We start from the raw sequence: 115,343 nt of genomic DNA on the forward strand, positions 1-115,343 counted from the left end.
CGTATTAGCAGGCATTTAATCTAAATGGCAGTTACACAGAATCTGGGATACGCTCCACCCTTGCGTTGTCTCATCTGCTCGATACGTTGTTTACGTCCTACGATAAGCCGTAATACCTCGCGTTGCTGCTCTGTACTCATACTCAGCCACTGTTGGCGCTCAGTTCGACTGCGCAAGCAACCAAAGCAATAGCCTTTTTTGTTGCTTTGACAGACACCGATACAAGGGTTGTCAATGTCGAACAGCTCAAACTGTTGATTCATGGCAGCTCCATCGCTATTGCTATCATTCCTTTGATTGGCGCAAACTATTGTCATAGCCCATTATGTCGCAAATACTGAATAATAGTGTGCCGTTTTATTGTTACTATGTTTACTGGGTGGGTGCTATGCTGAGCTTTACTAGCCGATATAAGATAATCATAACAAAACTAATAAGTGAGATGAGACATGAACATAATTTATATTCATGGATTGGACAGCGATGCCAATTCTACTAAAGGGAGGCTGTTAGAAAAATACTGTCAGCAGTACCATCCTGATATCAATGTATTACGCCCTGATCTGAATCAATCGCCTGACCACGTTTTTAATCACATACTGTCCTTAATAGAAAGTGCCAATAATAAAAGCGAGCGTATTAAAAGCGCGCAGTTTGGAGCGGCAAATACGGTATTAGTAGGTAGTTCATTAGGTGGGTATTTTTCTACGCTAGTCAGTAATCATACTGGCTGTCCGGTGCTTTTATTAAACCCCAGTACGCAGCCACACGTTACCCTACAACGATTTGCCCATGGATCCCTATCATCCAGTGGTGATAAAGACATATTATCCGACGATCATATTCTCCATTCGACGGCAGGAGGCTGGGATATTACCAACGCTGACCTACAGTGGTTTGCAGACCATGAAATTTCTCAAGTAAATTATCCAAATAAAGTCGCTGCCCTGATTAAAGCAGGCGATGAGCTATTAAATGCTGAACTGTCTAAAAGCTTTTACCAAATCCAAGGAGCAGCAGTGACGGTGCAAGCAGGGGGCGATCATCGATTTAGTGACTTTCATGAGCAATTACCGATGGTCATTAAACTATTACAGCAATTAGCCGATTAATCCAAGCTTGAGTAAACCGTTAAATAGACGACATTATATGACGTGAGCGACTGACTATTAACGTTAATGTCGCTGTTTTTCGTTATAATGGTTCAATAGAATTAAACGCACGTGAACAATTAAGGATGCATTTGTGAGTCAATATAATGCGCAATCATTAGAAGTTTTAGAAGGACTTGAGCCAGTTCGTCGTCGCCCCGGTATGTACACTGACACCACACGGCCCAATCATTTGGCGCAAGAGGTCATTGATAACTCGGTGGATGAAGCATTGGCGGGCTATGCAAAAACCATCAAGGTTCAGCTGCATAGTGACGGGTCGTTGTCAGTTGAAGATGATGGCCGCGGTATGCCGACCGATATTCACCCTGAATTTGGTCAATCAGGTATTGAGCTGATTTTAACCCGCTTGCATGCGGGTGGGAAGTTTTCAACCTCTAACTATGAGGTGTCAGGTGGCTTGCATGGCGTGGGTATCTCTGTCGTCAATGCGCTATCCACACGTGTTGAAGTAACAGTATGGCGCGATAGTACGCAGTTTGAGATGGCGTTCGAAAATGGCGCACCTGTGACACCTCTTACTGAAACCATTAGCTCAAATAAGCGTAAACGTGGTACTAGAGTGCATTTTTGGGCAGATGGCAGCTTCTTTGATACGCCTAAGTTTAATGTCAAACAACTCAAGCACAATTTAAAGGCCAAAGCGGTTTTGGCCGCGGGTCTCACGATTGAGTTCACTGATGATATTAATGATGAAAAGGTAGTTTGGCAGTTTACGGATGGGGTGGTTGAGTATTTAAACGAGCAACTTGATGGTCTTGAAACCTTGCCCGAAGCCCCATTTTATTATAATCATGAAGCAAAAAATGGCGCGCGTGCGGGTATTACCTTTGCACTATCTTGGTTGCCAGATGGTGGTACACCCATTCAAGAGAGCTATGTGAACTTGATTCCGACCGCTCAAGGTGGGACGCATGTTAATGGCTTGCGCACAGGTATTTTAGAAGCACTGCGTGAATTTTGTGACATCCATAACTTATTGCCTCGTAGTGTGAAGCTGACGGCAGAAGATGTCTGGGATGGGGTCAACTATATCTTGTCGCTTAAGTTTTCTGAGCCACAGTTTTCTGGACAAACCAAAGAGCGTTTGTCGAGTCGTGAAGCAGCCGGCGCGGTACAGACGTTGGCAAAAGATGCTTTTAGCTTGTGGCTTAATCAGCATGCTGATATGGGTGCTCAAATTGCCGAGCTGGCGATTAATAAAGCGGGCCGTCGTCTTAAATCGGCCAAAAAAGTCGCGCGTAAAAAAATCACGCAGGGTCCTGCCTTACCGGGCAAATTAGCAGATTGTCGCGGGGATCTACGCGATGGTGCTGAGCTGTTTTTGGTGGAGGGAGATTCTGCGGGCGGCTCAGCCAAACAAGCCCGTGACCGCCATTATCAAGCAATACTACCGTTGCGTGGGAAGATTCTTAATACGTGGGAGGTGTCATCAGACACGGTACTCTCAAGCCAAGAGATTCATGACATCGCGATTGCGATCGGTGTCGATCCAGCCTCTGATGACTTGTCCGAGCTGCGCTATGACAAAGTATGTATCTTGGCGGATGCCGACTCTGATGGCTTGCATATTGCCACACTGATTTGTGCGTTATTCGTCAAGCACTTCCCAGCACTGGTCGATGCTGGTCACTTATTTGTCGCCATGCCTCCATTATATCGAGTGGACGTGGGTAAAGAGGTGCATTATGCGTTAGATGAGCCTGAGCTGGAACATATTTTAGAAAATGTCCCTGGGAATAAAAAAGCTCAAATTACCCGCTTCAAAGGGCTTGGGGAGATGAGTGCAGAGCAGCTACGTGAAACCACGATGAATCGTGATACTCGGCGCTTAGTGCAGCTAGATATGGACGACATGGTGCTGACCAATAGTATTATGGACATGCTGTTGGCAAAAAAACGCGCGACTGATCGTAAGTCATGGCTTGAGAATAAAGGTAATTTGGCCAATATCCCTTAGAAAGCTTTATTAGTCTTTTCGCTGTTAGATTTCCATTTATAGCAGTTGATAAATGCGTAAGCTGGCAAGTAATAAAAGCTGATAAAATTCAACGTGGTAACAGACGCTTAATGCTATTATGTAGGCATCTTTTATTATACGGTGCCGTCATGACATCAAGTTTTTTTAAGGGTTCTAAAACGGTTGTTTCGCAGCCTAAACGCTCTAAAATACTGCCGAAGCTCAGCAAAAAACAGCTGGGTAACTTAGTCCCAAAACGAGGGGGTAAATTTACGCCAGTTATTGCATCAATGCTGCTAAAAATGGCGGGCTGGCGCAATGTGGGTGAGATTCCCAACATTCCGCAGGCCGTGGTACTGGCGCTGCCCCACACGTCTAACGTCGATGGGATTTACGCGATTCCAAGCTTGTTTGCCTTAGATGTAAACATCAGCATCATGGCTAAGCATACGCTATTTAAAGTGCCGGTGTTTGCGCAGCTGTTAAAATGGATAGGGGTCATTCCTATTGATCGGGGTAATAAAGGTTCAGTGCTGCAAGCCAGTATTGATAAGTTCAAAACTGGCGAACCTCTGTTTTTAGGGTTGGCGCCAGAGGGTACTCGTCAATACACTGAAACTTGGAAGACAGGTTTTTATTATTTAGCGTTAGGCGCTGGTGTCCCAATTCTACCCGTGGCCATGGACTATAAGACCAAAGAGGTGCGTTTTATGTCGCCGGTCTATCCTAGTGGCGACATCGACGCTGATTTGCCAAAAATCTATGCTCAGTATAAGGGGGTAGTACCAAGACATCCTGAGCGCTTATCGCAGCCATTACAGGATATCAATAACGTAGCTGAATAAGGGTTGTGGCAGAGTGACTGATACTTATGTGGCTAAACGTTTATCACTGATCTTTAATAACTGAGCTTTAATAAACAAAAACCCCCTGATAGCCCATATCAGGGGGTTTTTTACTGTCAGGTTATGTGATTTGAGTATCTATCCATTCAACCCATCAGAGATGCTAAAAATTTGGCTGGCCATTAGAAGCACTGACACCGCCATCAACAGGCAAGTTAACTCCTGTAATCATAGCCGCATCATCACTCGCTAAAAAAGTAATCGCGGCGGCAATATCTTCGGGCGTTGCCAGACGACCAAGGGCAGAGCGGGCAAAGAACTTATCCTGTTTTGCCTCATTATCTTGAATGGCAGTCGTCATATCTGTTTTAGTCACGCTTGGGTTGACGGCATTGACACGAACGCCGTCAGGTCCATGGTCTAAGGCGAGAGTACGCGTTAAATTGGTCACTCCAGCTTTGGCAGCATTGTAAGCGGCCATGTTCCAATCTCCGCCCACCCCTGATAGTGATGAGACATTAACAATATTGCCTTTAGTTGCTATTAGATGCGGCATGACTGCTTGTGAGACATAAAAAGTCCCATTTAAATTGACATCAATGGCTGACTTCCAGTCCTCAGCAGATAGGTCTGTTATTTTTCCTTGCGTGGCTTTGCCCGCATTGTTGACCAAAATATCGATCTTTTCAAACTTGTCTATCACAGCTTGGACCATCTCTTGTACTTGGCTTTGTACGCTAATGTCACACGTTACGGTCAGATAGTTGTCAGTGTGAATCCAAGTATGATCTTCCGGAAACTCTTGAGCGGTGGCTTGTAACGTTTCAGGCGTGCGGCCTACTAAAACAACGCTGGCGCCTTCTTGAGCGAAGCGAATGGCAGTTGCCCGGCCAATACCTGAGCCTGCACCTGTGACGATAACCGTTTTTTCTTTAAAGCGCTTCATCATATTCAATCCTTGTTATTATATGAGGGTCATTAAATAGTCTTAATACACGTACCTGTGACGGACAGCTTACAAAGAGTACGTGAGCGCAGTCTATAACTGTAAGACCTACGCACAAGCTATATTGCTTTGATATCATCATAACAATTCATTGCTATGAAAGCGACTGTGTCTGATAGCGCTTATGTAGCTTAAATTTTCGTGGCCGAGCTTTGGAAGGATAAAGTGATAAATCAGCTTACTAAGCACATACAGCGACTTAAACAGCAAACTGCACAACAATCAGATAAGCAAGTAGCGTCGCAAACTACGAGAACAGGTCAGACGCTTGTAAAAAGCAAACAATCCAGTAAATTGTCTCAAGTGCGGCTACACTTATCTATTCCTGCTCGTAAAGACGAATCCTAGTTATAGTAAAGTGGTTTTTTTAGATACCACTCATCAGTAAAATGACTAAAGATTTAAGACCTCTATTTCCATAAAAAAAGACAGCTTAAGCTGTCTTTTTTGTATTTCAGTCTAAAGAATAATGAATGGTTACTTATTATTGAAGTCGTCGTTAAGACCGTTTCCAGGCAGTAATTTGTCATTATTGATTGTGCTGTTGCCATTCACGGTATCATTGTGAATGTCATCAGTATTAACGTGAGGTGTGTCCACTACATCTGTACGCAAGTCAGTCGTTGACGTGCTTGTCGATGTTGATGTACTTGACGCTGACGGCGTGTTTTCACGAACTGAATCAGCAACTTTATCTGCAGTGTCTGATGTGGTCTTAGTATGACGCGTGGTTTTTACTTTAAGACCAGTGCGTTCTTCTTCTACCTTATCCTGCATCTTGCGTAGGAAGCGGGCGGCTGCTTCTTGACCGCCAAGACCAAATGATAGTGCAAAGGCGACAGCGACAGCGCCTAGTGTCAGACCAAATGCTAGATTAACGATCGAATCAGCGATACCCATCGCTTTGAGACCCATCGCAAGTACCAAGCCCATGATCAATACACGTACGATATTGGCTAGAAACTGTGAGCCTTGCTCAGAACGCTCAACGACTCCAGCAATGATATTGGCAAGCCAAAAGCCAATAAATAGAATGATGGCACCTAAGATGATGTTGGCACCAAAAGCGATAAACATCGTGATGATGGCTGAGATAGCTTCAAACCCTAATAGATCAGCGGCGGCGATAGCAGCAAACAACATGGCAAAGAAGATAATTGCATAGGCAACGAGGTCAGAGATTTTCTGGTTACCCATGGTTTCTTGCAGGCCAACTTTGGCTGGCAGCTGATTAACCTCGGTATTTTCGATTAGACCTTTAACAATGTTAGCGACCATACGTACGACGTAGAAAGTGACTACTAGGATAGCCGCTGCCATAAAGATGTTTGGTAGCGCTTCCATGATTTTGTTTAGCATGTTCGTCGCCGGACGAGCAATGACTTCGATTTTCAGAGCATTTAGTGCCGCAATAATAGTTGGGATGATAATCACTAAAAATGCTAATGAACCCGCAATATTTGGTAGGCTGTTCTGTTCGCTCAAGCCTGCTTTTGACGCAAGTTCTTGTACATTAAAAGTAGAAACAAGGTTGGTCACTATGCCGCGTACGACTTTCGCAATGATATAACCGACAACGAAAACCACACCAGCAATGATAATGTTAGGAATAAAGCTAAAGATTTTATCCACCATATTTGTCAATGGAGCAAATAAACCATCAAGCTCTAACTGGCCAAGTACCATGGTCAAAACAACCAATAAGATAAACCAATAGACCATATCAGCAATGGTGCTGCTCATTGGTTTTACGCCAGCTCGCGCACTCAAACGTTCATCCATTGACGTTTTGGCTAGGGCTGCATTGATCGCTGTGCGGGCAACTGTCGCCACCACCCAACCAATCACACCAATGGCGATAGCACCGATCAGGTTAGGAATAAACGCCAATACTTGGTTGACCATATTTGCAAATGGTGCCGAAATAGAGTTTAAATTCAATTGGCTAAGTGCCCCAGAGATCGCGATGATAAAAATAAACCAAAAAACAATCTTAGAGATAATCCCCTCAAGATCGTAGGTTTTACCTGTTGACGAGTTCATACGTTGGTTTAAGTTAACTTTGGCCAACACTCCGCGGACCAGAGCTGCGATCCCAAGGGCCACCAACCAACCGATGATAAAAATTAAAATAGCGCCGATAATAGAACCAATAGGTCCACCCAAATAACCATTGAACGATGTATACGTTGGGTTCATCTTATCCTCCTTGAAGCATCATATAAAAGCCGCTAAAAAATGAGCGTAACCAATATATAGATGATTATAATAAATAGTATTTTTTTAATTAAGTTAGGCGGCGATATTACAATTTTTGAGGATATAGTCTTATCAAAAGTATGGCTTTACCTCATCTTGATAGCGTTAATACCAAACTCTAAATAACCATGATAAAAATTTACGCTCAGTTACTTATCACCTTAACTTATTCAGCTTAGCTGATGTATTGCTGGTTTTAAAGATAGAAAGCTTAACGTGAGACTGTATTTGTGTGATAACTTGTTATTATGATGAGGTATATTTACACAGACTGTACATTCGCCCGATAATTTCATCCCAAATATGGCTCCTAAAACTAAGATTTGTTATGATAGAAGCATGTGACATCTCGCCACTATTCTTACAATTTGAGAGTACTTTATGAAAAAAATCACTACTTTAAGCGTTAGTGCACTTGCGAGTGCTATGTTATTGATCACGGGTTGTAGCACCAATAACGGCAACCAAGAGACAGCCGCTCAAAGCGTTTCTATCACCGAACAAAGCTCAGCAAATGAAAAAGTAGGTTATAGTTTGGGTTATATGATGGCTGAAGGGAATAAAGAAGCGGTCGGTGATCTAAACCTTGACACTTTTGAACAAGGCTTCCGTGATGGTTACGAAGGTAACGAATCCGCGTTGACGCAAGAGCAGATGCAAGAAGTATTGATGACGTATCAAAAAGAGCAAGAAGAGAAGTTTGTTAAAGATATGGAATCAAAAGCGGCAGAAAACAAAACCAAGGGCGCAGCCTTCTTAGCCGAAAACGCTAAGAAAGAGGGCGTAACAGAAACGGCTTCTGGTTTACAGTATAAAGTCATCGAAGCTGGTACGGGTCAATCACCAAAAGCCACTGACGTGGTCGAAGTAAACTACGAAGGTAAATTGATTGATGGTACGGTATTTGATAGCTCTTATGAGCGTGGTGAGCCAATTGAGTTCCCATTAAATCAAGTCATCGCTGGCTGGACGGAAGGGCTTCAGTTGATGAAAGAGGGCGGTAAATACGAGTTTTATATCCCATCAGACATCGCTTATGGCGAAGCGGGTAACGCAGGTATTGAGCCAAATAGCACGCTCATCTTTACGGTTGAGCTATTAGACGTAAAATAATGCATTATTAGCTAAGCATTGCTAGAGAATAAAAAGCCTTCATAGCGACTATGAAGGCTTTTTTATGGATGAACTGGTTGCATTTGAGTGTTGTCAGTCTGTTAAAAAAGTGTAGTAGCTCATAAATGCGTTGTCAGTTCGGCATTAGTTACAGATTTTTTTGGAATACTTTGGAGTTGCGACCGTTGTGGTATTTTTCTTGACGTGATTCCGGTAGGGCGCTGGCCTCAACTTCAGCAAAGCCTTGTTCGACGAACCAATGGGCTGTACGAGTGGTCAAAACAAATAACTTATGCAGACCATGACTGCGTGCTTGTTGCTCTAAAAATGCTAATAAGTCAGCGCCACGGCTTCCGCTACGATACTCAGGATGTACGGCCACACAAGCCACTTCTGCTGAGTCTGCATCTAGGGGATAAAGGGCGGCACAGCCTAAAATCATACCATCACGCTCAATGACACTATAGTGATCAATCTCTTGCTCTAAGCGCTCACGCGAGCGGCTGACTAAAATGCCTTGTTCTTCCAGAGGTGATAACAGCTCAATAAGCCCGACCACATCGTCAATATTGGCACGACGAATTTCTTCATAAGGATCATGGCTAATAAGGGTGCCAGAACCATCACGGGTAAATAGCTCCTCTAGGAGCGCGCCATCTTTGGCATAGGAAATAATATGCGTACGATGAACACCTTGGCGGCAAGCATTACTGGCGCAGCTTAAAAAGTAGTTAATCTCACAGTTTAAATCACGATCACGTAAAAAGCGGTCGACTTCGTTTGGAATCATTTCGCGTAACAGGCGGTCGTCGTGATTGATGCCAGCCTCTTCACCCAAAAATATGAGCTTATCAGCACCCAGTGCCACGGCTGCGCTAAGCGCCACATCTTCAGCCAGTAAATTAAAGACTTCACCAGTGGCTGAATAGCCCATTGAACCTAAAATCACGATATGGTCGTGTAAAAGGTTATTTTTGATGGCTTCCACATCGATAGAGCGTACTTCACCCGTCATTTGGTAATCGACACCATCACGGATACCATAAGGGCGTGCGGTGACAAAATTCCCTGATATGGCATCGATGCGCGAGCCGTACATAGGGGAGTTGGCCAGTCCCATCGACAGCTGTGCTTCAATTTGCAAGCGAATCGCCCCTACCGCTTGTAAAATAGCGGGCATCGCGACCCTTGGGGTAATGCGAATATCTTGATGTAGTGGGGAGGCGATACCGGTATTTTTTAGATTATTCTCAATTTGCGGTCGCGCCCCATGCACCAACACGAGCTTGATACCTAAGCTATGTAACAAAGCGAAATCGTGTATCAGAGTGCTAAAGTTAGGATGATTGACCGCCTCTCCCCCAAACATAATCACGAAAGTTTTGCCGCGATGGGTATTAATGTAGGGAGCGGAGTTACGAAACCAATGGACGTATTCTGGGTTGATTTGTGGCATAGCGCTAGTAGTCATAATAGGAGCAGTGATTGTCAGAAAAAGAAAAAGGGCGCAGCAAAAAAATGCCTATCGCTAAAGATTTACCATAGCAAAAAACGCCGTTATGAGCTATCTTTTATTTCATAGTGTTCATCAATGTTGATCAGGGATTGACTATATACACAACCTCTACACGGGGTTAGTGTACGTACAAACGCTTTTTGTTATGCTAAACGCTATTGCTTTACCAGCTGCGTTTTACCGATATATTAACTAGGGATAATGAAAATCATGAAAAAAAATAACCAATTTGCTAGTCCATTTAGTGCTTGGAGCGGACATCGCTTGTTTCACGTTGTTGCTGGTACGCTCATCGGTGCCATGGTAGTAACGCAAGCTTCAGCAATGCTGCCGACGCCAGAACAAGCGGTTGATGGGTCAGTGGCTATGCAGGCAAGTGCCAATCAAAGCAGTAATTCAAGTGCGCAAGCCGTCAATAGTAAAATTACCGCGTCACTGATTAGTACGGACGCAAATGGTCAAGAAGTTTTGGTTCCTGTAAATGCCAGCACACGCTTGCAATCAGGGAATGTTTTAGAGTATCAAGGGTATTTTACCAATACCAATGCGGATCGAGTCCGTAAGATGACAGTGACGATGAGTATCCCTGAGCAAGTAGAATTATTGAAGACGGTATCTCCTGATTTTCCATATGGCAGTGTCGATGGCAACAATTTTGCGCGTATGCCACTACGTACAAAGGTTGATAATCAGCTACAAGATGTCGCAATGAAGTATTACAAAGCGGTTCGTTGGGATCTTGAAGGTGTGGGCCTCAATGACACAGTCGTGGTTAAGTATCGCGCGCGCGTTAAGTAAGTAGACGTTTAATATAATTTTTTGCTTAATTGTCATGGATAAAATCAAAAAAGCACCACAGCTTTAAACTGTGGTGCTTTTTTTCGTCAAGATCTAGATATTTTTATCAGGGCTGCTTATCAATAAATCAGAGAGTCGCGTATTTACTGTCAGATTTCTGTTTGATTAACTGTTTAATGGCATAAATTTGTGAAGTCGTGGCTTGCGCGCCCGCCGTAATCAAAGCTTGGCGCTGACGGGTGTCTATTGAGCTGATGTGACCCACGTCAGGGGTAATGACAATGTCAGCACGATCCCGTTCATGACGCATTGATAAGGCGCGATTGGTGTTTGGCTGAGTGGTGATATTACGCTCCAAAAATCCCCAAAAGCTGCTCATTGAATTGAAGGTCGGTATGCGCTTGAGAGCAAAAGAGCGGTTATTAGCAGTGGTCACATCAACAGCAATGATAACGTCAGCGCCCAAAGCACGGGCACTATCAACTGGTACCAAGCTCACCACACCGCCGTCGATGTATTTTTTGCCCACTTTTTCTGGAATACGTGGGGCGATAAAAATATTGGGCACGCTACAGGAAGCTTGGACGGCCAGTCCGGCATTCCCTGAGGTAAAGACGGTCTTTTTTAACGTGTGCTTTTCAGCAGCGACCGCCGCAAAGCTAATTGGGAAGTCTTCTATTGCTCGTCCATTCACTTTGTCATTGATAAAATTTCTGAGTTTGATGCCCTCGACAAAACCTTGGTTAGATAAGACAAAATCTGTTAACTCGTTATCAGCCGTCGTCAGTGCTAAGTGTTCAAGCTGCGCTGGTGTATAGCCACTGGCATATAGGCTGCCAACCAAGCTGCCAACGCTGGTACCAACGATGAGCGTCGGCGTAATACCGTTCTCTTCTAATGCTTTAATCACCCCGATATGAGCAAAACCTTTGGCTCCGCCACCACCCAAAACTAATGCAACACTAGGTGACGCTATTGCAGGTGCTTTAATCGTTGGGGTCACTGTGCTACAAGCACTCATAAATAGTGTCAATGCTGTAAGTGTGCTCACACGCGTTAATACTGAATGATGACGGTATAGATGCGAAACGAAAGAAGCAGGCATAAAAAAGACCTTATATAATTGCCATAATCTAGCAAAGAAGACAGCAGTTATTGGTATGATATAACTGAAGTCATGTTTTATCGCGCACGGATTATTACGCTTATAACACACGGTACGTTGTAATATAAGTTAGTCGCGTATATAAAATTTAAAAACCTTATCTTTAGGATCTTTGATGCCCACATCGGTTAGCCACTCTTCAATCAGTCCCTCAGACCCTCCTAGGTCTGAGCCACCAGTCTCGGCGCTAGAGATGCCAGTGACTGCGCTGGCTGGTGTGGGTGTAAAAGTGGCCGAGCAATTAGAACAGCTGAGCATCAAACGAATATTTGATTTGCTGCTGCATCTGCCACGTGATTATGAGGATCGCAGTCGATTATTATCTATCGCAGAGGTGGCTCATGGGCAATCGGCGTTAATCACAGGACGTGTGGTACACGTTGATGCCAAACGCAGCGGTATGACAGTGGTGGTAGATGATGATACTGGCACCATGTCTCTGCGCTTCTTTAAGGTTTATCGTGGTCTTGCCCAGACCATGAGCCTAGGTACAAGGTTGCAACTGTTTGGTGAAGTCAAAGTCAGTCGTTACGGCAAACAGATGCATCATCCTGAATATCACATCATTACTGATAACACCGCTATTACCAATACAGGTTTGCAGCCCATTTATCCAAGCGTCAAAGGCTTGCACCAGAATAAGCTGCGCACATTGATCAAGCTTGCATTACAGACCGTGCGCAGCCAAGGCCTGCCAATGACCCTATTGACAGCGGCAGATTTTTCAGTTGTGGCTGACTTACCCTTAGTGCCTTTTGAGCCGACTAAGTCGCTTACGACAGAGCCAGACTATCCAGAAGATATCTTCTCCACATTGGCGCGTAGTGTGCCAGATAACAGTCTCAATCAAACCAATACCATGGCTTATGACGCCAATCATAGTGTCATTGCCGAGGCCGTTAGAGTGGCTAATAATAATGTCTATCATTTAACGATATTTGAGGCACTGGTGTTACTGCACACGCCGCCCACTTATACCGATGCGGGTCAACAGTATAAAATGTTGACGCAATTAAGTGCGCGCACGCACGCTGCTTGTCAGCGTTTAATCATTGAGGAGCTGACGGCTCATCAGCTCAGCTTATTATATCGCCGCCAGCAATTGCATCAGCATAAAGCACCCAAATGTGCCACTAAAAGTCCATTGGCTGAGCAACTATTTGCTGCATTACCTTTTGACTTAACAGGCGCACAAAAAAGAGTAATGAGAGACATCACGACTGACATGGCAACCTCGATCCCTATGCTGCGACTGGTACAAGGCGACGTGGGTGCTGGCAAGACGTTGGTAGCAGCAGGGGCAGCAGGCTATGCTCTAGATAGCGGCTGGCAAGTGGTAGTTATGGCACCGACGGAGGTTTTGGCAGAGCAGCATTTACTTAACTTTAAACACTGGTTTGAACCGTTAGGTATTGGGGTGGGTTGGCTTGCGGGTAAGCAAACCGCAAAGCAGCGCCGTGAAGCGTTAGAAGCGGTGGCAGAAAACACGGTACAGATCGTTGTTGGTACTCATGCGCTGTTTCAAGAGCAGGTGCAATTTGCCAAATTGGGGCTGGTTATTATTGATGAGCAGCATCGGTTTGGCGTCGAGCAGCGTATGGCATTGACCAATAAAGGCGTGGCCAACAGTACGCCGCATCAGCTGATTATGACGGCAACGCCGATTCCGCGTACGCTTGCGATGAGTGTCTACGGCGACATGGATACCTCGATTATCGATGAGTTACCGCCTGGGCGGACCCCGATTACTACCGTGACGATTGACCGCAACCGCCGTGATGATGTGATTGAGCGTATCGCGATTAACTGCGAAGCTGGCAGGCAAGCATATTGGGTTTGCTCACTGGTAGAAGAGTCTAGTGTGCTCGATGCGCAAGCGGCCGAAGCGACTTATGAAGATTTAAATGAGCGGTTAAATATTCGTATTGGGCTGGTACATGGCAAGATGAAGTCAGCAGACAAACAAGCCATCATGCAATCTTTTAAAGCAGGTCAACTTGATTTATTGATTGCTACCACGGTCATTGAAGTTGGCGTCGATGTGCCCAATGCCTCATTAATGGTCATCGAAAATGCAGAACGATTGGGTCTATCGCAATTACATCAATTGCGCGGGCGCGTTGGACGTGGCTCAACCAAAAGCTACTGTGTTCTGCTGTACCAAAAGCCATTGTCTGAAACGGGGACTGAGCGCCTAAACGTTCTACGTGATAGTACAGACGGCTTTGTCATTGCGCAAAAAGACTTAGAGCTGCGCGGACCGGGAGAGCTGTTGGGTAAACGGCAAACGGGCAATGTGGGTTATTACTTGGCCGATCTCATCCGTGATGAGCAGCTATTTGCCATAGCACAGCGGTTGGCCAAACACTTGATTGCAGACCCAGCGCGCAAAGCTGATGTCAGCCAGCTTATTGATCGCTGGATGCCAGAGGCGAGTCGTTATACTAATGCCTGATGAGTAGCTGTGGCAAGTTATCTGCTCAGATAGCAGGAGACTATTAGAGAAAGGTGTCTGTATGAACTGTATACCAAAAATTAGGGTTTTGATTGAGAGACCAGCCTTACAATAGTTTATGATTTATGGACCGTTCGATCCAATTTATTAACGTGTTGTCTTTATTGTTTTATGGCCTATCTTTTTGATTTTTTGTCCTAAATTATCGGGTGGGTTTACCAAAACTGTGAACAGCATATCCTATATATAAGCATAAGACGGTGATCTAATATATGCTATTCTCAATAACTTCATCGGATATTGTAATAATAAACAGCACTTTAGAGAGTGAGAGTTTTCTCTAGTAAATAAGCCGCGCAGTAAAGCGATTTAGATGTTATGCCAATGGCGTGTTATTTTTTATGGTTCATGTGACGTATGAATATTCTTTTATCAGCACTCACATATCTGACCTTTTAATTTTATTATTGCCCGTATTTACAGAGAGTCATCATGAGCGATCTGAAAGAAACCAACCCCAAGCCAGCTGTAGAAACAGAGCTGCCACCCTATCGTCAGTCTGATTCAGGGGCTCACAAATCGTCCTCAAAGCTACCATTATGGTTGTTACCAGTATTGGCAGTGGTGCTCGTCATCGGTGTGTTGCTTGGCAAGTATTGGGACGGTAATAACGAAACAGCCGATGTTGATCCATTAGCCTCTAACAGTGCGCCAAGTGATGGTAATAATCCAAGTGGCGCTAGTGCTGAGCAAGCGGTCTTGTCAGTAGAAACGATTGTGCCAAACCAAGATGATATTGGTAATACCTTGAGCGCTGATGGCACGATCAATGCCAAAAATACGGCGAATGTCAGTGCAAAAGTGACCGGCGTCGCTATTGAGCGTATATTGGTTGAAGAAGGTGATCGCGTCAAAGCGGGCCAAGTGTTGGCAGTGTTTGATACCGATGCCATGGAGCAGCAAGTCTTACAAGCAGAAGCAGACGTTGCAGAGGCTGAGGCAACGCTTGCCAATGCCAGCGCCGATGCCGCGCGTGTTTTGCCACTGATAGATATTGATGCCATCAGTAAACAAGAGGCCGACCGCTATCGTACCGCCGAGATGAAAGCCAGAGCCGCTTTGCAGGCAGCAAAAGCCAGATTAAGTACGCAGCGGTTGACGTTAGAGAATGCCGAAGTTGTCGCACCAGTCAGTGGTATCGTCAGTGAAAAAATGGCTGAGGTTGGTATGGTGGCCGGTGGTGAGCCATTGTTTACCATTATTAAAGGCGGCGTTTTAGAATGGCGTGCGGATATCGATCCTAAGCTGGTCAGTGATATTAATATCGGTACGCCCGTACGCGTGAGCTTGCCAGATGACGATTCTGTGATGGGGCAGGTGAGCCGTATTGCACCGACGGCGGACAACAACCGTCAGGTGACCATTTATGCCAGCTTAGCTGCCAATGCCAAAGTACGTGCCGGTATGTATCAAACTGGCGAATTTTTATTGGGCAGTACCAGCACACAAACGGTTCCCAATAGCGCTATTGTGAGCAACGATGGTTACGACTATGTGATGTTAGTAACCAACATAACGACTAAAAACGGTCAAACAATCGGTCGTATTCAGCAACAGCGAGTCACGTTAGGCGAACGCTTGGGCGATAGTGTCGCGGTCTCAGAGCCACTCCCTAGCGACAGTCAAATTGTGCAACAGGGCGGTAGTTTCTTAAATGATGGAGATTTGGTACGCATCGTTAATGGTGCGCGCCCAACAGACAATCCAGCAGATACTACGACGGATAGAGCAACCACTGGCACAGCCACGCAGGCGCGCGCATGAGTTTAAATGTCTCAGCTTACTCGATTAAAAACCCACTGGTCGCTATTTTGTTGTTTGTGCTGCTGACGCTCGGCGGCATATACGGCTTTATGAAAATGAAGGTGCAGCAGTTTCCGGATATTGACCTACCTGCGGTCGTGGTCACGGTCACTTTACCGGGTGCTGCGCCAGCACAGCTCGAAAATGACATTGCCAAAAAGGTAGAGAACAAACTCACCAGCATCGAAGGCGTCAAGCATATTAGAACGACGCTGCAAACTGGTGCAGCCACTATGGTCACTGAGTTTGTCCTAGAAAAAGACATCCAAGAAGCGGTAGATGATGTGCGGTCAGCGGTCGGCGAAGTACGTGGCGATCTGCCGGCTGCCGCTAATGATCCTATCATTACCAAAGTCTCAACCGCAGGGTTTCCAGTCGTGACTTACTCTGTTGCGTCTGAAAACATGAATGTGGAAGACTTATCATGGTTTGTGGATGATACCGTCACCAAACGACTCTCTGATATCCCAGGTGTCAGCACGGTCAGCCGTATTGGTGGCCTGCAGCGTGAGATTACCGTCGCCGCTGATCCAATCGCACTCAGCGGCTTAACATTTCCTATTACACAGTTATCGCAGCAAATAGCAGGGATTCAGCAAGACAGCTCAGGTGGTGAAGCAGAGGTGGGCAAAACCACTCAGACCATCCGAGTGCTTGGCGCTGTTGAGCGAGCCAGTGAGCTTAATGACTTACAAGTGGCTGTCCCTACAGGCGGCACGCAGGCCCTTGGGCGTATGGCACAAATCACGGATGGCGCGGCGGATCCAAGCTCTATTGCCAAGCTAAATGGTCAAACCGTGGTGGCATTTAATATTACCCGATCACGCGGTGCCAGTGAAGTTGAAGTGATGGAACTTGTCGATGCAGAGCTTGCCAAGCTCACGGTCGATGTCGGCAATATCAGTATCGAAAAAGTCTATGATCGGGCAACGCCAATTGCTGAGGACTATCAGGCCTCATTACGCATGCTGATTGAAGGTGGCTTATTGGCAGTGGTGGTGGTTTTCTTGTTTTTACGCAATATTCGGGCGACCATCGTGGCCGCCGTTGCCTTGCCACTGTCTGTCATTCCAACCTTTTTGGGTATGTATTTGTTTGGCTTTAGTCTCAACATCATCTCGCTGTTGGCACTATCCTTGGTGATCGGCGTACTGGTTGATGATGCTATCGTCGAAGTCGAAAATATCATACGACATCTGCGCATGGGTAAGACGCCTTATGAAGCCGCGATGGAAGCGGCGGATGAGATTGGTTTGGCGGTGGTGGCAACCACCTTTACTTTGATTGCGGTATTTTTGCCCACGGCCTTTATGGGCGGCATTGTTGGACAGTTCTTTCGCCAGTTTGGCTGGACGGCAGCCTTGTCGATTTTTGCGTCATTGATGGTCGCGCGTCTGATTACCCCCATGATGGCCGCGTATATATTGCGACCAGAAAAAAAGCACGTTGAAAAACAAAGCGCGCTGATGGATTGGTATCTTAAAATAGTAGCGTGGACCTTGCATCATCGCTGGCTTACGATGGGGGCAACTTTAATATTATTTGTGGCCTCGCTGACACTTGTGAAGTTGTTGCCCACGTCTTTTATTCCTGATAATGACATTGATCAAACGCGTGTGGCGATTGAGCTGACCCCTGATGTGGCGCTAGAAGATACTGAACGAGTAGCAGCACTGGCAAGCGCGCGTATTTTAGCCATGCCTGAAGTGACCAATATTTTTACGTCAGTAGGGGAAGCTCAAGCGACGATGGACTCAACCTCGAGTGGCGGCAAGGCTGAGAACATCGCAGGTTTAGATATTGTGCTTGCCCCAAGGGCAGAGCGCGGCACCAAACAAGAGATTGAACGAAAAATTAGCCGTTTATTGGCAGAGGTGCCCGGCGCTCGCTTTACTGTCGGTCTGTCGAGTGGCGGTGAAAGCGGCTATAATTTTTCGATGACCAGTACCAATCCGCAGTTGCTTGAACAGACCGCTCAGCAGATTATGTCAGAGATCCGAAGTCTGCCTAGCGCAGGCTCAGTGACCAGTGACCGCAGTCTGCCGCGTCAAGAGCTGACGGTAACACCAGACCGATTGGCGATGGCTGATAAGGGCGTGACCACACAAGACATCGCTACGACGTTACGTGTAGCGACCGTTGGTGACTATGAGCAGCGTTTATCCAAGCTCAATTTAGACACGCGCCAGATTCCTATTGTGATACGCCTGCCAGATGTTGCCAAGCAAAACGTTAGTCAGTTAGAAGGTTTGTACGTGCCAAGCTCACTACCAGCAGGACAGGGCGTGCGTGTGGGTGAGGTCGCATCCTTAGACTTTGGTACAGGCCCTGCACAGATCAGTAGGCTTGATCGAGAGCGTGCTATTAGTATTACGGTTCAGCCGGCGAATGGCGAACTTGGTGACTTGGTGCAAGCGGTCAAAGCCGTACCTGCGATGCAAAAATTACCACCTTCGATAACTATTATTGATCAAGGTCAAGCCGAGAACATGGCGGATCTATTTAGTGGCTTTGTGATCGCGATGTCGGTGGGTGTGGTTTGTATCTTAGGGGTGCTGATTTTACTATTCGGTCGTATACTACAACCTTTTACCATTCTGATGGCGTTACCGCTCTCTATTGGCGGCGCCTTTGTGGGCTTGGTTATTACCAATAGTAGCCTCTCTATGCCCTCAATGATTGGTTTTATTATGTTGATGGGCATCGCAACCAAAAACTCTATCTTGCTGGTTGATTATGCACTGATTGCCCAGCGTCGCGGTTTGGCACGTTTTGAAGCGATTATTGATGCGTGTCGTAAACGTGCGCGTCCTATTATTATGACGACCATTGCGATGGGTGCTGGCATGTTGCCATTAGTGTTTGGTTGGGGAGATGCTGACCCTACGTTTAGACGCCCGATGGCAGCGGCTGTATTGGGTGGTTTGGTGACCTCTACGTTATTGAGTTTGGTGGTGATTCCAGTGGTTTACACCTTGATGGATGATGTGTCAGGTTGGTTTGCTAAGTGGCTCACGCCGCATGGTAAGCCAGAGACAGTGTCGGAGGAAAAATAGCGCTCTCACAGTATTCATCCTCCTTAGTAAGTGACGTAAAAAGCTCAAACTGTGTTCAGAGACAGTTTGAGATTTTTTATGGATCAGCTATTCGCTACTAGAGGATGCTTTTATAAAATTGAATAGGGTCATATAGATTGTTGAGAGACAAGCGACTAAGGTTATGGGCGTTAAGTATGGTTATTTGTATGACGTTAGTCTTAAACGGGTAAGTTGAGTGGCTTAATTAACCCCGTCTTTGCTATAGTCGCTTCAGTTGAATTTGTCAAAGGCACTGTATGTTAAAGGCACTGTGTTTATCAGTATCTTATCCGTGTCTTATTTATTATTAACTTAATAACTACTAGAACGATAAACCCATACCTCCAAATACGAAAAAATAAGGAATAGCGATGATTAACGCATATGCAGCAGAAGAAAAAGGCGGAAAGTTTATACCGTATCAATATGACCCTGGCACTTTGGGTGATCATGAAGTAGAAATCGAAGTGCATAGCTGCGGTATCTGCCACAGTGATTTATCGATGTGGCAAAACGAATGGGGTATGACCGAGTATCCGTTTGTAGGTGGTCATGAAGTTGCCGGAAAAGTCCTCGCAAAAGGCAAGCACGTCAAACATCTCGAGTTAGGCGATAAAGTGGGTCTGGGGTGGCATAAAGGATACTGCAATGTTTGTGATCTATGTATCGGTGGCGACCACAACCTGTGCCCTGAGCAAGAAGGTACGATCATTGGTAACCATGGCGGCTTTGCGGATAAAGTACGGGCAAAAGACACCAGCGTTATTAAAATACCTGAAGGGCTTGCTTTTAACGCTGTAGGACCCTTGTTATGCGGCGGCGTCACTGTGTTCAACCCACTTATGCAGTACGACATCAAGCCAACCTCTAGAGTGGCTGTGATTGGTATTGGCGGCTTAGGTCATTTGGCACTGCAATTTGCCAATGCGTGGGGCTGTGAAGTGACGGCATTTACCAGTGAGTCAAAAATGGAAGAAGCAAAAGAGATGGGCGCTCACCACTCATTAAACTCAAGAGAGGATAGCGAGATCGAAAAAGCCGCGGGCTCTTTTGATTTAATCATCTCAACAGTGAACGTAGATATGAACTGGGATATGGTTATTAAGACGTTGAGACCAAAGGGTAAGCTACACTTTGTTGGGATTTTAGAAGCGCCGCTAGAGATATCGGCTGCGCCAATGATTATGGCTCAAAACAGTCTCTCAGGCTCACCAGTTGGCTCACCATCCACCCTTCGAAAAATGCTAGATTTTGCCGCTCGACACAATATTCAGCCAGTGATTGAAACCTACAAAATGTCTGAGATTAACGAAGCATTTGAGCGCCTAGAGAGCGGTAACGCGCGCTATAGAGTGGTGCTAGAAAGAGACTAAACGCCTTTAAAATAGCTAAACATAATCATTAGTTAAGCACACTCCTAATAGTGATACCTCATTTAAGATCGGGGTATCACTATTTTTTATACACAGTCATTTAACTTTTTACGAAATATTAGAAAAATGTTTAGCATTTAGATTAATATTTAAAGGTCTTCACTTAACGGTTTACTCACACAGCGTGCGATACGATTATCTATAAGCTATTTTTTAGTCATTGTGAGGGCATAAAAAACCCCTGCTAATGTTGCGCTCAACAATAGCAGGGGTTAATAGTATGAATCTTTATTACTCAGTATGAATCTTTATTACTCAGTATGAATCTTTATTACTTGGTATGATAGGTAATTACTCAATGACATAAAAAATCATCAAAATAGTAAACTTTATTCTACTGTAACTGATTTTGCCAAATTGCGTGGCTGGTCGACATCGGTGCCGCGCATCACAGCCACATGGTATGACAATAGCTGCACCGGCACGCTATAGACGATAGGCGCTAAGACTTCGCAGACTTCAGGCACGTACACCACGTGCAAACGGTCTTCTGCGACCATTTGACTGGCTTCACTGGCGAAGACAAATAGCTCACCGTGACGGGCGTGTACTTCTTGCATGTTGGCTTTGAGCTTATCAAACATACTGTCTTTCGGGGCGAGTACGACGATTGGCATGTCTTTATCGACCAACGCCAATGGGCCATGCTTGAGCTCACCTGCGGCATAACCTTCTGCGTGAATGTAGGATATTTCTTTTAGTTTTAGTGCGCCCTCTAGTGCAATTGGGAACTGGAGACCACGTCCCAAAAACAGGCAGCTTTTCTTGTCTTCAAAATGCTCGCTCATTGTCTTAATAGGCGCATCGAGGTTTAAGCTGGCATACAGCTGACCAGGCAGTTGTTGTAGCTCGCCAATCAACGTAGTCAAACGCTCACCGGTCACACGCTGTTGAATAACCCCGACCTTTAACACCAGTAACATTAAAGCGGCAAGTTGAGTCGTAAAGGCTTTGGTAGAAGCCACGCCAATTTCTGGTCCTGCTAGGGTCGGTAAGAAAATATCTGTCTCGCGTACCAGTGACGAGGTCGGGACGTTGCACAATGCTAAACTTACGAGGCCTGCTGGCGTCTGCTTTTGGATATCACGTAGCGCGGATAACGTGTCAGCAGTTTCACCCGACTGAGAAATACAAATCACCAAGCAGTTATCCACGACGACTGGATTGCGATAACGGAACTCACTGGCCACTTCAACGGAACAGGGCACCCGGATAAGACTTTCAAACCAGTATTTTGCGACCAGACCTGAGTGATAACTGGTTCCACAAGCGAGGATCTGTACGTGGCGGATACCTGCAAGTTGCGTCTCATAACGCTGCAAGAAGTCATCACGCAGCTTAGAGGTTTCATTATTGTCTAAAGCCATCTCAATAGTACGGGCGACCGCATCTGGCTGCTCATAGATTTCTTTGAGCATATAGTGCTTAAACTCACCTTTGTCAGCATTGTGCTGGGTTGCATCAATTTCATGAATTTGACGGGTGACTTCCACACCATCAGCATAAATTTGAATACTTTTACGAGTCAGCTTGGCAATGTCGCCTTCTTCTAAATACATAAAGCGGTTGGTCACGGGTAACAGTGCCAACTGATCTGAGGCGATAAAGTTCTCACCGATACCGACGCCAATCACCAGTGGTGAGCCTAGACGTACGCTAATCAGCTCATCTGGACAATCGATATGCACAATGCCAAGGGCAAAAGCACCGTGTAATAGTGGGGTCACAGTGCGAACCGCTTCTAGTAAGTCAGGCGTTTCTTGATAGATATCATTAATCAAGTGGGCCACGACTTCGGTATCTGTTTGTGAGGTAAACTCATAACCTTTGGCCACGAGCGTTTCTTTGAGCTCAGCGTAGTTTTCAACAATGCCATTATGCACCACGGCGATTTTACCGGACACATGCGGGTGTGCATTACGTTGGGCGGGTTCGCCATGAGTCGCCCAGCGCGTGTGAGCGATACCGATATGACCATCAAAGAATTCTGGGTTGACTGCCACGGCATCGACCAGTGCCTGCACTTTGCCCACTTGACGTTCGCGATGTAGCTCCCCATTACGAATAACGGTTAAACCAGCAGAATCATAGCCTCTGTATTCCAAGCGCTTGAGACCTTCAAGTAAGATATTGGCGATATTACGCTCAGCAACTGCTCCTACAATTCCACACATGGCTATTCCTTAAAGTTAATTTTTGATGTTTTGAGAGTGATTATATTTAGTCAATAAGACGTCTGTTTGATGATTAGCGACGCATACCGTGACGGATTGATAAATATGATGAAGCAGCACCACAAAAATTGCCGCACTGCTTCAGTGTGCTAAAGGATGATTGTCATTGATTTAGCGAATGTATCCGTTACTTTTTAGTGGGGCGCTGGTAATCGTTTTTTTGTGTTTGCCGAGCACGTCCAAACGCTAACGCCTTAGCATCCACGTCTTTGGTAATCACTGAACCGGCTGCCACAGTAGCGGTATCTCCTATGGTTACTGGCGCCACCAAACTGGCGTTAGAACCGATGAATGCATTATCTTCAATAATGGTCTGTGACTTATTGACCCCGTCATAATTACAAGTAATCACACCTGCACCAACATTAACGCCTGACCCGACGGTGGCATCACCAACGTAGCTTAAGTGGTTAACCTTGCTGCCGTGACCAATGGTCGATTTTTTAATCTCGACGAAATTACCCACTTTACTGTTATCAGCCAATACGGTTTGAGGACGCAAATGGGCAAAAGGACCAATATCGACCGCCGCGCCGACTTCGGTACTATCAATCACACAATAAGGCTTGAGGTGACAAGCGTTACCAATGTGGGCATTTTTGATGATACAGCCCGCTTCGATATAGACATTATCGCCTAACGTGCAGTCGCCTTCGAACACCACACCGACATCGACGAACACGTCTTGACCAGCAGTCAAAGTGCCACGAATATCAACGCGGGTAGGGTCAGCAAACTGCACACCTGCTTCTTGTAAGTCCGCGACCAGCTTGCTTTGCCATGTACGCTCTAAGCTGGCGAGCTGTTGGCGGTTGTTAACGCCTTCAATCTCAAACGTGTGCTCAGGTTCAATGGCGGCAATAGTAATACCGTCAGCGACTGCCATTTTTACGATATCGGTCAGATAGTATTCTTGCTGGGCATTGTCGTTAGACAACTCAGGCAAGTACTTATGTAGTAGCGCATTATCAACGCAATAAATGCCGCTGTTGATCTCTTTGATACCTTGCTCATCAGTATCCGCGTCTTTTTGCTCAATGATGGCAGTAATATTACCCGCTTGGTCACGCTTGATTCGACCGAGTCCAAATGGATTATCAACGGTCAACGTCAGCATGGACACACCATCTGTATTTGCCGTTTTTAATGCTGCCAATGTTTGGCAGCTGACCAACGGCACATCGCCATACAGAATAAGGCTTTGGCCCTCTGTTGGTAGATCAGACAGGGTGACTTTGACCGCATGGCCCGTGCCTAGCTGTTCAGTTTGCGCGACCCAAGTGATGGAGGACTGGGCATACTGATTGGTAATTTCTGACTTTACTTGTTCACCGCCAAAACCGTGGACAATAATCGTTTCATCCACGGTGAGCTGGTGACAGGTATCTAATACGTGAGCCAATAGGGATTTGCCAGCCAGCGTTTGCAATACTTTTGGCTTGGCCGATTGCATACGTGTGCCTTTACCGGCAGCTAAAATAATCACAGAAAGAGACGGTTGCATAAAAATCCTAAACATGTAACTAAATATTTTATAAAGTATAGCCTAAAAGTATCGCCAAAAAAGTGCCAACGCGTGCAGGCTTTGTAACCCAGTCTGGTCAAACGCTGTAGCACATTACGACGCTAAAAGTAGCAAAAAAAATCCGATAGAAAGTTATGGCGATTGATAGTAAGCACTTATCAGCAGTCAAATATATCGTGTTTTACGATTGAGCTTGTCTTTTAATAATCATATGTCACTTATGTCAGTCACTGAGGTATCAACAAGGGTAGGCTATCAGGAACAAACGTCATCACACTTATAAAAATAACCAGCCACACAACTGCTGCCATGACACCGGCAATAATGTCGTCTAACATCACGCCAAGACCACCAGCCACTTTTTTATCCGCCCAGCCAATCGGTGGCGGTTTTAAGATGTCAAACACGCGAAATAGGATAAATGCCGTCGGTAGCCAACCCCAAAACATCGGCTGCAACAGCATCAACAAGGGGTTTTCAGGTGTCGGGAACACATAAGAAAAAATATAAGACAAAGGTAATAAGGTAATCCACATCCCTGCCCATTCATCCCACACAATGTGCGGATCATCATGTACCTGCATCAAATCAGACGTACGTCCGCAGATCCAAACCCCAACCAAACAAGACAAAATGGTCAGCGCTAAAAAAGAGATAAACCCCAAGCTCATGAGCGGCACGCCTACAATCAGACCACCCGCCGTACCCCAAGTACCGGGTGCACGGCGGGGTAGACCGCTACCTAAACCAATACCGAGCCAATAGACCGTACGGTCAAGCATACTGGCATTTACTGGCAGAGGTGGGCAGTCATTGGCTTTACGAATATCGGGCTTAGATAAATCATGATCGGTCATGGGTTAACCTGCAAAATGTTGGTAACCCGTCAGAGTGGGCCATGTGGAAAACGGAGCGGGATGGGAGGGGGTGACTGACTGTCCTTGATAACACAGTTCAGGACACAGACTTGTCGCCCCTTCTACAGTAGTGTCTGTACCATCTGCTAGCGCCACCACTTCACCAATACAAGTGACTGGCGTACTGCCGTTAGGCGGTTCGATGTGAGCGGGCAAGGTAAAAGCCAGCTCGTAATCATCACCACCCGTCAACTGACATAACAGACGCTCAGACAAATCAACGGTCGCTAATGGCGTGCTAATAGGTAGCTGTTCTAGATGTAGGCGCATACTAACAGCGCTTTGATGACAGACATGTCCCAAATCTTGATAGAGACCATCAGAGACATCTATCATTGCTGTGGCACCGATTTTTGCCAATGCGGCCCCTAAGGCAATCCTTGGGGTGGGCATGTGCAGACGATGTGCAAGCTTTATACCTTGCACGTTGTCAGGGTTTTGCAACGCATAACTGGCATCACCAAGTGTGCCTGACACATAGACTTTATCGCCGACTTGCGCACCTGAACGATAAACCGCTGGCGTATCAGCAGCTAGAAATCCCTGCGCACTCACGCTCAGTACTAGATTATCGCTGCGTGTGGTATCCCCGCCAATTAAGGCCACACCAAATAGCTGGCAAGCATGAAATAACCCTTTGGCAAATTCAGTGAGCCATTCGTTATTTGCTAAACGTTCAGGTAGCGCCAACGCGAGCAAAATACTATGCGGCGCAGCGCCCATGGCCGCGATGTCTGAGACATTAACGGCCACCGCTTTATAACCAATCGCAAAGGCTAGGGTGTTAACTTGGTCCCAGTCGGCACTAAAGTGTCGACCTTGAACGAGTGTGTCAATGCAGCTGACTAAGCGCGAACCTGCAGGCAATACCATTACCGCGGCATCATCACCAATACCTTTTTCGATACCACTTGAGAGTGGCGGTGCTGCTTGCATTTGTGAAAATATGCGCTCAATCAGCTCAAATTCGTTCATGATCAGTCTTGGCTTTTGGTGTTAGCGTCTTTTTTACTGGCCTTAAACTCACTGATATTAGCACTGGCTTTACTAGCGCTATTACGTTTGACGCGGGCATTATTGGCACTGATACGCGGTTTGTTTGAGGCAGTTGGTTGGCTGTCACTATTGGTCTCAGGAGCTGTTTCAGTCGTATCGACTGGTTTGGCTTCAGACTGTTTGCTGACGGCTTTTTGTGATGTGCGTAGATTGGCTTTGGTATCTGACTCTACTTCAAGGGCACGCAGTTCAATGGCCATTCTATCGAGTACAGCGTTAATCAGTTTATGGGCATCAGTCGCCCCAAAATGATTGTTGAGCTTCATCGCCTCATCAAGCACTACTTTATACGGAATCTCTAAACGATTCTGTAGCTCATAAGCCCCAATCAATAAAATGGCGTGTTCAACGGTATCCAGTTTATCAATGCCACGATCAAGATGCTGGCTGATAAGCGCATCTAGCGCTTCAATCTGCTCTGGGATATCGCGCATCATCTCGTGATAATAGCCGATGTGTACGGTATGCATGGCATTGGTCGCGCGTGTACGAGCGGCGATGTCATGTGGGGGATTGGCTTTCCAGCCAAGTTTACCATCTATATCAAAGCGGCGATCAGTGACAAGCCATTCGTATAGGCCTTGCATGGCAAAGCGCCGTGCCTTACGGATGGCAGTGTGACTGGTCTTATAAGAAGACTCACTCATATCGAAGGTTTGATCGCCCGCACTACTGCTCGCTATACGGGTAGCTTCAGCTTGTTGATCATTGGCTTGTGCGGTTTTCGCAGCGCTAATAGCGCGCTTGAGTTGGTCAGTCATAGGGGGTCTGTACCTAAATTTTTGAGATAATACCTAACCAACACATCAGTCGGCAACGGGTGCCGTGGAAATCCTCAAACGTATCGCTTATAGGGCGTGTGTTTGCGTTTTTCACTACTTTATATTTTGGAAAAGGTATAGAAATACGGCGAAAATTCAATAAATAATCAGTGTTTTATCGTTGATTACAGCGGCTATTTAATTGTCGTTATTATCGACAAGTAGCCGCTAAAAGCAAACGTTTAGACTAGACAACGTGAATCATTGGGCCTTCGTTTGAACAAAGAGCGTTGAGACAACGATAGCTGAAACAAAGGCCGCTTGATTAATAACGCTTAAGCATCATCACTATCATCATCAATATCTAACTGTGAGAGCACAGCAATCATCTCTAACACAACCATAGCCGCTTCAGAGCCTTTATTACCCGCCTTAGTGCCAGAGCGTTCGATGGCTTGTTCGATACTGTCGGTCGTCAATACGCCATTGGCCACTGGGATATTATAATCAATAGCCACGCTGCTTAAGCCTTTGGCAGATTCGCTTGCGACAAAGTCAAAATGCGGCGTGCTACCACGGATAATCGCGCCTAAAGCAATAATGGCATCAAAGCGATCAGATTCAGCCGCACGCTGTGCAACCAATGGCAACTCAAAAGCACCCGGCACGCGAATCACGGTAATATTGCTACCCAATACGCCGTGACGCAAAAGCGCATCAATTGCACCATCTACCAAAGATTCAACGACAAAACCGTTAAAACGACCAACCACAATACCGATACGAACATCGGTGTTTTGATGCAAATTACCATCGATATGGGTGACGTCATTGCGCTGCTGTTGTAAATTCGACATAAAAGATCCTTTGCTTAATTGGCTTGTAATGGGGATATAGGAGTAAACGAATCGCTAAATACAGTAGAGAGGTTTAAATAACTTGTTTGACTGTTTACTCGTGAATAAATAGTCAAATGAATGGGTAGTTAAATGAACAAAAATAAATGGTTAGCGCTATGATAACATTTTTTCTAATTTATTGGCATTTTACCAATGTCTTATAAACGCATCTGTATACCTTGTGCTGCCATGTATTCTTTGGCTTCTAAAACCGTATACTCCCCAAAATGGAAGATACTGGCGGCGAGCACTGCATCGACGCCGCCTTCTAAGACGCCTTCGGCCAAATGTTGTAAGTTACCAACGCCGCCCGAGGCAATCACAGGGACGTTGACGCAGCTGGTGATGTGTTGCATGAGCGCCAAATCATAGCCTTTTTTGGTGCCATCACCATCCATCGAGGTGACCAACAACTCGCCTGCACCCAGCTCTGCCATTTTGCTGGCCCACGCGACGGCATCAATACCAGTGGGCTTGCGACCACCATGGGTAAAAATCTCCCAACGCGGCATAACAATGCCATCAACGGTAATATCATCGACGCGTTTGGCATCAATGGCCACAACGATACACTGATTGCCGAATTTTTGCGCGGCTTCGCCCACAAACTCAGGGGTAAAGACAGCGGCTGAATTAATCGCGACTTTGTCCGCGCCAGCATTCAGCAAATTACGAATATCGGCGATTTTACGCACGCCACCGCCGACCGTTAAGGGCACAAATACGGTCTCTGCCATGCGTTCAACGGTATGATACGTGGTATCGCGCTCATCATTGGTGGCAGTAATGTCCAAAAAGGTAATCTCATCGGCGCCTTGCTCGTTGTAGCGTTTTGCCACTTCGACAGGGTCGCCTGCGTCTTTAATATCGACAAACTGCACGCCCTTGACCACGCGGCCATTGTCCACGTCCAAACAAGGAATGATACGCTTTGCTAACATAGGGTCTTTCACCTTATAATCAATTCATTCATAAGCGCTAGTCTAGCAAAATCACTGCCCTTTCAGGCAGGTTTTCGCAAGATTATTACGCTTTTCGCCACAGTTTGTTCATACGCGGTACAATTACTATTAGTACCCTCTATATCCACCTTGTTTAGCTTCTTATTCAATTGCCAAAAGTGAGATGTCATGTCTGTATATACCCAGTTAACCGATGACCAATTCGCCGCCTTTTGCCAAAGCTTTGGCGTGTCATTTGCCCGTGCCATTCCGATTACGCAAGGCATCAAAAACTCTAACTGGTTTATTCAAACGACTGACGACGCAGCAGGCGCGCACTCTTACGTGTTTACCTTATTTGAAGAGCGTCCTCCTGCTGATATCGAAAAGATGGCAGTTATTCTCAATCAGTTGGATGGCAAGCTACCCGTTGCCGCGCCACTGGTCGTGATTGAGCCCGATGCGGCTAAAACGGGCTCTGATGGCGATAAACGCTATGTGATCCATTATGAAGACAAAGCGATTACGCTGGTGCCTTGCCTTGCAGGAGCGCATCCAGAACAAACCACTCAAGCGATGTGTCATGAGATTGGCGCTGCCTTAGCATTGTTACATGAAACCCTGCAAGCCCTGCAACCTAGCGAAAAATATGGCGTGCCTTTGTATCCATGGAGCGAGGTACGCGACCGTGAAATCCAATTTATGCCAAGTGACGAAGCCAAGCTGATGAGTGACATTTGGCGTGCTTATACCGATTTACCACTTGCAACCTTGCCAAAAGGCTTGTGTCATCTAGATATGTTTGCGGACAATACCTTGTGGCATTTGCAAAAAGGCGAGGCGCGTTTGACGGGGCTATTAGACTTTACCGAGGTCAGTGCCGAGCATTACGTCATGGATATTGCCATTACCATTAATGATTTTTGTACCACGTGGGGCGACGCTGAGCAAGGCGAATCGGTGAATTTTGACCGCAGTAAAATGGCAGCCTTTTTACAAGGATATGAGTCTAAGCGTCCTCTTGGTACTGATGAAAAGCGCGCTTTACCTGTGATGCTGGCCAAAGCGGCGGTTATTTTTTGGTTATTGCGTCTAAATGTGATCCACTATAACCGTACGGAAGGTCGTACGGGCGACAATATCATGGTCAAAAACCCTGACTTAATGAAACGTCTGTCTGCTTATCACTGGGCGCACGTAGAAAAAGCGCAAAGTACCGTTTTTGTACTCTTAAATGCGGACGTGAATACTGAGCAAGGCGGTCACATAATAGGTGTTTTTAGCAGCATTACCCAAGCGGAACAAGCGCGTGACGACTTATGCCATAGCGGTAACGTGTCAATCAAAGAATATACGCTAGATCACTGTCTGTAAACACGGCTTATTCATTTATTCCTGTCTCTACACTATAAAGGTGCTCCCATGACCGATCAAATTGATAACTGGCACAAACTGGCACGCTACGACACCAATATGCAAGGCGAGCTGCATGCCAATCTGCTACGCAATAACGGTATTACCGTCTCCTTGCAACCGCTAAGCGCGATGCCAGGTATGAACTCAGGGGTTGTATTGTGGATACAAGATACCGATCTGGCACATGCCCAGCGTATTCTAAATAGTATCGATACGGAGGGAGACACCGCTCCTTATGAGATGCTTGATGAACCGGCAGACACCACTATAAATGCCACTTTAAATCCTGCAAAAGACAACGATAACGGCGGTAATCTATAAATGTGTCAACTCTTAGGGATGAACTGTAATACGCCAACCGATATTGGTTTTAGCTTTGCCGGTTTTCGCAAGCGCGGCGGCATGACTGACAGCCATGAAGATGGCTTTGGCATTGCGTTTTTTGAGCGTAGTGACTGCTCTAATCATGAACGCTCCAATCGTGACGAATCGGTAAATACCTCAACTGGACTGCGCTTGTTTCACGACAACCGTCCCAGTCACTTATCGCCCGTTGCCGATCTGGTCAATAACTATCCCATTAAGGCCATGAATGTCATCGCTCATATTCGTAAAGCCACCCAAGGGCAGAACTGTTTGGCGAATACCCATCCTTTTGTCCGTGAAGTCTGGGGCGAGCAGTGGGTGTTTGCTCATAATGGGCAGATGAATAGTGAGTTTATTAAACGCTGTCAGCGTCTGCAAGACAATGGTAACGCCGCGCATTGCCAACCCGTCGGTTCAACCGATTCTGAAATGGCGTTTTGTTATTTGGTGAATCGCCTAAAAAGCAGTTTTAAAACCCGCCCTGATGACCAAACGCTGTTTAATTTTTTGACCACGCAATGTCGCTATTTATCGGCCAATGGTTTATTTAATTGCCTGATATCAAACGGTAAATGGCAATTGGCTTACGCGGGTAGTTTATTGTTTTATCTCACGCGTCAAGCACCGTTTGGTGAGGCGAAATTGGCCGATGATGATTTGGCGATTAATTTTGGCGACGTCACCACCGATAAAGACAAAGTAACGATTCTAGTGACCGTGCCGCTCACTGAAAATGAAAAATGGCAGCAGCTTGCGGTCAATGAGTGTCTTATCTTTCAAGACGGCGACGTGATTTACAAAGACAGTCCTAGCCAGCGTAAGTTTTTAACAATTGAGGAAGGAGTTGCGATTGCCCGAGCGGTTGGGGCAAGTGTTTAAGGCTGCGCTGTTAAATCAAATAACTCCCACAACAGCGTTTAAACTTTTCTCCAGACCCGCAAATACACGGCTGCTTTTGGGTGACAGTCATCGCCACTGTTGGGTCTAAAAAATACCAGCGCGCGTCATGACATGCTTTGTCTGCTACCTTTACAAAGGCAGACAGCTCATGATGCGCCTGTATACCGCCTACGGTATTAAAATAGGCCTTAAACGCCACCTGTGCATGGTGCTTACCAAGCTGTGGCACGTGTTGTACGATTTCCAATCCTGCCCAATCTGTCTCTTTTGCCCACGTTTCAATCGCTTTTTCATCAAGCAATGCTTGCTGGGCGGGTAACGTGGTCTTAACGATATAATCGGGTTTTACCAAAACAAAGGCGCTGTATCGCGTGCGCATCAGTCGCTCGGCTGTGTCCGCTGTGATACCGCCCAGCCGAGCAACGTCGTCATGATAGGGCTGACAGCAATCCTGATACGCCAATACCGAGCTGATAGCGTTTGAGACTGGATGGATCTGGCAAGGACAAGTGTGTGGATTGAATGGCATATGTTACTCTGATTTTTATGTTGGTTTGAATGGCGGTATAGATTTTAACGCAGCATGTTTTCTATCATCTCAGGCAGCATACCCACTTTTAGCTGAGCCCATGCTGAAGGGTCGCTTAGTCTTGACCAAAACAACTCAAAGGGCGGGGCGGCGTATACCAATAGCACCACAGTGGCATATAAAAGCAGATACCACCATTTGTCTTTATGTTGATAAAACTTCATGGCGGTACCGGATGAGCGCTTCATTTTCATGTTAGACAAATTGACGCTATACAGCTCATCTAATAACAAATGTACCAATGCACCGATAAACAGAAAAGAACCATAAAACCAGCTGATCGTCAGTGGCAGCTGCAACCCGTAGTAGCTGAGACAGGTCAACCCCAATCCCAGTATCGCCATGTAAGGGACAGAATGGATCACGCCACGATGCACGGTCATGGTGGTAAAAACAGAGAAAACCACATACCGCATAAAGCCATAACCAACCAGCCATAACACTATCAACGCCAGTAGGCTCAGCTCACTGCGCCAGTGCATGACCAAACCAAAGGCAAATACAAAAGAGATAATGTTGAAACCCAGCTTGATTGGGGTTGAGTTATCAGAGTCTAAATCTGGCAACAATCCACCGATAGTACCAAGCGCCACACACATCAAAAATCCCGAATCATCAATCAATCCCGCTTTATAAACCGTTAAACTTAGCGTACCACTGACCATGAAAGCGACATTTAAGTGGGTGTTAAAATTTGCCATAAGAACTCATTAATAAATAGCGCCAAGAACTGCCATATCAAACCGCTTATCTAGCAGTAAAAAAGCGCTACATCATACCATAGACCGACCGTACGTCTAATAGGAATGGCTCTTATCTATAGAGCAGGAAACCCTTATTACGGTTACGATTATGCCACGATTTGACAACGTCTAGGCGTTAACAAATGACCCTATGTTTGTTATGGTAATAGCAAGTTATTGTTAAGTATTAAATAGATGCTTATCTATTTTGTGACCTTAAACCTATGTCTCCCTATTTCCAACAATGGATATTGTGAATAAAAATGGATCAATCATCTGTCTAGCCACCACTTCTTAGCCCAAGCATACCAGCGTTTGCGGTTAGGGTTTATAACAACGATAAGGAAGCTACCATGAGTGACATTTTCAATGTAAAAGACACTATCTCGGTCGATGGCAAGGATCATGCCTATTACAGTTTGCCCAAGTTGACCAAAACCTTTGAGAACATTAGCAAGCTGCCATTTTGCATGAAAATCGTATTAGAGAATCTATTACGGAATGAGGATGGTGGTCAATCTGTCGGTGAAAACCATATCGAAGCCGTTGCCAATTGGGATGCGGGCGCTGAAGCGTCAAAAGAAATTGCCTTTATGCCAGCCCGTGTCGTCTTACAAGATTTCACGGGTGTGCCATCGGTGGTCGATTTGGCAGCCATGCGTGATGCCGTGGTTGAGCTGGGCGGTAAGGCGGAGCAAATCAATCCGTTTATTCCGAGCGAGCTTGTGGTCGATCACTCAGTACAAGTGGACGCCTATGGCCGCGAAGATGCGTTGGATCTGAATGAAAAAATTGAATTTAAGCGCAATAATGAGCGTTATGAGTTCTTACATTGGGGTCGTAATGCTTTTGAAAACTTCGTTGTGGTACCACCAGCGACGGGCATTGTGCATCAGGTAAACCTTGAGTACTTAGCACGTGTGGTCATGGCAGCCGAAGTGGAAGGAGAGCTGACAGCGTATCCTGATACTGTTTTTGGGACGGACAGCCATACGACGATGATTAATGGTATTGGCGTGCTTGGTTGGGGTGTGGGCGGTATTGAAGCAGAAGCGGCAATGCTCGGTCAGCCATCCTCCATGCTCATTCCTCAGGTCGTCGGTTTTGAGTTGACGGGTAAGCTGACTGAAGGCGTCACCGCAACGGATTTGGTATTACGTGTGGTTGAGATGCTACGGGCCCATGGCGTAGTGGGTAAGTTTGTGGAGTTCTATGGGGAGGGGCTGCACAGTATGCCGCTCGCTGACCGTGCCACCATTGCCAATATGTCGCCAGAATATGGCGCAACGTGCGGTATTTTCCCCATTGACCAAATGGCGATTGATTATCTGCGCCTATCGGGCCGTGATGAGACGCAAATTGAGTTGGTCGAAAAATATGCGAAAGCACAAGGTCTGTGGCACGATGCGGATACGCCAGCTGCAACCTACTCAAGTAAGCTGGAGCTGGATTTAGCGTCCGTACAGCCAGCCCTTGCTGGTCCTAACTTGCCGCAGCAACGTATCAACCTATCTGACATGCACGAAAAATTCGGTGAAACGTTAGCAAAAATGACCAAAGACCGCAAATCAGAAATCGAAGGTAAGGTACGTTTTGATCAAGAGGGCGGCGAGCAAGTACAAGCCGAAACTTTAGCAGCGGAACCAAAGATTGAGGTTGACACACATAGTGAAGATAACAGTCAGTACCAGCCTGCTAACAATGTGTTCTCAAGCGTCAATATTGATGATAAGCAGCATGAATTACGTGACGGTTCAGTGGTCATTGCGGCCATAACTTCTTGTACCAACACCTCAAACCCTGCGGTCATGATTGGGGCAGGTTTGGTAGCCAAAAAAGCGGCGGCAAAAGGCCTCAAAGCCAAGCCTTGGGTAAAAACTTCATTAGCGCCAGGGTCTAAGGTGGTCACAGACTACCTAGAAAAAACCAAACTGATGGATGAGCTAGAAAAAACCGGTTTTTATCTAGTGGGCTATGGTTGTACGACCTGTATCGGTAACTCAGGACCACTTCCTGAAGAAATTGAAAAAGGTATCGAAAAAAACGACTTGGTTGCTGCTGCCGTGTTATCAGGTAACCGTAACTTTGAAGGTCGTATTCACTCCCATGTTAAGGCCAGTTACTTAGCGTCGCCGCCACTGGTTGTCGCCTATGCCTTGGCGGGGACGGTTGACATTGACTTGACGACACATCCGCTAGGACAGGATCAAGACGGTAATGATGTGTTCTTAAAAGACATCTGGCCTACCTCAGAAGAGATTAATGAGCTGATTGCCAATAATATCGATGCGGATATGTTCCGCAAAAACTATGGCGAAGTGTTCGATGGTAGCGCAGCGTGGAATGCGATTAGCTCAGCGGACAGTCAGCTGTATCCATGGGATGAAGGCTCAACGTACATCAAAAATCCACCGTTCTTTGATGGTATGACGATGGAACCAGAAGGTATTCCTGATATTGAAGGTGCTCGTATTTTAGGTTTGTTTGGTGACTCAATCACCACCGATCATATCTCACCAGCAGGTAATATCGATCCAGACTCGCCAGCGGGTAAATACTTACAAGAGCGCGGCGTGATGGAAGCGGACTTCAACAGCTATGGTTCACGCCGTGGTAATGATGCGGTCATGACCCGTGGTACTTTTGCTAATATTCGCATCAAAAACACCATGATGAACGGTAAAGAAGGTGGCTACACTTATTACTTCAAAGATGATAACGCGACGCTAGCAGATGGCGAAGAAATGCCTATCTATAACGCTGCGATGAAGTATAAGGAAGACGAGCGCCCATTAGTCGTGCTTGGCGGCGCAGAGTATGGCTCTGGCTCTAGTCGTGACTGGGCGGCTAAAGGCACGATTTTACTGGGTGTAAAAGCGGTGCTGACCAGCTCGTTTGAGCGTATTCACCGTTCGAACCTAGTCGGTATGGGCGTATTACCATTGACCTTTAAAGACGGTGAAAACGCAGACACCTATAAGCTTGATGGGTCAGAAGTGCTTAGCATCACTGGTTTGGATAATGGCGAGAGCAAGACCGCGACAGTCACGGCTACCCGTGCTGATGGTTCGACTGAGACCTTTGATGTCAACGTGATGCTACAGACACCAAAAGAACGTGAGTATGTGCGTCATGGCGGGGTGTTGCACTATGTCCTACGTCAATTGGCCGCGGATAGTAAAAACGCTGCATAATGGCTCGTTAGTCTTAGTATGATAAAAAGCCCAATCCCAGTCAAAGTAGGGGATTGGGCTTTCTTTGGGCGGTTATAAAGTGTTACGTGCATAGCACGTTTAGACGCTACTCAATTTATAATAGGAGCCATCACTTTACTGTCTGTGTTGCGCTCTTTTTTATATATAGTCGATGCATTTAAAAAGTGTTATAGCGCTACTAGGATGAATTTTACGCAGCCTCTGTCTGTGTAGGCACAGCACGCAAGTAAAATTTGTGCTAGTAGCGCGTTTAAATTTATATAACCGTTTTATTTTCAACTGACCATAGTCTATTCCTATGTATTTTATAGAGTGGGGTGGATAATTTAGCGCAGTAATATCTGCAAATTGGCGCTTCTATTTATGTGGTGCATCTAATAAAACCTTAGGTTCTCAAGGACAAAAATTGGTATGACGTGTAGGGTAACTGCATCAACTTTTTAATTGATAAGACAGAAAACCTCATAAAAAAAAGCCCAGTTATAAACTGGGCTTTTCTCTACTTAAACTAAGTATTTTATTAATTATACTTATACTGTCTTAGCGAACATTATCACCGAGTGTGACAATAGGCTTGTTTAAGCGATAATTTGCAGCGGCACTTTTTGCACCCATAGTAGCTGCAACGAACGTTAAGATAGTGCTGATTAACCAAAATAGACCACTGTATAGCGCTGTTTTACGGGCAATCTCTTCAGCTTGTTGGAGGTTTTGATCGACTGTCTGTTGGGCCTGCGCAATATATTGCTCAGTTTGAGTTTTATACTCATTAAATGATTGAGTCACTTCGTTACGTACTTCGACAGCCTGCGCTTCAGTTAGACCTTCTTGTTGTAAGCGATTGATAAGTTCAGGACCTTGTAGCGTTTGTTCAATCGATGCCATACGCTGTTTTGCGTACTCATCGATGTTACGCCATGTGTCGACACTGGTGAAGTCCATAGCAGCAACATCATTTTGCGTGTTGTTGATCATCTCATCCAACACATTGGTTGTCGCTTCGATTTGTTGATCATTTAAATCCTGAGTGTTTTCAGCGACCATCGCACTGATATCAGCTTTGCTAATGTCTCCAGATACGGTTTGATAGACTTGTTGAGCGGTTTGTTGTACTTGCTCTACCGTGCTATCGGGTGCGGCTACTGCTGCAGTACCAGCGGCTGATGTACTGGCTGCGGCTACGCCACCAGCGGTCTTAGCTACTGTGCTCACCGTGCTACCGACTACGTTACCAGCTGATGATAAAATGCCAGTTGCACTACTTAAGGTAAAAAAGGTGGTAAACAACACAATCAATGCGGCAGTTAATATACCAGTTAAGGTGGCATCTTTTGAGTCGATAGCCGTCCCATCACCGAATATGGCTTCAGGGGCTGAAAATTTAATGGCAAAATAACCAGCGACAAAAGCACTCACTAAAGCAGTAATGGCAGCATAAATACCACCAGCGATACTAGTGCCTTTTAAATCAAACGGTAAAAATGAGCTTAATACCAAAGCGAGGGCAATCATTGCCATGACTACGATCAGTCCTATGACAAGACCAGCAAGCACACCGCGCCACGATGGACGACGTTGGGGGGTATAAGTAGTTAACATAATCATTCCTTTTTAAAGGTCACTAATCTTTCGTTAATGTTTAGAGTGTTCACTATCTCACTGTCAGGATTTACGCTTAAACGTGTGTTCGCCAGAGACAATTAGTAGTGAATATAGTGACAGCATAAGGAAAAGAACCCAGCATTAATAATACTGTTAAGTAGAGAAACACAATCGTTATGTATAACAATGTTAAGGTAAGTGACAAAATCGCCGACATGTAACTAGGTGTAAGTAGGAGGCGCTAAACTCTTCACATTTATACGAATTTTTAGAGACAGGCGAGGAGGGATAGAGAGTAAGTCGCTATTAAAATTAGGCATGGGGTAAAATTCAGACAATAAAAAAGCCCAGTCACATACTTTGTGACTGGGCTTTTTTATTGTTCGCTTACTAGTCTTATCTAATGCAGAGCAAAAGGGCTAATAAGTGACGCCGAATAGTGGCGTCCCCAGGGGGATTCGAACCCCCGTTACCGCCGTGAAAGGGCGGTGTCCTAGGCCTCTAGACGATGGGGACGCATAGAGTGTTATAACCAAGGGTTACAACGGTACTTCACAATATCAGATAGCTTATCTATTAAGAATAGAGCAAGCGTTGCCTAGGTGCTGATATCGTCCTTCTAGCGAGTATTTATTATCAAGTTTCAGCCATGCTGAGCATTGCGATAAATAGATGGTGGAGCTAAACGGAGTCGAACCGTTGACCCCTTGCATGCCATGCAAGTGCTCTACCAACTGAGCTATAGCCCCTCGCTAAGAGTGTGCGTATTTTAGGTAAGAGCAGCGGTCTTGTCAACAGCTATTTTAAAAATAATTCATAAATATGCAAAAAAAAAGCGTTTTAGCCTATTTTAAAGGCTCAACAAACCCAAATTAGCGTGGATTTTGCTTGAGCGCGATCTCTTTGATGGCTTTATCGGTATGAAATTCTTCTTCCGTGCCATCAGAAAAGACGACAGCACAGCATTCAGCTGGCACATATTGACCGCCTTTTTCTCGGATCGTTCTTATACCTTTAAAGCCGGTAATATCAAATGCGCCTAACTTATCTAGATTATGCTTGGTATAGGCGCAGTAAGTGCTGTATATCCATGTTAAATCTTCAAAATCCTGTCCTGTTGTTAGGGTAAGGTTTGCCTCAAAAAGCTCTTTTACGATGGCATCATAGTATTTCTGTGCTTCTTTTAAGGTGTTAAAGACATAATCTTTGCTTTCTATCGTGACGGTTTTTCTGGTCATGTTTGTTTCCAGTTGCGATGTTCAGTGCAAAATTGTTGTAAATTAAAAAAGGGTCAGAACTGACCTGACCCTTTTAAACTCAAAAACTTTAGCTCATTTGTTATTCAGCTGCCAAGCTATTTATCAGCCAAAAAGTCTGGCAACTCTGCCGCTTGTTTCTCTAGTTTTTTGAGTTTCTTTTTACCGAGGCCGCCTAATACATCAACCGCATGGCGCAAGCGGGTCAGCGTCATATCAGCACCGATGATCGCCATAGAGTTCATGACGGGCGTCGATGAGGTGCTGCCAGCGATGGCGATAAAGAATGGGGCCATAAAGTCACGCATCTTGATGTCAAGATGCGCGGCAAGACCTTTTAACGTCGCGTAGATGTTTTCTTCTGACCACGTCGGTAAGGTTTCCAGCTGCCACAGCGCCAGTTGTAGCATTTCTATGATTTGCTCAGGCGTCAGCGACTTATGGGTAAAGCTTTCAGCGTTAATATCAGGCAGATTCTGGAAATAAAAACCACCCCAATTGACCGCGTCAGACAGCAGCTCGATACGGGGTTGAATAGCGGCGGCGATAGCGGTTAATTTATCGCTGTCATTTGCCCAAGCAAGGATTTTATTTTTTAGCTGTTCAGGCGTGAGCGCACGGAGCCATTCGGCGTTGAGCCAGTTAAGCTTTTCGATGTCGAAGATAGGACCGCCGAGTGACACACGTTGAATATCAAAGCTCGCAACCATCTCATCCAAGGTGAATTTCTCCGCTTCATCAGGCATTGAGTAGCCCATACGGCCCAGATAGTTGAGTAGGGCTTCAGGCAACACGCCAGCATCACGGTAGTAGGTGATAGACGTTGGGTTTTTACGCTTAGACAGTTTAGATTTGTCTGGGTTACGCAGTAGTGGCATGTGACACAGGACTGGCATCTCCCAACCAAAGTAGTCATAAAGCAGCTGATGTTTGGGCGCAGAGTTCAGCCACTCTTCACCGCGCATCACATGACTGATATCCATCAAGTGGTCATCTACGACGTTTGCTAAGTGATAAGTTGGCATGCCGTCGGTTTTGAGCAACACCTGCATGTCAACTTGCGTCCAAGGAATCTCAACGGTGCCGCGTAGCATGTCATGTACCTGACAGATGCCTTCGGTTGGCACACGCATACGGATGACATGGGGCTTGCCCTCGCTGACCAATTGCTCGGTTTTCTCGGCGGCGAGGTGCGCACAGCGTCCATCATAGCGCGGGGTCTCGCCATTGGCCATTTGCTCAGCGCGCATAGCGTCTAGCTCTTCACTGGTACAAAAACAGCGAAATGCATGGTCATTATCGATCAGTTGCTCAGCGTGCTTTTTATAAATCTCACTACGCTCGCTTTGACGATAAGGGGCGTGTGGTCCACCGACATCTGGACCCTCGCTCCAATCCAAACCGACCCAACGCAGCGCATCTAAAATCATTTTTTCAGATTGTTCAGTCGAGCGAGTTTGGTCAGTGTCTTCGATACGCAAAATAAATTCGCCACCGTGAGCCTTAGCAAAGGCGAGGTTAAAAAGGGCGATATAAGCCGTTCCCACATGAGGAAAGCCCGTAGGCGATGGGGCAATACGCGTGCGAACAGGGCGCTTGCTGCTAGCAGTGGTCGTCGGGGTCGTCGAGGTTTGCATCATAGGGGTCTCAGAATATTGTAGATAGTGAAAAAGGGTAATAACAAGTATCAGCCACAAATATGAGTAAAAAATACGGATGAAACAATAGCAGTCAAAGTTGAAAAATAGCGTAAAATATAGCGTTAGTATAACAGAGAGATGGGATATTTTTAACGAAATGCCCTTCTAGAGCTTGACTACCAGTGTATCCTTGCGATAATAATGCTAGACAAGCCATAACTTGTTTATTTTCATCTGATTTTTTACTATTACTGGCCAAAATGGTCGTCATCTACTGAGTTATTTGTGTCACTATCAAAATCGAAGTCAAAACCTACGCCCAATTCTAACGCCAACGATTCTTCAGCTGCTGATCATGCTGAGTCAGCGACCAACCTGTCTTCTGTAGAAGCTCATTCTGCTCAAAACCTGACTGAAGAGAGTAGGCAACATATCGCCCAAGAGTCAGGTGAAGACTGTGCCACGTCTGATGAGTTGAGTTTTATCCATGATGCCGTGCTTTTGCCAGAGACCGTCGCGGCGGTATTGGGCGTCAAGTCCTTACCGCCCCAAAAAGATGCCACCAAAGGTCAAAATAGCTTACAAATGAGCGGCATTTATGTGGATGCAACCTTTGGCCGCGGCGGCCATAGTCGCTTATTATTGAGTCATCTTGCTGATGATGCCAAGCTTATTGTCTTTGATAAAGATCCGACTGCCATTAGCGTTGCCAAAGAGCTGGCAAGTACGGACAGCCGGGTACATGTGGTACATGATAGTTTTGCGACGTTGACGTCCAGTCTGGCCGCGCTCGGTATTACGCAAGTGGATGGGTTGATGGCAGATCTGGGTATCTCATCACCCCAGATTGATGATGGCAGCCGCGGCTTTAGCTTTATGCGCGATGGGGCGGTCGATATGCGGATGGATACCAGCCGTGGCCAGTCGGTTGCTGAGTGGCTAGAAAAAGTCGATGACGAAACCTTGGCCAATGTGCTGTATGAGTTTGGGGAGGAGCGTCACAGTCGCCGCATCGCCCGTGCCATCAAACAGATGGACAGTTATGAGTCAACGCTTGAGCTGGCTGAAGTGATTAAGATTGCCCATCCTAATTGGCAGCGCGGCAAACATCCTGCGACACAAAGCTTTCAAGCCATGCGTATTTTTATTAACAATGAGCTTGGCGACGTCGATGACTTTTTGGCGCAAAGTATTCCAATTTTAAAGCCGGGTGGACAGCTTGCGGTCATTAGCTTTCACTCATTAGAAGATCGCCGTATTAAGCAGTTTTTGCAGCGTCATAGCAAAGGGCAGTATCCAGAAGATGAGAATTTACCGATGCCGCCCAAGCGCCCGCGTTACTTTAGTAAGCCTAAACGTGTTGGTCCAAGTAAAGCTGAAATAAGCCACAATCCACGTTCGCGTAGTGCGTGGTTACGACTGGCGACACGTACTGATAGTGATTATTTACCTGACGTCGAGCAATAAACCGCTCCTTTTTTGCTGGAAATCATTTTAATCGGCTTTCTAGCGACTAGAGACGAGTAAATGCTTTAATGATTACGCTGCTGTTAAAAAGCTGTAAACATTATCTGCTAGGCTCGGCAGTTACTTTTTGGTTTGGTTTTACTTTTGTTGATGGTGCTGATGGCTCATGAGTTTTTAATAACTCACCAACCGTTATCGTTTTTTATATTTTGAAGTTCACTTTTTTGAGATGGTCATGGCAATATCTGACAAACCTGCAAACCGTCGTACCGCAGCGGCCTACAATGCTGATGTTGGCGAACTGTTTGTGCGCCGATTTAATGTGGTTAGTATTTATGTGGTCATACTGTTGCTGTTGGCAGCGGCTATTATATGGAGTGGTATCAAAACGGCCGACGGCGTTCAGCAATACCATCAGGACTATAAAACCTTGCAAGATATGAAAAAACAAGAGCGTAAGCTACAAGTTGAACATCAGCGCCTGTTGATTGAGCAGCAGACATTTAGCGCGACACCGCAAATTGCCAGTCGTGCGGTTGCAGAGTTGGGTATGTTTTCACCAACTCTAAAAGATAAGCTGATTATCCAGCCGGGGGCGGCGGTCGCGGTAGCACCAGTCGGTTCTAGTGGCTCGGATGGGGTGGTTGCAGCTAATGATTCAGATATTATCGCACCAGCAATCGCTAATGAGATGTCTGTGCCCGATTCCGACCTAGCGGAGGCAGGACAATGACGGATAAGAAGTCTAACGCCAATAGCGACAAAGCCACCGCAAAGAATACGAGCAAAAAACCAACCAGCGGCACCAGTGGAAAAGTCACCAAGCCTTTACGCCGTGTGAGTGCGGCTAAATCTGGACAAAAGAGCAGCAAAGCTGACAATCAATCCACCGATAACCGCAAATCCACGCTATTTGGCCGTCTAAAAAAGAACGAAGAACAAGGCGCTTATACCAGTGTCAAAAACCTGAAAAATAAAAGAGCGTTTTTGGGGAAAGCCTCTGGGGCTTCATCTCGCGGCGGCTTTGAGCAGGATAAAAATCGCTTTCGTATGATTTGGGCTATTGCTCTTGTCATCTTGGGCTTGCTAATCGCCCGTGCTTATTATTTACAAGTCGCTAATGCCCAGTTTTATCAAGATAAAGGCGATGAGCTTATCACCAGCGTGCGGACGCAAAAATCTTATCGCGGTATGATTACGGATCGTAATCATTTGCCATTAGCGGTTAGTGCGCCACTGGCGACGGTCTCTTTTAGTCCACACGATTATGCTCGCGAATATTACGAGCTTAAACGCATTATCATCACCAACCCTGAGAGTCCGCAGCTGGTCGCGCGTATGCAAAAGCGCTTGGACAACATGGACTTAACTCAATTGGCGGCGGCAGCCAACATCTCGGTCGGTGAGCTAAAAAAAGCAACTGCCATCGATGACAGTATCGATGTGACTGATGAAGAAGCCGTCAAAGCGGCACTGCCATCTGGTGCAGGCTCGCATTATCTTCCTCTTTTGAATAAAGTGACGCCCGAGATTGCCCAAAGTGTCAGCTCGCTGGATTTTCCTGGCGTCTATGAAAAAAACTTCTTTCAGCGCTATTATCCACAGCCGCAACCGAATGCCCAACTGTTAGGCTTTATGGGACAAAACGCCAATGACCCTGAAGGCGGTTACGAAGGGCGTGCCGGTGTTGAACGCCAGTATGAAGCTGAGCTGGCGGGTGCCGATGGTAAAGTACTGGTGCTAAAAGATGCCAAACAAAACAGTCTTAAAGAAATTAAGCAGATTGAACCTGAAATAGCGGGCAAAGATGTGGCATTGACCATTGATTCGCGTTTGCAATACTTGCTGTATAAAGAGCTGGAAAAAGCCGGACGTTTACAAAAAGCGCGTTGGTCTACTGGCATGATCGTCGATGTACAAACTGGGGAGGTGCTCGCCTTATCAACTTGGCCATCATTTAACTCCAATAACCTCAATGAGATGACGGGTGAAAACCAGCGTAACCGTGCGCTCCTTGATGTCTTTGAACCCGGTTCAGTGATGAAGCCTTTCACGGTTGCTGCCGCCTTAGATTCAGGCAAATATACAGCCACCTCTTTAATTGATACCAATCCTGGCTCTATCCGTGTTCGTGGTTATACCATTCGCGATCATAATAATTTGGGCATGATTAATATGGCGACGCTGTTACAGAAGTCTAGTAACGTGGCTTCAACCAAGATTGCGCTATCGCTACCCGCTGATGCTATTACCAATATGCAAAAACAGTTTGGCTTTGGGACAAAAACGCCGTTACAGTTCCCAGGCGAAGGTAGCGGGCTGGTGGTCACGCCAAAAGAAAAAGAAACAGCAAGGCGCGCGACGGTCAGTTATGGTTATGGTCTACAAGTGACGCTGGCACAGGTCGCACAGGCTTACTCAGCACTGGCGGCAGGTGGGGTTATGCATCCTTTAACACTCATTAAAGATAACGAACCACAGCCCAGCAAACGCATCATGGCACATGAACAAGCGATGGCGATCGTACAAATGATGGAAAGTGTGACCGAAGATGGCGGTACGGCTAAAGGCGCTGCTATCGATGGCTATCGCGTCGCCGGTAAAACCGGAACGTCGCGCCGTATCAATCCAGAAGGCGGCTATCATACCGATCAGTATCGTAACGTTTTTGCTGGTATGGCGCCAGCGTCGAACCCAAGGCTGGTTGGTGTGATGTTAATCGAAGACCCACGCGGTCAAATTTATGCTGGTTTAACGGTGGCACCTGTCTTTCATAATGTTATGAAAGAGGCACTACGTTTATATAATGTGCCCTTGGATAAGCCATTAAAGACGGAAGCTCAGTAGATATTGCTATAAGATTTTTGCCTGTTTCACCACTCACTATTTGATTTGTTTTAACCGTTTAGGATATGCCAATGACCACGTCTACTTCATCGCCAAGCAGCGCTACTGTCACCTTGCAGCAACTGGCTGAAGCCAGCAGTAGTCATAGACATGGTTTACAGCAAGCCTTAAACGCGATGATCACGACATCGGCGCAAACATCAGTCAATCAAGTGACTGAAAATCAAGTGACTGAAAATCAAGTGTCTTTGGTTGTCCATATCCCGTTTCACCAGTTTCGTTTAGACAGTCGTCAGTTAGCAACCAGCGATGTGTTTGTCTTATTAAAAAGCCAAATACCAAACTGTCAAAAAAGCCGCGACTACCTCTATCAAGCCGCTACAAAGGCGGCTTTTATCCTATCAGAAATCGATCCTATCGCGCTGCTCGCGGCCGCCAATGTGCCCCCACATGCCAATATTGCTTTAACCTCTGATACTTTTCAGTCATCGGCACAGCAGCAACTCACAGCGCTGCCTTGTCCAGTTTTATACGTACCCAACATTCGTGATTTTTTAGGGGATTTGTGTCAAGCGCGTTTGCAGTACCAACAGCCAGTGCGTTTACCCACTGTGGTGGCAGTGACAGGCACCAACGGCAAAACCACCATCAGTCAATTGGTTGCCCAGTTAACCCAGCTAACTGGCATGAGCAGTGCGGTAATGGGGACGGCAGGTAATGGTAAGCTGGGGGCGTTGGTTCAAGCCAGCCACACTACAGGTGATGCGCTAGCCGTACAGCAGTTCTTATATCAAATGGGTTGTGATGGCGCTGAGTTACTCGCACTTGAGGCGAGCTCACACGGACTGGATCAGCAGCGTTTGCAAGGCGTACCGGTGTCGGTTGCGATTTATACCAACTTGAGCCGTGACCATTTAGACTATCATGCTGATATGACAGAATACGCGGCGGCCAAAGCCAAATTATTTGATAAAGCGCACTTTCCAGATTTGACCCACGCCATTATTAATATCGATGACGAGTATGCACAAGTGATGCTGGACACGGCGCATGCCAGCGATTTAACCGTGTGGACATACAGCTTAGATGCGTCCAAAACTGCGACTTTTGTCGCCGCTGACATCAAACCAAGCCTACAAGGTGTCGAGATTGCTCTGCGCGTCGATGTTGATAGTACTGACTGTGATGATACGGATCTTGGTGGCAAAAAAGATGGCAGTATTGGTGTCGTTAGTCCGCTATTGGGACGCTTTAACGTGGCAAATTTGCTCGCCGCTATGGCGGCTACAGTGGCACTTGGTTCTGATTTTGATAACGATATCGAGCCTATTGCTGCTGCCGTGCCAAAGCTGCAAGGTGCGGTTGGACGTATGCAGCGCGTGCCCTCTAATAATGGTTGTTTTATCGTGGATTATGCTCATACGCCTGATGCCCTGCGTCAGGTATTGGCGAGTCTTAAGACCCATTGTAAGGGGCAGCTATGGGCAGTATTTGGGTGTGGCGGTGACCGTGATGCTGGCAAGCGCCCATTGATGGCGCAGGCAGGTCTGGCGGGTGCAGACCAAGTCATTCTAACGGCAGACAATCCACGTACCGAAGACCCCCATATGATTTTGCAAGACATGCAAGCCGGTATGAGTGACGAGCAATACCAGCGCACACACATTGAACCTGCGCGCCAAGCCGCCATTGAATATGCGGTTAGTCATGCGGCTGTCGATGACATTGTGGTTATTGCGGGTAAAGGTCATGAGACCTATCAAGAAATTGACAATGTACGTTATGATTTTGATGACAGTGTTGTCTTACAACATGCCCTCAGCAACGCTGGTCGAATGTAGATAGTAGCGGCTGCACGCGGTTTTTCATGTTTCGCAAAAAATTCAAATATAAAAAATAAGTAGTCATCATATAAGGTAAGCACTATGACAGCCGATAACGATAACACCATCCAGTCACAAGGGCTGTATGTGTGGCAAGTAGACAATTTGCTCGCAGCGACAACAGCACTTGCTGGGCATTGGCAGCTCTCAGAAGAGCAAGTAAGTACCGGGCAGTCAGAGCTAGCAAAAAATGCAGTGGTGAGTAACCGTATCGCCACCGATACGCGCACCATAAAAAACGGCGACATCTTTTTGGCGCTCAGTGGTGAGAATTTTGATGGTCATGATTATATCAACATGGCGGCATCGAAAGGCGCGGTCGCTGCTATTGTCTCGCGTCCTATTTCTACGAGTATTCCGCAGTTGGTGGTGAAAGACACACGTTTGGCGCTCGGACAATTGGCCGCGTATCGTCGCCAGCAGCATAAAGACTTGACTGTGATTGCGATTACTGGCTCTAGCGGTAAGACCACCTGTAAAGAGATGCTCGGTAGTATCTTTGGCCGACTGGCACCGACACTGATTACCCGTGGCAATCTAAACAATGATTTGGGTGTACCGATGATGCTTCTTGAGCTGTCAGATCATCATCGTTATGCCATCTTAGAGTTGGGTGCCAATCATATTGGCGAGATTGCTTACACGACTGAGATTGTCCAGCCTGACGTGGCCTGTATCTTAAATATCGGTACCGCCCATCTGGGTGAGTTTGGTAGTCGTGAAGGCATTTGCCAAACCAAAGCGGAGATTTATCACACCTTATCAGACACGCAGTTCGCCATTGTTCCTGACAAAGATGATTTTACCAATCAGCTACGCCGTATCGCTGAAAAATACACCTCGCATGTCATTGGTTTTGGTAATACCGACGTGAGTGCGAGTCACTTGGATGTAGAGCCTGAGCGTAGTGAGTTTAAACTGCATATTGGCAACCAATTACATGACATTAACTTGCCGCTGGCAGGGGAGCATAACGTCAACAATGCGTTAGCCGCTGCTGCTTGTGCGCATGCGTTAAATATTGCTGCGAGTGACATTGTGATTGGGCTAGAAAATGCGCGACCTGCTAAAGGCCGTTTAAACAGTCAGCTGCTTGGGATGCATCGCTTGATTGATGACACTTATAATGCCAACCCACACTCGGTGCGTGCAGCTGCAAAAGTACTGGCGGCGCAAACGGGAATACAGGTCATGGTGTTAGGAGACATTGGAGAGCTGGGTGACGCAGCCGTTAGCGAACATCAAAGCTTGGGACGTACGATTGCGACTACTGGTATTGACGTACTGCTTTGTGTTGGTGAATATGCGCCTTACACTGTGGCGGGTGCGCAAGAGATTTCTGATATCAGTGCCCATGCTTTTACCGATAAAGACCTTTTACTACAGTATTTACAACCGTATTTGCAGGCGCAACAGTCTCAGCCTTGCACTGTGCTGTTCAAAGGCTCTCGTTCCATGCAGATGGAAACCCTTATTCATGCGCTAGTAGAGGAGTAGGCGGTGTTAGTTTGGTTGTTTGGCTGGCTTGGCCAGTATTATACACCGTTTTCTGCGGTTTCCTCACTCACGCTACGTGCGTTACTCGCGGTCATTACCGCCCTCGCATTCAGCATGATTTTTGGCGGGCGTGTCATTCGGCGTCTACGGGCGCTTAAGTATGGTCAGGCCATTCGCAATGATGGTCCGCAATCGCATTTGGCCAAAACTGGCACACCGACCATGGGTGGGGTGCTGATTTTGAGCGCGATTGGGGTATCGACCTTGCTGTGGGCTCGTTTGAACAATCCGTATGTTTGGATTTTGCTCGTTGTGATGGTTGTCTTTGGCGCAGTCGGCTGGGCGGATGATTGGCTCAAGATTAAATACAAAGATCCGAAAGGGTTAATCGCGCGCAAAAAGTACTTTTGGTTATCCATGGGGGCGTTATTCGTCGGCGTTTCTTTGTATTATATCGCGACGCTCCAACCAGATGTCGCCACCACTCGTGAGATGCAAGACTTGTTATTGCCCATCTTTAAGGATTGGATGATTCCGTTTTCGGCGGTGCCTTTTGGTATTGGTTTTATTATTTTTACGTATTTTGTGATTAATGGCGCGTCTAACGCTGTTAATTTAACCGACGGCTTGGATGGCTTGGCAATTTTGCCTGTGGTCTTGGTCGCGGCAGGTCTGGGTGCCATGGCTTATGTGTCAGGCGACGTACGTTTTGCTGATTACTTGCATGTGCCTTATATTGCTTACAACTCTGAAGTGATTATTGTCTGCGGTGCGATGATTGGCGCCGGACTTGGTTTCTTATGGTTCAATGCTCATCCAGCGCAAGTGTTTATGGGTGATGTTGGGGCGCTAGCACTGGGTGCGATGCTCGGTACCATAGCCGTCATGACGCGGCAAGAGATTGCTTTTGCGATTATGGGCGGGCTATTTGTGGCCGAAGCGCTGTCAGTGATGTTACAAGTTGGTTCGTATAAACTGCGCAAAAAACGCGTCTTTCGTATGGCACCACTGCATCATCACTTTGAAGAAATTGGCTGGAAAGAGACGCAAGTGGTGGCAAGGTTTTGGATCATTGCCATCATATTGGTCATCCTTGGGTTAATGACGCTCAAACTGCGTTAAAGCAGACATACCTGATTGATGGTTTTATCATTCAATCAAAAGCCATCTCACATGTGATTGAGGTGGCTTTTTTATTGCGCCTTTTATTACTTAGCGAGTCTGAACTTTGTTAAAATACTCGCCATATTGCGATGATCTTGAGATGCTTGTGTCCTTATTTGTTTGCCCGCTTTGTCAATCACCACTACAGCCCGCGTTAGATACGTGGCGCTGTGATGGCAGCTTAAACCCTAAACAAACTGTCCATACTTTTGATGTGGCGCGGCAGGGCTATGTCAATCTGTTGCCCGTGCAACAAAAGAAGTCCAAGACCCCAGGCGATAGCCAAGCGTCTATCGAGGCGCGAAAGCGCTTTTTGAATAAGGGACATTATAAAAAGTTGCAAGCGTTAATTGGTCAGACAATGGGGCAGTTACTCGCGCAGCGTGAGCCAGTAGCGACATCGCATAACGTGCCTGTGAACTGGTTAGATATCGGTTGCGGTGAGGGCTACTACACGCAGGCTATGGCAAAAATGGCGTCAGATACCACAGTTACCATAGATGCCTTAATCGCAGCTGACATCAGCAAGCCTGCATTGGTTGAATTGGCGAAAGAGAGCAAGGCGGCGGGAAGGCTTTGGTATCAGAAAAACACAGATAACACCGACAAGGCAACCGCCATTTATCCCCTCGTAACGAGCGCCGCTCATCTACCGTTACGTGCTCACAGTATGACGGGTATCAGCAGTATTTTTAGTCCGATTTTGCCTAAGGCTTTTGCTGAGGTGTTGACTGACAATGGCTATTTAATCATTGCCAAACCAGATGAGGGGCATTTAGCGTCAATGCGTGAGGCGTTATTTGATAGCGTCCGCGAGCACGATTCAGATAAGTTCCTACAAGAATTAGCCCCATATTTTACTCTGATGAATACTTATCGCGTCAGTGCTGAGATGTCTTTGTCAGCCGATGATTTGGCTGATCTAATGACCATGACCCCGTATGCCTATCGTGCCAAAAGTGAGAAAAGACAAGCGTTAGTGGCCACCGTTGAAAAAGAGGCGTTTAGGACTGAGGCCAGATTTGTGGTTTATGTTTTGCAAAGAGCGCTTGTTAAATAGCGTTTGTTATCACTAAAAACCCCAGTATTTTCATAGCTGTAGTCGAAGCGTGGCATCTCTAAATAAATCGAGCAGTTACGCTTTGACAGCATAAATCACTTAGACATCCCAATTGACTCTATGTCATTATTCAAATCGAAATCAATATCTTATGAGTTTAGGCAGGTTGCACGGCACTGCCTAAACTCATAAACAGTCTTTAGAAAAATTGGAGCACTCTAGGGTAACACTATGAAAAAACTATCAACATTGAGCAAACCTCTCGTAATGGCACTAAGTATGGCCAGTATCAGTGTGGCAACTGTGGCAGTCAGTCAAGCTGCTACCTCCAAAGCCCCGAGTAGTGAGCTACAGGCGGCTTCACAGAGCAAGATTGATCTAGAGCAAGCGCTGTTACTCGCCAATAAAGCAGTGAAAGGGGACATCGTCAGTGTAGAGTATGATCAAGAAGATCGTACGGTAAATGGAAATTATGAGATCAAAATTATTACCAATAATAATGAACAGGAAGTAAAAGTCCACGCCAATACAGGTAAGGTCACAAAAGAGGAAGTAGAGCGCTTAGATAAAGAGGATTTGGCAGAATACAAAGCCATGAAACAAGCTAAACTTACCTTGACGCAAGCCATCAGCAAGGCCAACCAAACCCTAAAAGGTACCGTGCTAGAAGCTGAGTTTGAGACAGATTTTGGCAAACCTGTCTATAAGGTTGAAATTGGTAAAGACAATCAGGTTTATAAAATCGTTGTTGATAGCACGACTGGTAATATCATTCGCAGTCAAGCCCGCGCCGCGGATAGTGATGACTAATTGCTGAGGTTCTACTTGATCCTAAGCCTTTTCAATGACGGCTTAGGGTTTTCTTTTCTGGTAGAATGATGAGCGTATAAAGTCTATTTTTTATCCGACAGCATCGCTGCCAGTCTGATAGTGTCTTACTTTGAATGTGCTAGTGTGCTAACATTAGTGCCATTATTAAAAGGATATTGCTGTGGCGCCTAGTTATAGGCCTAGCTATAATAGTAACAAAGTCACAGCATGTCATGCGATATAAACCTTACTATAAAGATGAATATGCCAATCTAGTTGTCTCTCCCCCTCCTCAGTAAATAATTGCTCCCTATAGCAATTACTCTCATAGAGCGTCTGACGCTTTTTCCTGTGCACGTGCACGGCTTTAATGTTTGTATCCATAATCGATTTATCTATTGAGTTATTAAGAGCAAGCTATTAAAGGCAAGTTATGACAATAACTCGCTCAATATGATGGTTCACATTTTTGTATTCGTTATTTAATGGGCGTTGTGCCTAGCTAAAAATGTGTTAGACCTTTGATTTTAAGTATCTCTTATTTGAGATATTTCTTATCTCAAATATCGCGATTATTGACAGACTAAAGCAGTTTCTAAAAACTGAGTTCAACATGTTAAATACCATTAAAGAGCATTGGTTATCCAATGTTAGAGCCGACGTCCTAGCTGGTACGGTCGTTGCTCTAGCCCTTATCCCTGAAGCCATTGCTTTTTCGATCATTGCCGGTGTTGATCCCCAAGTTGGATTGTACGCCTCATTTTGTATTGCCGTAGTGATTGCTTTCGTTGGCGGACGTCCGGCGATGATTTCAGCCGCAACCGGCGCGATGGCATTACTCATGGTCACGCTGGTGAGAGAGCATGGCTTGCAATATCTACTGGCTGCCAGTGTCTTGACAGGGGTCATACAAATTATCTTTGGCTTTTTAAAGCTGGGTAATTTGATGAAGTATGTCTCTCAATCTGTTGTCCTAGGCTTTATTAATGCCTTGGCGATTTTGATTTTCATGTCGCAGATCCCCGAGCTGATGCCGCAAGACGGCTCAAACCTAATACACGTCTATGGTCTTGTGGCTCTCGGTCTAGTGATCATCTATGGTTATCCCTACCTCCCAAAAATCGGCAAAGTGATTCCGTCACCGCTGGTCAGTATTGTACTGGTGACGGCAGTCGCTATTTTATTAGGCGCAGAGGCGCGCACCATCAATGATATGGGTCAGCTACCGGATACCTTACCCATATTTTTACTGCCTGATATTCCTTTAAACTTAGATACTCTACTCATTATTTTGCCGTATGCCATCAGTCTTGCGATCGTCGGTTTGCTTGAGTCTATGATGACCATGACCATTGTGGATGACTTAACCGATACCAAAGGTGATCGCACCCAAGAGTGTAAAGGTCAGGGTATAGCCAATGTCGTCAGTGGTTTTTTTGGTGGTATGGCAGGCTGTGCCATGATTGGACAGTCTATCATCAATGTAAAATCTGGCGGATACACACGTCTCTCGACCTTGGTTGCTGGGGTGTTTTTACTATTAATGGTGGTGTTCTTAAGCGACTGGTTAAAGATTATTCCAATGGCTGCATTAGTCGCTGTGATGATTATGGTATCAATTGGTACGTTTAACTGGGGTTCTTTTAAAGAGCTAAAAACGAAGCCATTACAAAGTAATATCGTCATGATCTCCACGGTTGCGGTAGTGGTCGCGACTCATAACTTGGCGTATGGCGTGCTCATTGGTGTATTACTATCAGCGCTATTTTTTGCCAATAAGATTGAGCGTTATATGAGCGTGCATACGCAATTAGATGAAGCAGAACGAACGCGTTATTATCAGGTCGATGGACAAGTTTTTTTCTCATCAGCTGAGCGCTTGATTGACTCATTTGATATCAAAGAGTCTGTCTCTAAAGTGGTCATTGATGTATCGCGAGCGCACTTTTGGGATGTGACGGCCGTCGCTGCCATAGACAAAGTCATGATTAAGTTTCGCCGCGAAGGGACTGACGTTGAGCTGATAGGTCTCAATGAAGCAAGCCAAGCGATGATAGAAAAATTCGGCGTGCATGACAAACCTGATGCCGAGCAAAGCTTGGATGCTCATTAATATCAAGCATTAGCAATGTCGTTTTTAAGGATATATAAGGATAAAAATTGAAATCTAACAAAGTATAAGGTACTAAGTGAGTTCAAACCACAGAAACGGTGACCGAACAATACGGCAGAAGCGTAGAGAGTCTTAAAAATAATCAGGTTAATATATGTTATTGTATATTGATTGCTGCCTTGAGTGTGTGCTAGTTTTATTAAATACCGTGGCTTCGCGTCATTCTAACAGTGTTTATCTGTCAAGAGCAGTCGTTTAGTTGATTTAATAATAAGGACAAGGCTATGCTATTAGAAAAGATTAAAACACCTGGTCTTTCGCACTTATCTTATCTAGTGGGATCAGGCGGGCAGGCCGCGGTGATCGACCCACGTCGTGATTGTGCGATATATGTAGAGAAGGCACGAGCAGCAGGACTTCAGATCACTCATATCTTCGAGACGCACCGTAATGAAGATTTGGTTTCTGGCGCGCCGATCTTAGCAGCGTTGACGGGCGCATCGGTACTGCATGGTCCCAATCCAGAGAAACCGATTGCCTATGCGCAGACCGCACGTGACGGTGATTGCTTTACTCTCGGTCAACTTAAAATCCGTGTACTAGAAACGCCCGGCCACACTGATGACCACCTTGCTTACGCTCTGTTTGATAGTGCTTATCCAGAGAAGGCGGTGGGCGTTTTTACGGGTGATGCTCTGTTTGTTGGTGATGTTGGCCGTACTGATTTTTATCCTGATCGCCGCAAAGAAGTGGCAGGTCTGCTTTATGACTCACTACAAGATATCCTTGCATTAGGTGATCAAGCCATTATTTACCCAGCGCACGGTGCCGGGTCCGTCTGCGGGTCAGGCATGGCAGAGCGTGAGTTCTCTACCGTTGGTCACGAGAGATTGAATAACCCGCGTTTACAGATTACCGACCGGAATGCTTTCATTGAGTTTAAGGTTGGCGAAAATCATTATCAGCCGCCCTATTTTCGACTGATGGAGCGCCTCAATATGGAAGGTGGTGATGCGCCGCCAACCGTGATGCGGCCGCGTAACCTTTCGCTTGATCAACTAAACAGCTGTGATGCTGATCATCTTATCGATATTCGCGAGCCAATGGCTTATGCTTCAGGGCACCTGCCTGGATCTATGAGCTTACCTGTGAATATGCTCCCAGCTTTTGCTGGCTGGTTTGTGCAAGAAGGACAAAGCATCGCACTGATTGCCTCTGATGAAGAGCAGCTTGCTACTGCCATGGAGCATCTGGTACGAATCGCCCTTGATAATGTAGTGGGTGGCTATGTGGGCGTGGTACCGGCTGCTGCCAAAGGGGAGCAAATGCAACAAACTCCTATGATCGGTACGTCTGAAGTTGAGGATCGTCTTAATAACGCTGAATGCTGGACACTGCTTGATGTTCGCGATATTGATGAACGAAATACCACTGCGATTGAAGGATCACAGCATATCTATGTTGGGCATCTAAATGAACGTTGGCGAGAACTCGATCCGAGCCGCCACTACACAGTAATGTGTGCCAGTGGTGCTCGAGCGACAGTAGCGGCAGGATGGCTTGCCAGTCGTGGTTTTGAAAACGTTGATATTTATCTAGGGTCAATGGGAGCATGGCAAGCCGCGCATGACTGATGGATTTCTGTTTTTATTCACGAGATAAGCCGTCAAACAGAGAGCGTACATGGCTTATCTAGGTGATTTATTCTCTAAAAGAAAAGATGGCCCCAATTAAAGGCACCATCTTTCTTATTTTTTTATGTGACTTTTTATGCAACAAAGATAACCACTACTGACTAGTAAACGTCACCGGTTTAGTATCATGACTAGCAGGCTGACTGATAGTCACCTTGCTCGCTAGAATGTCGCCTCTGGCATTGATCTTGTAGCATTCTGAGGAAGTACCTGCAGGATCATAGCTGAGGAGCAAATTGTTTGACGTCTCTATACAGAACCACGCCGTGTTATTGGTATCTCGAGTCAGAGACCAGTCTTGCTGGTAATTGCCTATTTTTTTGCGCATGCTGTTGTCCGTGTAGACATTTTCAGTCATTAATGCGCTTGAGTCACCAATGGTAGCCATCTTAGGTATAGTGCTCGTTTGGTTCGATAGTGAATACTTGCCCGTACTGTCAGTAAATCCATGAAACACCAATGGGTTCAAGGTAAAGTAGTTGATAGCGACGGACTGATCAGTGATTTGGTTGTTTACTTTATTGATCGTGTTTACTTCGGCCCCTTGTACGGGTTTATTGTTGAAGCGCATGCTGCCTTTAGGCGTGACTTGAATATCTGCTGAGACGCTTTGATTGCCTACGACGGCCACCAATTTTTCGCTCCGTTGTTTGGTATAAATATTGAGCATAGCAGTCTCAATAGGATACTGCGTAACGATATTGTTTTGATTGGTATTGCCTAATACCCCACCATTCATACCGCCAGCACAAGCGCTTAATCCCAGCCCTGTAAGCACACACAATCCTAGTGTTTTCATGGTTTAATCCCTCAATTTGTTTAAATAAATACTATCAATATCTACTATAATCCAATTTTTAAGCAAAGACATCTGCCAACCGTCTTAGACTTGCTGTTATTACAGCACTATAACAACCAGCAATTTTCCAGTGCGATAAGAAATAAAAAACCTCTGCTAACACTGCGCATAAAATGATCAACTAGGACAGTGTTAATAAAATCATACGGAATGTTTGTGACACTTTTCATGGATCGATCAGCGCCGATATTGATAAAAGTTTTATCTCGACTATGTTGCTTTTATAGTCTTTGTCTCGTTTCTTTTGTCTCATTTCTATAAAAATCATTCAGGCAGCAGGAGATAATAAGTATCAACTGAAGAAGACGTTACCAGTCACTTAGACGTTATCGCAACGCAATCCAAAGTGATGCTAGAGTAGGAAGAATGTACTCAAAGCACTCCCTTAAAAATAAAGTAACACCCCACGACAGTTAGTAATATTGCAAAGCATTTCTTTAAAAGCTCAGGCGATAGTATGTGGGCGACTTTTGCACCGAGCTTAGCGGTAAAAAAGCTCATAATGCTAATTCCTAAAAAGGCATAAATGTGTACAAAGCCAATGGTATTGGGCACATTGACCTGCTGCTGCATCCCAAAGAACATAAACCCTAATGCACCGGCAATAGCAATAGGCAAGCCACACGCAGCTGACGTGGCAACGGCTTTTTGCATGACCACACCATAACGAGTGAGATAAGGGACGGTTAAGCTGCCGCCACCGATACCGAAAATGGCAGAGGCAATCCCGATAACCCCACCTGCTGCCAATTGCTTAGGTTTTGAAGGCAATTCTGTATTAGCGTCATTGGCACTACTCGCATTGGTAGCACGACTTGCGAGCTGTTTTTTGCCACCGAAAAACATCTTGTAGGCGACCCAAAGCAAAAACACCCCAACAATAAGCTGGAGGTACAGCCCAGATATCTGTCCTGCAATGCCTGCCCCTAAAAAGCAGCCAACCGCTAAGCCTGGTGCCAGATTTTTAAAAACAGGCCACATGACGGCGCCTTTCTTATTGTGTGCCATTAATGAGCTGATAGAGGTGACAATGATGGTCGCCAATGACGTACCTAATGCTAAGTGCATGATGTTGTCGGGACTGTAGCCCATTTGCGTAAAGACGATAAATAATAGTGGCACGATAATCGTGCCACCGCCCACACCAAATAGCCCCGCAGCAAATCCTGCTAGCGCGCCTATGATTAAAAAAATGATTAGTTCCACGGGATATTTGCTTCTTATTTAGAGTTAGTGTGATGGCTGTTTTAGTTAAGTGACAATCAGTCAGTGTAAAAGCTAACTTAAGCGATTTCTACCTGATCTACTTGACCAACTCGAGAGTAGGCACGATTAAAATACACCAAACTTTCTGCTTGCTCACTTTGGCTGATGGCGACCACCCGGCACATAAAGATGCTGTGTGAGCCCACTTGCTGAATGTCCTCAATCTCACAATCAAAGCTGACCAACGCATCTTCTAAAATGGGAGCGCCTGTGATTAACGTACTCCAAGAGCCATATTCAAATCGCTCTTGTGAACTCAACTTAGAGGCAAAGGCGCTGGATATTGGCTCGTGCTGGGCGCCCAATACATTAACACTTAACGTTTTATTCTCAATAAAATGGGTATGTGAGCGGGACGTCTGATTCATGCAAACCAGCAAGGTTGGCGGTGTGTCGGTGACGCTACACACCGCAGAGGCGGTAAATCCGTGCGCACCAGTGCGGCCTTTTGTGGTAACAACATTGACCGCGGTTGTTAACAAAGACATGGCATCTCTAAAATCGGTGGCTTCAATCATGGCTTAACTCCTAAATTTTAAATCTTTAAGTGCATTGATAACTGAGGTCACTTATCAGCTCAAACCAGCTAGGGCTTATGAATAAAACTAAACGGTCAGCTCTTGACGAGCGATGGCTGCGCCAGCGCTTAATGCTGCCAGCTTGCCTCGTGCCACGTCGCGAGACAACGGTGCCATACCGCAGTTGGTCGAAGGATAGAGCTTGTCAGCATCGACAAATTGCAGTGCTTTGCGTAGCGTATTTGCCACTTCTTCGGGGGTCTCAATGGCATTGGTTGCCACATCAATGGCGCCAATCATCACTTTTTTACCGCGAATCAGCTCAATCAAATCCATAGGTACATGGGAGTTTTGACACTCTAAAGAGACAATATCAATATTCGACTGCTGCAATTTAGGAAAGGCTTGCTCGTATTGACGCCACTCTGAACCCAGTGTTTTTTTCCAATCGTTATTGGCTTTGATGCCATAGCCGTAGCAGATATGCACCGCCGTCTCACATTTTAGTCCTTCGATTGCCCGCTCTAGCGTGGCAATACCCCAGTCGTTGACGTCATCAAAGAACACATTAAATGCCGGTTCATCAAATTGGATGATATCCACGCCAGCCGCTTCTAGCTCTCTGGCTTCTTGATTCAGAATTTTGGCAAACTCCCAAGCCAATTTTTCACGGCTTTTATAATGACCATCATACAAGGTATCAATCATCGTCATCGGACCTGGCAGTGCCCATTTGATAGGCTGATCGGTTTGTTGACGTAAAAACTTAGCATCGTCAACAAATACAGGTTTTTGACGGCTGACACTACCCACGACTGAGGGCACACTGGCCTCATAGCGATTACGAATGCGTACGGTCTTGCGCTTCTCAAAATCAACGCCATCTAAATGTTCGATGAAAGTGGTCACAAAATGCTGACGGGTCTGCTCGCCATCACTGACAATATCAATGCCTGCATGCATTTGTTCTTGCAGGGTCAAACGTAGCGCATCTTGTTTGGCTTCAATCAAGTGCGCGCCCTCTAGTGCCCAAGGTGACCAGATTTTCTCAGGTTCTGCTAGCCAAGATGGTTTTGGTAAGCTGCCAGCGGTAGATGTCGGTAATAATAGTTTCATATTGATCCATTTTTCACATTTTGTTTTTATATTTTAATTTTTTACATATCGGACAGTTAGGCAGCATATTTTTTAAGCGCACCTTTTTCCACACAATAGCTGGCAGCCCACTGCTCTAAAATGTCTTGGTAAGGTTTGATGAATTGCTCTTCTGTAAACTTGCCTTGCTTTACTGCCATTTGGCTGCGCTCTTCACGGTCATACACAATTTGAGTCAGTGAATAATCTTGGTAGGTCAAACTTGGTTGATACACGTCACCTGCGCTTGAGTTGGCATTGTAAATTTCAGGTCGGTAGATTTTTTGGAATGTCTCCATTGTGCTTATCGCACTGATGAGCTCAAAATCGGTGTAATCACTCAACAAATCACCGGCGAAATAAAACGCTAATGGCGCAGCACTATCTGCAGGCATGAAGTAGCGAACGGTTAAGCCCATTTTGTGAAAATACGCATCGGTTAACGAGTAGTCATCTTGCTTATATTCAACCCCTAATACAGGATGCTGATTGGCCGTACGGTAATAGGTTTTACTGGTTGACACGCTGAGGCAAATCACCGGTTTTTTATGGAAGTTGGCTTTATATGCCTCTGAGTTCAATAAGTATTGAAATAATTTGCCATGTAAGTCACCAAAATCTTCTGGTGGCGCAGATGCTGGATTTTTCTCGAAATGCTCGAGCAGTACGACGCTAAAGTCGTAATCGCGCACATAAGAGGAGAAACTGTTGCCGATCATACCGTCAATACGGGTGTTGTCTTTATGATCAACAATCGTTGTTTTCAGCGTTTCGATGACAGGAAATGCATGGCCATTACCTTCGATATCCATGTCTGCAGAAATGATGTCAACTTCAACAGAATAACGGTCTGCTGTTGGGTTATCCCAATGCGCCAAAGCGTTAAAACGGTTGTTTATCATTCTTAATGTTTTACGTAAATTCTCTTGGCGATGCTCGCCGCGCGCCAAATTCGCAAAGTTAGTGGTCAGACGCGTGCTGTCTGCAGGATGATAATTTTCATCAAAACGAATGCGCTTAATTGAACAGGTAAATTCTTTACTCATGATAATCTGCCATCCTAAACTGATCTTGTTATTTGAGATAAAACCAAATTTGTGTATGAGGTGAATTATGCCTGAACTAATACATGAATAAAAACGATGTAAATTAAATAGAAAATGAATAAAATTCATCTTTCTGCTTAATGATGGGGAAGAGAATGAGAGGGCAGAGATGTTGACGAATGATTACGTGGAAAGTTGGGTCTATAAAGGAATAGGGAAAACGGAAGGAGCAGGAGAGAAGAGTTTGGTCAGTCAACCACACGTAAAACATTTTTTCACCAAAGAATGAGGCGTGAAAGCTAACTCAGAAACTTCCCAATTGGACTACGAAAATTTCCTTTTGAATCACCTTGATACCTTTACCCATAAAAAAGGCCTCACCCATAAAAAAGGCAAGGCCAGATTTATTTGTCAGGCGTAAATGTCAAAGAGTTCTTGCCAGCTGATTTTTACGGTTCTAAAAATAGAGCCACTCGCGTTTCTGGTTCAAAATGACGGGCTCAAGTAAACCTACCGACGAGATTCTTAGAGCAGTTCATATTTTGAGGTCTAAAAAAATCGCAGACCAACACAAGCCACGGGATAGGTGGGTCATGTTCGGATAGCTTGGGAAAACAGCAGACATAAAAAAACGCTAGACGCATTATGTATAAAGGTTTTAAGGGATGTTTAGGAGAGAGTAGGACAAGATAGGAAAGCTGGTATTCAAGAGGATTTTATAAGATTGGCGGTGAAGGAGGGATTCGAACCCTCGATACGCTATGAACGTATACACACTTTCCAGGCGTGCGGTTTCAGCCACTCACCCACTTCACCGTTTTTTGAACGCCTAAGTATAGCGGATACCATTTAAAATGTCACGACCTAAGCCTTATCTTTCTTTATTTGTAGGCGCCTGCTAGGATAGCGTATACGTAATTACAAGTATAAATGGTTGAAAGTTGCATGATAAGTCTTGGCAGGCTCAAACACAATTTGAAAAAAAGCATAATAATGGCCGTAATGACGGTTGTAGTAAGCATAAACTCAGCGCATGCTGATGACTTTACCCAGTGTAGCCAATCTTTTTATGGTGGTATTTATCCTGAATTCATCAATACCAAGTTAAGTAACAAAACACAGTCGCTATGCATGGATGGTTTTGCAGTGATGTATTCAGGCGTGGCCCGTACACCGCTGTGGTCGGCTGAGTATCTGGATCGTACACGTCTGCAACAAGCCAAGCAAATAGACCGTGAAGACAGCTTTCATGAAGAAAGTCGTCTGCCAAAATCAATGCGCGCCTCGTTGTCTGACTATTCAGGATCTGGTTATGATCGCGGGCATTTAGCGCCCAATGCTGATATGGCAACACGCAGCCAGCAATACGATAGCTTTAGTCTGGCCAATATAGCCCCGCAATCACCACGTAATAACCGTTATATCTGGCGTAACATTGAAGCGGCAACACGCTATTTGACCCAGCAGTATGGTGAGGTTTACACGGTTACAGGCGTGGCCTTTACGGACAAAAAAACCAAACAGCTTGCTGATCGGGTGCTCGTGCCCAGTCATTTTTTCAAAGCAGTCTATATTCCAGCGATCAATCAAGCAGGGGTTTACTATGCGCCCAATGATGAATCAGAACGCATAGAGATCCTCAGTGTGGATGAATTAGCGACCAAGATTGGCATCGATGTCTTACCTGTCTTGGACAGTAAAACCAAAGCGCATGCATTTGATCTGCCCTTAAAAGCAGGTGAGGGCTCAGATATTCCCGAGACATCAACAGAAACGCCTGATTGGCTGCTGTTTGTTTGGGCGATTGTTGAGTGGCTATTGGCACAATTACAGGCATAAAGCCTTTTATGTGAGTAAAACCGCCCAATTTAGGAAAGCGCACAAGCTGCTGTTAATAAAAAGGATAATCAGATGATTGAGCCATTTGCTAATAATCACCAAAGCATGCAGATTGGTGAGCTCGTAATCGAAAATCAAGTAGATAAAGTCATCATATATGGTGATATTGAACTGACTTTGGACGCCACTGGCTATCAGCAAGCCCAGCAGTTACATGAGCTGACTGCTAAAATTGTGCAGGCTTTTGAGACCCCTGACATTTATAGTAATAATGCGGAAAAGTCAAAAGAAAATGATGACCAGTCGGGTAGAGATATCGACAACCCTTTCCTGTAACTCTTTGATATGGTTTTGTTTTTATGGCAAGAATAAAGCATAAAAAATTACTAGGCAAACCATAAAAATTGCTTATAATGAGTCAAGACATCGCTTATGTCGCGCAAGTCTTTGAAAAAACGTATAAGTAAGGGCGGTTAATGAGCTGTTCAACAGGGTAAAGCCGCGATACTTGTAGTAAAGATTCTAGCAAAGGATAAGCATAGAACACCAGAAACATAACGTTTCGAATAATCATTGTACGAAGGGAGTCAATCTATGAAGTTATTTACAAAAACCACGTTAGCAGTTGCAGGTATCAGTTTAGCCAGCATGGCATTCGCCGCTGACCCATTAGCCAATACTACTTGGCAGACATATGATGAAGGCAAGCCAAAAGGTACCGTAAAGATTACTGAGTCAAACGGTGTACTAACAGGTACTCTTATTGCTACTAACTCAGCCAAAGGTAAAAAGCACATTGGCACAACTATTATTAGAGGTCTAAAAGCTGATGGTGGTGGGAAGTACAGTGGTGGTACGATCACTGATCCTGAGAAAGGCAAAGACTATCGTATGACAGCAAATTTAAGCGGAAATACCTTAAAACTAAGAGGTTATATTGGTCCATTCTCACGCAGTCAAGAGTGGAAAAAGAAATAAGCCAATCGTTCATTCTTAAAGTCTAGTATAAATCTGATCAAAAAATCCCGCATTACCGAAAGGTATTGCGGGATTTTTAGTGCGTGTCGGTTAATCGACCTTCAACACCTTTATCTTACAAACTCTGGATAAGCTTCCATACCACATTCAGCTATATCTGCCCCTTCATACTCATCTTCTTCAGAGATACGTAGACCGATGACAGCCTTGATGATGGCCCAAACGATTAAGCTGGCAACGAATACCCAAACAAAAATAGTAGCGGCACCTGCAATCTGACCCAAGAGCGTCGCTGCTGGATTGGTAATCGGTACGATAAGTAGACCAAATAGGCCAACCACGCCATGAACGGAGATCGCCCCCACAGGGTCGTCTATCTTTATTTTATCTAGTGCTAGAATAGAGAGCACAACAATCACACCAGCGATGAGACCAAAAAGGGTCGCTTGCAACGCAGATGGGGTGGAAGGCTCTGCAGTGATTGCGACCAACCCTGCAAGTGCACCATTTAAGAGCATCGTCAAATCAGCTTTACCAAAGATGAGGCGTGCTACTAATAAAGCACCAACGGCACCACCAGCAGCTGCTGCATTGGTATTCAAAAAGACCATCGCAACTGAGTTGGCGCTAGCAATGTCGCCAAGCTTTAGCACAGACCCACCGTTAAAGCCAAACCAGCCCATCCATAATATAAGAGTACCAAGCGCTGCTAATGGTAGGTTAGCACCTTGAATTGCGCGTATCTCCCCATTAGGCCCATACTTACCTTTACGTGCACCTAATAGTAAGACGCCTGCCAAGGCCGCGGCCGCCCCTGCCATATGGACGATACCAGAACCTGCAAAATCAGAAAAACCCATGTCGCCGAGATTAAATAGGCCAAAGACGTCTTTGCCACCCCACGTCCAGCTGCCCTCTAATGGATAAATCACGCCAGTCATCACCACGGCGAATAATAAAAACGACCACAGCTTCATGCGTTCAGCCACAGCCCCTGATACGATAGACATACAGGTCGCGACAAACACCACTTGGAAGAAAAAATCAGACGCAGCAGAGTAAACAGAATCACCGCCAAAACCATTTTCAGCTGATGCGGTTAGCGCATCTTCTACTAATGTCGCATTGCCTGCAATGCCACTCAAAAATAGCTCACCACCATACATAATGGCGTAGCCACATATCATGTACATGATAGAAGCGGTCGCAAAGAGCGCGATGTTTTTGGTTAGAATCTCAACCGTATTTTTTGAACGAACAAGACCGGCTTCTAACATGGTGAAGCCCGCTGCCATCCACATGACGAGCGCCCCACATATCAAAAAGTAAAAGGTGTCAAGTGCGTACTGGAGCTCAAAGATTTGATTTTGCATATTAATTCCCCCTTGAATTGATGCAATACAGCTATCGGTGTGTGCTATAAGTCTGTGTCTATAGGTTGGCCTTAGGCTTTAGATAGCGTCAGGGCCTGTCTCGCCGGTACGTATACGAATGACTTGCTCAAGCGCAGTAACGAAAATTTTACCGTCACCAATTTTGCCTGTGCTAGCGATACGAGTAATGGCTTCAATAGCAGGTTCAACCATCTCGTCGATGACCGCCACTTCGACTTTTACTTTAGGCAAGAAGTCCACCACGTACTCTGCGCCGCGATAGAGTTCTGTGTGACCTTTTTGGCGACCGAAACCTTTGACTTCAGTAACTGTGACACCTTTAACACCGATGTCAGAAAGCGCTTCACGTACATCATCGAGCTTAAACGGTTTTAAGATCGCAGTGATTAGCTTCATAAAAAATTCCTTATTTGTGTGATGCCGCAGGTTGATAGAGGCACTGTGTGCATCGTATCGCTGCCATGCTTACCATAAGTCATTCAAGAACTGTGCCAATTTACTCAAGGGGGAGAGGTAGGATTGGATTTATTTGCTCAAAAATAACCACAGCAGTGGCAAGTGATACCGTCTATGTGGTCATGACATCAGTTGCCATAATAAGCACAGACAATGTCAATCAACCGTTGGCGTTGAATCAACGAAAACTTTATTATAACCAACTTTTTAGGTACTTGGGGAGGCGATCCATCTATTTCATGTGACGATTTGCTAACTTGGTTTGAGGAGTTGATAGGATGAATAGAGGTAAACGTACTGCTGAGAGGGAAAGGGTAAAACAAAGACAAGCCGCAGAGCACGATATTGACGTTCATGCTCTGCGTGTAAATAAGCAAATAAAAAGGCGTGAAGGTATGAGTAGCTTAACGCTAAGCTTTAGGGAACAGGAGGTAGGGGGTTTTGGTGCTGCCTAGCAGTTTTTTAGTGTCACTGCCTTTTACGAGTTCGCGCAGACGAGAGTGACCAAAGGCGCCCGTCATCAATAAACCTATATTATTTTCGTTTTGATAGTAAGTTAAGGCAGCTGTGACGTCACGGCTGTCTAGTAGTGCTTTTTTAGACTTAATGCCCGCTTGCTTGAGCCGTGCATAGGCTTCACGCAGCGCATCGCAGTTTTCAGAGTTCTCTTTACCCACCATGACCACGTGCACGGTCAACGCTCGCACGAGTGACGTTTTGCACAGCCAGTTGAGTAGCTTATGGCAGGTTGGACTGTTATCGAAAGCAAATAAGGCAGTGGTAGGGGGCAAAAATGGTGCATGCGTCACCAAAATGGGGCAGTGGCTCACTCTGATGAGTTGGCTTAAGGGAGACTTGCAGGTGACATTGTGGCCTATGACGATCAATTGTGCTTTGTCATCGACATAGTCAATACTTTCGTTAAGTTTCTCGTGCCGATGCAACGTATAAGTCTTAAGTTTGTGATGTTGCTGTTCACAGTAGGACGTGGCTTGATGAAGCAACAACTTACCTTGGGCTTTTAGCTCGCAGTTACTTAAATGCTCTTTGGTCGTGAACTGCTCGAGCAGCGTGTGCTCATCATCGATATTAAGACAGCCTGAATAGTTCACCGCTGCTTTTTGCTGCAAGCTTGGCACAGAGTGCAACAGGCCAACAGGGGACTGCAGGCGCGTAGAGGCCCACATGCTCGCCTCTAACACGGCTTGCACATGATCAGGGCAGTCTAAGCACGCAATCACACTATCTGGTTTCAAGTTACTCATAAAACGACCACAACGTTAATAATAATAAAAATCAGCCAATCAGTAGAGGACTAAGAGGTAACGAACCAACCCAGCCTTTTTAATCAACGTGATCCTCTATTAAACTTTAGTTTTATAAAACACTGACGAATGTCAGCATGATAAAGCGGACGCAGACTGGCTTAATCCAATAAGCCAATATCGCGGCGATCGTGGATAGAGAAGCGATCAATCAATGTTCGACTTGCATTATTGAGTCCCACCACTTTGACATCAATGCCTTCACGTTGCAAGCGCATGACCAGCTTGTCCAAAGTGTCAACGGCGCTGACGTCCCAAAAATGCGCTTGGCTGACGTCAATTTGAATGCTGTCCAAGGCTTCTTTGGTATCAAAGCTACTTAAGAACTGCGTCGTAGACGCAAAGAAAACCTGTCCCTGAACGTAGTAATAGCGTGTGTTACTGCTGTCATCATACTCGCTAAACACGGTTAAAAACTGACCAATCTTATTGGCAAATGCCAGAGCAGAGAGCAACACGCCGACACCGACGCCATAGGCTAAGTTGTGTGTAAAGACCGTGGTCAAAACGGTGGCTAGCATAACAATGTTAAATGACACGGGGTGCGTTTTAAACTCGCGAATAGATTGCCAATTAAAGGTGCCGATCGATACCATAATCATCACAGCGACCAGCGCGGCCATTGGAATTTGGCTGACCCACTCACTTAAAAACACCACCATAATGAGGAGTACCACCCCTGCTATCAAAGTAGACAGGCGCGTACGTCCGCCAGACTTGACGTTGATCATTGATTGACCAATCATTGCACAACCCGCCATACCGCCAAAAAATCCTGACACCACGTTCGCCATACCCTGACCACGACACTCGCGGTTTTTATCACTTGGCGTATCGGTCAACTCATCAACGATCGTGGCTGTCATCATAGACTCCAACAAACCAACGATGGCAAGCGCGATAGAATAAGGCGCGATGATCAGCAATGTAGTTACATTCAATGGAATGTCAGGCAGCAAAAACATGGGTAATGAATCGGGTAAATCCCCCATACTGCCAACGTTACGAATATCAAGATTCATATACATCGCGACCGCCGTCAATCCAACAATACAGATAAGCGGTGAAGGAATCACGCGACCGATTTTAGGAATAAGCGGGAAAAAGTAGATAATCGCCAAACCCGCTGCCGTCATGATATAAACGGTCATACCTACGCGTTCGGTCATTGGGTTCAGCTCGGGTAGCTGGGCTGCAAATATCAATATTGCCAGCGCATTAACAAAGCCAATGACCACTGAGCGGGAAACAAAGCGCATCAAGTTACCGAGCTTTAGAATTCCCATGACGATCTGGATTGCACCGCACAGTAAGGTAGCGGCTAGCAGATACTGTAAGCCATGCTCGGCGACCAAATCCACCATCACCAGCGCCATCGCCCCAGTCGCAGCCGAAATCATCGCTGGACGGCCACCGACAAAACTAATCACCACGGCGATACAAAATGAGGCATATAAGCCGACCTTTGGGTCAACGCCTGCGATGATAGAGAAAGCAATGGCTTCTGGAATCAGGGCCAATGCGACGACCAAACCTGATAAAACATCACCGCGAACATTGGAAAACCACTCGTCACGCAAGGTATCAATAAAAGATGTCATAAGTAAACTGTATAGGGTTAGAGGCAAAAAAACTAATCATTGCGCAGTAATAAAATGATCGCGTCGCTATAAAAATAGCTATTCTTCTTGATTTTGCGGCAACACGCACGGCGTCATGTTGGGGCATTGAATTATTAACGGTCAGTCATAAATATATCTACTGATTTATTTACTGGTATCACTAATACGTTCACCCATAATAAATCTAGGATATTATCTAAAAAAATAGTGTTTACAACAGGTTGCTTAAAGTAAGGTATTCGAAAATAGCACCGACAACAACAGATAGCGTCAGCAATAATTTGCTGCGGTAGAGGGTGATAAGTAATCTGTGAAATAAAAGCGGCAGTCTGACATAGCAGGACCACAACATCTATCGTCGCTAAAGAGATGTGACAATAGCGCGTTAAATGTGGCAACATGCTAAACTGAAACGGTTGGGGTGATACTCACTCATATACAGATTAGGGCAGCTATTATAACACTAGCCGCCTCATATAAAAACAGGCGCATAATAGCACAAAGTCATAAAAAACCAGTACCGAAATTTGAGTGATACCGTTATGATACTTTTTATCTCAACGGTATCACTCAGCTTCTTAATAGTAGGTTTGTTTGACGCCATTTTGCTCGACCAATAGAAGGAATAGATATGACCACCAATACTGCAACTGACGGCTTACTTCATAAAGGCAGTGGTCTACAAGTCGTGGTCGGTTTGGGACAATCTGGGCTATCAGTAGCGCGCTATTTGGCTCATCAAGGCTATCAGGTAGCCGTCACTGATGCTCAGGCGACTCCCAGATTAGCTGATCAATTGCCAGCCGAGATTGATATTCGTCAATTTGGCGCAATCGACGCCGAACTGTTGCAGCAAGCGGCACGTATTATTATCAGCCCTGGCATCTCCCTTGATACCGAAGCCGTAGCTGCCGCCCGTCAAGCGAATATTCCAGTCGTCAGCGATATTCAGCTGTTTTGTGACGCTTGTACGGTACCGATAGTGGCGATTACGGGGTCTAATGCCAAAAGCACCGTTACCACGTTAGTGGGACAAATGGCGGCGGATGCTGGTGTCAATGTCGGCGTTGGTGGCAATATTGGCGTACCAGCACTCACTTTATTGGATAATACCGATATGGAATTGGCCGTGCTTGAGCTGTCTAGCTTTCAGTTAGAAACAGTGACTAACTTGGGGGCACAGGTTGCGACGGTACTGAATATGTCGCCCGATCATTTAGATCGCCATGGTGACATGCTCGGTTATCACCAAGCCAAACACCGTATCTTTCAAGGGGCCAAGTCAGTTGTCATCAATCGTGAAGACGCACTGACAAGGCCGTTGGTTGCCGACAATTTACCCAGAATCAGCACGGGTATTCATGCGCCAGATAAAGGTCAGTATGGTCTTATCACTGATCCTGAAGGCCAGATTTATCTTGCTCACGGTACAGAAAGGCTACTATCGGCAGACAAACTGTTGATTAAAGGCCGTCATAATCTGCTCAATGCGCAAGCAGCACTAGCGCTTGGTGAGCTTGCAGGCTTACCACTTGATAGTATGCTAGATACTTTACAGCAGTTCACAGGTCTTGCGCACCGCTGCCAATATGTGGCAACTGCTGCTGACATTGATTACTTTAATGACTCAAAAGGCACCAACATCGGCTCGACCATGGCTGCCATCGAAGGGCTGGGCGCGGTCTATGCACCAAAAGATGGGAAGCTGTTGTTGATCTTGGGTGGACAGGGTAAAGGCCAGCAATTTGGCGAGCTGACCCCTTTTATCAATCAGTATGTGAGTCAAGTGCTGTTTATCGGTGAGGACGCCCAGCAGATTGAGCAGCATCTACGGGCAGGCAACATAAGCGATGACGTTGCCTTATATCAGTGTCAGACGTTAGAAAACGCTTTTGCGACTATTCAACAAGTGACAGCAAGCAGCCTATCACAAGTGCAGGCTGTGCTCCTGTCACCCGCTTGTGCCAGCTTTGACCAATACAGTGGCTATGCTGATCGCGGTGACCATTTCAGTCAACTGGTTGATCAATTAAGTCTGCCCAGTCAAGCAGTCTGATGATCGATTAAGGGCGTTGGTGTTGCAGGTTAGGTCAGTAGTCCTTGAGTGAGGACGAATGTAGGCGGGCATTTTATTTATAAATGATTGTTTTGCTTATAAATTACTGCTACTGTCCATAATAACTGGTCAAACAAGTCGGCTGCTATGCTCTTTACTTGATTGTCTGTTCAGTCATCATATGTATATGGGTAGCTGCGCATTTTGATAATACTTACTTTATATTTTTTAAACGGTGGCGTTTAATAGACGCCGTGTTTTTCGTTCGTTAGTGTATATAAAATTATGGCGCTCTCTTCTTTTTTTCGTTCCTCGTCTCAGCCCAAACAAGCCTCTGGTTCAGACGGTATACTTTCTATGCCGTCAGCTCGCGCAATTTTAATATCGAGTGTCGGCTGTATGCTGGTCCTCAGTTTATTGATGGTGGCTTCTGCGTCTATTCCTTTTGCCCTCAGCCGCGGTATGACAGAGCTATACTTTTTCAATAACCAGCTGCTGTACATGATGATTGGTCTTATTATCGCCGCTATCCCTTATTATGGTGTGTCGTTGCGAACGTTATATAAGACCGAAACCCAGTTTATTTTATTGGGTATTACCGGCATATTGCTCGTAGCAACGCTGTTTAGTACGCCTATTAATGGTTCTAAGCGTTGGTTGAACTTAGGACTGTTTAATTTTCAGGTAGCAGAGCTGGCCAAATTAGTCATGATTGTCTTCGTGTCTGATTTTGTCGTGCGCCGCTCTTTTGAGGTGCGTAATGGCTTAGATGGCTTCTTACGAATTATGCTGGTGGTGGCGCTAATAACCATCCTACTGTTATCGCAACCAGATTTTGGCTCTTTTGTCGTTATTTTGGGTACCATTTTTGCGATTTTTTACATCGCTGGTGCCCCTTATAAGCATTTCTTAGCCTTGGGTGCAGCCGCTATTGGTGGGGCTGTCTTAATGGTGACAACGGCGCAGTACCGATTGGTGCGTGTGATGTCATTTATGGATCCGTTTGACGATGTGCAAGATACGGATTATCAACTAGCTCGTAGCTTGATCGCCTTTGGTCGCGGACAGTTTACGGGTGTGGGCTATGGTGAGAGCGTGCAAAAACTGTCGCATCTACCGGAAGCTCATACCGACTTTTTATTGGCGATTACGGGTGAAGAGCTGGGCTTTGTTGGCGTGACGATGGTGTTGGTGCTCGAAGCGCTGATTATCGGTAGTGCGATGCGTATCAGTTATAATGCGCTCAAGCGCCGGCAGATGCGTATGAGCTACACCGCCTTTGGTATTGGTGTGGTGTTTATCGCGCAGACGATTATTAATGCCGCGATGAATATGGGCGCGATTCCGACGAAAGGTTTGACCATGCCGTTCTTTAGCTATGGCGGTTCTTCCATGTTGATCAGTCTAGTCATGGTAGCGCTATTGCTAAAAATCTACAAAGAAAGTCCTGAGATCGAAAAAAGCCAGTGCCGATATTATTAATAGATTTTAGGTTCTTAACAGATTTATTGATAGTCTCTGCCCTCATTTAAACAAAAAGCGTCGCTACTGGTGGCGCTTTTTGCTTTTTGATGAGGTTCAATGAGGCGCGTTCAGTTGTTGCTTACCTTGTAGCGGTGTGTTGTCCCATTGAGCAATCGCTTGCTTGAGCATATTGGTGGGGGTATCTTGATCGACGGCGGGTTGTTGTAAGAGTTGTAAAGCAGTAGCGATGAGCTGGCTTGGATCCCGCGTGTCAATCGGCTGAGCGAGATTCTGTTTAGAAAGCTTTTGTCCATCAGGATGACATATTAATGGCAAATGATACCAATGATCGATAGTTGGCAGATGAGCCGCCCGCATGATACTGATTTGCGCTGTGGTCATGGGTAGGATATCCAAACCGCGCATGACGTGGGTGACTTGCTGCAGACCGTCATCGAGGCTGGCGGCCAAAATATAGTTGATCATACCATCTTGGCGGCGCGCCACCATATCACCTAACGTTTGCTGAGGGTTATCCCATTGTATCCCTTGGATACCGTCGTTAAAGCCAATCCTATGGTCTGGCAGCTGTATGCGTAGTTTATGCTCTTGTCTATTAAGATCAGCTTTGATACAGCAGCGCGGATAACGCTTCCTATTAGGTGAGCCTTGGCTGGTATCATTGACAAGCCTGTTTTGTTCTTCTTGCGCCCAGTACTGCTCCAAATCTTTGCGTGAGCACTGGCAACCATAAGTCAGTGGGCGTAGGGCTGACGACAAGTAGTCATTGTAGATATCAATACGCTCAGATTGATAAATGATATCACCGTCCCAGTGTAAGCCCAGTGTCTCTAAATCGATCAGAATCTGCTCAGTAAACTGTCGATCACAGCGTTCTGTATCGGTATCTTCGATACGTAGCAGCCATTGTCCATTCAGGGACTTTATGTGGCAAAAACTGGCAAGGGCAGTGGTTAGTGAACCAAGGTGCAACTCCCCAGTGGGTGAGGGGGCAAAGCGGCCAATAGGCTGTGGTGCGAGGGCTTGATTGGGCATAAGGATCTGGCTAGTTTTTAAAGTAGCGGATTATCAGTAAAGGTGATGGATAGAATAATAAAGATACGTGTAAAAAGATATTGCTTAAATAAGCTTATTTTGTGAGTCGTCGCAGTCTCAAAAGGTATGATTGGTTGGGTCAGTTTTACTTGCTGTACTAAGGGTACGGTGTTTAGTCGTTGTTTTTGCCCTATGGATTTGTGACATGTGATGGGTCATTAGTCAAAAAACGCCTCAACCAAAACGCGACGAGCGACCAATCTTGTGGCCGCTCGTGCTGGTATTTATACTCTGGTACTTACGTCAATAACAGCTTGTTTACGCCCCTTGGTTTTGACGCTCTTTAATCTCAGACAATGTTTTACAGTCAATACATTGAGTGGCTGTGGGACGCGCTTCTAAACGGCGCAGACCAATCTCCACACCGCAGGTTTCACAAAAACCATAGTCATCATTTTCGATTTCCACCATAGATTTATCGATTTTGCGAATGAGTTTACGTTCACGGTCACGTGTACGCAAAGCCAACGCAAATTCTTCTTCTTGAGTGGCACGATCGTTGATGTCCGGCATAGCGCTTGACTCATCTTGGATGTAGTTCTTAGTACGATCCGCTTCGCCAATCAACTGGCTTTTCCAGTCTAATAAAATAGCCTTGAAATGCTCTAGCTGTGCATCAGACATGTACTCTTCGTCTGGGGCTGGCACATAAGGCGTAAACTTAACTTCACTTGGATTTGGGGTCAGGGTGCTCATATGGGTATCCTACTTTTTCAAATTAATTCAATAAAACGACGTATCAAAAGATAAGACGTTATTAATGTACAAACGCTATCATTTATTCCTTTATCAAACGTTTTACTACGTGGTGATACAAGTAACACAGCTGATCTAATAGTACGTTATTTTGGTATGCTCACATCGACATGCAATAGTCAGGTATATTGTTATAGATATTTTTAAGTAAATGGCATTGTCTAAAGACTACGACCAATCACTGACTATGAAGATTTAGCTTGGGGTCGACGTAGCCATCCTAGCTATTATCATTCGGCCTAATATCAAATATTAGACAGTCCTCGTTGCATTTTACAAGTTGTATCATTGTTTCTAATAATAATGAAGTTATTTTTTACGTTAAAGTCAGATTTTCTATTAACAGCCGTTGTATATCCCGTTAAGTAATAGCCCTTAAAGGCACAAGCTATAAGGGCTGGCACTATTATTTATGCCATTAAATCTGGCCATCAAGTATCCAGTCTTTCAACCCAGCTTGCAACCTTTCCATTGTTGGCTAATTGCAACCAGCGATAACCAGGTCGTCCGCCTTTATCATGGGCAAAGTCATCCTCATAGGGCATAAACTGATAGCAGGTAGACGGTGTGCTATAAACGGTGACACCTTGACGCTGGCGGACCTGCTCTTGATGAGTATGTCCACTGATAATCACTTGTAGATGCTCAAACGGTGCCATATGTTGCCAAAAACTTTCGGTGTTTTTTGCCATATGGGTGTCAATCCAATTCGAATCTACAGGAATGAGGTGATGGTGTAAGGCAATTAGCGCAGGTTTATGACAGGTACTAAGCCTATTACATAACCAGTCAATATCAGTGGAGGTGACTTCGCCCGCCACTTCGCCAGTGACGGAGGAGTCCAGTAATAGCAGCTGCCAGTGCTCCGCCTCAATGACATGCCGGCTAAGCAGACGTGAATCCGCAGGTCGGGCAACCAGCTCACGTTGAAAGAAAGGCAGATCTTTCCCGTTCTCATCAGTCACGTCGTGATTGCCAGCAATACAAGCAAAAGGAATGTGGGTCGCCTGCAAGACTTGAAAGATATAATCATAAATAGTGGACTCTACCTGATTGACTAAATCACCAGTCACGATGATCAAATCGCAGCGCATATCTTCACTCAGTGCTTGCTGTAGTACTTTCTCAAAGCTACGCTGACAACTGGCTGCCTCGTCACAATGGCTGTGACTATCAGTACTGGCAGCGACAGGCGTGGATAAATGTAAATCACTGAGCTGTAAAACATTTATTTGATCATCTGGCGTGCTGATTTTATTGACAGGATAGCTTAGCATTGGGTCAGTCCCTCATCGAAACAAAACAATTGATGTTGCTAGAATGAATAGGCATAAACGGGCTATTAGCAGTTTTTTCACCGCTCACTACTGCTATGAGTGTGAAGATGAACTCACACTATAATGATAATAGCTAATCAGCACCAACCGTATTAGGGCAAGTTTACCTCATTAAGCAAATGAAAGCTTTAGTAATATTAATGAAATAAAGTTGGATGAGACAGTTAAGGAAAACAGTTAAATAGCATGGGCTGTGACACGATTAATGGCGCGTTGACCAAAAATTTGCTGCGATAATTTTTGACAAAATCAGCGCCATAAAAAATAAAATTGCTAATATCAATACGATAGACAGCCCAGTCTGGATATCCAGCCAGATACTGCCCCACACCCCCAAGGTCACGCCAAGTTGGGCGATAAGCAACGACACAATGACCATTTGTTTTGGCGATTTTGACCATAAACGTGCCGTTAGCGCTGGCAACACCAATAAACCACTGATTAATAAACTCCCAACAGCTTGCAAGGCAATCGCACAAAATCCTGCCAAGAGTCCCATAAAAAACAGGCGCTGGCGTGTGGGGTTAACACCCTGTATGCGTGCCAATGCTTCATGAGTGGCAAGTTTGATTTGAGCAGGCCATATATAAATGAGTAGACACAAGCCAACCAGTACGCTACCAGCGATTAAGGGCAAGTCGGCCCAGTCAAGCTCCAGCAAGTTACCAAATAAAAATCCCAAGACATTGGCTTGTTGGTCGGTCAGCTGGGTTAAGGTTAATAACCCTAAACACAACAATGAGACGGCAACGACTGCCAACACCGCATCCGCTGGCAGGCGCTCATCATCAATGAACACCAGTCCCAACACGACCACCACGCTGACTAACGCAATACCAATACCCATCGGCAATTGCCACAGTACAGCCAATGCAACACCCAGTAAGGTGCCATGTGCTAATGCATCGGCAAAAAATGCCATGCGCCGCCACAGAACCAAGCATCCTAAGGGAGCAGACAATAGCGCTAAAATGCTGCCAGCGATCCAAGCGGGGGCAATGATGGCTAACCAAGCAGTCATAATAAATATCCGTAAAGTTGCTGATAAAGGCTAAAAGCGATATTTGTATTTAATACATTTAGCGTTAGAGGTTTGAGGTACATTATTACCCTTAAAGCTCGCTTGGGGCGTGATGCTCGCAGGCATGAGGCTGATGCACGTATGGTTGCTCATAATGGTGACCAAATAGCTTCTGGAACTCCGTGCTAATCGCAAGCTCACTTGGCCGCCCTTCACAACAAATATGCTTATTAAGGCAGATCACGCGGCGACTGCCGCGCATTACCCAATGTAAGTCATGCGATACCACCAGCATGGCACAGCGCAAAAAGTCTGGCAGCTCATCAATGAATTGATACAACCAAACTTCAGTATCAGGATCAAGACCTTGCATTGGCTCATCTAAAATTAATAAATTGGGTTTGTCTAATAACGCGCGGGCCAGCAATACCCGCTGGGTCTCACCACCGGATAGATGTAGCATTTGCCGCGACAGCAAGTGGGTCAAGGACAGATTATCAAAGATAAACTGCCGCTGTTTGGCTGTTAAACGTTTCTTATTTGCTTGACCCAATAAATCGCTTACGCGTAACGGCAATATCGGTGGTATGGCAAAGCGCTGCGGTACATAGCCAAGTTGTAACGGCTCATGCGCTTTGATACTACCTTTAGTTGGTTCAATCAAACCTAAAATGAGTTTGACCAATGTCGATTTACCAGCGCCATTGGGCCCAATAAGACTGACAGTCTCATTCACAGCAATATCGATATCAATATGTGAGAGTAAGCGCTGCTGTCCAATGCGATAGCTTACATTTTGTAAACTTAACAATGGTTTCTTATCATCGGTACTGGCGACTGATGGTTGGTTTGAGGGTGATTTAGAAGCATTCATAAGGTCACAGCGGCTTAAAGGAATAATAAGAAATAGGGAGCATCAATCGTCATACCGTTTGGCCTGACTGACATGTCTGACACAAACCGCTCAGTTCAATGACACTACGCGCCACGACAAAACCAACATCTTGCTCTGCAAAGCTCATCATCTCTTGCACAGGCACACTGCTACATTCTTGTACCTGCTGACACTGCTCACAGATCAAAAAAGCGGCCGTATGCTGTGCTCGCGGATGACAGCAGGGCACATACGCATTGATAGATGTCAGCTGATGAATCAAACCTTCGGCCAGCAAAAATTCCAAGCTGCGATACACCGTTGGCGGTGCGACGTTTTTTGCATCATTTTTTGACGCTTTTATGTCCTCATCTTTAGCGGACAAGCGGGCTTGTTGCAACTGAGTGATCAAATCATACGCGCCCACAGGCTTAGTCGCTTGCAGGACAAGCGCATATATTTGTTGGCGTAGTGGGGTAAAACGGACGCCGCGTGCCCGACACTGCTCCTTTGCCGCTGCGACTCGATCCGTCACCTCTTGCGTTGAAAAGTGCTGAACGTTATGCAGATGCTCACAGGTAGATGAAGTGACAGACATGGCGCAAGCTCCTAGTATTGACATAATAACGCCAGACAGTATAAGCGAAGGGCAAAAAAATAAGCGATAAAATAACACAGTACGCTATTAATGTTATAGTATAACATATTAACAATAAAAATAATCTCACTGTTATTCTATCAATCCATGCTCTATCGTCTTTGCGCCAGTGCGTCACACTGACTTGTACTGTCATACCTGTTTAATAGGAATATCATCACATGATTGCTCACCATACTCTCAATAGTTCCGCTGTCCCGCAGCATTCATACCCTGAAAAACCCAGCCAACCGACATTTTTTGATCATGTAAGAACCATGCTTAAGCGTTCAAAATGCTTGATGATAGGTGTAGTGCTAACGCTTAGCGCTTTTGGCTCTCTACAGGTACAGGCCGCAACGGTCAGTGTGAGCAATCATCCGATGTTTTTACTCAGTCAGGCGGTGACTGAGGGCACGCCTTCTGCCAATCAAATTTTACAAGCTGGCAACGTGGGCCATCATGGTAGTATCAGTCCCAGTGACATGAAAGCCATTAAAGACAGCAAATTTGTGGTCTGGTTTGGTCCATCACTAGAAAGCAGCTTGACTGGCAGCTTGGAGAATGCGCCCAACGCCATTGCTTTATTTGACTTTAATGCTTTTAATCGCCACCCGCTGCGTGATGTAACAGGCGCGCCAATTAAAGGGACCCTCGATCCGCACATTTGGCTGGATCCTGAAAACGCCAAAGCCATCACTCGGGCATTGGCGGTCATTCATAGTCACGCCAATCCAGAATACAAAGCGACTTATCAGGCCAATGCCAAAAAGTTTGCTCAGCGTATGGAGCAAGCGGTAGCAAAGGTACAGAAGACCACCCAGAAAAAACGCCCTTATTGGGCCTATCATGATGCGTACCAATATATTGAAAATGCAGCACAAATACAGCTGGCAGGCAGTGTAAGTACAGATCACCACTTGTCTCCCAAAGCCAGCCAGTTACGCTGGCTGAATGAACATCGTCCCACCAAACAGATGTGTTTGGTCAGCCAAAGCCAACCTGCAAAAGGGCTACTGGCTAAACTCCAACCTGTAAAAACCACCATACAGGCTGAGGACATGAGCGCTAGCAAAGATTTTGTTAGTGGTTGGCAGACGATGGCGCAGCAAATCTCTCAATGTATATTGTAAATAAGCTGTTTAAAAGTCATTGGCTCAAAGCCCCTGGGCCACCGTGACACCGTTAGACTTTAGACCTTGTGTGATTGACCAATAGGCAGGCCAATCATACATAGTTTAGCTAGATGACTGATAAAAGGCATATTTTGCTTGCTTAACAGTCTCATGCTCCCTATAATAAAGAGCGTTTTATTTTGGTTAACAGGTAATACCTATAGAAATGAGCCATTCACGGATAAAAGTGTCGTAAGCATGCTAGATTATCCCAAAGTTGTAAGGCTGTAGGAATACCGATGACCAAGCCTGCCAAACGCACGCAAAAAGATAAAATTGGTGTCTATATTAAGCGCCAAGCGTGGATATTGTTCATCCTTATTATCCTTGTTTGGGTCATAGATACGGTTTGGCTATGTAGTGAGCTTGTTGTAGCAAAGAGTGCCGCGATCGGTGCGCTACTCAGTTTTACTACCCAAGCAGTATTTGCTTTTTTTATCTTTTGGTATACCGGATATCGCGCGCGCCAACATATTGTTAGCCAGCTTTATCGGGGTCAGATGGCCAAATGGCTGTTGACTGTGTTTGGTTTTACACTAATTTTTATTACCGTACAACCCCTATCTGCGCTTGCGCTGTTTATCGGTTTTATGGTAATGCAAATTAGTCACAGTTGGATGTTGTGGCATATACGCTAGCGCTAATAAATTATCGCTATATAGATCATTTATTAATAGTACTGGCAAGCCACCCTGCCGTCCAGCTTCTCTATGACTAGTTCGATAAAGTCAAAGCGTAAAAAACTGTCTTGGGACAGTGCCAGTAATGGCAAAGACCGCAGTATGAGTGTCTTAAATAAGTGTGGCACGCAAGCATGCGCTGCTAGGGTAGGGCGGGTTTGGCTATCAACACTGTTTATTATGATGAAATTCTCATAATTTAATTGTAGACGCAAAGCCACGTTATGCATTGTTACGATTGGCTAACTTATTCATACAGTGGATAAAAGAAACATAATTGACTTTACACGAATACAACGCTGCATTAATATAGGCAGCTAAATATTTTGCTTATAAGCGCTACACCAAGCGCCGGTCGTAAAAACACAACCAGTAGGCAACACACATATAATAATTTTGCGTACATATGCAAGGGCTATTACTGAGTTATCATAAGCCCTTTTTTGATAGCTAAAATTTATCTTAAGCTGTTAGATGTAGCATTAGTAATAGAACTATGGGTTGGATGTTGTTGGTTACATGAGTGCTTTAGTATGGTTTATTTTCCTGCTTGTTAGCAAGATAAATAGACGCGGCTAAACCTCATCAGATGACAACCATATTTTTGGTAGTTGATTAAATCGTTGATTAATAAGAAGCTTACATTATGGCATCCGAGCAAACATCATCAGAATATATCTCTCACCACTTAACGAATTGGACGTATGGCTATCTACCTGGCGAAGGTTGGAAAGTTGCCTATACTGCTGAAGAAGCAGGGCTAATGGGCTTTAAAGCTATCCATCTTGATTCTATGCTATGGTCAATCGGTCTGGGTATCTTATTTTGCGCCATCTTTTGGATGGTTGCCAAAAAAGTCACCTCAGGCGTGCCAAGCAAAACTCAGGCTGCGGTTGAGATGATCGTTGAGTTTGTTGATAACAACGTTCGTGATTCATACAGTGGTACATCAAAATTGATTGCGCCTTTGGCGTTGACCATTTTTGTTTGGATCTTCTTGATGAACTTGATGGATTTAATACCTGTCGATTTCATTCCAGGTATCGCTGGGCAAGTTGGCGCCGCTATGGGCCATGATCCACATCATGTTTTCTTTAAGATTGTTCCAACGACTGATCCTAACATCACGCTTGGCATGTCGTTCTCTGTCTTTGCACTGATTATCTTTTATAGCATTAAAGAAAAAGGGTTGGGCGGCTTTATCGGTGAGTTAACATTGCATCCATTTAGTGCCAAAAACCCAATCGTACAAGCGATTTTGATCCCCATCAACTTCATCCTAGAAGCAGTTACTTTGATAGCCAAACCTGTATCACTTGGTTTGCGTCTGTTCGGTAACATGTATGCTGGGGAATTGATTTTCATACTGATTGCTCTAATGCCGTTTTGGATTCAATGGGCGTTATCGGTACCGTGGGCTATCTTCCACATCTTAGTTATTACACTTCAAGCGTTCGTATTCATGATGCTGACGATAGTTTATATGTCGCTTGCATCATCAACTGAACATTAATTAGACATTCAATAGGTAAATGAGGATACATCAATGGATCCAGTATTAGGTGGTTACACAGTTATCGCAGTAGCACTACTTATCGGTCTTGGCGCACTTGGCACAGGTATTGGTTTTGCTATTCTAGGTGGCAAGTTCTTAGAAGGTGTTGCACGTCAGCCAGAACTTGGCTCACAATTGCAAACTCGTATGTTCATCGTAGCAGGTCTTCTTGATGCTATTCCGATGATCGGTGTTGGTATTGCTATGCTATTGTTGTTCGCTAACCCTCTAGCAGGTTAATCCGAAAGCTCAGTTGTAAATGTTTGGTATTCGGAGATTTTCTATCAAATATAGTTAGAATTCGACTGCCAAACATGATCAATGAAACTGATTTTTCATTAACAAAGAGGTGATCACGTGAATATCAATTTTACCCTCGTCGGTCAAGCCATTGCTTTTGCAATATTTGTGATTTTTTGCATGAAATTCGTGTGGCCACCACTTATCGGTGCCATCAATGAGCGTCAGCGTAAAATTGCTGAAGGCTTGAATGCCGCAGAAAAAGCAAAAGCAGATCTGGCAACCGCGGAGCAAGATGTCCAGCAGGAGCTTGATCTTGCAAAGACCAAAGCTGCTGCCTTAATCGAGCAAGCGAACAAGAGTGCCAACCAGCTTGTCGAAGATGCAAAATTGCAAGCCCAAGCGGAAAGCGAGCGCATTCGTCAACAAGCTCAAGCTTCTATCGACCAAGAAATCAATCAAGCTCGTGAGTCATTACGTGCTCAAGTTGCTGAACTGGCTGTCCTTGGTGCAGAGAAGATTTTGCAAGACAAAGTCGATGTGCAAAAACATGCCAGTATGTTAGATCAACTGGCGGCGAAGCTGTAATTGTGAGGATATAATGGCTGACTTATCAACCTTAGCACGACCGTACGCTAAAGCCGCGTTTGACTATGCCAACGAAAATGGGGTAGTAAATGAGTGGGAAAACTTCTTATTTATTGCCAGTACCGTTGTCAATGACAAGTCGTTCAGTACTTGGCTAGACAATCCAGCTGTTTCTGCTGAGCATAAGTCAGCTGCTTTGGTCGATCTTTATGATGCGCAAGTAGCTAGCGCTAATGACTCTGCTTTTAAGCAGTTATTAGATGAGGCTCGAGGGGTTCGCCCTGACAGTGACGCCAGCTATCCAAAAGTATCAGTAGCACTTAGTAACTTCGTTAAACAGTTATCAGAACAAGAGCGTCTGGCGCTGCTTCCTGAAGTTTATGAGCATTATCGCCGTCACAAGGCAGTAAGCTTAAAGCAGCTTGACGCATATGTGACCTCTGCTTATCCATTGACCGACGCCCAGCGTGAAACGCTGCAAACGCGTCTTGCCGCATCGCTAAATGCGAGTGTGGTGATTCACGAATCGGTCGATCCAAGTCTATTGGCAGGCGCTACGATCAAAGTCGGTGACAAAGTCATTGATGATTCGATGCGCGGCAAGTTACAACAGTTAAAAACACAGCTAACTGCCTAATGCCATTCATCAACGCAGCCATGTAATGTCTGCGTGATAGTAAGAGCATTTAAGTCAGTGGGCGGGTTATCATAAATTAAAGGAAACAAGGCAATGCAACAATTGAATCCAGCGGAAATCAGTAACCTGATTAAGCAGCGTATTCAAGACCTTGATGCGGGTGCAACTGCAAAGAATGAAGGCACGATTGTCAAAGTATCTGACGGTATCGTGCAGATTCATGGTCTTGAAGATGCCATGTACGGCGAAATGATTGAGTTTGAAGGCGAAATCTACGGAATGGCGCTCAACTTAGAGCGTGATTCTGTCGGCGCGGTAGTACTTGGTGATTACCTAAAGCTGCAAGAAGGTCAAAAAGCCTATTGTACTGGTCGTATTCTTGAAGTACCAGTAGGTCCTGAGCTGCTAGGCCGTGTTGTTGACGCTTTGGGTAATCCTATTGATGGCAAAGGTCCTATCGATGCCAAGATGACTGATAAAGTCGAAAAAATTGCCCCAGGCGTAATCGACCGTCAGTCAGTAGATCAGCCAGTAATGACTGGTTATAAAGCCGTTGATACCATGATCCCAATTGGTCGTGGCCAGCGTGAGCTTATCATTGGTGACCGTCAAACGGGTAAGACCGCGATGGCTATCGATGCAATCATCGCGCAGAAGACATCTGGTATTAAGTGTGTGTACGTCGCAATTGGTCAAAAACGCTCTACTATCGCTAACGTGGTACGTAAGCTTGAACAAACTGGTGCGTTAGAATACACCACTGTTGTGGTTGCTTCAGCATCAGAGCCAGCAGCACTACAGTACATCGCACCGTATTCAGGTTGTACGATGGGCGAATACTTCCGTGATCGCGGTGAAGATGCACTGATTGTATTTGATGACTTATCAAAACAAGCAGTCGCGTATCGCCAAATTTCACTACTATTACGTCGTCCACCAGGTCGTGAAGCTTATCCTGGTGACGTATTCTATTTACACTCACGCTTACTTGAGCGTGCATCACGTGTGAATGCTGACTACGTAGAAAAATTCACCAATGGCGAAGTGAAGGGTAAAACAGGTTCTTTGACCGCTCTACCTATCATTGAAACGCAAGCGGGTGACGTATCTGCGTTCGTACCAACCAACGTGATCTCAATTACTGATGGTCAGATTTTCTTAGAATCAAGCCTATTTAACTCAGGTATCCGTCCAGCAGTAAACGCTGGTATCTCGGTATCTCGTGTGGGCGGTGCAGCTCAGACTAAGATCATCAAAAAGCTATCTGGTGGTATCCGTACGGCTTTAGCTCAGTATCGTGAGTTGGCTGCGTTTGCTCAGTTCGCCTCAGATCTTGATGATGCCACTCGCGAACAGCTTGATCATGGTGAGCGTGTTACTGAACTCATGAAGCAAAAACAGTATCAGCCGATGTCAATCTCTGAACAAGCCGCGGTTATCTATGCGTCGAATGAAGGGTTTTTAGCGGACGTACCTGTTGAAAAAATCGGTTCTTTCGAAGAAGCTTACTTACGTTATATGCATGATGAGCAAAGTGAATTGATGCGTGAGATTGATGACACTGCGAACTACAACGATGATATCGCAGGTCGTTTAAAGTCAGCTTTAGAGACCTTTAAACAAAATCACAGTTATTAATTTAACGGGTTAAGCCGAGTTGGTTATTACTGTCGTGTACAAAGTGGCGCGTTGTCTGTTTAGATACTTGCGCCACTGTTCTAACCATTACCGGTATTAGATCGCGTAATGCACAAGATATAACATGTTACTCTGTAAGAGTGATGTTGTGTATCAAATGATTGTCGCATGCGCCAATGCTTTTTAACCCTCTTATATTGGAATCATTATGGCAAGCTTAAAAGAGATACGTGCCAAAGTCACCAGTATTAAAAGCACCCAAAAAATTACTCGTGCTATGCAAATGGTAGCGGCAAGTAAAATGCGCCGTGCCCAAGAGCGTATGGAAGTGGGTCGCCCGTATGCTGATAGTATGCGCCGGGTTATTTCACATTTGGTGCATGCTTCATCAGACTACAAACATCCGTATATGGTATCGCGTCCAGTCAATAAGGTTGGCTACATTGTCATTACCTCTGACCGCGGTCTGGCGGGTGGTTTGAATATTAACCTGTTCAAAGCTTTATCTAAAAGTATCCAAGATTATCAAGATCAGTCTGTCCAAGCTGAATTTGCAGTCATTGGCGCTAAAGGTGTGAGTTTCTTTAAAAACTTTGGTGGCAAAGTCACCTCAGCGGTGACGGATTATGGCGACAAACCAACGTTTGAGCAATTAAACGCACCTGTCCAAGCCATGCTTGAGGATTATAGTAACGGTAATTTAGACCGTATCTATGTGGTGTATAATCAGTTTGTTAATGCCATGACCCAAAAGCCAATAGTCAATCAGTTAGTGCCTCTGCCAGAGGACTCATTTGATGATGAAGACAGCGGCTTACAGACAGAACTTAGCTGGGATTACATCTACGAGCCTGACATCAAGACATTGATTGATGAATTGCTTGGTCGCTATATTGAGTCGATTGTTTATCAAGCGGTAATGGAAAACATTGCCTCTGAGCAGTCTTCACGTATGGTTGCGATGAAAGCGGCAACAGATAATGCTGGTGACCTTATTAACGATTTACAGTTGGTTTATAACAAGCTGCGTCAAGCGGCGATTACCCGAGAAATCTCGGAAATCGTTGGCGGTGCTGCTGCTGTTTCATAATTGACTACACCTATATATAGAAGTTCAAGGAGAACGCAATGAGTAGCGGTCGTATTGTACAGATTATTGGCGCGGTTCTTGACGTTGAGTTTAACCGTAACGAAGTTCCTCAGATTTTTGATGCCTTGCAAGTAGATGGCACCGAAACCACCCTAGAAGTACAGCAACAGCTAGGTGATGGTATCGTGCGTACTATTGCGATGGGTTCAACCGAAGGCCTAAAGCGCAACCTAACGGTTACCAATACTGGTGCAGCTATTTCTGTACCTGTCGGTACGGGTACCCTTGGTCGTATTATGGATGTTCTTGGTCGTCCTATCGATGAAGAAGGTCCTGTTGTCGCTGACGAAAAGTGGTCTATCCACCGTGAAGCGCCAACCTACGCAGATCAGTCAAACAGTACTGAACTACTAGAGACGGGTATTAAAGTTATTGATCTACTTTGCCCGTTTGCTAAAGGTGGTAAAGTTGGTCTGTTCGGTGGTGCGGGTGTTGGTAAGACCGTCAACATGATGGAATTGATCAACAACATCGCGCTAAAGCATGAAGGTTTGTCAGTGTTTGCTGGTGTTGGTGAGCGTACGCGTGAAGGTAATGATTTCTATCACGAAATGCAAGAAGCTGGCGTTGTAAACACCGAAGACTTTAGTAAATCTAAAGTAGCAATGGTATATGGCCAGATGAATGAGCCACCAGGTAACCGTCTACGTGTTGCCCTGTCTGGTTTGACCATGGCTGAATACTTCCGTGATACCAAAGATCCTGCTACTGGCAAAGGTCGTGACGTATTGTTGTTCGTTGATAACATCTATCGTTATACGCTAGCAGGTACAGAAGTATCAGCATTGCTTGGCCGTATGCCATCAGCGGTTGGTTATCAGCCAACACTAGCTGAAGAGATGGGTATGCTACAAGAGCGTATTACGTCAACTCAGTCAGGTTCTATCACGTCAGTACAAGCGGTATATGTACCTGCCGATGATTTGACTGATCCATCACCAGCGACTACGTTTGCTCACTTGGATGCGACAGTGGTACTAAACCGTGATATCGCCTCACAAGGTATTTATCCTGCGGTTGATCCTCTAGACTCGACCTCTCGTCAGCTAGATCCACAAGTGATTGGCGAAGAGCACTATAATGTGGCTCGTGGGGTACAGGAAGTTCTACAGCGTTATAAAGAGCTTAAAGACATCATCGCCATCCTAGGTATGGATGAGTTATCAGAAGAAGATAAACTAGTCGTTTATCGTGCGCGTAAGATTCAGCGCTTCTTGTCTCAGCCATTCCACGTCGCTGAAGTCTTTACTGGTGCACCTGGTAAATACGTACCACTACGCGATACCATTGCTAGCTTTAAAGCAATCATTGCGGGTGAATACGATGACCTACCAGAGCAAGCTTTCTACATGGCTGGTAGCATCGATGAAGTAGTCGCCAAAGCAGAGAAAATGAAATCTACTGCAGCCTAAGTTGTGTTAGCATTTGCTAAAAGGCAAATAGGTCATAATAAATCTATTTGCCACTAAGTAACGCATCGCAGTTTTGATTGTGTTTTGATCGTAAGGAGTTAAGTATGGCAACGTTACAATGTCGCGTCGTAAGTGCTCGTGAAGAGTTGTATTCAGGCGAAATTAGCATGTTAATAGCTACTGGTACCGAAGGCGAGATTGGTGTATTGCCAGGTCATACACCGCTTATTACTTTGTTAAAGCCGGGTGCAATGCGAGTGCAGACACCAAATGGTGAAGAAGAAGTGATTTATGTATCAGGTGGTGTGTTAGAAGTACAACCGAAGATGGTAACAGTATTGGCTGATACAGCCGTGCGTGCCCATAACCTTGACGAAAGCAAAATCGTTGAAGCACGCAAAAAAGCAGAGCAAATGCTGGTTAACCAATCTGATACGTTACAAACCAATGCGGCTCTGGCATCGCTTGCAGAATCAGTAGGACAGTTACAGACGATTCGTAAGTACAAAAACCGCGCTTAATCTTATGGTTTAAAAGGCTAATGGTTTAATCTAGTCTGATAACCAATCATAAAAAAACAGTCCATGATGGGCTGTTTTTTTTGTGCCTATGATTAATCCCATGGATTTTACGACTTATTCAATCAAGCATTTTGCTGCCGTTTACCTAAAGAAGATAAATGTTCCCAAAATATCTGTGTGATGGCATAGGAGCCAACTATTATTAAGAAATTTCTAAAAATGATACTGGCGACAACGACAATATATAGTTATATTAGAGACGATAGATAGTAAGTACTAAGTGAGAGTTAACAACACTGTGGTTGTGTGACTCGCTACGCGTGGCTGCCTGCATGGGCTAAATACTAAAGCGTGAATAAAAACCGCCTTACTCAAGGGTACGTCCTTAGAATGGATGATTTTTGGACGTAAACTAAAGTTTTAATCGGTGTAGTTTATAGGTTTTGTTAACGACTATAAGCTATAGTACAGGAAGCCGTAGGTTTAATAGTATACTGTGCTACCAAGTTTGTAACAGCTATACGAACATCAATTGTGCCACTGTATGGTGCTATTAATTTTACCGCTCTTACTTTTACTGCTTTTAAATTAGATGTATTAGAGGATATAACAATGACAACGACTGAAGAAGACAACACCCCCCGAATTTTGATTGTTGAGGATGATGAGCGTCTGGCCATGTTGACTCAAGATTACTTGGTCAAAAATGGTTTAGAAGTAGCCATTGAAACTGATGGCAACCGTGCGATTCGCCGTATCGTGAATGAACAGCCAGATATGGTCGTGCTTGATGTCATGCTTCCTGGTAGCGATGGTCTGACGGTGTGCCGTGAAGTTCGCCCCCATTATCAAAACCCTATTTTGATGTTGACGGCTCGTACTGAAGACATGGATCAAGTACTAGGTCTTGAGATGGGTGCTGATGACTATGTTGCAAAGCCAGCTCAGCCACGCGTATTGCTTGCTCGTATTCGTGCTTTACTCCGTCGCTCAGAAAATGCGCCGTCAGAAGATGTCCCACAGCGCTTAGAGTTTGGTGAATTGGTCATCGATAATGGTGGTCGTTCAGTCAACCTAGGTGATGAGTTGGTTGATTTCACGAGTGCAGAGTATGACCTACTGTGGTTGCTCGCTTCTAATGCTGGCCGAATTTTGTCACGCGAAGATATTTTTGAGCGCCTACGTGGTATCGAGTATGATGGGCAGGATCGCTCAATTGATGTACGTATCTCACGCATTCGTCCAAAAATTGGTGATGATCCAGAAAACCCAAAGCGCATTAAAACCGTTCGTAGTAAGGGTTATTTGTTTGTGAAGGAAGGCAATTAAGTCTGTTTTTCTCAGACAGTATCTTGTTGATTATGACCGTAAAATAAAAAACCAGCTTACCTGCTGGTTTTTTTGTGGCTAAATTTTAATTTTTAAACTTAAATACAGCATTATGTGTTTTAATTAAGCAATTATTGTGGGTGCTGTACAAAAACAGATGTATCAATGCCGTTTTAGGCGATGATCATACATCCGTTAAAGTACAGCAGTCAGAATGGCTCTTTATTCAACAGTGCGCGATATCATTTATAATGCAGCCTTTAGTGGCTAAATGATATCAGCAGTTTTTATTTATTAAGTTGGTCACGGCACGTATGTCATTAGTTTCTTCTTTAAAACACAGTATCTTCGTTCGTATTTATGCTGGACTACTTATAGTCTGTTTATGTGTGGCGTTATTTGCTCAGCTGTTGATGGATACAATCAATAAAGAACGCGTGCAGTCCTACCGTGAAAACATGGCCATGGGCGCTTTTCATCTGGTCAGTGAAGGTATTTCACATCAAGACAATGAAGAGCAGCGTGAGTATTGGCTGTCCGATGCCAGTAGCTTATTTGGCTCACAATTTCGTGTTGTACCTATTAGTGAGATAGATTTTAACGCCAGTGAACTGCGACGTTTTGAAAATGACAAAACGGTCGTTCGTTATGTCACTCAACCTATGTATGCTGATGTCTATTATCGTCTGCCAGATGACCAAAGCGTTTTAACCGCAAGGATATCACAAGTAACTGAGCAGCAAGTACGGGCAATCGCTGTGTTCTTGTTGGATGATTTGTCTTATTACATGACGTTGTCTGACAAACGGGCACGCTTGGCTCAGCTCGAAAAAAAGTTCTCCTTTCCATTAGAATTTAAAGCCGTCAACGCGCTTGATTTGGATACCGATCAGCTGGCGCGCTTACGCCGTGATGAAGTCGTCATCTCGTTACAGGACACCAATAGCAGCAAAAGTAATTCAGCTATCAAGGTAATAGTGCCGTCTGAGATTAACGACATGGCAATTTTGATCGGTCCTGTGCCACTGTTTAATTGGTATCCCCTTAATTTGATTATTAGTATGATTCTTATCAGCATGTTTTTAATCAGCTTGGGTGTGTATGCGCTTATTTTCCCTCTCGAACGCAAACTACAATTGATACAAGTCGGGGTTAATGAGGTCAGTAAAGGCAACCTTGATATTCAAGTTCAGGTACTGGGACAGGATGAGATTGCTCGTCTGTCAGCGACCTTTAACGCCATGACCTCGCATATCAAGCGTTTGATTGAATCACAGCGAGAGTTGACGCGTGCCGTGTCCCATGAGCTGCGTACCCCTGTTGCGCGTATTCGCTTTGCCGTAGATATGCTGGCTGATACGGATGATGAGGACTCACGCTTTATGCAGCGTGACTATATCGATGAAGACATTGAATCGCTGAATGGTTTGATTGATGAGATTTTGACCTATGCCAAGCTTGAAGAGGGGTCACCAAAACTGGATTTAGAACCAGTGAATCTAAGAGAGCTACTTGAGCAGATTGAACGTGAAACCAATGCTCTAGGCAAACCTATCAAAATTGTGACTAAATTACCCAGTGCTAAAGTCACGGCAGTCGCAGATCGACGTTATTTACACCGTGTGATTCAGAACCTCGCAGGTAATGCGTTACGTTATGCAGAAACGACGATTATCATTAGTGCGGGCGTCAAAAAAGGCAATGCCTTTGTGAGTGTAGAAGATGATGGTCATGGTATTCCTGAAGCAGATCGCGAAAAGGTGTTTATTCCGTTTTCACGGTTAGATGACAGTCGTACACGCGCATCAGGTGGCTATGGTCTGGGCTTGTCTATTGTGTCGCGCATTGCCTTTTGGTTTAATGGCAGTATGAAGGTAAACGAAAGCCAAGAGCTTGGTGGTGCCCGATTTGTCATGACTTGGCCCATCAAACCACTGACACAAATTCTGGCGGCTGATGAATTGACGCAAGAAAAAAGCGAGCGTGACTTTGAAGTGAAATAGTGAAGTGAAACAGTATCGTCGTATCGTCGTATCGTCGTATCGTCGTATTGGCTCATTGATCTTCTTTAGTTAAAATAGGGTTAACGTAATCAATGGGTTATGGGGTAGGCTGACTACATAGGTCGACTGATTATCGGTAAACTGATGGTTTTGAAAAGTAGCTTGCAAGTATAGGAGAGCAAAGCGTGCCATATTTATTTGGTGGTTTGATAGTTCTGAATGCGCTAACGTTGGGTTATTACCTATTCTTGCAGCAGCCATCGACTACACAAACGTTAAAAGCGGCAAAAGACGACATAACGCAGCCCTTAGCGTTTACCAATAGTGCCAAATATATTCCGCCTGTCATTGGAACGAAAGACTAGGCCGTACGGCTTCAAACCACCGTAAAAAAAATATGTAAAGACTTCTTTAGATGTCCACTCCTGCATTTTTAGGCATCTTTACCCGATGTCAGGTCGTGAGAGACAGGGGTTTTCTCTGTATCAGCGGCCACCGTCTTATCCCCAGCAACCTTGGAGAGTAGGGGAATACGCACGCACACTTGTAAGCCACCATCAGGATGGTTGATGGCTTCCACGGCCCCGTGGTGCAGACGCGCGATACGCCCTACAATGGCAAGACCTAGCCCGCTACCTTGGGTGGTACGCGCTGTCTCTCCACGCTCAAAGGGCTGCATAATCCTCTCTAGTTGATCTTCTGCCACCCCATCACCGCAGTCACGCACACATATCACTAACTGTTCTTGTGCTTCTTTATTGACAGCACTCTCGCTGACCACATCGCTGTCTGCTTCTGGCGCGGTTTCTGTGAAAGTTGGCACGACCGTCGCTGACAGATAAATTGGTGGTTTACCGTAGCGCTTCGCATTGTTTACCAAATTGATAATGAGACGTTTGATAGACATGGGACGGACGGGGACCACTTTGTGACACTCTGATTGGTAAACAAATTCCATCGGCGAAAACTGCACCATAATTTCATTAAATATGGTATCCAAATTGGTTAGGCTGACCGGTTCATCGGAGCCATCTTTCATAAATGAGATAAATTGCTCCAAAATAGCGTCCATATCTTCAATATCGTAAATCAACCCTTCTCGAAAAAAGTCATCTGGCAGCATCTCGGCGGTCAAGCGCATGCGCGTCAATGGGGTACGCAGGTCATGTGAGATACCAGCCAGCATGATCGTTCGTTCTTTTTGCGCCTGATTTAAAGTGGTAAATAAACGGTTGAACGCCATGTTTACTTGACGTATCTCGGTAGGACCTTTTTGCGTGGGTAATGTGGTGGCATGTCCAAGGCGAATATAGTTGGTTGCTGCACGCTGTAAATATCGTAGCGGACGATTTAGTTGCCGTGCGAGTAAAATAATGGTTAAGAGGGACAAAATCGGCAGGCCAATAAGGAACAGTACCAGCAACCCTGGACTGTATTGAGAGTAATAAACCACCGGTTCGCGAATCCAAAAACTGTTATCGCGGCTGTCTTGTACCCAAAGTTGCGGCGTTGGTTTAAATTTAAAATACACCTCAACAGGACGACCCAACTGCGCGCCGATTTCGCGTTGGAGCACATCGGTAAAGACGCCAACAAAGGCCTTATCAGAAACCTCTGGAAAGTCATTAGGATTATTCACCACCACCACATGGGAATGCTGGTAAATCCATTGACGCACCTTAGGCCGATTTTGCCAGTCTTCATTGACGCTGTTCATTAACTGCAGCTCGCTTGTCAGGTAGCGCGCATGGTTTTTTAGCTCGGGCAAATACAGGCTGCGCCAAAAAAACAGAATCGACAAACTGACACTGATAAGAACGATAAAAGCGACCATCAAGGTTGTCAACCAAGTGTTAGAGTAAGAGCGTGGCAGCCAACCTTTACGACGGGGTTTTGGGTTTGGGGTGGTCATATAAATCCAACATGTTGGGAGATATTTTATTAAACTCAAAGTAGAGATAACGACTTGTCTGACTACTTTTAAAGCACAGTTTCATTCTTCTAAGGATGAGAGCGATCATTTTAATGATTGACAGTGCTATGATGCTATAGAGTAGCACAATAAACCAACAACACGACTGGTTGAAATTCACCCCTGTTATCAATAATGTTTTACATGGATGGGCATTTAAGCTATTGTTAATAAATAATTAAATAAGCGCAGTTTATGTTTTCAATGAATCAAGACTGTGATATAATTATGCCCTTTTTGGTATACCTGCGAAAGAGAGAATTCACATGGTTGTTATTCGTTTAGCACGGGGCGGTGCCAAGAAACGCCCATTTTATCAAGTAGTTGTTGCTGATCAACGCCGCGCGCGTGACGGTCGCTATATTGAAAACATCGGCTTTTTTAACCCACTCGCTAAAGAGTCTGAAGAAGCAGTACGCCTAAATATGGAAGCGTACAATGCGTGGATCGCAAAAGGTGCACAACCTTCAGATCGCGTTGCTTCATTGGTAAAATCTTACAACAAGTCTGCCGCTCAAACTGAAGCAACTGCTTAAGTTTTTTGCTGTCACTGAGATGCTGGTAACACGTTTATAAGCATGACTCAGAAGACTTTAGAATACATAGCGTAACTGGTTTGACCAGGGTGCGCCATTAACTGTTTATCGCTTTTGACTCAATTGTCCTTTACAGTTGGTGTTTTAATCATTTTAGGTTAGCCGTTATGTCATCTACTCCAAACGCTAGTTCCCTTATGAAGATCGGTCAGCTTAAGAAGCCTTATGGCATCAAAGGCTGGCTTTGGGTGTTTAGCGATACTGATGATCGTACGGCCATATTTGACATGCAGCCGTGGTGGATGAAAACCGCCACTGGCATGAAACCTTTGACTGTGAAAGCTTGGCGTGAACAAGGAGTAGGAATTGTCGCTCAATTTGAGCAAATTCCTGATCGTAATGTTGCTGAGACCATGAACGGGGTGACCGTTTGGGTTGAACAAGACGTTTTGCCTGAGACAGCAGAAGACGAATATTATTGGTCGGATTTGGTCAGTCTGCGCGTGATAAACGAGCAGGATGAGTATCTAGGCAATATTACTGAAATGTTTGAAACCGGCGCCCATGACATCATGCGGGTAACGGCAAATTCAGACAGTTTGGATAGTGAAGAGCGCCTGATTCCATGGCACAAGCAAACTGTGATAGAGGTCGATATGACTGAAAAAACAGTGCGGGTGGCGTGGCCAAGTGACTATTAATATCGTACTTAGTGATATCGTTTCTGGTGGTATCGCTTCTGGCTTTTTAGTCAGACGGCATTAGTTTTCACACCGATTGTTTTAGCCTTAAGGTAAGTAGACATCAGATGTATTTTGCCGTCATTAGTATTTTTCCTGAGATGTTTGCCACGATTCGTGAGTTTGGAATCACGGGACGGGCGGTGACTCAAGAGCAAATTACGATTGACTGCATCAATCCACGTGATTATACCACTGATAACTATCGCCGTATTGATGAGCGCCCGTATGGTGGTGGTCCTGGGATGGTGATGATGGCTGAGCCATTATCAAAAGCCATTGAGGATGCGCGCCTGCGAGCCGGTCAACATGGTTGCCGTGTCGACAGTGAGCACTGTCCGGTGATTTATATGTCACCACAAGGGCAGACGCTCAGCGAGAGTAGCGTGGTCAGTATGGCTAAGTATGATGGCATGATTTTATTATGCGGTCGTTACGAAGGTATTGATGAGCGCTTACTCACGCAGTATGTCGACATGGAAGTATCACTTGGTGATTATGTGTTGACTGGTGGCGAGCTGCCAGCAATGGTGCTAATGGATAGTGTGATACGTCGTTTGCCTGATATCATGGGCGATGACAAGTCAGCTGAGCAAGACTCCTTTGTGGATGGCTTGCTTGATTGTCCACACTATACGAAGCCGCATGAGTTTGCTGGTATGGCAGTACCTGAGGTTTTACTTTCAGGTCATCATGCCAATATCGCTAAGTGGCGCTTTAGTCAGCAAGTCAGTCGTACGCAAGCGCGTCGTCCAGATTTATGGCAAGCGTTTACCCCAACGCTTACGCAAGCGAAGTGGCTAAAAGCATTGGCAAAAGCAGATAAAAACGAGTTTTGATAAACAGTTAAGCAATAGAATTTTGAGCAATAATAAAACGAGTCATAGCATAATGGCCGTTGGTTATAACCCATTTACGTTGTGTCTCACTATAAAGAGATGCGATTAATTATTACAAACAGGTGATATGCGTTAAGCCTCTATTATCTAATGTGAGGAGATAACTCTCATGAGCAACAAGCATCCATTGGTTCAGGTCATCGAAAACGCTCAATTGCTTGAGCGCCCAAGCTTTGCACCCGGCGATACCGTTGTGGTTCAAGTAAAAGTACGTGAAGGTGAGCGTGAGCGTCTACAGGCTTTTGAAGGCGTTGTAATCGCTAAGCGTAACCGCGGTGTAAACTCGGCGTTTACCGTACGTAAAATCTCAAGCGGCGTTGGTGTTGAGCGTGCATTCCAATTGCATTCACCAATCATTGATAGCATTGAAGTGAAACGCCGCGGTGCTGTTCGCCGTGCGAAACTGTACTACTTACGTGAGCGCTCTGGTAAATCAGCCCGTATCCGCGAAAAGCTTGGTGCTCGTCCAGTTGCTCAGAAAAAAACTGACGCTGGTGTACCGGATGCAGTTGAAACTGCCCCTGGTATCTAAGCACACGCTGGCTGTTCTTAGTTGATCGTATGATTGACTAAGCTCAGGCAATAGTAGATACAAGCCCTTATTCATAGGTTTATTTATAAATAAGCGGGCCATACCAAAAAAGACAAAACCCCAATCTATGCGAAAGCTAGATTGGGGTTTTTGTATGTGGGGTTTTAAGTTTGAGCGTTGGCGTTAAACAATCAACTTAGTGATCAAATTAGACGTCAAAGTTATCGACGCGGCTACTTTGATGTTTGGACTTACTGTACTTGCGTAATCGAATGTATATCGTCTTAGTGACGGTAGCGACAGTTTTCTGCTGTTCATCGACGAGATCGACTGTGTACGTGCGAAACACCGCATCACCGTTTTTTGCCAGTTCTTGAATAGTGGTAATCTCGGTGCTGGGAATCTTCATTCGAGCGGTGACTTTGCTGTTACCAGGAGCGACAAACTCGATATGTGAGCTTTTATCCCAAACCACGTAACTGCTACCCAATTGGTGCATCAGCATTATCATATAAAATGGATCAACCATGGCGTACAAGCTGCCCCCAAACTGGGTGCCAACGATGTTTTTGTTCAGACTGTTTAACCCCATACTCACCACGCACAGTCCTTGATCAAGGTCGATGTGATCAATTTTAATGCCAGCACCAACGTATGGGGCATAAGTGTTGATACGCAACTTAAGTAAATGCGGTGTCAGCAGCGGCATGATATTTTTTTTAGCTTTACGTTTTAATGTCTCAAAATTGATGGGTAATAAACTCATAAATCAATCCTATTATCTTGCTTTTTAATTTTACATGCTTGCTGATTGAGATACATTTACATGCTAAGTACTAAAGAGTGCGGGACCAAAAAACCTTTATCATAATGAAAAACCACGAAGCTCGCTAGGGCGTGTCCTCAATTCAATCGATAGTCATCTAAATGGACTAAAAAAGGCTAAATTTTGCCAAACAGCGGCAAATAGTTGGTTAATATTTCAATATTATCTGCACTATTTTTCTTGTTTGCCTGCAATTTATCTCATTTTTATCACCATTTTTAAAATGAGGACACGCCCTAGTCTTAAAGCGGGCTAAAGCATTGATCGAGTAACGCTAGTTTTATACTACTTGATCTACTATAGCGTAACTTATTAAAGCGTTATTAGCGGTAAAAATAGGTATCCACCATAGCTATTGTCCCTTTTTCTGAGCTCATATTAACCGATCAACGTCGGTTCTCCTACTATTACTTTTTCGAAATAAAAGCCAATTAAGGTTCATAAAATGATAAATGCAAACTTTTAGTTATCATTAATAATGAGACGCATAGTATCTTTAAATAATTATAGGCTCGCAATTCAAGGTCTCATGACATACAATAGCGTGCAATTTGTGATGGACGCTTTACTGGATATAGAGCTAAGTCAACTATTGTAATTAACCGAAGTCTCAGTCGACATAAGGAAATGTGATGAGTAATACTCAGATACCTTCTCCAGGGTCTAATCAGAAGCCTTCCAATCCATCCGACTACGACAGCGAGCTTGCAGGCAGTTATCGTGATTTGCATCAATCAAGCGCAAGCTTTGACAGTCGTGACGCGTATCTAAATCATGAACTACAGATCATGCAGCCAAAGCGCTGGCGTGCAAACTTACCGTTTCGTGATTATCGTTTTGAATATGAAGATACCATTCCAGCAATGGCCGCAACCATTGGTAAGGTGGTCATGGTGGGTGCCATTGCCGCAACTTTTGCAGGGCCACTTGGTTTGGGCGACGCGTTTGTTTTAGAAAACGTGCGTTATGAGCTATTAATTGTCTCGTTTTTTGTCATTTTATTTTCAGGGTTTTTGCTACCGACAGCCAACCTTGCGGGTACTCACGGTCCATTAATTCCGCTGATTCCTATTGTGGTTGCCGCTGGCGGTCACCCGATGGCCTTTGGCCTGCTCATTGGTGCCTTCGGTTTGCTCCTAGCCATCAGTAAAGGGGGCAGTTTGCTGGCAAACTTGACCAGTAAAGGCGTGTGTGGTGGTTTGCTGCTTTATTTAGGTTTCATTGGTACGATTTCACAAGTTAAAAATCTGTTTGCTTGGGCGGAAGGCATTGGCATGGCGCACATTGCCTTTGTGGTGATTCTACTGACGATTGTACTGTATGCGGTGCTTGAGAATTTCCAAAAGCGGTGGTTAGCTGTGCCCTTAAGCTGCTTATTGGGCGGGGGTGTCGCTTTTGCCATGGGCGCACCGTTTGCGTTTGAAACGGCACCAGGTCTACCAAACATGAACCCGATGTACTGGTGGGGCGAAAACACCGGTTGGATGCTAGGACTACCCACTGTTGAGAGCTTTATTGTGGTGCTGCCATTTGCCGTACTGGCTGTCGCCATGTGGTCACCAGACTTCTTGGGTCATCAAGTCTTTCAGAAAATCAGCTATCCAAAACGTACTGAGCGTGTGCTCATGGATATCGATGATACGATGACAAGCGCTTCTATTCGTCAGGTGGCAGGCTCGATACTGGGCGGCGCGAATTTTGCGTCGTCATGGGGTACTTATATTGTACCAGCGGCGATTGCTAAGCGTCCTATTCCGGCAGGGGCTGTGTTAACGGGTGTGTTTTGTCTGATTGCGGGTGTGTGGGGTTATCCCATGGATTTGGCCATTTGGGAGCCAGTGATGTGTGTGGCGCTGATTGTGGGGGTTTTTATTCCCTTGCTTGAAGCGGGTATGGAGATGACACGTGAAGGTAAAACGACGCAGTCCGCAGCGATTGTCGTGTTTGCTTCCGCGTTAGTCAATCCGGCATTTGGGTGGTCGATCACCTTGGTGCTTGATAATCTAGGACTTATTGGCTCTAAAGAGCGTAGTGCCAATCTCTCGAAAATGAGCCGCTGGATTATTCCTGTGATTACCTTTGTGGTCTTAACTGGGGTGATGGCTATCGTTGGTATGTTGCCTGGTATTCCAGCGCTGTTACCAAACTTCCGTCATTAGTAGCTTGCAAGTAGTACGCTTAAAAAACCAGCCTTGTGCTGGTTTTTTTTATGGCAGTTGCTAAACATGTCATCAGCTTGCAAAATCGGTGTGGTCGCCCCATAAATATTGATATTCATCACGTTTTAAGAGCAAAATATTCTATGGTCAATGTTTCAGCATCGAGCCCCGCCGACGATAAAACAGTCCGCCTTAAGCATTTAATTCAGCGCCTGCCAAACTTGCCAGGGGTCTATAAAATGCTGGGTAAAAACGGTGATATTCTGTACGTTGGTAAAGCCAAATCGCTAAAGAGTCGTGTAAATAGTTATTTTGCGAAAACGATTGACCACCCCAAGACACGGGCGCTGGTGGCTCGTATTCACAATATCGAGACCATTATTACTCGTAGTGAAACTGAAGCGTTGTTACTCGAGCAAAACCTGATTAAAGAACATCGTCCGCCTTATAACGTTCTGTTGCGTGATGACAAATCCTACCTTTACGTGTTCATTTCAGCGGATGATCCTTATCCCAGACTGGCGTATGGGCGCGGCAAAGGCAATCATCAAAAAGGACGGTTTTTTGGGCCTTTCCCCTCAGCCCATGCCGCTAAAGAAACACTGGTGCTGATGCAAAAAATGTTTCAAATGCGCCAATGTACCAATACTTTTTTTAAACAACGCAAGCGCCCTTGTCTTGAGTACCAGATTAAGCGTTGCCGTGCGCCTTGCGTGGGTTTGGTGTCGCCAGAAGAATATAGCGAAGATGTTAACAACACGATTCGCTTTTTAAAGGGCGATTCTAGCGACATTCATAGTGCCCTGATTGAAAAAATGGAGAGTGCTGCTGAAGCGTTGGATTTTGAAAAGGCCGTATTTTATCGCGATCAGCTGTCGATGCTGCGCGAAGTACAAGCGCGGCAAGCCGTTTATACGGTAGAAGGTGAGGCCGATGTGATTTCTATTGCCAGTCAGGCAGGTATGACTTGTGTCAACGTACTTACCGTGCGCGGTGGCCGTGTGTTGGGTGGTAAGAACTATTTTCCTGATGTCGATAGTAGTGAGCCGCTTGCAGATAACTTGTCGGCCTTTATTACGTCGTTCTATTTTCAGGTGACCGATGATTTACCAGCAGAGATTATTTTAAGCCATGAGTTGCCGGATCAAAATGCCGTTAGTGAGGCACTGGCAACGCATTTTGGTAGCAAAGTCGTTATTAAGAATAAAGTACGCGAGCACCGTTCAGAATGGCTAGACTTAGCAAAACTGAATACAAATAATGCGCTAAAAACCAAGCTGGGTGATTATTTAGAGCTGCATGCACGCTTTGGCGCTTTAAAAGACGTGCTAGCCGATGTCACAGATCGAACCATTGATCGGATTGAGTGTTTTGATATTTCCCATACCATGGGCGAGGCGACCATTGGCAGCTGCGTGGTCTTTGATCAAGGTGGCTCGCGTCGTCGTGATTACCGTCAGTATGCGATTCATGATATTCAAGGCGGTGATGATTATGCGGCAATGAAGCAAGTGTTGACGCGTCGCTATAAGAAACAGCCACTGCCAGATTTGTTGCTCATCGATGGTGGTAAAGGACAACTTGGCATAGCAAAAGACGTGCTGACAGAATTGGGTATTCTTGGTGATACCTTGCTCATTAGTGTGGCAAAAGGCGAGGGGCGCAAGGCTGGACTTGAAGTACTACACTTTATCGACCATGAGCCGCTTGATTTGCCAATGGATAGCAAAGCGCTGCATTTATTGATGCATATTCGTGATGAGGCGCACCGTTTTGCGATCACAGCGCATCGTAAGAAGCGTGATAAGCGCCGTTCCTCGTCCGTGCTTGAGGTGATACCAGGACTCGGTGAAAAGCGCCGCCGTGACTTACTCAATCACTTTGGCGGTATGCAGCAGCTGCTTGGGGCCTCTCAGCAAGAATTGGCAGGTGTGCAAGGCATTGGTCCGGTGCTGGCGAAGACGGTTTATAAAGTACTGCATGAGTAGCCTGACCAAATATTATACTAAGTAGCTATGACCTGAACTTGGTTTTGGCCGTGTCTTAATATGATGCGTTGGCCACACTATAATGGGGACATCATAGACAGTTTTACCCAACCATGATATCCCCATTATTTTATTTTTAACAAGCGAGTCGCTATTATTTATTGGCTTTTCTTTGGTAAGTCACAAATCTAAACGCTAACTCGCTTTTTTCATCGCGCATTTGCTCAGATTCTGCTGCGACCACAAAGTCATCGGGCAATTCTGGATAAAAAGCCTCCCCATCAGAAATGTCAGTGTCTACGTGGGTCAATTCGATACGATCCGTGTACATCATGGCGTCATTAAATACGCGCTCACCACCAATCACCCAAATCGTGTCAAGATGCGCGCCGTGGGCGAGACTAGCGGCTTGCGTTAACGCATCGTCTAAATTGTGTACGACATAGGCGTTATCGTTGCCGACTAGGCCTGCTTTTTCAGCGTAATCCAACTGGCTACTGATAATAAAGCTCACGCGCTTTGGTAACGGTTTGCTGCCCATCGACTCAAATGTCTTGCGGCCCATAATGACGATACCTTGCGTCGCGCCCTCATTTTCTTTGGTGGACAGCTTTTTGAAATGCTGCAAGTCTGTTGAGATATGCCACGGCAGCTTATTATCCTTGCCGATACAGCGATTACTACTAATAGCAGCGATTTGGGCGACTTCAGTGCGGGCATAACTCATAATATATCCTTGTTATTCTCATTAAAAATGAAGTAAAAACAGCTGCTTATACCGCCACTTTTGCTTTAATAGCAGGATGTGACTCATAGCCATCCACGCTAATATCTTCATAGGTAAAAGCAAAAATATTATCAACATCCGCGTTGAGCGTCAATGTTGGCAGCTGATAAAGCGAGCGTGTCAGCTGTCGTTCGACTTGCTCGCGGTGGTTTTGATAAATATGACAGTCGCCGCCCGTCCAGATAAACTCGCCAACGTCGAGTCCACAAACCTGCGCAACCATGTGGGTCAATAGCGCGTAGCTTGCGATATTGAACGGCACACCTAGGAATAAATCTGCTGAACGCTGATAGAGCTGGCACGACAGTTTATTGTCCGCGACAAAGAATTGAAACAGCGTATGACAAGGCGGCAAGGCGACTTGTTCTGCCTCACCCGGATTCCAACCTGACACAATTAAGCGTCGTGAATTGGGGTTGTGCTTTATTTGCTCAATAACTTGCGCTATTTGATCGACGCCATCGCTGTCGTAGCTGCCATCTTCACGCTTACTTGCGCCATAATTACGCCATTGATGACCATACACTGGGCCTAAATCGCCAGCAGGACGGTTGAAGCGGGCGGTTTGTTCTGCCGTTGCCCACTCATTCCAAATACGCACGCCGTTTTCTTGTAAGTAGTTGACGTGGGTGCTCCCGCTTAAGAACCATAGTAGCTCATAGACGATGGATTTAAAGTGTACTTTTTTGGTCGTTAACAGAGGAAAGCCTGTCGTTAAGTCAAAACGTAACTGCGCGCCAAAGTGGCTTAACGTACCCGTACCAGTACGATCGCCTTTTTCCGTACCATTAGCGAGGACGTGGCGCAGCAAATCAAGATACGCTTGCTCGTTATTACTTTGGTTGCCATTGATCATAAAAAATGCTCTTTAATTACTGCCGACAGCGCCTACTACTGGGCGAATTATCGTTATAAACACTGTCATTGTTAAAAGTATTGCTAGGGTAGGTGTTTGTCACCATTTGCCCTATTATTCATATTCAAGTTATCACTGTCGGTATTGAAGCAACCGTCTTAATAAGCAGCTTGCTTGCCCCAATCATAGATACCGCGTTTGTAAGCGTAACCGACCAAGAACAGACCAATAATAATCATCGGGGCGCTCAAAATTTGTCCTTTGGTCATCCAACCTAACAAAATGAATCCTTGGTCGACATCCGGCTGACGGAAGAACTCGATGATAAAGCGGCTAAAACCGTAACCCAACATGAAAACACCAGTGACTGCCATACGAGGACGAGGTTTTGAGGAATACCACCACAAAAAGAGAAACAGTAGCAGCCCTTCGGCAAAGGCTTCATACAACTGTGACGGGTGGCGCGGCAGTAGATACTGTCCATTGACCTCAATCATAATATCTTGCAGCTCAGGATTGGCCTGTAGTAGCTGCATATCAAAGCCCGCCGCCTGAGGAAAGTAAGTGAGCCAATTATAACCGCCATCAGAGACGCGGCCCCACAACTCACCATTGATATAGTTACCAATACGGCCAAACAACAGACCAGTCGGTACGCACGGGACGATAAAATCAAGCACCTGAAAGGGTGTTTTTTTATACTTGCGGGCGAAATACAGCATACCAAGCATGACACCGATGAGGCCACCATGAAATGACATACCGCCTTCCCAGACTTTGAATAGATAAGCGGGATTTTCTAGCAGCTCGCTGAATTGATAAAACAACACATAGCCGACCCGGCCCCCTAAAATGACACCCAGTGCCCCAAAAAACACCAAGTCCGAGACCATGTCTGTAGACCAGTTGTCGCGTTTGGTGCTGCGATACCATGCCAAACCATAAGCGGCAGCAAATGCCAGTAAATACATCAGTCCATACCAATGGACTTCGACGGGTCCAAGTGCTAAGGCGACAGGATCGTACTGAGGATGAATCATCATAAGGGCATCATAATATTGATAATAAAGTGCTGACTATAATAGCAAATTTCATCCGCGGGGCATACACAATTGCGAGGCGGCAGTCACTGGAGGTGGGTAAGATGAGGCATCACTTCTAACCGTACTTTATTTGCTTTATGGGGGAGTGACGCTAGATGATAGCCTAGGGCAAACATGCCGTCTTTAACGCTATCGGGCTGTCATTATCACGTGAGCGTGACCGAGTGGGGTTAAATGGCGACCAATTCTTGCACGTTGTTTGCTAGCATGCTGTCGCCTGTCCCCTGCGACACTACTTGCCCGCGTGACAGTACGGTGTAGTTGTCAGCAAGCTCCTCGGCAAACTCGTAGAACTGCTCGACCAGTACAATGGCCATGTCGCCTTGATTGGCCAAATCGCGCAGGACGCGGCCAATATCTTTGATAATAGATGGTTGAATACCTTCAGTCGGCTCATCTAAAATCAATACGGTTGGCTCAGAGGCTAGCGCACGAGCGATAGCCAGTTGCTGCTGCTGACCCCCTGATAAATCTCCACCGCGACGATGTTTCATCTCGTCGAGTACGGGAAAAATGTCATACAAATGCGTCGGCACTTGCCGCGCTTTGCTACGTGAAAACTTGGCCATACCAATCAAAATGTTTTCCTCGACCGTCAATGTCGAAAAGATATCGCGCCCTTGCGGCACGTACGCTAGGCCTTCCCGTACGCGCTGCTCAGATGATAATTTGCTAATGTCTTTATCATTGAGAAAAATTTGTCCTGACTTGATTGGCAATATGCCCATCAGACATTTAAGCAGCGTGGTTTTGCCTACGCCATTGCGACCAAGTACCACACTACATTCGCCCACGGGCGCGGTAAACGAGACATCGCGTAAAATATGACTACCGCCGTAGTATTGGTTGATGGCATTAACTTGTAACATAATTGTCTCCTAACCTCGAATTGTATAACGGCTTATCGACCCAAGTAGGACTCAATCACCGCTTCGTTGGCTTGTACCTCAGCTAACGTACCTTCGGCCAAAATAGCCCCTTGCGCCAATACCGTTACTTTTTCGCTAATAGCATCGATAAAGGTCATGTCATGCTCGACCACTACTAAAGTATGGTTCTTTTTGAGACGCAGGCACAGCTCAGCGGTGTGCTCGGTTTCGGCATCGGTCATGCCAGCCACAGGCTCATCAAGCAAAATAAGCTTGGGACTTTGCATAAGGAGCATGCCAATCTCAAGCCACTGCTTTTGCCCGTGTGAGAGCAGGCCAGCAGGTTTGTTGATACTGTCTGTTAAGCGGATTTGCTGCAAGGTAGCATCAAGGGTATTGCGAGTGTCGGCATCAAGTTTATTAAACAAGCTTTTGACGACGCGCTTGTCTTTGGGTGCGGCAAGCAACAAATTGTCCATCACCGTAAAATTTTCGAACACGGTCGGTTTTTGAAATTTACGGCCAATACCAGCCTCGGCGATCTCTTCGGTTGATAAGCTGGCAAGGTTGTGGGTTTGACCAAAAAATACGCTGCCCTTAGTGGGACCGGTTTTACCAGTAATGACGTCCATCAGCGTGGTTTTGCCCGCGCCATTGGGGCCGATGATGCAGCGCAGCTCACACTCTTCAATGTAGAGCGACAAATTATTGAGTGCCCGAAACGAATCAAACCAAACACTCACCTCTTCTAAGTACAGAGCAATGCCATGGCTAAAATCCACCTCTGCTGATTTTGGGTGACTGAGGCCATCACCGCCATGCGTACGTCCATATTCATTGGTTGGATTAGATGGCTTGCCGTTATTACTAATATTGCCATTAGCGCTAAGGGTATTATTTAATGACTCACTTTCGGGCGTGACACGAGTAGGCGGCTTGGACGATAGTGATTTTTGATTTAGCATTATTGCTTCTCCTTTTTAAAGCGGTCAAACAAGCCCATAATACCGTTGGGTAAGAACAGGGTGACCACCACGAACAGCCCGCCTAGTATCAATAGCCAAAACTCAGGATAGGCGACCGTAAAGTAGGTTTTAACCGAATTGACCACACCGGTGCCTAAGATGGCACCAATCAGTTTGCCTCTACCGCCCGTTGCCACCCAGACCGCCATTTCAATGGAGTTCACAGGGTTCATCTCGCTCGGATTGATGATCCCCACTTGTGGCACATAGAGCGCGCCTGCAATACCTGCAATGACGGCGGATAATACCCAAGCAGACAGCTTGTACCATAGCGTGCGATACCCCAAGTACTGTAAGCGGTTTTCGCTATCACGAATGGCGCCAAGCACACGGCCATAAGGCTGATTCATCAAATAGCGTAGGCCCATGTAGGACAGCAAAAGCGCGACGGCAGTAACAAAGCACAGCAAGGCGCGGGTTGAAGCGGCAGTAATGTCATAGCCAAGTAGCGTGGTAAAGCCCGTAAAGCCATTGTTGCCGCCAAAGCCCGTTTCGTTACGGAAGAATAATAAGGCTGCGGCGTACACCATCGCTTGGGTGATGATCGAAAAATACACGCCTTTGATTTTGGAGCGAAAGGCAAAGAAGCCAAAAATAAAAGCGATCAGACCAGGTACCAGTACCACCAGCGCCATGGCCCACCAAAAGTTTTGGGTGCCCGCCCAGTACCACGGCATTTCAGTCCAGCTTAAAAAGCGCATAAAATCGGGCAAGGCGTCGCCCGCTGTTTCGCGTGTTAAGTACATGCCAAACGCATAACCACCCAAGGCAAAGTACAAACCGTGGCCCAAACTCAAAATACCGGCGTAGCCCCATACGAGATCTAACGCTAAGGCCACCATGGCCAGTGCCATGATTTTGCCAATGAGCGTGATCCAGTAGGCGGATAGGTAAAAAGGGGAGGCCTCTGGCATCAAGTGTAGCCAAGGCAGTATCAGTAGTATGGCAAAGCACACACCAATTAAAATGGCGCTACGCGGTGTATCAGACAGTAATTTGGTCACTATCATAGCGGTCTCCTTATTCGACAAAGCGGCCTTTGAGTGCAAATAAACCTTGTGGCCGCTTCTGAATAAACAGAATCACAAGAACCAACAACACAATTTTAGCCAATACAGCGCCAATACCAATCTCGAGTACTGTGCCGCTGATACCAAGCCCTAAGGCGGCTAATACCGCGCCCCATACTTGTCCGACACCGCCCACGACCACGACCAAAAACGTGTCAATAATATAAGTTTGACCCAAATCAGGGCCCACATTGCCTACTTGAGCCAAAGCGCAGCCAGCCATGCCAGCCAGTCCAGAACCCAAACCAAATGCCATCATATCGATACGGGCGGAGCGGATACCGACAGCACGCGCCATTTGACGATTTTGAGTGACTGCTCGTATAAACAAACCAAAGCGAGTTTTGTTAAGTAAATACACCAAGAGCGCCACGATAATGATAGTAAACACGATGATGGCAATACGGTTATAAGGAAGCACAAGGCTTGATGACACTTGATAAGCGCCGCTGAGCCACGCCACGTTACTAACTTCCACGTTTTGCGCGCCAAAAATCATCCGTACCAATTGCATCAAAATTAGACTCACCCCAAAGGTGGCCAATAAAGTCTCTAGCTCACGGCCATATAACGGACGAATCACGATACGCTCAATAATCATGCCGATGATAGCGCTGACCATAAAAGCCGCTGGAATAGCGGCAAGCAAATACCAACCAACCATATCTGGCAGGTAAGTTTGAAATAAGTTTTGCACCATATAAGTGGTGTAAGCACCAATCATAATCAGCTCACCGTGCGCCATATTAATCACGCCAAGCAGACCAAAGGTAATGGCAAGGCCAAGCGCTGCCAGCAGTAAAATACTGGCGGTACTCATACCCGTGAAGATATGACCGGTCCATGTGCTTATTTGGATACGGCGCGCCACGCTATCTCTGGCATCGATAAGGGCCGCTTCGAGCGTGGAGTTTACATTATCATTGGCAAGGGCAGACTCGATATCTACCAATACCTGCGGGCTGTCGCTGTCAGCAAGCACAGACAGTGCCGCAATTTGCGTTGGCAGATCACCGTTTTTGAAGTCAATACGCGCTTGCAATGCGGCCAGTGCTTTTTTGACTTTAGCATTGTCCTCGGTAGCCGCTGCTGCTGTAATAATGGCGGGATCTACTTGGTCAATATTGTCAGCCAAAATCGCCACGGCTTGTAGACGCTGGGCGGGTTTGTCAGACTCTAGCTTGACCTTGGCGCGCCCAAAGATAAGCGCCGAGCGGAGCGCATTGGTCAGGGTGATTGGTGACAAATCACTTGGCCAATCTGCCGTCTCTTTTTTATCAGGATAAGTAAACAGCTGATCATCGGCATTGAGCAAATAAGTTTGTCCACTGTTACCTTGATATAGCTCGTCATTTTCAATGAACGCTACCAAATTATCCAGGCTCTCAACCGAACCTGGCCAGTGACTTAGCATGGCTTGCCGCTGACCAAAATCACCCGCCACAAACTGCTCGATAGCGTCCCCTGAGGCCGCAGTTGAGGGCAGGCTGGTTGGTGCTGATTCTGGCGTGATGAGCGATTGCTCGTGCTGAGTTTGCAGGGTGTCACTGGGCGTATTTAGCGCAGCTGCTGTCACTGCTACCGTATTTGCTTGGGTGGCCATTTCGCTGCTGTGCGTATGCTCGGTTTGGCTCTCATGAGCGTGAGCCACCGTGACCGTACTGAGTATTAATAACCACAATAGCTGTCGTGGCAGCCACTGCATAAAAGCAGATGACAGGCTTATTTTTTCATTGATGCTGGTGTTATTAATGGAGGCGCGCTGATAGGGTGTGACGACGGGCGTGGGGTTTCCTATGGTAGCACGTAAAGTATGGCGCTGCATGTGTGGCTCCCTGTTTTTCACAGACAACAAACCCTCAGCCTTTACTATGTGGCGTATCAAATAGTAAAGATATGGTTAAGGTTTGAAGGTCTGTAAATGGTTGAAAATAAATGTGGAGAGTCGGCAAGAGGACGGTTACTGATGTGATGTCTATCTTGCGTTTCTCGCCCATGTGCTTGTCAGCACAATTTATTTGGGGATATACTCACTCCATGGCTGCGCTCGGATGACCTCTGGCGTTTTAAAAATGGTGTCAAACTGACCATCCGCCCGTATTTGACCAATCATGACAGGCTTCCACAAATGATGGTTTTCCTCATCCATTTTCAATGTGTATCCTGACGGGGCGTCAAATGTTTGCCCAGCCATGCTGATGCGCACTTTATCAACATCGGTAGTACCAGCATCTTCAACCGCTTGTTTCCACATATTGATACCGACATAGGTGGCTTCCATCGGGTCATTGGTCACCACTTTGTCAGCGTTCGGTAGGTTATGGTCTATGGCATATTGTTTATAGCGTTTAGTGAAGTCGCTATTGGTTGGGTTTTTGATCGACATAAAGTAGTTCCATGCCGCCAAATGTCCTTGTAGTAAGCTGGTATCAATGCCGCGCAGCTCTTCTTCGCCCACAGAGAACGCCATGACTGGGATATCTGAGGCTTTGATCCCTTGGTTGGCAAGTTCACGATAAAACGGCACGTTTGAGTCGCCATTGATGGTAGAGATTACCGCTGTCTTTTTGCCCGTTGAGAATTTTTTAATGTTGGATACGATGGTTTGATAGTTACTGAAGCCAAATGGCGTGTACTCTTCCATGATGTCTTCATCAGCCACGCCTTTTGACTTTAAAAACGCCTTTAAAATCTGGTTGGTGGTACGTGGATAGACGTAGTCAGTACCCAGCAATACAAAACGCTCGGCGCCGCCGCCTTCCTCACTCATCAAGTACTCTACCGCTGGGATGGCTTGCTGGTTTGGGGCAGCCCCAGTATAAAAAATGTTTTTTGATTGCTCTTGACCCTCATACTGTACGGGATAAAACATCAAGCCATTTAATTCCTCAACCACTGGCAGTACGGACTTACGTGATACCGATGTCCAACCACCAAAAATCACATCGACTTTGTCTTGTGTTAATAGCTGACGGGCTTTTTCAGCAAATAAGGGCCAATCAGAGGCAGGGTCAACGACCACAGGTTCTAGTTGTTTACCAAGCACGCCGCCATTGGCATTGATCTCATCAATGGTCATTAGCGCAGTGTCTTTTAAAGAGGTTTCAGAGATGGCCATGGTGCCAGACAGCGAGTGTAAGATGCCTACTTTGATTGTGTCGCCGTCAGCCACAGGGACGGTTGTGGTTTCTGTCGTTGTCTCTGTTGTCGCAGTCTCAGCAGGCTTTTGACAGCCAGCGAGACTCAAGCTACCAACGACGGCAATGGCTAATAGCGAAAAGTGTGATTTCATTTTGCCGTGGAAATGAGCGTTAATAAATTGAGGATTGGCTAGCATGGGTAACGAAAACATGGACATCTCCTAAATAAACACAAAGATAAATACTGCTCCTGAACACTAATTAAGAGTTCAAGTTCCATGCCAAGTCAAAAAGTCCCCTAATCGAGTAATAGTTGAGCAATAATCAAATATTATCGGCTATTTTCCTTAATTTAGTGCATGACTGTGCATAAGTTGCACCATAAAGGTGAGAATAAAAAAGGTTGGTGCAGCAAGATAGAAGGGCTGAATTACAGATATAAAGACATTTATTGCTAAAAATCGCCAAAACGGCTACGGTGATATCGTTAAGGCATGCGTGATTCTGGGCGGTTATAGGTTTTTAATTTTATATAACAGTCCATTTGCGTTAATCCATTGTGGTTTTTGTTTTTTAGAGATGAGCAAATAAAATCTAAAACGAGGATTGTTACTCGTGTCAGAGTGCCTACGTGTCTACGCGTTGAATGATTCTACAAAAGGAGTGTTATGTGTATTGTCGCCATTGCTTGGCAGTTGTTTGATGAGCTGCCATTGGTACTACTGTCAAACCGCGATGAGTTTTTACAGCGTCCAACTGAAAGGTTGCACCAGTGGCCCGACCAGCCAATCTATGCTGGGCGTGACAGCCAAAGCGGTGGTACTTGGTTGGGGGTTCACCAAGAGCAAAGTGCAGATTTTCACCAACAGAACGGACGCTGGGCTGCGGTATTGAACTTTCGTGATGGCGTACAGGCAGGTTCGAACGAACGTTCGCGCGGTGAGCTGGTAACGCGTTTTTTGACCAGCAGTATGAGCCCAATGGCTTTTGCGCGGCAGGTGAGCTTACAAGACTATGCTGGCTTCAATCTTATCGTTGGTGACGCCGCCCAAGCGGTCATCGTCAATAATCGCGGCCATGCACCCACGCCACTATATACCGGACTGCACGTTCTCTCCAACGGTCAACCAGAAGAAAGCTGGTTTAAAACCGAGCGTTTACGAGCGCGTTTACGGCAAGAAGTGTTGCCGCTGATTGCAGAGAACAGCTCACCTGCGCACTGGCAACAGGCGGCCTTCAATGTGTTATCAGATAGCACACAAGCGCCAGCGGACAAACTGCCCAATACTGGCGTAGCTGTTGAGATTGAGCAGATGCTATCTTCTGTTTATATCGAGCCTGTTGCTTTTGGCAGTAAGGATCAGAACACACCAACTTATGGGACGCGTACCCAAAGTATTTTAACTTTGCATAAAGACAGGAAAAAAGACGCCACCATTACTGCTGGGATTAGCAGTAGAGAGTGTCATCATGATGCAAAATGATGATAAAACTTGCCCATAAAAAATACCCACGATAATGGCTAAAATCTCTAGCGATTATCGTGGGTATCTATTATTGTGTTATCAACCGAGTATTGTTGTGTTATCAACCGAGCGATCTTCACACCAACAAGTGATTGTCTTGTTCAGGAATGATCAGCTCTTGTTTTAGGGGAAGCTCGCGTACCAGCTCTTGCAAAGCACGGCGATAGACTCCTCGTTTAAAGTGAATCACTTGTCCAAGTGGATACCAGTAGCTGACCCATTGCCAATGATCAAATTCTGGCTTTCCTTCATCAAAGCGAATATGTTGAGTATTTGGCTCATCTAAGCGGAGCAAAAACCATTTTTGTTTTTGCCCAATACATAAAGGGTACTGTCCATGCCGCACATAGCGTTTTGGCAGTCGATAACGCAACCAATCTTGCGTCACTGCCAATAATTCTACATGACGTGGATGCAGGCCGACCTCTTCCCAGAGCTCGCGATACATCGCATCCATCGGCGTCTCCCCGCGGTCGATACCACCTTGCGGGAATTGCCAAGCGTTGTGACCAATACGTTTTGCCCACAGAACTTGCCCTTGTGTATTTGCCAAGATGATGCCGACGTTGGCGCGAAAGCCGTCTGCATCTATCATGACTAAACCTTTTTAATTTGTTTAAAATACCGCTTATTTCGACCTGATACCATGACAGCAAGCATAATTATTATAGGGTGATTGTTATCGCTATCAGGCAAAAATAAGATTCATTACCGTTATTAAACCAAGAAACAAGCAAAATGTGTAACAGTATTTTGCTATAAAATGTTTCACGAGTTTAACCGTTTAAAATCAATGGTTTATAATTGGGCATTTTTTGGTCTACGTCATAGATATTTTTATGGTTGACGTCTGCTTCATTGCCAGCCGCTCAGTAAAGGGATAAACGAAGAGGCTTTTAGGTAAGTGATGTCTTTATAAAATCTGGTTTGGGCTTATGCTACACTAACCCAATAAACGATGGTATAAAATCATAATAGCCTACCTCGATAATCAGTTTTTTAAGTAAAAAAAACCAATTAAAAAGAAGCCAATTAAAAAGCAACTAAGGGAAATCTAAGATGTCAGAATCAAAAGCAAGCGTTACGTGGCAAGAAAATAAAGCATTTATGGGCGTCTCACCGTCAGGACATGAGGTACAAATCGATGCCGATAAGGAGAAAGGGGCAAGCCCGATGGAGCTTATTTTGTTAGGGCTTGGCGGCTGTGCGAGTTATGATGTGGTATCGATTCTGCAGAAATCTCGCCAAGAGGTACAAGATGTACGTTGTGAGTTGACCGCCAAGCGTGCTGAAACAGTACCAGCGGTATACACTGACATTCATATGCATTTTGTTGTGACGGGTCAAAACATTAAAGACAAACAAGTTGAAAAGGCTGTGAATCTATCAGCAGAAAAATACTGCTCGGCCAGCCGGATGTTGGCACAAGGCGGCGTGAATATCACGCATGATTTTGAAGTTATCGCAGGGTAGGGGCAAAGAAAATAATGAATGCACTCTTTGGATTGGTCCCTGATATCGCTGCCTCTGCAATATGGGCCATGGTGGTAGCAAGCCTACTGCCGCTTTTAATGGCGTTGACAGCAAAAATCATTGGTGGCTTTAGTCTGACTGACAATGCGCATCCGCGTGATTTTCTGCAGCGTACGACGGGTGCGGCCGCACGTGCTAACGCAGCACAGCAAAACAGCTATGAAACCTTGCCGGTATTTTTGGCAGCAGTACTGGTGGCCATGTTGTTCTTTGTGCCGCAACTGATTATCAATACATTGGCTTGGCTGTATGTGTTGATTCGTATTGGGTATTGCGCGGCGTACATCACCAATTTGGCGACATTTCGCTCCATCCTGTGGGTGTTATCGATTGCTTGTTGTTTGATGTTATTTTACTTAGCGATTCGAGTCAGTGTTTAACGACAGATAGTGATAAACATCCTTTTTTTAATATAAAAGCAGTGAATTATTCGCCTACACTGGTGTACAGTGCGCTAATAATTGCTGCTTTGTTTTTTTCTCGTTTGATACCTTCCCACAGGGTTTGCGCCTCACGATAACCTTTGGTCAGCATACCCAGCCACTGCTTATAGCGACCCACTAAAACCACGTCATTTTTAGCTGCGCCCTCTAAGAATTTAATCTGATGAGCGATCAGATCTTGCCACAATAGTATCGTCGTATTTTCTGAATTTTTATGACGGTCACTATCGACTTGTGCAATCAAATCGGGACGAGTGACTGCGCCGCGACCTAACATTAGGTGGGGGGTTGCTGCTTGAGTCATACAATCCTTTGCTTGCTCTGCTGTCCATATCTCGCCATTGGCAATCACTGGAATGCTAAGCGCATTAAAATTTTGGATTTTATCCCAATAGGCAGGCGGCTTATAGCCTTGGGTTTTTGTGCGGGCATGAATGGTCAGCCAATCAGCGCCGCTAGAAGCAATGGCTGCGCGAATGTCATCCATGCGACTGGTGTCGGTATAGCCCAAACGAATCTTCGCAGACACAGGAACATCGGTAGGTACAGCTCGACGCACGGCGCTGATAATGTCGTACATCACTTCTGGTTCATCAAGCAGCACTGAGCCGCCACGATGACTATTGACGGTCTTAGCAGGACAACCAAAGTTGATATCAATGGCTGGTGCGCCAAGCTCACAAGCATAAGCCGCATTTTCTGCCATGAGCTGCGCGTCGCTACCGAGTAGCTGTACGTGAATGGGCGTGCCTGATGCTGTCTTGGCGCCATGGTGCAGCTCAGGGACGTATTTATAAAATACGTGAGCAGGCAAGAGATGCTGAGTGACTCGAATAAACTCACTGACTGACCAATCATAAGGACGGCCCAAGTCGGCGGCAATTTGCGTTAAGATTTGCCGCATCAAAGGATCAGTCAGGCCCTCCATTGGTGCAAGGAGGCGGACAGGGTCAGCAAATAACTGGTGTATGGTGTTTTGTCGTGCTTGAAGCTGCTGATTATGGTTCATGCTGGTTATTCACTGCTAAGAAGTCGTTATAAATAGATCAGGTTTTAGGTTGATCGATAATACTAAGAAGGGTTAAGTGTTGCCGAAAATCACTTTTTTGCCCGTCTGTAATCCTGATATCAAGTCTTTAATATTATGAATATCCAAATTACTCTGCGCGCGCGTACAGGCGACATAAAGCAAGCGCAATTCTTCTGGGCTTATTTTGACAGCATTGGTGGTGACATCATAATAAAAGTCATCATCCAATTGTACTTTTCCCCATTCCAGCCCTTTGGCTTTATGGGCCGTAGAGATGACATAGTCAGCATTTTCGATACTGGTTAGGCTGTTGACCGCTTGGCTGAGCACATTGGTGCCATGATCGTCGACCAATTTGACTAGGGTTTTTAGATCGCTGCCCTCAGAGGTTTCGGCGTACTCTTGTACATCACCCCAATTATAAAAATACGCCAGCTCGGGTACGCCGTAAGCGGATTTGCCGTTTTTTAAATTTTCTGCCGCCTGACAGAATTTGAGCATGCGATCGGTATCGGCTTGTAGCGCCACCCGATGGCCAAGTTTAAGACCTGTCAATAGCTGCGCCATGGCTGCGGCATTGGTACGGCACAAAATGGCATCTTTTTTACTATGTACCATGCCTTTGTCGGTAGAGGATTGTTTATTGGGATTGCCTTTTAGCGGTACGTCTTCTTGCAAGGCTTTTAATAGAGTATTGGCCACTTCTGCAATCGGTTCACCAAAGCGAAACGACTGGGTCAATAAGGTTTGCGGTAGGGGCAGTTTTTTCATGGCATTGACTGCACCGCGCCATTCGTAAATCTGCTGATGCGCGTCACCCACATAAATCACTTGCCGTGGCTGCTGAGTCAAAATCCCCATCATCAAGGGATCAGCATCTTGCGCTTCATCAAATAAGATAAAGTCCGCTGGAATGCTAGGCTTGGACAACGCCCAAAGCTTGAGATAAATGTCATGTCCGATACCGGCAGGATGACGGGCATCGATCGACTGTAGCCAGCGCTGCTCAACGGCAGGGTAGAGCATCTCACGTAGCTGCTCTGCATCTGACGCATCGAGCCAGCTTGGAAACAGTATGTGCCTGGGTGCAGGATAGCTGGCATGCGTACTACAAAAATTGCTCACAGCATCGCTGACGAATCGCGACAGACGAGCTGGCGTCAGGGTAATGTATTTATTCACGCCATCCATTTGCCGACGTACTTGCACAGGTTGCAATCCCAAATCATCACCGAGACGTTTGGGAGAAAAGCGTGGCAACGACAGCTTGGCAGTGATATCGCGAGCGACATGTCGATAGGCCAGCGAGTGAAAGGTGCGACATTCTACATGGGGCGGAAACTTGGAGCGAGCATCATTGGCAATGGCTTTGTTAAAAGCCAAGTACAAACCGCGTCCACGTAGACGTTCACCGATCAGTTTTAGTGTCGTTGTCTTACCAGCGCCCGCATAAGCGACCACTTTAAATGACTTGTGATCCATTGCCATATTCAGCGCACTCAGCTGCTCGTCAGTGGGATCGCTCATATAAGCTGGCATAGATGCGGACATAATAAAGCTACCTAAAATACGAAAAGGGATTAAAAACAACGACGGCAAAAAAGCCACTGCATAAACAATGGCTGATAGACGATAGTGATGCTCAATCGTGATAATAAGCACTGAGCTCATTCATGGGATAAGGGAAAAACAAAATAATGGTAAATTAAAACATTATTTTTTTCTATTGAATAGATTTATATCAAACCACGTAAGGACATTAAGTCTTTTATTCTTTATCTATTGAGGCAAGAGCAGGGCTAGGCTCATCTTTGATTAAAATTTTAGCCAAAAACAATCCAAGCTCAAACAATAACCACATTGGAATCGCTAGCATTAGCATCGATACGCCATCAGGCGGTGTGACGACGGCCGCCACGGCAAAACAACCAACAATAATATAACGACGTTTATCTTCTAGGCTCTGAATGGAGACAATGCCAGCCAATATCAATAGCAAGGTCACCACTGGAATCTCAAACGTTAACCCAAACACCATAAATAATTTTAAGGCAAAGTTTAGATAACTATCGATATCTGTCATCGGTAGGACGTTTTGCGGGGCAAACATGATAAAGAATTTCAACACGCCTTTTAGCACGATAAAATAAGAGAAAGCCACGCCAGCATAGAATAAAAAGATAGAAGACAGAAGCACTGGTATAGCGATTTTCTTTTCTTTTTTATACAAGCCAGGCGCGACAAATGACCAGATTTGGTAGAGAATATAGGGCATCGCCAAAAACGCGGCAACAAAAACGGTCAGTCGTATCGGTGCCATAAAGTTGGAGGTGATGTCTGTCGCAATCATCGTCGAGTTAGCAGGCAACTGGGCGACTAACGGATCTGACAAAAAATTATACAGCTCGCGTGAAAACCCTGCTAAA

95 protein-coding genes, 3 tRNA genes and 1 pseudogene (1 of these 99 running past the window's edge) are annotated in these 115,343 nt (G+C 45.5%); 50 read left to right on the top strand and 49 right to left on the bottom strand.

The window, feature by feature from the left end; translation table 11 throughout:
• Positions 1-20 precede the first annotated feature (20 nt).
• The gene (locus JFC06_RS06305; protein WP_198334380.1) at positions 21-263 is read right to left on the bottom strand and encodes a DUF1289 domain-containing protein; all 243 of its coding nucleotides are present in this window, start codon (positions 261-263) and stop codon (positions 21-23) included.
• 186 nt (positions 264-449) lie between these two features.
• Between JFC06_RS06305 and JFC06_RS06310 the strand changes: the two genes are divergently transcribed.
• The 3 genes from JFC06_RS06310 (at position 450) to JFC06_RS06320 (ending at position 3,977) form a co-directional block, all read left to right on the top strand.
• Complete coding sequence (locus tag JFC06_RS06310) at positions 450-1,112, top strand: YqiA/YcfP family alpha/beta fold hydrolase (protein WP_193006470.1); 663 nt, start codon at positions 450-452, stop codon at positions 1,110-1,112.
• A gap of 133 nt (positions 1,113-1,245) precedes the next feature.
• Positions 1,246-3,132: a DNA topoisomerase IV subunit B gene (gene parE / locus JFC06_RS06315; RefSeq protein ID WP_198334381.1), complete on the top strand. Its 1,887-nt coding sequence runs from the start codon at positions 1,246-1,248 to the stop codon at positions 3,130-3,132.
• Between the two features lie 149 nt (positions 3,133-3,281).
• A complete protein-coding gene (locus JFC06_RS06320; protein ID WP_227670108.1) occupies positions 3,282-3,977 on the top strand; it encodes a lysophospholipid acyltransferase family protein in 696 nt (231 codons plus the stop codon).
• 163 nt (positions 3,978-4,140) lie between these two features.
• On the opposite strand, the gene JFC06_RS06325 is transcribed toward JFC06_RS06320, so the two are convergent.
• On the bottom strand, positions 4,141-4,926 hold the full coding sequence (locus JFC06_RS06325) for an SDR family NAD(P)-dependent oxidoreductase (protein WP_265088173.1): 786 nt from the start codon (positions 4,924-4,926) through the stop codon (positions 4,141-4,143).
• A gap of 534 nt (positions 4,927-5,460) precedes the next feature.
• Entirely contained in the window at positions 5,461-7,182 is a 1,722-nt protein-coding gene (locus JFC06_RS06330; protein WP_198334383.1) for a mechanosensitive ion channel, read from the bottom strand.
• A gap of 441 nt (positions 7,183-7,623) precedes the next feature.
• Between JFC06_RS06330 and JFC06_RS06335 the strand changes: the two genes are divergently transcribed.
• Positions 7,624-8,355: an FKBP-type peptidyl-prolyl cis-trans isomerase gene (locus tag JFC06_RS06335; RefSeq protein ID WP_193006475.1), complete on the top strand. Its 732-nt coding sequence runs from the start codon at positions 7,624-7,626 to the stop codon at positions 8,353-8,355.
• A gap of 148 nt (positions 8,356-8,503) precedes the next feature.
• Here the strand turns inward: JFC06_RS06335 and argA are convergent, their stop codons facing one another.
• Positions 8,504-9,826 carry an amino-acid N-acetyltransferase gene (gene argA, locus JFC06_RS06340; RefSeq protein WP_193006476.1) on the bottom strand — a complete coding sequence of 441 codons (1,323 nt, stop codon included), beginning with the start codon at positions 9,824-9,826 and terminating at the stop codon, positions 8,504-8,506.
• A 255-nt stretch (positions 9,827-10,081) separates the two neighbouring features.
• Between argA and JFC06_RS06345 the strand changes: the two genes are divergently transcribed.
• A complete protein-coding gene (locus tag JFC06_RS06345; protein WP_198334384.1) occupies positions 10,082-10,669 on the top strand; it encodes a hypothetical protein in 588 nt (195 codons plus the stop codon).
• A gap of 127 nt (positions 10,670-10,796) precedes the next feature.
• On the opposite strand, the gene JFC06_RS06350 is transcribed toward JFC06_RS06345, so the two are convergent.
• Complete coding sequence (locus JFC06_RS06350) at positions 10,797-11,774, bottom strand: patatin-like phospholipase family protein (protein ID WP_227670107.1); 978 nt, start codon at positions 11,772-11,774, stop codon at positions 10,797-10,799.
• A gap of 175 nt (positions 11,775-11,949) precedes the next feature.
• Here JFC06_RS06350 and recG point away from each other — a divergent pair, with 175 nt between their 5' ends.
• From recG to ahr, 4 genes are all read left to right on the top strand, one after another.
• The gene (recG, locus tag JFC06_RS06355) at positions 11,950-14,289 is read left to right on the top strand and encodes an ATP-dependent DNA helicase RecG (protein WP_198334385.1); all 2,340 of its coding nucleotides are present in this window, start codon (positions 11,950-11,952) and stop codon (positions 14,287-14,289) included.
• A gap of 492 nt (positions 14,290-14,781) precedes the next feature.
• Positions 14,782-16,113 (top strand): efflux RND transporter periplasmic adaptor subunit, encoded by a 1,332-nt coding sequence (locus JFC06_RS06360; RefSeq protein ID WP_198334386.1) that lies wholly within the window; start codon positions 14,782-14,784, stop codon positions 16,111-16,113.
• Positions 16,110-19,208, top strand: coding sequence for an efflux RND transporter permease subunit (locus JFC06_RS06365; protein ID WP_198334387.1), 3,099 nt, complete (start codon positions 16,110-16,112; stop codon positions 19,206-19,208). The genes JFC06_RS06360 and JFC06_RS06365 overlap by 4 nt, the downstream gene beginning before the upstream one ends.
• Before the next feature lie 392 nt (positions 19,209-19,600).
• Entirely contained in the window at positions 19,601-20,602 is a 1,002-nt protein-coding gene (gene ahr, locus JFC06_RS06370; RefSeq protein ID WP_198334388.1) for an NADPH-dependent aldehyde reductase Ahr, read from the top strand.
• 389 nt (positions 20,603-20,991) lie between these two features.
• On the opposite strand, the gene glmS is transcribed toward ahr, so the two are convergent.
• From glmS to hisF, 7 genes and pseudogenes are all read right to left on the bottom strand, one after another.
• Entirely contained in the window at positions 20,992-22,836 is a 1,845-nt protein-coding gene (gene glmS / locus JFC06_RS06375) for a glutamine--fructose-6-phosphate transaminase (isomerizing) (protein WP_198334389.1), read from the bottom strand.
• 187 nt (positions 22,837-23,023) lie between these two features.
• Complete coding sequence (gene glmU / locus JFC06_RS06380) at positions 23,024-24,400, bottom strand: bifunctional UDP-N-acetylglucosamine diphosphorylase/glucosamine-1-phosphate N-acetyltransferase GlmU (RefSeq protein ID WP_198334390.1); 1,377 nt, start codon at positions 24,398-24,400, stop codon at positions 23,024-23,026.
• A gap of 248 nt (positions 24,401-24,648) precedes the next feature.
• Positions 24,649-25,278 (bottom strand): phosphatidylglycerophosphatase A family protein, encoded by a 630-nt coding sequence (locus JFC06_RS06385; RefSeq protein WP_198334391.1) that lies wholly within the window; start codon positions 25,276-25,278, stop codon positions 24,649-24,651.
• Between the two features lie 3 nt (positions 25,279-25,281).
• On the bottom strand, positions 25,282-26,313 hold the full coding sequence (gene thiL, locus JFC06_RS06390; protein ID WP_198334392.1) for a thiamine-phosphate kinase: 1,032 nt from the start codon (positions 26,311-26,313) through the stop codon (positions 25,282-25,284).
• Between the two features lie 26 nt (positions 26,314-26,339).
• Positions 26,340-27,155: pseudogene (gene nusB / locus JFC06_RS06395) on the bottom strand (transcription antitermination factor NusB); the annotation flags it as partial.
• Positions 27,156-27,490: 335 nt separating this feature from the next.
• Complete coding sequence (gene ribH / locus JFC06_RS06400; protein WP_193006488.1) at positions 27,491-28,012, bottom strand: 6,7-dimethyl-8-ribityllumazine synthase; 522 nt, start codon at positions 28,010-28,012, stop codon at positions 27,491-27,493.
• Positions 28,013-28,212: 200 nt separating this feature from the next.
• Entirely contained in the window at positions 28,213-28,995 is a 783-nt protein-coding gene (gene hisF, locus JFC06_RS06405) for an imidazole glycerol phosphate synthase subunit HisF (RefSeq protein WP_193006489.1), read from the bottom strand.
• A gap of 189 nt (positions 28,996-29,184) precedes the next feature.
• Between hisF and JFC06_RS06410 the strand changes: the two genes are divergently transcribed.
• The 3 genes from JFC06_RS06410 to JFC06_RS06420 are packed head-to-tail and all read left to right on the top strand — an operon-like array spanning position 29,185 to position 31,656.
• A complete protein-coding gene (locus JFC06_RS06410; protein WP_198334393.1) occupies positions 29,185-30,369 on the top strand; it encodes a homoserine kinase in 1,185 nt (394 codons plus the stop codon).
• A 48-nt stretch (positions 30,370-30,417) separates the two neighbouring features.
• On the top strand, positions 30,418-30,732 hold the full coding sequence (locus JFC06_RS06415) for a hypothetical protein (protein WP_198334394.1): 315 nt from the start codon (positions 30,418-30,420) through the stop codon (positions 30,730-30,732).
• The gene (locus tag JFC06_RS06420; RefSeq protein WP_198334395.1) at positions 30,733-31,656 is read left to right on the top strand and encodes a class II glutamine amidotransferase; all 924 of its coding nucleotides are present in this window, start codon (positions 30,733-30,735) and stop codon (positions 31,654-31,656) included.
• A 10-nt stretch (positions 31,657-31,666) separates the two neighbouring features.
• On the opposite strand, the gene JFC06_RS06425 is transcribed toward JFC06_RS06420, so the two are convergent.
• Both JFC06_RS06425 and JFC06_RS06430 read right to left on the bottom strand, forming a co-directional pair.
• The gene (locus JFC06_RS06425; protein WP_198334396.1) at positions 31,667-32,206 is read right to left on the bottom strand and encodes a YchJ family protein; all 540 of its coding nucleotides are present in this window, start codon (positions 32,204-32,206) and stop codon (positions 31,667-31,669) included.
• A 44-nt stretch (positions 32,207-32,250) separates the two neighbouring features.
• The gene (locus JFC06_RS06430) at positions 32,251-32,967 is read right to left on the bottom strand and encodes a metal-dependent hydrolase (RefSeq protein ID WP_198334397.1); all 717 of its coding nucleotides are present in this window, start codon (positions 32,965-32,967) and stop codon (positions 32,251-32,253) included.
• Between the two features lie 395 nt (positions 32,968-33,362).
• On the opposite strand from JFC06_RS06430, the gene acnA reads away from it, so the two are divergent.
• Positions 33,363-36,203, top strand: a complete 2,841-nt coding sequence (gene acnA, locus JFC06_RS06435) for an aconitate hydratase AcnA (RefSeq protein WP_198334398.1) — start codon at positions 33,363-33,365, stop codon at positions 36,201-36,203.
• Between the two features lie 561 nt (positions 36,204-36,764).
• On the opposite strand, the gene JFC06_RS06440 is transcribed toward acnA, so the two are convergent.
• The 5 genes from JFC06_RS06440 to gltX all read right to left on the bottom strand — a co-directional run bounded on the left by JFC06_RS06440 (position 36,765) and on the right by gltX (position 40,722).
• Positions 36,765-37,823, bottom strand: a complete 1,059-nt coding sequence (locus JFC06_RS06440) for a hypothetical protein (protein WP_198334399.1) — start codon at positions 37,821-37,823, stop codon at positions 36,765-36,767.
• Positions 37,824-38,266: 443 nt separating this feature from the next.
• A tRNA-Glu gene (locus JFC06_RS06445) sits at positions 38,267-38,342 on the bottom strand.
• A gap of 157 nt (positions 38,343-38,499) precedes the next feature.
• A tRNA-Ala gene (locus JFC06_RS06450) sits at positions 38,500-38,575 on the bottom strand.
• A gap of 123 nt (positions 38,576-38,698) precedes the next feature.
• On the bottom strand, positions 38,699-39,064 hold the full coding sequence (locus JFC06_RS06455) for a hypothetical protein (RefSeq protein WP_198334400.1): 366 nt from the start codon (positions 39,062-39,064) through the stop codon (positions 38,699-38,701).
• A gap of 116 nt (positions 39,065-39,180) precedes the next feature.
• On the bottom strand, positions 39,181-40,722 hold the full coding sequence (gene gltX / locus JFC06_RS06460) for a glutamate--tRNA ligase (RefSeq protein WP_198334401.1): 1,542 nt from the start codon (positions 40,720-40,722) through the stop codon (positions 39,181-39,183).
• Between the two features lie 432 nt (positions 40,723-41,154).
• Between gltX and rsmH the strand changes: the two genes are divergently transcribed.
• The 10 genes from rsmH to JFC06_RS06510 all read left to right on the top strand — a co-directional run bounded on the left by rsmH (position 41,155) and on the right by JFC06_RS06510 (position 55,197).
• A complete protein-coding gene (rsmH, locus tag JFC06_RS06465) occupies positions 41,155-42,189 on the top strand; it encodes a 16S rRNA (cytosine(1402)-N(4))-methyltransferase RsmH (protein ID WP_227670116.1) in 1,035 nt (344 codons plus the stop codon).
• Between the two features lie 235 nt (positions 42,190-42,424).
• Positions 42,425-42,922 carry a cell division protein FtsL gene (ftsL, locus tag JFC06_RS06470; protein ID WP_198334403.1) on the top strand — a complete coding sequence of 166 codons (498 nt, stop codon included), beginning with the start codon at positions 42,425-42,427 and terminating at the stop codon, positions 42,920-42,922.
• Complete coding sequence (locus JFC06_RS06475; protein ID WP_198334404.1) at positions 42,919-45,036, top strand: peptidoglycan D,D-transpeptidase FtsI family protein; 2,118 nt, start codon at positions 42,919-42,921, stop codon at positions 45,034-45,036. Before ftsL ends, JFC06_RS06475 begins: the two co-directional genes overlap by 4 nt.
• Positions 45,037-45,107: 71 nt before the next feature.
• Positions 45,108-46,877 (top strand): UDP-N-acetylmuramoyl-L-alanyl-D-glutamate--2,6-diaminopimelate ligase, encoded by a 1,770-nt coding sequence (locus JFC06_RS06480; RefSeq protein WP_198334405.1) that lies wholly within the window; start codon positions 45,108-45,110, stop codon positions 46,875-46,877.
• Positions 46,878-46,961: 84 nt separating this feature from the next.
• Positions 46,962-48,416: a UDP-N-acetylmuramoyl-tripeptide--D-alanyl-D-alanine ligase gene (locus JFC06_RS06485; RefSeq protein WP_193006502.1), complete on the top strand. Its 1,455-nt coding sequence runs from the start codon at positions 46,962-46,964 to the stop codon at positions 48,414-48,416.
• Positions 48,417-48,419: 3 nt separating this feature from the next.
• Positions 48,420-49,538 (top strand): phospho-N-acetylmuramoyl-pentapeptide-transferase, encoded by a 1,119-nt coding sequence (gene mraY / locus JFC06_RS06490; RefSeq protein ID WP_193006503.1) that lies wholly within the window; start codon positions 48,420-48,422, stop codon positions 49,536-49,538.
• Positions 49,539-49,680: 142 nt separating this feature from the next.
• Positions 49,681-50,640, top strand: coding sequence for a putative RNA methyltransferase (locus JFC06_RS06495; RefSeq protein ID WP_198334406.1), 960 nt, complete (start codon positions 49,681-49,683; stop codon positions 50,638-50,640).
• A 231-nt stretch (positions 50,641-50,871) separates the two neighbouring features.
• A complete protein-coding gene (locus tag JFC06_RS06500) occupies positions 50,872-51,450 on the top strand; it encodes a PepSY domain-containing protein (protein ID WP_198334407.1) in 579 nt (192 codons plus the stop codon).
• Positions 51,451-52,063: 613 nt separating this feature from the next.
• Positions 52,064-53,563 (top strand): SulP family inorganic anion transporter, encoded by a 1,500-nt coding sequence (locus JFC06_RS06505; RefSeq protein ID WP_198334408.1) that lies wholly within the window; start codon positions 52,064-52,066, stop codon positions 53,561-53,563.
• A 284-nt stretch (positions 53,564-53,847) separates the two neighbouring features.
• The gene (locus tag JFC06_RS06510; RefSeq protein ID WP_198334409.1) at positions 53,848-55,197 is read left to right on the top strand and encodes an MBL fold metallo-hydrolase; all 1,350 of its coding nucleotides are present in this window, start codon (positions 53,848-53,850) and stop codon (positions 55,195-55,197) included.
• Between the two features lie 154 nt (positions 55,198-55,351).
• Here JFC06_RS06510 and JFC06_RS06515 read toward each other — a convergent pair whose 3' ends face one another.
• The 6 genes from JFC06_RS06515 to JFC06_RS06540 form a co-directional block, all read right to left on the bottom strand.
• The gene (locus tag JFC06_RS06515; RefSeq protein WP_198334410.1) at positions 55,352-56,056 is read right to left on the bottom strand and encodes a hypothetical protein; all 705 of its coding nucleotides are present in this window, start codon (positions 56,054-56,056) and stop codon (positions 55,352-55,354) included.
• A gap of 432 nt (positions 56,057-56,488) precedes the next feature.
• Complete coding sequence (locus tag JFC06_RS06520) at positions 56,489-57,322, bottom strand: sulfite exporter TauE/SafE family protein (protein WP_198334411.1); 834 nt, start codon at positions 57,320-57,322, stop codon at positions 56,489-56,491.
• A 77-nt stretch (positions 57,323-57,399) separates the two neighbouring features.
• Positions 57,400-57,900: a flavin reductase gene (locus JFC06_RS06525; protein WP_198334412.1), complete on the bottom strand. Its 501-nt coding sequence runs from the start codon at positions 57,898-57,900 to the stop codon at positions 57,400-57,402.
• An 87-nt stretch (positions 57,901-57,987) separates the two neighbouring features.
• Positions 57,988-59,016, bottom strand: coding sequence for a methionine synthase (locus JFC06_RS06530; RefSeq protein ID WP_198334413.1), 1,029 nt, complete (start codon positions 59,014-59,016; stop codon positions 57,988-57,990).
• A 56-nt stretch (positions 59,017-59,072) separates the two neighbouring features.
• A complete protein-coding gene (locus tag JFC06_RS06535; RefSeq protein ID WP_198334414.1) occupies positions 59,073-60,080 on the bottom strand; it encodes a DUF1852 domain-containing protein in 1,008 nt (335 codons plus the stop codon).
• Between the two features lie 725 nt (positions 60,081-60,805).
• Positions 60,806-60,896 (bottom strand) — tRNA-Ser (locus JFC06_RS06540).
• Positions 60,897-61,073: 177 nt separating this feature from the next.
• On the opposite strand from JFC06_RS06540, the gene JFC06_RS06545 reads away from it, so the two are divergent.
• The 3 genes from JFC06_RS06545 to JFC06_RS06555 all read left to right on the top strand — a co-directional run bounded on the left by JFC06_RS06545 (position 61,074) and on the right by JFC06_RS06555 (position 62,897).
• Entirely contained in the window at positions 61,074-61,919 is an 846-nt protein-coding gene (locus tag JFC06_RS06545) for a DNA/RNA non-specific endonuclease (protein WP_227685577.1), read from the top strand.
• Positions 61,920-61,991: 72 nt separating this feature from the next.
• Positions 61,992-62,255: a hypothetical protein gene (locus JFC06_RS06550; RefSeq protein WP_198334416.1), complete on the top strand. Its 264-nt coding sequence runs from the start codon at positions 61,992-61,994 to the stop codon at positions 62,253-62,255.
• A gap of 258 nt (positions 62,256-62,513) precedes the next feature.
• Positions 62,514-62,897 (top strand): DUF2147 domain-containing protein, encoded by a 384-nt coding sequence (locus JFC06_RS06555; RefSeq protein WP_198334417.1) that lies wholly within the window; start codon positions 62,514-62,516, stop codon positions 62,895-62,897.
• Positions 62,898-63,007: 110 nt separating this feature from the next.
• On the opposite strand, the gene JFC06_RS06560 is transcribed toward JFC06_RS06555, so the two are convergent.
• The 4 genes from JFC06_RS06560 to JFC06_RS06575 all read right to left on the bottom strand — a co-directional run bounded on the left by JFC06_RS06560 (position 63,008) and on the right by JFC06_RS06575 (position 67,673).
• Entirely contained in the window at positions 63,008-64,270 is a 1,263-nt protein-coding gene (locus JFC06_RS06560) for an ammonium transporter (RefSeq protein WP_193005581.1), read from the bottom strand.
• Positions 64,271-64,348: 78 nt separating this feature from the next.
• Complete coding sequence (locus JFC06_RS06565; RefSeq protein WP_010197981.1) at positions 64,349-64,687, bottom strand: P-II family nitrogen regulator; 339 nt, start codon at positions 64,685-64,687, stop codon at positions 64,349-64,351.
• A gap of 470 nt (positions 64,688-65,157) precedes the next feature.
• Positions 65,158-66,012, bottom strand: a complete 855-nt coding sequence (locus JFC06_RS06570) for a universal stress protein (protein ID WP_193005580.1) — start codon at positions 66,010-66,012, stop codon at positions 65,158-65,160.
• Between the two features lie 161 nt (positions 66,013-66,173).
• Positions 66,174-67,673 (bottom strand): SulP family inorganic anion transporter, encoded by a 1,500-nt coding sequence (locus JFC06_RS06575; protein ID WP_198334418.1) that lies wholly within the window; start codon positions 67,671-67,673, stop codon positions 66,174-66,176.
• A 652-nt stretch (positions 67,674-68,325) separates the two neighbouring features.
• Between JFC06_RS06575 and murD the strand changes: the two genes are divergently transcribed.
• Positions 68,326-69,750, top strand: a complete 1,425-nt coding sequence (gene murD / locus JFC06_RS06580; protein WP_198334419.1) for a UDP-N-acetylmuramoyl-L-alanine--D-glutamate ligase — start codon at positions 68,326-68,328, stop codon at positions 69,748-69,750.
• A 357-nt stretch (positions 69,751-70,107) separates the two neighbouring features.
• Positions 70,108-71,232 carry an FtsW/RodA/SpoVE family cell cycle protein gene (locus tag JFC06_RS06585; protein WP_193005577.1) on the top strand — a complete coding sequence of 375 codons (1,125 nt, stop codon included), beginning with the start codon at positions 70,108-70,110 and terminating at the stop codon, positions 71,230-71,232.
• 96 nt (positions 71,233-71,328) lie between these two features.
• Here JFC06_RS06585 and gluQRS read toward each other — a convergent pair whose 3' ends face one another.
• The 6 genes from gluQRS to JFC06_RS06615 form a co-directional block, all read right to left on the bottom strand.
• Complete coding sequence (gene gluQRS / locus JFC06_RS06590) at positions 71,329-72,270, bottom strand: tRNA glutamyl-Q(34) synthetase GluQRS (RefSeq protein WP_198334420.1); 942 nt, start codon at positions 72,268-72,270, stop codon at positions 71,329-71,331.
• Between the two features lie 318 nt (positions 72,271-72,588).
• Positions 72,589-73,026: an RNA polymerase-binding protein DksA gene (gene dksA / locus JFC06_RS06595; RefSeq protein ID WP_193005575.1), complete on the bottom strand. Its 438-nt coding sequence runs from the start codon at positions 73,024-73,026 to the stop codon at positions 72,589-72,591.
• A gap of 491 nt (positions 73,027-73,517) precedes the next feature.
• Entirely contained in the window at positions 73,518-74,363 is an 846-nt protein-coding gene (locus tag JFC06_RS06600) for a metallophosphoesterase (RefSeq protein WP_198334421.1), read from the bottom strand.
• A 262-nt stretch (positions 74,364-74,625) separates the two neighbouring features.
• Complete coding sequence (locus tag JFC06_RS06605) at positions 74,626-75,444, bottom strand: metal ABC transporter permease (RefSeq protein ID WP_198334422.1); 819 nt, start codon at positions 75,442-75,444, stop codon at positions 74,626-74,628.
• 91 nt (positions 75,445-75,535) lie between these two features.
• Positions 75,536-76,318 (bottom strand): metal ABC transporter ATP-binding protein, encoded by a 783-nt coding sequence (locus JFC06_RS06610; RefSeq protein WP_198334423.1) that lies wholly within the window; start codon positions 76,316-76,318, stop codon positions 75,536-75,538.
• Between the two features lie 49 nt (positions 76,319-76,367).
• Positions 76,368-76,916 carry a transcriptional repressor gene (locus tag JFC06_RS06615; protein ID WP_198334424.1) on the bottom strand — a complete coding sequence of 183 codons (549 nt, stop codon included), beginning with the start codon at positions 76,914-76,916 and terminating at the stop codon, positions 76,368-76,370.
• 221 nt (positions 76,917-77,137) lie between these two features.
• Between JFC06_RS06615 and JFC06_RS06620 the strand changes: the two genes are divergently transcribed.
• From JFC06_RS06620 to JFC06_RS06680, 13 genes are all read left to right on the top strand, one after another.
• Positions 77,138-78,088, top strand: a complete 951-nt coding sequence (locus tag JFC06_RS06620; protein WP_227670104.1) for a metal ABC transporter solute-binding protein, Zn/Mn family — start codon at positions 77,138-77,140, stop codon at positions 78,086-78,088.
• A gap of 281 nt (positions 78,089-78,369) precedes the next feature.
• Positions 78,370-78,768: an ATP synthase subunit I gene (locus JFC06_RS06625; RefSeq protein ID WP_198334425.1), complete on the top strand. Its 399-nt coding sequence runs from the start codon at positions 78,370-78,372 to the stop codon at positions 78,766-78,768.
• A 688-nt stretch (positions 78,769-79,456) separates the two neighbouring features.
• Positions 79,457-80,323 (top strand): F0F1 ATP synthase subunit A, encoded by an 867-nt coding sequence (gene atpB / locus JFC06_RS06630; RefSeq protein ID WP_198334426.1) that lies wholly within the window; start codon positions 79,457-79,459, stop codon positions 80,321-80,323.
• 33 nt (positions 80,324-80,356) lie between these two features.
• Complete coding sequence (atpE, locus tag JFC06_RS06635; RefSeq protein WP_010197960.1) at positions 80,357-80,605, top strand: F0F1 ATP synthase subunit C; 249 nt, start codon at positions 80,357-80,359, stop codon at positions 80,603-80,605.
• Positions 80,606-80,722: 117 nt separating this feature from the next.
• The gene (locus tag JFC06_RS06640) at positions 80,723-81,193 is read left to right on the top strand and encodes a F0F1 ATP synthase subunit B (protein WP_193005568.1); all 471 of its coding nucleotides are present in this window, start codon (positions 80,723-80,725) and stop codon (positions 81,191-81,193) included.
• 13 nt (positions 81,194-81,206) lie between these two features.
• The gene (locus JFC06_RS06645; protein ID WP_193005567.1) at positions 81,207-81,830 is read left to right on the top strand and encodes a F0F1 ATP synthase subunit delta; all 624 of its coding nucleotides are present in this window, start codon (positions 81,207-81,209) and stop codon (positions 81,828-81,830) included.
• A 93-nt stretch (positions 81,831-81,923) separates the two neighbouring features.
• Positions 81,924-83,468, top strand: coding sequence for a F0F1 ATP synthase subunit alpha (gene atpA / locus JFC06_RS06650; protein ID WP_193005566.1), 1,545 nt, complete (start codon positions 81,924-81,926; stop codon positions 83,466-83,468).
• 208 nt (positions 83,469-83,676) lie between these two features.
• Positions 83,677-84,558: a F0F1 ATP synthase subunit gamma gene (atpG, locus tag JFC06_RS06655; RefSeq protein ID WP_193005565.1), complete on the top strand. Its 882-nt coding sequence runs from the start codon at positions 83,677-83,679 to the stop codon at positions 84,556-84,558.
• A gap of 38 nt (positions 84,559-84,596) precedes the next feature.
• Positions 84,597-86,030, top strand: coding sequence for a F0F1 ATP synthase subunit beta (gene atpD / locus JFC06_RS06660; protein ID WP_193005564.1), 1,434 nt, complete (start codon positions 84,597-84,599; stop codon positions 86,028-86,030).
• A gap of 104 nt (positions 86,031-86,134) precedes the next feature.
• Entirely contained in the window at positions 86,135-86,551 is a 417-nt protein-coding gene (locus JFC06_RS06665) for a F0F1 ATP synthase subunit epsilon (protein WP_193005563.1), read from the top strand.
• Between the two features lie 612 nt (positions 86,552-87,163).
• A complete protein-coding gene (locus JFC06_RS06670; protein ID WP_058023509.1) occupies positions 87,164-87,880 on the top strand; it encodes a response regulator in 717 nt (238 codons plus the stop codon).
• 314 nt (positions 87,881-88,194) lie between these two features.
• Positions 88,195-89,883 carry an ATP-binding protein gene (locus JFC06_RS06675; protein WP_193005562.1) on the top strand — a complete coding sequence of 563 codons (1,689 nt, stop codon included), beginning with the start codon at positions 88,195-88,197 and terminating at the stop codon, positions 89,881-89,883.
• Positions 89,884-90,068: 185 nt separating this feature from the next.
• Complete coding sequence (locus JFC06_RS06680) at positions 90,069-90,248, top strand: hypothetical protein (RefSeq protein WP_198334427.1); 180 nt, start codon at positions 90,069-90,071, stop codon at positions 90,246-90,248.
• 68 nt (positions 90,249-90,316) lie between these two features.
• Here the strand turns inward: JFC06_RS06680 and JFC06_RS06685 are convergent, their stop codons facing one another.
• Positions 90,317-91,795, bottom strand: coding sequence for an ATP-binding protein (locus JFC06_RS06685; protein WP_198334428.1), 1,479 nt, complete (start codon positions 91,793-91,795; stop codon positions 90,317-90,319).
• Positions 91,796-92,121: 326 nt separating this feature from the next.
• Between JFC06_RS06685 and rpsP the strand changes: the two genes are divergently transcribed.
• The 4 genes from rpsP to rplS all read left to right on the top strand — a co-directional run bounded on the left by rpsP (position 92,122) and on the right by rplS (position 94,562).
• Positions 92,122-92,391: a 30S ribosomal protein S16 gene (rpsP, locus tag JFC06_RS06690; protein ID WP_193005559.1), complete on the top strand. Its 270-nt coding sequence runs from the start codon at positions 92,122-92,124 to the stop codon at positions 92,389-92,391.
• A 167-nt stretch (positions 92,392-92,558) separates the two neighbouring features.
• Positions 92,559-93,092, top strand: a complete 534-nt coding sequence (gene rimM, locus JFC06_RS06695) for a ribosome maturation factor RimM (RefSeq protein WP_198334429.1) — start codon at positions 92,559-92,561, stop codon at positions 93,090-93,092.
• A 107-nt stretch (positions 93,093-93,199) separates the two neighbouring features.
• A complete protein-coding gene (gene trmD / locus JFC06_RS06700; protein WP_198334430.1) occupies positions 93,200-93,970 on the top strand; it encodes a tRNA (guanosine(37)-N1)-methyltransferase TrmD in 771 nt (256 codons plus the stop codon).
• 169 nt (positions 93,971-94,139) lie between these two features.
• Positions 94,140-94,562 (top strand): 50S ribosomal protein L19, encoded by a 423-nt coding sequence (gene rplS, locus JFC06_RS06705; RefSeq protein ID WP_193005556.1) that lies wholly within the window; start codon positions 94,140-94,142, stop codon positions 94,560-94,562.
• 208 nt (positions 94,563-94,770) lie between these two features.
• Here the strand turns inward: rplS and JFC06_RS06710 are convergent, their stop codons facing one another.
• Positions 94,771-95,328 (bottom strand): DUF4442 domain-containing protein, encoded by a 558-nt coding sequence (locus JFC06_RS06710; RefSeq protein ID WP_193005555.1) that lies wholly within the window; start codon positions 95,326-95,328, stop codon positions 94,771-94,773.
• 692 nt (positions 95,329-96,020) lie between these two features.
• Here JFC06_RS06710 and JFC06_RS06715 point away from each other — a divergent pair.
• Both JFC06_RS06715 and uvrC read left to right on the top strand, forming a co-directional pair.
• A complete protein-coding gene (locus JFC06_RS06715) occupies positions 96,021-97,547 on the top strand; it encodes a DUF3360 family protein (RefSeq protein ID WP_193005554.1) in 1,527 nt (508 codons plus the stop codon).
• 143 nt (positions 97,548-97,690) lie between these two features.
• A complete protein-coding gene (gene uvrC / locus JFC06_RS06720; protein ID WP_198334471.1) occupies positions 97,691-99,535 on the top strand; it encodes an excinuclease ABC subunit UvrC in 1,845 nt (614 codons plus the stop codon).
• A 154-nt stretch (positions 99,536-99,689) separates the two neighbouring features.
• Here uvrC and JFC06_RS06725 read toward each other — a convergent pair whose 3' ends face one another.
• The 8 genes from JFC06_RS06725 to urtA form a co-directional block, all read right to left on the bottom strand.
• The gene (locus JFC06_RS06725) at positions 99,690-100,262 is read right to left on the bottom strand and encodes a dihydrofolate reductase (RefSeq protein WP_198334431.1); all 573 of its coding nucleotides are present in this window, start codon (positions 100,260-100,262) and stop codon (positions 99,690-99,692) included.
• Between the two features lie 46 nt (positions 100,263-100,308).
• Positions 100,309-101,178 (bottom strand): thymidylate synthase, encoded by an 870-nt coding sequence (locus JFC06_RS06730; RefSeq protein WP_198334432.1) that lies wholly within the window; start codon positions 101,176-101,178, stop codon positions 100,309-100,311.
• A gap of 158 nt (positions 101,179-101,336) precedes the next feature.
• The gene (lgt, locus tag JFC06_RS06735; RefSeq protein ID WP_198334433.1) at positions 101,337-102,221 is read right to left on the bottom strand and encodes a prolipoprotein diacylglyceryl transferase; all 885 of its coding nucleotides are present in this window, start codon (positions 102,219-102,221) and stop codon (positions 101,337-101,339) included.
• A 230-nt stretch (positions 102,222-102,451) separates the two neighbouring features.
• A complete protein-coding gene (gene urtE, locus JFC06_RS06740; protein WP_198334434.1) occupies positions 102,452-103,150 on the bottom strand; it encodes an urea ABC transporter ATP-binding subunit UrtE in 699 nt (232 codons plus the stop codon).
• A 32-nt stretch (positions 103,151-103,182) separates the two neighbouring features.
• Complete coding sequence (gene urtD / locus JFC06_RS06745; protein ID WP_406947917.1) at positions 103,183-104,022, bottom strand: urea ABC transporter ATP-binding protein UrtD; 840 nt, start codon at positions 104,020-104,022, stop codon at positions 103,183-103,185.
• A gap of 92 nt (positions 104,023-104,114) precedes the next feature.
• A complete protein-coding gene (urtC, locus tag JFC06_RS06750) occupies positions 104,115-105,185 on the bottom strand; it encodes an urea ABC transporter permease subunit UrtC (protein WP_198334435.1) in 1,071 nt (356 codons plus the stop codon).
• A 10-nt stretch (positions 105,186-105,195) separates the two neighbouring features.
• A complete protein-coding gene (gene urtB, locus JFC06_RS06755) occupies positions 105,196-106,848 on the bottom strand; it encodes an urea ABC transporter permease subunit UrtB (protein WP_406947916.1) in 1,653 nt (550 codons plus the stop codon).
• Positions 106,849-107,259: 411 nt separating this feature from the next.
• The gene (urtA, locus tag JFC06_RS06760; RefSeq protein WP_198334474.1) at positions 107,260-108,537 is read right to left on the bottom strand and encodes an urea ABC transporter substrate-binding protein; all 1,278 of its coding nucleotides are present in this window, start codon (positions 108,535-108,537) and stop codon (positions 107,260-107,262) included.
• Positions 108,538-109,053: 516 nt separating this feature from the next.
• Between urtA and JFC06_RS06765 the strand changes: the two genes are divergently transcribed.
• On the top strand, positions 109,054-109,869 hold the full coding sequence (locus JFC06_RS06765; RefSeq protein WP_198334436.1) for an NRDE family protein: 816 nt from the start codon (positions 109,054-109,056) through the stop codon (positions 109,867-109,869).
• A 118-nt stretch (positions 109,870-109,987) separates the two neighbouring features.
• On the opposite strand, the gene JFC06_RS06770 is transcribed toward JFC06_RS06765, so the two are convergent.
• Positions 109,988-110,506 carry an RNA pyrophosphohydrolase gene (locus tag JFC06_RS06770; protein WP_193005547.1) on the bottom strand — a complete coding sequence of 173 codons (519 nt, stop codon included), beginning with the start codon at positions 110,504-110,506 and terminating at the stop codon, positions 109,988-109,990.
• Between the two features lie 464 nt (positions 110,507-110,970).
• On the opposite strand from JFC06_RS06770, the gene JFC06_RS06775 reads away from it, so the two are divergent.
• Positions 110,971-111,384, top strand: a complete 414-nt coding sequence (locus tag JFC06_RS06775) for an OsmC family protein (protein WP_198334437.1) — start codon at positions 110,971-110,973, stop codon at positions 111,382-111,384.
• 14 nt (positions 111,385-111,398) lie between these two features.
• Positions 111,399-111,824, top strand: a complete 426-nt coding sequence (locus JFC06_RS06780) for an MAPEG family protein (RefSeq protein WP_193005545.1) — start codon at positions 111,399-111,401, stop codon at positions 111,822-111,824.
• 46 nt (positions 111,825-111,870) lie between these two features.
• Here the strand turns inward: JFC06_RS06780 and JFC06_RS06785 are convergent, their stop codons facing one another.
• The 3 genes from JFC06_RS06785 to tatC form a co-directional block, all read right to left on the bottom strand.
• Entirely contained in the window at positions 111,871-112,896 is a 1,026-nt protein-coding gene (locus tag JFC06_RS06785) for a tRNA dihydrouridine synthase (protein WP_198334438.1), read from the bottom strand.
• Between the two features lie 72 nt (positions 112,897-112,968).
• Positions 112,969-114,468, bottom strand: a complete 1,500-nt coding sequence (locus JFC06_RS06790) for a UvrD-helicase domain-containing protein (RefSeq protein WP_198334475.1) — start codon at positions 114,466-114,468, stop codon at positions 112,969-112,971.
• A gap of 217 nt (positions 114,469-114,685) precedes the next feature.
• A protein-coding gene (gene tatC / locus JFC06_RS06795) for a twin-arginine translocase subunit TatC (RefSeq protein ID WP_404815019.1) crosses the window boundary here: on the bottom strand, positions 114,686-115,343 show its 3' portion. 80 nt of this gene lie beyond the right edge of the window; 658 of the gene's 738 nt are visible here — the last part of the coding sequence; its start codon lies off the right edge, out of view; the stop codon is at positions 114,686-114,688.

This window comes from Psychrobacter namhaensis (genome assembly GCF_016107545.1).
GTDB classification, from domain to species: Bacteria; Pseudomonadota; Gammaproteobacteria; order Pseudomonadales; family Moraxellaceae; genus Psychrobacter; species Psychrobacter namhaensis.

What these genes read in the sequence shown, in the direction of transcription:
- JFC06_RS06570 (WP_193005580.1), bottom strand. Translation starts at nt 66,012, where the DNA reads ATGAGTAACTTGAAACCAGATAGTGTGATTGCGTGCTTAGACTGCCCT.
- ftsL (WP_198334403.1), top strand. Translation starts at nt 42,425, where the DNA reads ATGGCAATATCTGACAAACCTGCAAACCGTCGTACCGCAGCGGCCTAC.
- JFC06_RS06645 (WP_193005567.1), top strand. Translation starts at nt 81,207, where the DNA reads ATGGCTGACTTATCAACCTTAGCACGACCGTACGCTAAAGCCGCGTTT.
- lgt (WP_198334433.1), bottom strand. Translation starts at nt 102,221, where the DNA reads ATGATGATTCATCCTCAGTACGATCCTGTCGCCTTAGCACTTGGACCC.
- JFC06_RS06330 (WP_198334383.1), bottom strand. Translation starts at nt 7,182, where the DNA reads ATGAACCCAACGTATACATCGTTCAATGGTTATTTGGGTGGACCTATT.
- murD (WP_198334419.1), top strand. Translation starts at nt 68,326, where the DNA reads ATGACCACCAATACTGCAACTGACGGCTTACTTCATAAAGGCAGTGGT.
- JFC06_RS06790 (WP_198334475.1), bottom strand. Translation starts at nt 114,468, where the DNA reads ATGTCCGCATCTATGCCAGCTTATATGAGCGATCCCACTGACGAGCAG.
- JFC06_RS06455 (WP_198334400.1), bottom strand. Translation starts at nt 39,064, where the DNA reads ATGACCAGAAAAACCGTCACGATAGAAAGCAAAGATTATGTCTTTAAC.
- JFC06_RS06545 (WP_227685577.1), top strand. Translation starts at nt 61,074, where the DNA reads ATGGCCGTAATGACGGTTGTAGTAAGCATAAACTCAGCGCATGCTGAT.
- rplS (WP_193005556.1), top strand. Translation starts at nt 94,140, where the DNA reads ATGAGCAACAAGCATCCATTGGTTCAGGTCATCGAAAACGCTCAATTG.
- gluQRS (WP_198334420.1), bottom strand. Translation starts at nt 72,270, where the DNA reads ATGCCCAATCAAGCCCTCGCACCACAGCCTATTGGCCGCTTTGCCCCC.
- JFC06_RS06685 (WP_198334428.1), bottom strand. Translation starts at nt 91,795, where the DNA reads ATGACCACCCCAAACCCAAAACCCCGTCGTAAAGGTTGGCTGCCACGC.
- dksA (WP_193005575.1), bottom strand. Translation starts at nt 73,026, where the DNA reads ATGAGCACCCTGACCCCAAATCCAAGTGAAGTTAAGTTTACGCCTTAT.
- JFC06_RS06605 (WP_198334422.1), bottom strand. Translation starts at nt 75,444, where the DNA reads ATGACTGCTTGGTTAGCCATCATTGCCCCCGCTTGGATCGCTGGCAGC.
- JFC06_RS06585 (WP_193005577.1), top strand. Translation starts at nt 70,108, where the DNA reads ATGCCGTCAGCTCGCGCAATTTTAATATCGAGTGTCGGCTGTATGCTG.
- JFC06_RS06625 (WP_198334425.1), top strand. Translation starts at nt 78,370, where the DNA reads ATGACCAAGCCTGCCAAACGCACGCAAAAAGATAAAATTGGTGTCTAT.
- JFC06_RS06335 (WP_193006475.1), top strand. Translation starts at nt 7,624, where the DNA reads ATGAAAAAAATCACTACTTTAAGCGTTAGTGCACTTGCGAGTGCTATG.
- JFC06_RS06665 (WP_193005563.1), top strand. Translation starts at nt 86,135, where the DNA reads ATGGCAACGTTACAATGTCGCGTCGTAAGTGCTCGTGAAGAGTTGTAT.
- JFC06_RS06310 (WP_193006470.1), top strand. Translation starts at nt 450, where the DNA reads ATGAACATAATTTATATTCATGGATTGGACAGCGATGCCAATTCTACT.
- gltX (WP_198334401.1), bottom strand. Translation starts at nt 40,722, where the DNA reads ATGATGCAAACCTCGACGACCCCGACGACCACTGCTAGCAGCAAGCGC.
- JFC06_RS06775 (WP_198334437.1), top strand. Translation starts at nt 110,971, where the DNA reads ATGTCAGAATCAAAAGCAAGCGTTACGTGGCAAGAAAATAAAGCATTT.
- JFC06_RS06415 (WP_198334394.1), top strand. Translation starts at nt 30,418, where the DNA reads ATGACCGATCAAATTGATAACTGGCACAAACTGGCACGCTACGACACC.
- JFC06_RS06785 (WP_198334438.1), bottom strand. Translation starts at nt 112,896, where the DNA reads ATGAACCATAATCAGCAGCTTCAAGCACGACAAAACACCATACACCAG.
- urtC (WP_198334435.1), bottom strand. Translation starts at nt 105,185, where the DNA reads ATGATAGTGACCAAATTACTGTCTGATACACCGCGTAGCGCCATTTTA.
- JFC06_RS06430 (WP_198334397.1), bottom strand. Translation starts at nt 32,967, where the DNA reads ATGGCAAATTTTAACACCCACTTAAATGTCGCTTTCATGGTCAGTGGT.
- JFC06_RS06360 (WP_198334386.1), top strand. Translation starts at nt 14,782, where the DNA reads ATGAGCGATCTGAAAGAAACCAACCCCAAGCCAGCTGTAGAAACAGAG.
- JFC06_RS06440 (WP_198334399.1), bottom strand. Translation starts at nt 37,823, where the DNA reads ATGTTAACTACTTATACCCCCCAACGTCGTCCATCGTGGCGCGGTGTG.
- JFC06_RS06600 (WP_198334421.1), bottom strand. Translation starts at nt 74,363, where the DNA reads ATGCTAAGCTATCCTGTCAATAAAATCAGCACGCCAGATGATCAAATA.
- ribH (WP_193006488.1), bottom strand. Translation starts at nt 28,012, where the DNA reads ATGTCGAATTTACAACAGCAGCGCAATGACGTCACCCATATCGATGGT.
- JFC06_RS06350 (WP_227670107.1), bottom strand. Translation starts at nt 11,774, where the DNA reads ATGCCTGCTTCTTTCGTTTCGCATCTATACCGTCATCATTCAGTATTA.
- JFC06_RS06550 (WP_198334416.1), top strand. Translation starts at nt 61,992, where the DNA reads ATGATTGAGCCATTTGCTAATAATCACCAAAGCATGCAGATTGGTGAG.
- atpB (WP_198334426.1), top strand. Translation starts at nt 79,457, where the DNA reads ATGGCATCCGAGCAAACATCATCAGAATATATCTCTCACCACTTAACG.
- atpG (WP_193005565.1), top strand. Translation starts at nt 83,677, where the DNA reads ATGGCAAGCTTAAAAGAGATACGTGCCAAAGTCACCAGTATTAAAAGC.
- uvrC (WP_198334471.1), top strand. Translation starts at nt 97,691, where the DNA reads ATGGTCAATGTTTCAGCATCGAGCCCCGCCGACGATAAAACAGTCCGC.
- JFC06_RS06670 (WP_058023509.1), top strand. Translation starts at nt 87,164, where the DNA reads ATGACAACGACTGAAGAAGACAACACCCCCCGAATTTTGATTGTTGAG.
- argA (WP_193006476.1), bottom strand. Translation starts at nt 9,826, where the DNA reads ATGACTACTAGCGCTATGCCACAAATCAACCCAGAATACGTCCATTGG.
- urtB (WP_406947916.1), bottom strand. Translation starts at nt 106,848, where the DNA reads ATGGCCACCCAAGCAAATACGGTAGCAGTGACAGCAGCTGCGCTAAAT.
- JFC06_RS06385 (WP_198334391.1), bottom strand. Translation starts at nt 25,278, where the DNA reads ATGACCGATCATGATTTATCTAAGCCCGATATTCGTAAAGCCAATGAC.
- JFC06_RS06560 (WP_193005581.1), bottom strand. Translation starts at nt 64,270, where the DNA reads ATGCAAAATCAAATCTTTGAGCTCCAGTACGCACTTGACACCTTTTAC.
- rimM (WP_198334429.1), top strand. Translation starts at nt 92,559, where the DNA reads ATGTCATCTACTCCAAACGCTAGTTCCCTTATGAAGATCGGTCAGCTT.
- urtE (WP_198334434.1), bottom strand. Translation starts at nt 103,150, where the DNA reads ATGTTACAAGTTAATGCCATCAACCAATACTACGGCGGTAGTCATATT.
- glmU (WP_198334390.1), bottom strand. Translation starts at nt 24,400, where the DNA reads ATGCAACCGTCTCTTTCTGTGATTATTTTAGCTGCCGGTAAAGGCACA.
- JFC06_RS06505 (WP_198334408.1), top strand. Translation starts at nt 52,064, where the DNA reads ATGTTAAATACCATTAAAGAGCATTGGTTATCCAATGTTAGAGCCGAC.
- JFC06_RS06410 (WP_198334393.1), top strand. Translation starts at nt 29,185, where the DNA reads ATGTCTGTATATACCCAGTTAACCGATGACCAATTCGCCGCCTTTTGC.
- JFC06_RS06325 (WP_265088173.1), bottom strand. Translation starts at nt 4,926, where the DNA reads ATGATGAAGCGCTTTAAAGAAAAAACGGTTATCGTCACAGGTGCAGGC.
- JFC06_RS06420 (WP_198334395.1), top strand. Translation starts at nt 30,733, where the DNA reads ATGTGTCAACTCTTAGGGATGAACTGTAATACGCCAACCGATATTGGT.
- JFC06_RS06305 (WP_198334380.1), bottom strand. Translation starts at nt 263, where the DNA reads ATGAATCAACAGTTTGAGCTGTTCGACATTGACAACCCTTGTATCGGT.
- JFC06_RS06565 (WP_010197981.1), bottom strand. Translation starts at nt 64,687, where the DNA reads ATGAAGCTAATCACTGCGATCTTAAAACCGTTTAAGCTCGATGATGTA.
- atpD (WP_193005564.1), top strand. Translation starts at nt 84,597, where the DNA reads ATGAGTAGCGGTCGTATTGTACAGATTATTGGCGCGGTTCTTGACGTT.
- urtA (WP_198334474.1), bottom strand. Translation starts at nt 108,537, where the DNA reads ATGAAATCACACTTTTCGCTATTAGCCATTGCCGTCGTTGGTAGCTTG.
- JFC06_RS06535 (WP_198334414.1), bottom strand. Translation starts at nt 60,080, where the DNA reads ATGAGTAAAGAATTTACCTGTTCAATTAAGCGCATTCGTTTTGATGAA.
- JFC06_RS06475 (WP_198334404.1), top strand. Translation starts at nt 42,919, where the DNA reads ATGACGGATAAGAAGTCTAACGCCAATAGCGACAAAGCCACCGCAAAG.
- acnA (WP_198334398.1), top strand. Translation starts at nt 33,363, where the DNA reads ATGAGTGACATTTTCAATGTAAAAGACACTATCTCGGTCGATGGCAAG.
- JFC06_RS06425 (WP_198334396.1), bottom strand. Translation starts at nt 32,206, where the DNA reads ATGCCATTCAATCCACACACTTGTCCTTGCCAGATCCATCCAGTCTCA.
- JFC06_RS06525 (WP_198334412.1), bottom strand. Translation starts at nt 57,900, where the DNA reads ATGATTGAAGCCACCGATTTTAGAGATGCCATGTCTTTGTTAACAACC.
- JFC06_RS06725 (WP_198334431.1), bottom strand. Translation starts at nt 100,262, where the DNA reads ATGAGTTATGCCCGCACTGAAGTCGCCCAAATCGCTGCTATTAGTAGT.
- JFC06_RS06480 (WP_198334405.1), top strand. Translation starts at nt 45,108, where the DNA reads ATGACCACGTCTACTTCATCGCCAAGCAGCGCTACTGTCACCTTGCAG.
- JFC06_RS06715 (WP_193005554.1), top strand. Translation starts at nt 96,021, where the DNA reads ATGAGTAATACTCAGATACCTTCTCCAGGGTCTAATCAGAAGCCTTCC.
- JFC06_RS06730 (WP_198334432.1), bottom strand. Translation starts at nt 101,178, where the DNA reads ATGATCAATGGCAACCAAAGTAATAACGAGCAAGCGTATCTTGATTTG.
- JFC06_RS06780 (WP_193005545.1), top strand. Translation starts at nt 111,399, where the DNA reads ATGAATGCACTCTTTGGATTGGTCCCTGATATCGCTGCCTCTGCAATA.
- ahr (WP_198334388.1), top strand. Translation starts at nt 19,601, where the DNA reads ATGATTAACGCATATGCAGCAGAAGAAAAAGGCGGAAAGTTTATACCG.
- JFC06_RS06345 (WP_198334384.1), top strand. Translation starts at nt 10,082, where the DNA reads ATGAAAAAAAATAACCAATTTGCTAGTCCATTTAGTGCTTGGAGCGGA.
- thiL (WP_198334392.1), bottom strand. Translation starts at nt 26,313, where the DNA reads ATGAACGAATTTGAGCTGATTGAGCGCATATTTTCACAAATGCAAGCA.
- JFC06_RS06710 (WP_193005555.1), bottom strand. Translation starts at nt 95,328, where the DNA reads ATGAGTTTATTACCCATCAATTTTGAGACATTAAAACGTAAAGCTAAA.
- JFC06_RS06765 (WP_198334436.1), top strand. Translation starts at nt 109,054, where the DNA reads ATGTGTATTGTCGCCATTGCTTGGCAGTTGTTTGATGAGCTGCCATTG.
- JFC06_RS06530 (WP_198334413.1), bottom strand. Translation starts at nt 59,016, where the DNA reads ATGAAACTATTATTACCGACATCTACCGCTGGCAGCTTACCAAAACCA.
- JFC06_RS06515 (WP_198334410.1), bottom strand. Translation starts at nt 56,056, where the DNA reads ATGAAAACACTAGGATTGTGTGTGCTTACAGGGCTGGGATTAAGCGCT.
- JFC06_RS06500 (WP_198334407.1), top strand. Translation starts at nt 50,872, where the DNA reads ATGAAAAAACTATCAACATTGAGCAAACCTCTCGTAATGGCACTAAGT.
- JFC06_RS06770 (WP_193005547.1), bottom strand. Translation starts at nt 110,506, where the DNA reads ATGATAGATGCAGACGGCTTTCGCGCCAACGTCGGCATCATCTTGGCA.
- JFC06_RS06620 (WP_227670104.1), top strand. Translation starts at nt 77,138, where the DNA reads ATGATTGCTCACCATACTCTCAATAGTTCCGCTGTCCCGCAGCATTCA.
- recG (WP_198334385.1), top strand. Translation starts at nt 11,950, where the DNA reads ATGCCCACATCGGTTAGCCACTCTTCAATCAGTCCCTCAGACCCTCCT.
- JFC06_RS06555 (WP_198334417.1), top strand. Translation starts at nt 62,514, where the DNA reads ATGAAGTTATTTACAAAAACCACGTTAGCAGTTGCAGGTATCAGTTTA.
- JFC06_RS06610 (WP_198334423.1), bottom strand. Translation starts at nt 76,318, where the DNA reads ATGAATGCTTCTAAATCACCCTCAAACCAACCATCAGTCGCCAGTACC.
- JFC06_RS06575 (WP_198334418.1), bottom strand. Translation starts at nt 67,673, where the DNA reads ATGACATCTTTTATTGATACCTTGCGTGACGAGTGGTTTTCCAATGTT.
- JFC06_RS06495 (WP_198334406.1), top strand. Translation starts at nt 49,681, where the DNA reads ATGCTTGTGTCCTTATTTGTTTGCCCGCTTTGTCAATCACCACTACAG.
- JFC06_RS06320 (WP_227670108.1), top strand. Translation starts at nt 3,282, where the DNA reads ATGACATCAAGTTTTTTTAAGGGTTCTAAAACGGTTGTTTCGCAGCCT.
- rpsP (WP_193005559.1), top strand. Translation starts at nt 92,122, where the DNA reads ATGGTTGTTATTCGTTTAGCACGGGGCGGTGCCAAGAAACGCCCATTT.
- hisF (WP_193006489.1), bottom strand. Translation starts at nt 28,995, where the DNA reads ATGTTAGCAAAGCGTATCATTCCTTGTTTGGACGTGGACAATGGCCGC.
- JFC06_RS06675 (WP_193005562.1), top strand. Translation starts at nt 88,195, where the DNA reads ATGTCATTAGTTTCTTCTTTAAAACACAGTATCTTCGTTCGTATTTAT.
- JFC06_RS06510 (WP_198334409.1), top strand. Translation starts at nt 53,848, where the DNA reads ATGCTATTAGAAAAGATTAAAACACCTGGTCTTTCGCACTTATCTTAT.
- atpE (WP_010197960.1), top strand. Translation starts at nt 80,357, where the DNA reads ATGGATCCAGTATTAGGTGGTTACACAGTTATCGCAGTAGCACTACTT.
- glmS (WP_198334389.1), bottom strand. Translation starts at nt 22,836, where the DNA reads ATGTGTGGAATTGTAGGAGCAGTTGCTGAGCGTAATATCGCCAATATC.
- JFC06_RS06485 (WP_193006502.1), top strand. Translation starts at nt 46,962, where the DNA reads ATGACAGCCGATAACGATAACACCATCCAGTCACAAGGGCTGTATGTG.
- JFC06_RS06615 (WP_198334424.1), bottom strand. Translation starts at nt 76,916, where the DNA reads ATGTCTGTCACTTCATCTACCTGTGAGCATCTGCATAACGTTCAGCAC.
- JFC06_RS06365 (WP_198334387.1), top strand. Translation starts at nt 16,110, where the DNA reads ATGAGTTTAAATGTCTCAGCTTACTCGATTAAAAACCCACTGGTCGCT.
- atpA (WP_193005566.1), top strand. Translation starts at nt 81,924, where the DNA reads ATGCAACAATTGAATCCAGCGGAAATCAGTAACCTGATTAAGCAGCGT.
- trmD (WP_198334430.1), top strand. Translation starts at nt 93,200, where the DNA reads ATGTATTTTGCCGTCATTAGTATTTTTCCTGAGATGTTTGCCACGATT.